Here is a 114,945-nt window from a genome sequence, read left to right on the forward strand (position 1 = left end):
GGACAGCACCGCGAGCCACCACACGTTGCCCGAACGATCACGTGATCGGAACGGCCGCTTGCCCACCGCGTGGCAGATCGAGTTGATCGACCACGTCACGTGGTGCAGCAGCGCCACCCGCACCAGCGAGCCCCAGAAGAACGCGGTGAACGCACCCCACCACTCCATCGTCACCAGCCCGCCGACCAGGGCCGGGAAGAACAGCGAGAGCGCGGTGTAGAAGACGAAGTGGCGCGAGATCCGCCGCACGTCCGGGTCCTTCACCAGGTCCGGCGCGTACTTGTGCTGCGACGTCTGCTCCACGTTGAACATCCAGCCGATGTGCGCCCACCACAGGCCCTTGAGCAGTGCGGGCACGGTCTCCCCGTACCGCCACGGCGAGTGCGGGTCGCCCTCCGCGTCCGAGAACTTGTGGTGCTTGCGGTGGTCGGCCACCCAGCGCACCACCGGGCCCTCGACGGCGAGGGAGCCGGCGATCGCCAGGGCGATCCGCAGCGGGCGCTTGGCCTTGAAGGAGCCGTGGGTGAAGTAGCGGTGGAAGCCGACCGTGATGCCGTGGCAGCCGATGAAGTACATCGCCACCAGCAGCCCGAGGTCCAGCCAGCTCACCCCCCAGCCCCAGGCCAGCGGCACCGCGGCGACCAGGGCGAGGAAGGGAACCGTGATGAAGAGCAGCAGGGTGATCTGCTCGATCGACCGCTTGTCGTCCCCGCCGAGGGTGGCGGAGCCGACGGCCCCGGCTCCCGCGGCGTCGGCAGCCGTCGCTCTCCCCTCGGCGCTCCCTACCGCGGTCCCGTCCGCTGTTGCGTCCGGGACGTCGTCGAGGAGGTCGGGGCTTGTCGTCATGGAAGGTCCCCTGGGGGGTGTGAGATGGGGTGGAAGATCCACATACCTGCCGTGCTACGGATGCGTAACCTACGGCAACGTAAGTATGGCAGCGCGCAGCGGCGCGGCAAGAGCCCCTCCAGACGGCGCCAGCCGGCGGACACCTATCCTGGAACGTGCCGGACAGCGCGGTCCGCCGACTCCAGTACCCCTCCAGACGTGCTCAAACACCGCAAGGAGCAGCACCTGTGAGCAGTGCCGACCAGACATCCACGGCCAGCGCCGAACTCCGGGCCGACATCCGCCGACTGGGCGACCTCCTGGGCGAGACCATCGTCCGTCAGGAGGGCCGAGAACTGCTGGACCTCGTCGAGCGCGTCCGCGCCCTGACCCGCAGCGACGGGGAGGCGGCGGCGCAGTTGTTGGGCGACACCGACCTGGAGACCGCGGCCAAGCTGGTACGCGCGTTCTCCACCTACTTCCACCTCGCCAACGTCACCGAACAGGTGCACCGCGGCAAGGAGATGCGCGAGCGGCGGGCCGCCGAGGGCGGGCTGCTGGCCCGCACCGCGGACCTCCTCAAGGACGCCGACCCCGAGCACCTGCGCCAGACCGTCGGCAACCTGAACGTGCGACCCGTCTTCACCGCCCACCCCACCGAGGCCGCCCGGCGCTCCGTCCTCAACAAGTTGCGTCGGATCGCCGCACTGCTGGACCAGGACGCGGCCGGCGGCGCCGGCAGCGCCGACCGGCGCCGCTGCGACCTGCGGCTCGCGGAGAACATCGACCTGATCTGGCAGACCGACGAGCTGCGGGTGGTCCGCCCCGAGCCCGCCGACGAGGCCCGCAACGCGATCTACTACCTCGACGAACTGCACGCCGGCGCCGTCGGGGACGTCCTGGAGGACCTCGCGGCCGAGCTGGAGCGGGTCGGCGTCCCGCTGCCCGCCGGCACCCGCCCGCTGACCTTCGGCACCTGGATCGGCGGCGACCGCGACGGCAACCCGAACGTCACCCCGGACGTCACCTGGGAGGTGCTGATCCTCCAGCACGAGCACGGCATCACCGACGCGCTCGAACTCGTCGACTCGCTGCGCGGACTGCTGTCGAACTCGATCCGCTACACCGGCGCCACCGACGAGCTGCTGGCCTCCCTGGAGGACGACCTCGCGGCGCTGCCCGAGATCAGCCCCCGCTACAAGCGCCTCAACGCGGAGGAGCCGTACCGCCTGAAGGCCACCTGCGTCCAGCAGAAGCTGCACAACACCCGGACCCGGCTGGCGAAGGGCACCAAGCACGAGCCCGGCCGCGACTACCTCGGCACCACCCAACTGCTGGCCGACCTCACCCTGATCCAGTCGTCGCTGCGCGCGCACCGCGGCGGGCTCTTCGCCGACGGCCGGCTGGAGCGCACCATCCGCACGCTCTCCGCGTTCGGCCTCCAACTCGCCACGATGGACGTGCGCGAGCACGCGGACGCGCACCACCACGCGCTCGGCCAGCTCTTCGACCGGCTCGGCGAAGAGTCCTGGCGGTACGCGGACATGCCGCGCGAGTACCGGCAGAAGCTGCTGGCCAAGGAGCTGCGCTCGCGCCGGCCGCTGGCGCCCACGCCCGCGCCGCTGGACGCGGCCGGACAGAAGACCCTCGGCGTCTTCCACACCGTGCAGCAGGCGTTCGAGCGCTTCGGGCCCGAGGTCATCGAGTCGTACATCATCTCCATGTGCCAGGGCGCGGACGACGTCTTCGCCGCGGCCGTCCTCGCCCGCGAGGCCGGCCTGCTCGACCTGCACGGCGGCTGGGCGAAGATCGGGATCGTGCCGCTGCTGGAGACCACGGACGAGCTGCGCGCGGCCGACGTCATCCTCGACGACATGCTCTCCGACCCGTCCTACCGGCGGCTGGTCTCCCTGCGGGGCGACGTGCAGGAGGTCATGCTCGGCTACTCGGACTCGTCCAAGTTCGGCGGCATCACCACCTCCCAGTGGGAGATCCACCGGGCGCAGCGCCGACTGCGCGACGTGGCGCACCGGCACGGCGTGCGGCTGCGGCTCTTCCACGGCCGCGGCGGCACCGTCGGCCGCGGTGGCGGCCCCACCGCGGACGCGATCCTGGCGCAGCCCTGGGGCACGCTGGAGGGCGAGATCAAGGTGACCGAGCAGGGCGAGGTCATCTCCGACAAGTACCTGATCCCCTCGCTGGCCCGGGAGAACCTGGAGCTGACGGTGGCGGCCACGCTCCAGGCGTCGGCGCTGCACACCGCGCCCCGCCAGTCGGTGGAGGCGCTGGCCCGCTGGGACGCGGCGATGGACACGGTCTCGGACGCGGCGCACGCGGCGTACCGACGGCTGGTGGAGGACCCGGACCTGCCGGCGTACTTCTTCGCCTCCACCCCGGTGGACCAGCTCGCCGAGCTGCACCTGGGCTCCCGGCCGTCCCGCCGCCCGGACTCGGGCGCGGGCCTCGACGGGCTGCGGGCCATCCCGTGGGTCTTCGGCTGGACCCAGTCGCGGCAGATCGTGCCCGGCTGGTTCGGCGTGGGCTCGGGCCTCAAGGCGCTGCGGGAAGCCGGTCTGGACACCGTGCTCGACGAGATGCACGAGCACTGGCACTTCTTCCGCAACTTCCTGGCGAACGTGGAGATGACGCTCGCCAAGACGGACCTGCGGATCGCCCGGCACTACGTGGACACGCTGGTGCCGCAGGAGTTGAAGCACGTGTTCGCGACGATCGAGGCGGAGCACGAGCTGACGGTCAGCGAGGTCCTGAAGATCACCGGCGGTCAGCGCCTGCTCGACCCGCACCCGGTGCTCCAGCAGACCTTCGCGATCCGGGACGCGTACCTGGACCCGATCTCCTACCTCCAGGTCTCCCTGCTGGCCCGCCAGCGCGAGGCGGCGGGCCGCGGCGAGGAGCCGGACCCGCTGCTCTCCCGCGCCCTGCTGCTCACGGTCAACGGCGTGGCGGCGGGCCTGCGCAACACCGGCTGACGCCGAAGCCGACGCCTGCCGGACGTCAACGGCTTCCGCCCCCGTCACCTGATGCGGTGATGGGGGCGGAAGCGTGCCGATACCGTGGAAGGGGTAGGCCAAGATCCCGTCCATGGGAGGAACGATGACCGCTGAGCCGATCCCCGAGACGACCGTGCCGACGGAGTTGACGGGGGCGACCGGGTCGGGCGTCCGTTGGCCAATGCCGCCTTTGGACGGCTACACCGTGGATGATCTGTTCACGTTGCCCGACCTCCCGCCGCATACGCAGTTGATGGACGGGAGCTTGGTGTTCGTGAGTCCGCAGCGTGACTTTCACGGTGTCGTGATCGACCTGCTCGTCGCGGGTCTGCGCGCGAGTGCACCGAGTCAACTCAAGGTGCGCCGCGAGATGACCGTCGTCCTCGACAAGCGCAACGGCCCCGAGCCTGATGTCTGCGTGGTCCGCGCCGGTGCCACAGGCCCCGACGTGACCCATTTCGAAGCGGAGGAGGTACTGCTCGCCGTCGAGGTGGTCTCTCCGGAGTCCAAGGCGCGCGACACGGACACCAAGCCGCACAAATACGCCGCCGCGGGCATCCCGCACTTCTGGCTGGTGGACCGCTCGGGCACCGGCATGCGCCCGGTCGTGCGGGTCTACGAACTCGACCCGCTGGCCAAGACGTACGTCCTGCGGGGCATCCACCACGACGAGCTGAAGGTGGACGGTCCCTTCGGCGCGGTCATCGACCTGACGGCGGTCGACGACCTGTAGGGGCCGTGGTCAGGAGTTGTACGCGCTCTGGGCGCGTTCCAGGCCCTCCGAGACCAGGCTCTCCACCGCGTCCGCCGCGCGGTCCACGAAGTAGGAGAGCTCCTTGCGTTCGGTGGACGAGAAGTCCTTCAGGACGAAGTCGGCGACCTGCATCCGACCTGGCGGGCGGCCGATGCCGAAGCGCACCCGGTGGTAGTCGCTGCCCAGCGACTTGGTGATGGACTTCAGGCCGTTGTGGCCGTTGTCGCCGCCGCCCAGCTTGAGGCGGAGGGTGCCGTAGTCGATGTCGAGTTCGTCGTGGACGGCGACCACGTGCGCGGTGGGGACCTTGTAGAAGTCCCGCAGCGCGGTCACCGGGCCGCCGGAGAGGTTCATGTACGACGTCGGCTTCACCAGCACCACGCGCCGGCTCGACGGGCCGGGCGGGCCGATGCGCGCCTCCAGGACCTGCGCCTGGGCCTTCTGGGCGCGCTTGAACGTACCGCCGACGCGCTCTGCGAGCAGGTCGGCGACCATGAAGCCCACGTTGTGGCGGTTCGCCGCGTAGCCGGGCCCGGGGTTGCCGAGGCCCACGACCAGCCAGGGCGCACCGGGGTCGGGGGGCGTCGTCATCTGCGGATCGTCTCCATCTGGAAAGGGGAGCCTGGAAAGGGGAGCCTGGAAAGGGGAGCGCCGCCCGCACCCCGGGCGGGGCACGAGCGGCGACCTGTCACGAGCGACGGGGCGTGATCACGCCTCGGCGGTCTCGCCCTCGCCCTCGGTCTCGGCGGCGGGCTCCTCGGCCTGCGCGGCCAGGACCTGGAGGACGACCGCGTCCTCGTCGACGGCCAGGGTCACGCCGGACGGCAGCGTGATGTCCTTGGCCAGGATGGAGGCACCGGCCTCCAGGCCCGCGACGGAGACGGTGACGGCCTCGGGGATGTGGGTGGCCTCGGCCTCGACCGGCAGCGCGTTCAGGACGTGCTCCAGCAGGTAGTTACCGGGGGCCAGGTCGCCCTCGGCGTTGACCGGGACCTCGACGTTGACCTTCTCGCCGCGCTTGACCAGGAGCAGGTCGACGTGCTCCAGGAAGCCCTTCAGCGGGTCGCGCTGGACGGCCTTCGGGATGGCCAGCTCGCTCTTGCCGTCGATGTCCAGGGAGAGCAGGACGTTCGGCGTGCGCAGCGCGAGCAGCAGCTCGTGGCCGGGCAGGGTCAGGTGGACCGGGTCGGTGCCGTGGCCGTAGAGAACGCCGGGGACCTTGTTCTCGCGGCGGACGCGGCGGGCGGCGCCCTTGCCGAACTCGGTGCGGACGCTCGTGGCGAGCTTCACCTCGGACATGTGCACTCCTCATGCAACAGACGGATACCTGGGTCACCCGGCCGTGACCGGCCTGCTACGCCTGATGCGAAGAGCGCGTCGATAACGGACCGCCGCACACGCGGTGCGGCCTCCCTCGCCGAGCAACCCCAGCAGTCTACGCGAAAGGGCCGTGACCGCCGAAAACGACAGGTCACGGCCCTTTCACAGGCGGGGTGCGGGCTACGCCTGCTCCTCGAAGAGGCTGGTCACCGAGCCGTCCTCGAAGACCTCGCGCACCGCGCGGGCGATCGTCGGCGCCATGGACAGCACCGTGATCTTGTCGAGCTCCAGCTCGCCGGGGGTCGGCAGGGTGTTGGTGAGGACGAACTCGCTCACCTTCGAGTTCTTCAGGCGGTCCGCGGCCGGGCCGGAGAGCACGCCGTGCGTGGCGGTGACGATGACGTCCTCCGCGCCGTTGGCGAACAGCGCGTCCGCAGCGGCGCAGATGGTGCCACCGGTGTCGATCATGTCGTCGACCAGGACGCAGACCCGGCCCTCGACGTTGCCGACGACCTCGTGCACGGTCACCTGGTTGGCGACGTCCTTGTCACGGCGCTTGTGGACGATCGCCAGCGGCGCGCCCAGCCGGTCGCACCAGCGGTCGGCGACCCGGACGCGACCGGCGTCGGGGGAGACCACCGTCAGCTTGGCCGGGTCCACCTTCGCGGCCACGTAGTCCGCGAGGACCGGCAGCGCGAAGAGGTGGTCCACCGGGCCGTCGAAGAAGCCCTGGATCTGGTCGGTGTGCAGGTCCACCGTGAGGATCCGGTCCGCGCCCGCCGTCTTCATCAGATCGGCGATCATCCGGGCGGAGATCGGCTCGCGGCCGCGGTGCTTCTTGTCCTGGCGGGCGTAGCCGTAGAACGGCACGATCACGGTGATGCTGCGCGCGGAGGCCCGCTTCAGCGCATCGATCATGATCAGCTGTTCCATGATCCACTTGTTGATGGGGGCCGTGTGGCTCTGCATCAGGAAGCAGTCCGCACCTCGTGCGGACTCCTGGAAGCGGACGTAGATCTCGCCGTTGGCGAAGTCGAATGCCTTGGTCGGCACCAGGCCGACACCCAGTTGATGCGCGACTTCCTCGGCCAGCTCGGGGTGGGCGCGGCCGGAGAAGAGCATGAGCTTCTTCTCGCCGGTCGTCTTGATCCCGGTCACAGCACTGTCTCCTCAGAGGGTGTTCTCTGGCCGCGGACAGGGTGATCGCGGGCCAGCCGAATGTGTGCACGTATCACGGTACGCCCAGTTCGGCGCACCTGTTTCCGGTCAGTTCTCGTCAGAGGTTCTTCAGAGGTCTCCGGAGGGCTTCTCGACAGCGGCCGCCGCGGCCTGGGCCGCGGCGCTGCCGGGGCGCTTGCGGGCCACCCAGCCCTCGATATTCCTTTGCTGGCCGCGGGCGACGGCCAGCGAGCCGGCGGGGACGTCCTTGGTGATCACGGACCCCGCCGCGGTGTAGGCGCCGTCCCCGACCGTGACGGGAGCCACAAACATGTTGTCCGACCCCGTCTTGCAGTGGGAGCCGATCGTGGTGTGGTGCTTGGCCTCGCCGTCGTAGTTCACGAAGACGCTGGCCGCACCGATGTTGGTGTAGTCGCCGATGGTGGCGTCGCCCACGTACGACAGGTGGGGCACCTTGGTGCCCTCGCCGATCGTCGCGTTCTTCATCTCCACGTATGTCCCGGCCTTGGACTTCGTGCCGAGCCGGGTGCCGGGACGCAGATACGCGAACGGGCCGACCGACGCCTCGGGGCCGATCTCCGCGCGGTCCGCGACCGTGTTGTCCACCCGGGCGCCGGCGCCCACGGAGGTGTCCCTCAGGCGGGTGTTGGGACCCACTTCCGAACCCTCCCCGAGATGGGTGACGCCCAGCAGCTGGGTGCCGGGGTGGACCACTGCGTCTGGCTCGAAACTTACGGTGACGTCGACGAGTACGGACGACGGGTCCACCACGGTGACGCCGGCCAACATCGCCTGCTCCAGCAGGCGCTGGTTCAGCAGCCGGCGGGCCTCGGCGAGCTGGACCCGGTTGTTGATGCCGAGGATCTCGCGGTGGTCGTCCGCCACCGAGGCGCCCACGCGGTGCCCCGCCTCGCGCAGGATGCCCAGGACGTCGGTGAGGTATTCCTCGCCCTGGCTGTTGTCCGTGCGCACCTTGCCCAGCGCGTCCGCGAGGAGCTGCCCGTCGAAGGCGAACACCCCGGAGTTGATCTCCCGGACCGCCCGCTGCTCCGCCGTCGCGTCCTTGTGCTCCACGATCGCGGTCACCGCGCCCGTGGCCGCGTCGCGCACGATCCGCCCGTAGCCGGTGGCGTCCGGGACCTCGGCCGTCAGCACCGTCACCGCGTTGCCGTCGGCGGCGTGGGTCGCCGCGAGGGCGGTCAGCGTGGCGCCGGACAGCAGAGGGGTGTCGCCGCAGACCACGACGACCGTGCCCGACACGCTCTGCCCCAGCTCCTCCAGCGCGATGCGCACCGCGTGCCCGGTGCCGTTCTGCTCGGCCTGGAAGGCGGTGCGGGTGCCGGCGTATCGATCCGTCAGGTGCGCCCCGACCTGGTCGGCGGCGTGGCCCACGACCACGACCAGGTGCTCCGGGTCCAGCTCGCGCGCCGCGCTGACGACGTGTCCGACGAGGGATCGCCCGCAGACTTCATGCAGGACCTTGGGGGTCTTCGACTTCATGCGGGTGCCCTCACCCGCTGCGAGGACGACGACGGCTGCCGGGCGGTTGGCGCTCACGGGAATGCCCTTCGGCTTCGAGTGGTGGACATCCGAAGGATACCCAGGGCACCTACCGACGAAATGAGGGCGGGTCCGGACCGTTGCTGGTCAGGACCCGCCCTCGCGGTGCTCCCAGGGAAGGAATCGAACCCTCATTCAATGGACCAAAACCATTTGTCCTGCCATTAGACGACCTGGGAAGGCCACTCGTGGTGACACGGATCTCACGACCGCGAATCACCGGAGCAGCCCCTACTATGCCGTACCGCCCGCCCCCGCCGCGACGGTGTTGTCCCCGGAGCCCGTACAGAGGCGCGAATCACCGACGAAACTGCTGGGAATTTCGGTACGGGCCGCCCGTAGGCTGGAGGACATGACCACAACGGGGGCACACCAGGACGCCACGGGCGACACCACCCGTACCTGGCTGTGGTGGGGACGGCGGCGGAGCATCGCGCTGGACGTGGGGATCGGCATCGCCTCCGCCGTCGAGTGCGCCGTCGAAGGGGCGTACTTCGCGGAGCGCAGCGGCACCCCGACCGCCCTCGCGGTGGTCTTCGGACTCCTCGTCGGCTCCGTGCTGACCGTGCGGCGCCGCTGGCCGATCGCGGTCGTCCTGGTCGCCGTGGCGGTCACGCCCGCGCAGATGGGGTACCTGCTGACCGTCGTCGGCCTCTACACGCTCGCCGCGTCCGACGTGCCGAGGCGGATCATCGGCACCCTCAGCGGCATGTCTCTGGTGGCCACGCTCGTCGTGGTCTACGTGGAGATGGAGAACGACATACGGGACGTGCCCCGGGAGGAGTACGTCGACCCCGGCGCCTGGTTCATCCCCACGATGTCGGTCTTCGTCGCGATCGCGATGACGCTGCCGCCGATCCTCTTCGGCCTCTACATCGGCGCGCGGCGCCGCCTCATGGAGAGCCTGCGGGAGCGCGCCGACAGCCTGGAGCAGGAGTTGTCCCTCCTCGCGGACCGGGCGGAGGAGCGGGCCGAGTGGGCGCGCACCGAGGAGCGCACCCGGATCGCCCGCGAGATGCACGACGTGGTGGCGCACCGCGTCAGCTTGATGGTGGTGCACGCGGCGGCCCTCCAGGCGGTCGCGCTCAAGGACCCCCAGAAGGCCGTGAAGAACGCGGCGCTCGTCGGCGACATGGGCCGCCAGGCGCTCACCGAACTGCGCGAGATGCTCGGCGTGCTGCGCGCGGGCGCGGAGGAGGAGCGCAAGCCGGCGGTGCCGCTGGCCGCGGTGGGCGCGGCGGCAGCGGCCGCCGCCGCCGCGGCGGCCGGGGCCGGGGACGGTGTGGGGAGCGCGAGCATCGCCGACGTGGAGGTGCTCGTCGGACAGTCCCGGCAGGCGGGGATGGTCGTCGAGTTCGCCGTCCAGGGCGAGGTGCGGGCGTATCCGGCGGAGGTCGAGCAGACCGCGTTCCGCGTCGTCCAGGAGGCGCTGACGAACGTGCACAAGCACGCGGCGGGGGCGAAGGTCAGGGTGCGGCTGGCGCACCGCGACGAGGAGGTCGCGATGCAGGTCGAGAACGGCGCCCCGGACGCGGCGGACGGCGGCGCACCCGGCCCGGACCTGCCGAGCGGCGGCAACGGCCTGGTGGGCATGCGGGAACGGGTGCTGGCGCTGGGCGGCGTGTTCGTGTCGGGCCCGACGGACGCGGGCGGCTTCCGCGTCTCGGCGGTCCTCCCCACGAAGTAGCCCCCCGGCGGGAAGCCCCGCCGACTGCGGCCAGCTCGCGAGGTGGCGGGTGCCCTGCCCCGTGCGGCCTTGCCCTCGCCGACCTGGTGCCCCGTCGGCACACCTTGGCAACCTCGCCGTTGCTCCGCGAGTGCGTTGGCCTCTGCGGCCCGGTGGCGGGTTGCTCGCGCAGTTGCTCCCGCCGTGCCCTGCGGGCACGGGGGCAAGGGGGCACGCGGGCACCCCCACCTATGCCCTCCGGGCGCGCTCGCCGTTGCTCCGCAGGTTTGGACGGCCTCTACAGACCGTCTGCGGCTTGTCGCGCAGTTCCCCGCGCCCCTAAAACCCTGTTCTCCGGCCAGTAGGTGAATGTGAGGGGGCGGCGAAACAGGGGCGCTGGAGGTGTCCCCCCACGCCCTCTGGGCGTAGGGGGGCGGAACTGCGCGAGAACCACGCACGGTCCGCGGTGACTGATCTTTCGTGCAGGGTTACGGCGGAGGTGTCTGGGGGCGCGGGGAACTGCGCGAGAACCACGCACGGTCCGCAGAGGCCGATCAACCTTCGGAGTTACGGCGAGCTTGCCCAGGGGCGCTGAGGTCCCCCACGCCCTCGGGGCGTAGGGGGGCGGAACTGCACGAGCAACCCGCCACCGGGGCACGGAGGCCAACGCACTCGCGGAGCAACGGCGAGCATGCCCGAGGGCGTGGGCAGCTCGGCGCAAGGGGCGCAGAGGCGGGTGCTAGCTCGGTAGCGCGAGGCGCTGGGGCTGGTGGCCCAGCAGGAGCAGCGCAAGCGCGGCGTCGACGTCCGCGCCCAGGTACCAGTCGCCCGTGTGGTCCACGCTGTACACCCGCCCCGCCGCGTCGATCGCCAGCACCGCCCGGTCCTCCCCCTCCACCCCCAGCGGCGCGATCTCCGTGTCCAGCGCACGGCCCAGGTCCGACAGGGTGCGGGCGAGGTGCAGCCCGTACAGCGGGTCCACGCGTATCTCCGGCGGCGGCGCCGTCTGCCGGCCCGGGCCGAGCGCCGCGATCCGCAGGCCGCCGAACTCCGCCCACGCCTCCACCGCCGCCGGGAAGACGACGTGCCGGTGACCGGCCGGGGAGGCGTACGCGCGCAGGGCGTCCGCCCAGTGCTCGGCGAGCTTGATGTCCCAGCGCCCGGGCTGCCAGCCCGCCTCCCGCAGCGCCGCGTCGACGCCGACCGGGAAGCGGGTGGTGCTGTGGTTCGCGTGGTGGTGGTTGCGGTCGTCGGACATGGTGGGCGGGTCAGCCGTTCTCGGGTGCGGTGGGGTCCACGGCTCTCACGCCGAAGTGGTCGAGCATCGCCGTGCAGGAGCGGCACGGCGGCGCGTAGGTGCCGTGCAGCGGGTCGCCGTCCTCCCGGATCCGGCGCGCCGTCACCTTCGCCTGCTTGAGCGCGCGTTTGGCCTCGCTGTACGTCAGCGGCTTGCGCTGCGCCCGCTTGGAGCGCTTGCCGTCTGCCGCCGACAGTTGCCGCGACAGCAGGATCGCCTCCGGGCAGCGCCCGGTGAACCGTTCGCGCTGCGCGCTGGTGAGGGTGTCCAGGAAGTCCTGGACGAGCGGGTGGAGCACGGGCGCCCGGTCGCCCTTCGCCGCCGTCGACGTCAGCGTCTGCCCGCGCACGGAGAGCGCCGCGGCGACCGTCGGCAGGATGCCGTCGCGGCGGTGGAGCAGGGCGGGCGCACGCGTCCCCTCGTCGCTGCTCCAGCTGAGACGAGGATCACCCGTGTCGCTCTTGGTATTCGGTTGCGCTGTGTGCATGGCGCGGTGGCCCCTCCCGTCCGCTCCCCCCGAGCAACGAACAGCCTGCCAAACGCCGTGCGCCAGGGGGAAGCTGGGGCGATGAAACGTGTTCTCCGATGCCTGTTCGGTCACCCGGATGTGACGCGCGGTGACGGTCAACGGCGGCCCCCGGCGCACGCGCGACGCCCGTGCGCCCACCCGCATAGGCTGTCCCGAACATTCGGAAGCCAGCAGGGGGCATAACCCATGACGACAGGTCGGCCAGGACCGGGAGCCGAGCCTCCCGGCCCCGGGGCCCAGGAACCCGCCGCGGTGCCCGAAGCGCCGCCGAACGCGGCGTACGCCGGTCAGGTCGTGAACTTCCCGGACCCGGTACGGGCCGCCCGCCACCCCCGCGGGGTGCGCGTGGACGCCGACGGTTACCCGGACTTCTCGCCGTACGCCCGTGCCGCCGCGGAGATCGCCGACCCGCCCGAGGGCTTCGGCATCGACGAACTGCGCCTCACCGACTACGTGTCCGCGAACGCCGCGCTGCACGCCGACGGCCACGAGCTGTGGGACACCCTCCCCGCCGTCGCCACCCCGCACGGCTGGACCTGGCACCACGTCCCCGGGACCCGCCGCCTCGAACTCGTCCCCGCCGAGGTCAAGGCGCTGCTGCGGCACCACGGCGGACTCGCCACCGCCGCCGTCGACCAGGGCAAGCGCGGCACCCGCCCCCTCCAGGAGACCCGGCCCGCGCACTTCGGCCTGCCGCGCCGCGGCGTCGCCGTCAGCGAGCAGCAACTGCTGGGCGTGGAAGAGGACCTGGGCTACCGCCTGCCCGGCGCGTACCGCACCTTCCTCAAGGCCGCCGGCGGCTGCGCCCCGGTCGGCGCGGCGCTCGACCCGGCGCTCGGCCTCCTCGTCGACCAGCCGTTCTTCACGGTCCGCGACGAGGCCGCGGTCAACGACCTGGTGTACGCCAACAAGTGCCTGCGCGACCACCTCACCAAGGACTACCTCGGCGTCGCCTTCCTCCAGGGCGGCCTGCTCGCCGTCAAGGTCAGGGGCGAGGCCGTCGGCTCCGTCTGGTTCTGCCCGTACGACGACGTGCGCGACCGGGACGGCTGGCACGTCCAGGAGCGGGCGGAGCGGCTGTTGCTGCCCTGCGGCGACGACTTCGACGCGTTCCTCAAGCGGCTGGCGGGCAGCCCGCCCGAGTTGGAGACGGTGGCCGGGCTCATGGTGGACGGCGGTTTCGCGCGGGCCGTGCCCGTGGCCGGCGCGGCGGGTGCGTACGACGGACCGGATGGGGAGTGACGTTCCGATGGTGACCTTCGCGCAGGCGCAGGAGCGCGCGGAAGAGTGGGTCAACGGCGACGTGCCGGCGTACCAGCACCGCGAGGTGCGGGTGCGCGAGTTCGACCTCGGCTTCGTCGTCTGGGCGGAGGACCGCGAGGGCGGCGTCCGCTCCGACGACGGCGGGCAGCGGCTCGTCATCGCCCGCGACAGCGGGGAGGCCACGCTGTGGCCGGCGCTGCCGGTGGGCGAGGTGATCAGGCGGTACGAGGAGGAGTACGGGACGGCCGCGGACGCACCGGCGCCCGCTGCGCCCGAACGGCCCCAGCGCATCGACCTGAACCAGACGTCCTTCCTGATCACGCCACCGGAGTGGCTCCAGGAGGCGGCGGACCGCATGGGCGTGCCGGAGCGCCGCGACGACGCGACGTCCGGCTCGGGTGCCGGTGCCGGTGCCGGGTCCGCCGGCTCCGGCACCGGCGGTACGTCGGGCGGCCGCGACCCGTTCGCCCCGCCGTCAGCTTCGTCGTCTGCGGCGTCGCCCTCTTCTTCGTCGTCTCCTTCGTCCGGGGCGTCTCGGCCTTCCGGCGGGAGCGAGCGGGACGACCCCTTCGCGCCGGTCGGCACGTCGGGCGGCGGCACGTCGGGCGGCGCGTCCCAGGGCGGCTCCTGGCCCACGCCGAGCCACGGCGCCCCCGCCGCGGGCGCGGACGACGGGTCCGTACCGCTGCCGGCGACCGTGTTCGAGCAGCCGCTGCCCGGAGCGAACGCCGACGAGACGGGCGCGGACCTGCCCACCGCGTACATGTCGGGCGGCAGCCAACTGCCGCCGACGGCGGTCGAGCGCCCGTTGCAGCCGGGGCAGGACGTGTCCTCCGGTACGTCGGGTGGCGCCGGTACGTCGGTTGGCGCCGGTGCGCCGGTGGGGGCCACTCCGCCGCCCGCCGCGCCCACGCCGCCGCCGTCCGTGCCGACGCCCCCGCCGCCCGTCGGTGCCACCCCGCCGCCGCCTCCCGCGGTGCCCGCTGCGACGGGGCCGGGGGCGCCCGGCGCGCCCGCGGCCGGCTACCTGCCGACCCAACTGGTCTCCCAGATCGGCCCGGACACCCCGCCGCCCGCACCGCCCGGCCCCGCTGGGCCGCCCGGTGCGCCCACGCCGCCGCCGTCCCACCCGTCGGCCGGCGGGGGAGTGCACCACGCGGCGACGATGCTCGCCGGCCCCAACCCGTTGGGCCCCGGCGCGCCGCCGCCGCCCGGCCCGCCCGGCCCGCCCGGACGTCCCGGGCCGGTGGGCCCTCCGGGGCCGCCCCCCGCGCCCGGTGCCACCCCGCCGCCCGGCCCGCCGCCCGGCCCGCCCCCGGCCGTACCCGGGCCGCCCGGCGCTCCTGGTGCTCCTGGTGCTCCCGGTGCTCCCGGTGCGTACGGCTATCCGCAGCAGCCGACCCGGCCCACGGTCGGCCCCGGCTACCAGGCCGTGCTGCGCTACCGCGCGCCCGACGGCTCGGAGGCCCAGCTCATCCGGCGCAGCGCGCCCGGCACCCCGCACCCCGAGTGGCAGATCCTGCACGAGCTGCGGGCGCTGAACGTGCCCCCGTCGCAGGTGCTGGAGCTGCACACGGAGCTGGAGTCCTGCGAGCTGCCCGGCGGTTACTGCGCCCGGATGATCCGCGAGACCTGGCCGCAGGCGCGGATCACCAACATCGCCCCGTACGGCACGGACCACGCCGGTCGGCAGCAGGGCATGCAGCAGCTCATCACCCACCAGGGCGAGCTGCACCAGGTCGCGGACGGGCCGGCGCGCCCGGCGCCGGTGCGCGCACCGCTGCCGCAGGTGCAGCCGGCGCCCCCGGTGCCGCCGCAGGGGCTCGCACAGGAGTTGGCGAACGCCTTCGGTCCGACCGGCGTCAGCCGGTTCGACCAGCGGGCGGTCTCCCGCCAGGGCGTGCCGGAGGTGGTGGCCACCACCCTCGTGTACGCGGGCGTGCCGATCGACTTCAACCCGTTCTTCTGGGCGCAGCCGGCCCAGCCGGTCATCCCGACGCTGGCCGAACTGGCGCTCCAGCGGCAGGTGCAGCCGGCCGCGGACGCCTCCTCGTACCTGGTCGTCGGCAACGACTTCGGCCGGGCGATCTGCGTCCAGTACGGCACGGCGAACATCGTGGCCGTGCCGGTGGAGGCGCCGGCGGACGGCCGGCCCGTGACGCCGCAGTTCGTGAATTCGGGGCTGCCCGAGTTCGTGCGCTGCATGGCGCTGCTGGGGCACATGTGGCGCCTGCGGTACGGGCTCAACCCGGAGCAGGCGGGCCGGTGGACGGTCGACTTCCAGGCGTACCTGGCCGCGCTCGACCCGGCGGCGCTCGCGTCCCCGGAGAGCTGGTGGTCGGTGCTGCTGGAGCAGATGTGGGACGGATTGCTGTAGCGCGCGGGTAGCGTCCGCGCACGAGATGCCCAAAGGGGCGTTCGGTCACCGCACTAGGGCGTGTTTCGAAAGTCCCGCCTGGCCGACGACGCCTGGCACCGCACTCCCCCGCGGCTACGCGCGGGAGGGACCCCCACCCCGCGTTGTCGGAGTCGGCCAAGTACGTCCAGTACGAGGACGATCCTCCGCCTTGCGATGCACGGCACCAGACGCCGTCGGCCCCGCCCTTCGGGCAGACGGCGCTACTTTCGAAACACGCCCTAGACCTCGGTCTGGTGACCGGGCGCCCCTCCTCCGTTTGCCTTCGTCACCGAACCCCTTCGTACTCTTTCGGGTTCTCCTGCCGAGTGTCGTTTTGTGACCACTTCGTTTGGATCCTGGATGATATGCGCACTATCGCGTCATGTGTTATCGGGAGCCGAAGGGGTTCGCAGGATGAGTACCGTCTCCGCACCGTCGTCGCCCCACGGCCGCGCCGGCCGCAGCGGCCTTGATGGGTTCGACGTCGCACGCCGTGGATACCGCCCGGAGGAGGCCGACGCGTACGTCGCGGCGCTCTCGGACGACCGGGACGCCGCCTGGGAGCGCGCCGCGCGCCTCACCGTCCTCGCGCGGCAGATGGAGGCGGAGGCGGCCCGGCTGCGCGAGGTCGTCGCCGGGCTCGGCCCCCAGACGTTCGAGACGCTGGGCGGACGGGCCCGCGAACTGCTGGCGCTCTCCTGGGAGGAGGCCGACCACGTGCGCACGGCCGCCCGCGAGGACGCGCAGGCGCAGGCCGACGCGGCCGACGCGGACGGGCAGCGCCTGCGCGACGCCGCCCGCGAGCAGGCCGAAGCGGACCGGGCGGCCGCCGACGCGTACGCCCAGCGGCTGCTGACCGACGCACGGGAACGCGGCGGCGCGGCCCTGATGGAGGCGCGCCGCGAGGCCAGCGACCGGCGCGCCGAAGCGCTCGCCGCATGGCAGGAGACCCGCCACCGCGCCGAGGACATGCTCGCCGGCCTTGAGGCCGAGCAGTCCGACCGCTGGCAGTCCGCCGAACTCGCCGCCGCGGAGCGGCTGGCGGCCCTGGACGCCCGGAGCGCGGACGCCGCCGCGCGCGCGGAAGCCCTGCTCTCCGACGCCGAACGCGAGTCGGCGGACGCGGAGAAGTACGCCCGCCACCTCCAGGACGACGCCGAGACCCGGGCGGCCGAGGCGCTCTCGGCGGCGCGGGCGGAGGAGGAGCGCACGGAGCGCGAGACGGAGCGGGTGGTGCGCGAGCACGAGGCGGCGCGGGAGGAGGTGCGGGACCACATGGCCCACGTACGGAACAGCCTGGTGGCGCTGACGGCGGGCCGCATCCCGGCCGACCCGGCGCCGCCGGTGCCGGCTGGGGCTTCGCCTGCCGCTGTTGCGCCTGCCGAGCCGGTGGCCGCGACCGTCCAGGCCGCCCCCACGGAATCCGCCGCGCCCGCCGCGCCCGAGGCCCAGACCCCCGAGCCCGTCGAGCACGATGCGCACACGCCGTAGCGCGCGTCCCTGAGCCCCGCAGGCCCTTCCCGCCTGCCTGCGCAGTGGCGCCGTAGTACACGCACGGTGCTGGCGCCTGCGGCCCGGTGGTGGGCTGCTCGCGCAGTTCTGCCCCCTGTGCCCTGCGGGCACGGGGGCACCCCCACCTACGCCCAGAGGGCGTGGGGGGACCCTCAGCGCCCCTGATGTGCTCCCTCCCCGTCATTTGTCTGCGGGCTGGGGCGGAGGTTTTTAGGGGCGCGGGGAACAGCCCACCCCGGGCCGCGGAGACCAACGATCCCGCGGGGAAACGGCGGCTACGTCTAGAGGCGCTGCTCCTCATGCGTCGCGGTCGGGGCCCTCCCCTTAGGTGGTGGGTCGCGGGGGTCGCGGCCCGCCGACGGGGCGAGGTGCGGCCCGAACCCACCTCTCGGGCCGAGGGTGGACGCGCGAACCCCGAGACGGGTCTCCACCCGGGGGTGGAGTCCCCTAGGGGCATCTCCCTAGAACTGCCCGGGAGACGTTCGTCCCGAGGGACGACGAGCCGGCGGGGGCCGATTCCCTACGGTGTTTCTCGCGGGGGCGGCCCGCAGGAGTTCGCAGGAGTCCGCAGCTCAGGAGCGCGCAGTTACGGGGCGGTTGTGCCCGTACGCGTACGTCCGGCGGGCGTGCTCCCCGACTCCGGAACGGGGGACCGGAGTCGGGGAGCACGGGGGCGGGCCCCACCGGGGGGTGGGGTAAACCCCCGCCTCAAGACGGTGACCCGCACCAGCGCGCCGACCGGGGTCCCGCAGACAGACTTTTCACGGATGCGTGAGCGGCCCCGCCCCGCCCCGCCTTCGAGCGCGACAGACGAGATCGACTGAGGAGACCCACCGTGACAACGGCTACGACCATTCCGCCCCACGGGGCCACCGGAGGGCACACGGCCGTCGCCGCGCGCGGTCGGCAGATCGTCAAGGCGTACGGCTCGGGGGAGACGCGCGTCGTCGCCCTCGACCACGTCGACGTGGACATCGCCCGCGGGCAGTTCACCGCCATCATGGGCCCCTCCGGCTCCGGCAAGTCCACCTTGATGCACTGCCTCGCCGGGCTCGACACGGTGACCTCCGGTCAGATCTACCTCGACGACACCGAGATAACCGGACTCAAGGACAAGAAGCTCACTCAACTCCGCCGGGACCGCATCGGTTTCATCTTCCAGGCGTTCAACCTGCTCCCCACGCTCAACGCCCTGGAGAACATCACGCTGCCGATGGACATCGCGGGCCGCAAGCCCGACGGCGCCTGGCTGAACCGGGTGGTGGAGACCGTCGGTCTCGCCGGCCGGCTCAAGCACCGCCCCACCCAGCTCTCCGGCGGCCAGCAGCAGCGCGTCGCCGTGGCCCGCGCGCTGGCCGCGCAGCCCGCGATCATCTTCGGCGACGAGCCCACCGGAAACCTGGACTCCAGAGCCGGCGCCGAAGTCCTCGGCTTCCTGCGGCGCTCCGTGGACGAGTTGGGGCAGACGATCGTCATCGTCACCCACGACCCGGTCGCCGCCGGGTACTCGGACCGGGTCCTGTACCTCGCGGACGGCCGCATCGTCGACGAGATGTACCGGCCGACCGCCGAGGCCGTGCTCGACCGCATGAAGGACTTCGACGCCCGGGGGCGTACGTCGTGACCGTCTTCCGCACCTCCCTGCGCAACTTCCTCGCCCACAAGGGGCGCATGGCGCTCTCCGCGATCGCGGTCCTGCTCTCGGTCGCCTTCGTCTGCGGCACCCTGGTGTTCACCGACACCATGAACACCACCTTCACCAAGCTCTTCGCCTCCACCACCCCCGACGTCACCGTGCAGCCCAAGGACTCGGCGGACGACGTGGAGGACGACGGGGCCACCGGCCGGCCCCCGACCATGCCGGCGTCGACGGTCGAGCAGATCCGCTCGGCGGACGGCGTCGCCTCCGTCGCCGGCGGGGTGACCAGCACCAGCGTCACCGTCGTCAACGCCGACAACGACAACGTCGGCGCCACCTCCGGCGCACCCACCATCGCGAGCAACTGGTCCGAGAGCGACCTCAAGATGTTCAAGGTGACCTCCGGCAACACGCCGCGCGGTCCCACGGACGTGATGGTCGACAAGGACACCGCCGACAAGCACGACCTCAAGCTCGGCGACGAACTGCGCACCATCACCGTCGGCGGCGACTTCACCGCCAAGATCAGCGGCTTCGCCTCCTTCAAGGTCACCAACCCCGGTGCGGCGGTCGTCTTCTTCGACACCGCCACCGCGCAGCGCCAACTGCTCGGCGAGGAGGGCCTGTTCACCTCGATCGCGGTGACCGGTGCCGAAGGCGTCGCGGACCGGCAGCTCAAGGAGAACGTCGCCAGCGCACTCGGCGCCCCGTACAAGCTGGAGACCGCCAAGGAGGCCGCCGACGCCGACCGCGAAGAGCTGGGCTCCTTCCTGAACGTGATGAAGTACGCGATGCTCGGCTTCGCCGGGATCGCCCTCCTCGTCGGCATCTTCCTGATCGTCAACACCTTCTCGATGCTGGTCGCCCAGCGCACCCGGGAGATCGGGCTGATGCGGGCCATCGGCTCCAGCCGCCGCCAGGTCAACCGCTCCGTGCTGGTGGAGGCGCTGCTCCTCGGCGTCGTCGGCTCCCTCGCGGGCGTCGCCGCCGGCGTCGGCCTCGCGGTCGGCCTGATGGAGCTGATGGGCTCCATGGGGATGAACCTCTCCACCGACGACCTCACGGTGAAGTGGACCACCCCGACCGTCGGACTGGTCCTCGGCGTGATCGTCACCGTCGTCGCCGCGTACGTGCCGGCCCGCCGCGCCTCGAAGATCTCGCCGATGGCGGCGCTGCGCGAGAGCGGCATGCCCGCGGACGGCAGGTCCGGCCGGGTCCGGGCCGCGGTCGGCCTGCTGCTCACCGCGGCCGGCGCGGGCGCCCTGGTCGTCGCCGGCCAGGCCGACAAGGCCAGTGAGGGCTCCATGTTCCTCGGCCTCGGAGTCCTGCTCTCCCTGCTCGGCTTCATCGTCGTCGGACCGCTGCTGGCGTCCGTGGTCGTCCGCGTCCTGAGCACCCTGGTGCTGCGGGCCTTCGGCCCCGTCGGGCGGATGGCCGAGCGCAACGCCCTGCGCAATCCGCGCCGCACCGGCGCCACCGGCGCCGCCCTGATGATCGGGCTCGCCCTGGTGGCCTGCCTCTCCGTCGTCGGCTCCTCCATGGTCGCCTCCGCGACCGAAGAGGTCGACAAGTCCGTCGGCGCCGACTTCATCGTCCAGTCCTCCGGGCAGCCCATCGTGCCCCAGGTGGCGCAGGCCATGCGCAAGACGGACGGCGTCGAGCACGTCACGGAGTACCGGACGGTCTCCGCGAAGGTCACCGCCCCCGACGGCAGCTCCAGCCGCAAGATGCTCACCGCCGCCGACCCCACGTACGCGAAGGACCTGCGGATCAACACCACGGCCGGCGAGCTGTCCGACGCCTACGCCGCGGGCGCGATGTCCGTCGGGAAGGCGTACGCGCAGAAGCACGGCGTCAAGCTGGGCGACCGGCTCACGGTCGCCTTCGGCGGCGGCGCCACCACGGAGCTCACCGTCCGCGCCGTCACCGCCGACGAGTCGACGCTGGAACAGGACTCGATGTTCGTCGGCACGGCCACCGCGCGGGCCCACCTGCCCGCCGACAAGCTGCCGCAGGTCGGCATGCTCTTCGCCTCGGCGCAGGAGGGCCAGGTGGAGCAGGTGTACGCGGCCCTGAAGAAGGTCCTGGACGCCTATCCGCAGTACCAGGTCATGAACCAGGCCGACTTCAAGGACGACCTGCGCGACCAGATCGGCCAACTGCTGAACATCGTCTACGGCCTGCTCGCCCTCGCGATCATCGTCGCGATCCTCGGCGTGGTGAACACCCTCGCCCTCTCCGTGGTCGAGCGGACCCGCGAGATCGGGCTGATGCGCGCCATCGGCCTCTCCCGCCGCCAACTGCGCCGGATGATCCGACTGGAATCCGTCGTCATAGCCCTCTTCGGCGCCCTCCTCGGCCTCGGGCTGGGCCTGGGCTGGGGCACCACGGCGCACCGGCTGCTGGCCCTGGAGGGCATGGGCGTCCTGGACGTCCCCTGGCCCACCATCGCCACGGTCTTCGTCGGCTCGGCCTTCGTGGGGCTCTTCGCGGCGCTGGTCCCCGCGTTCCGCGCGGGGAGGATGAACGTCCTGAACGCCATCGCGACCGACTGACGGACCCGCGGGGGAGGGACCGGAGGACCAACGGGGGAATCGGGGGGCGGGCCCGGTCCCGGAAGCGACGAGCTTCCGGGAACGGGCCCGCGACCGTTCCCGCCTTCGCGCGTTCCCGCCTTCCCGCGTTCCGTGAGGACGCCTGCACGGACCGTGGCCGATCCCCGTCGTCGGGCGCGCGGGGTCCAGGGGCGCGGGCGTACGCTGGGGGGATCCCCGGCCCGCACGACGTGCCGGGCCGTTCGTGTTGCCCGCACCCGCTTCGCTTCACCGGGATGGAACGCCTCTCATGAGTCTGCACGGTCTGCTGGACGCCGTCGTACGTGACCCCGCGCTCACCGAGGCCGTGCAGGCCGCCCGGGGTGCGGCACGCCGCCACGTCGACCTGGTCGGGCCGGCCGCCGCGCGGCCGTTCGTCGTGGCCGGGCTCGCCCGGGACAGCGGGCGCACCGTGCTCGCGGTCACCGCCACCGGGCGGGAGGCCGAGGACCTGGCCGCCGCCCTCAGGTCGCTGCTGCCCGAGGACTCCGTCGCCGAGTACCCGGCCTGGGAGACCCTGCCGCACGAGCGGCTCTCGCCCCGCTCCGACACCGTCGGACGACGCCTCGCGGTGCTGCGCCGCCTCGCGCACCCGTCCACCGACGACCCGGCGGCCGGGCCCGTGTCCGTCGTCGTCGCGCCGATCAGGTCCGTGCTCCAGCCGCAGGTCAAGGGGCTCGGCGAGCTGGTGCCGGTGGCCGTGCGCACCGGTGAGCAGGCCGATCTGAACGAGATCGTCGACGCGCTCGCGGCCGCCGCGTACTCCCGGGTCGAGCTGGTGGAGAAGCGCGGCGAGTTCGCGGTGCGCGGCGGCATCCTCGACGTCTTCCCGCCCACCGAGGAACACCCGCTGCGGGTGGAGTTCTGGGGCGACGACGTCGAGGAGATCCGCTACTTCAAGGTCGCCGACCAGCGCTCGCTGGAGGTCGCCGAGCACGGGCTGTGGGCGCCGCCCTGCCGGGAGCTGCTGCTCACGCCCGAGGTGCGGGAGCGGGCCGCGGCGCTCGCCGAGGCCCACCCCGAGCTGGGCGAAATGCTCGACAAGATCGCCGAGGGCATCGCCGTCGAGGGCATGGAGTCCCTCGCGCCCGCCCTCGTCGACGACATGGAACTCCTCCTCGACGTGCTCCCCGAAGGCGCCATGGCGCTGGTGTGCGACCCCGAGCGGGTGCGGACCCGCGCCGCGGACCTCGTCGCCACCTCGCAGGAGTTCCTCCAGGCGTCGTGGGCGGCGACCGCGGGCGGGGGCAAGGCCCCCATCGACCTCGACGCCGCATCGCTGTGGGGCATCGCCGACGTCCGCGACCGGGCCCGCGAGCTGGACGTGATGTGGTGGTCGGTGGCCCCCTTCGCCGCCGACGAAGAGCTCTCCGACGACACCCTCAAACTCGGCATGCACGCCCCCGAGGCGTACCGCGGCGACACCGCCCGCGCCCTCGCCGACACCAAGGGCTGGCTCGCCGACGGCTGGCGCACCGTCTTCGTCACCGAGGCCCACGGACCGGCCGCCCGCACCGTCGAGGTGCTCGGCGGCGAGGGCGTCCCCGCCCGCCTCGACGCCGACCTCGCCGAGATCTCCCCGGCCGTCGTCCACGTCGCCTGCGGCTCCATCGACTACGGCTTCGTCGACCCCGGCCTCAAGCTCGCCGTCCTCACCGAGACCGACCTCTCCGGTCAGAAGGCCGCCGGCAAGGACGGCCGGCGGATGCCCACCCGCCGCCGCAAGACGATCGACCCGCTGACCCTGGAGACCGGCGACTACATCGTCCACGAACAGCACGGCGTCGGCCGCTACATCGAGATGGTGCAGCGCACCGTGCAGGGCGCCACCCGCGAGTACCTGGTCGTCGAGTACGCGCCCGCCAAGCGCGGCCAGCCCGGGGACCGGCTGTACATCCCCACCGACCAGTTGGAGCAGATCACCAAGTACGTCGGCGGCGAGGCCCCGACCCTGCACCGGCTCGGCGGCGCGGACTGGACGAAGACCAAGGCGCGGGCGAAGAAGGCCGTCAAGGAGATCGCCGCCGACCTGATCAAGCTGTACTCGGCCCGGATGGCCGCCCCCGGCCACGCCTTCGGCGCCGACACGCCCTGGCAGCGCGAGCTGGAGGACGCCTTCCCGTACGCCGAGACCCCCGACCAGCTCTCCACGATCGCCGAGGTCAAGGAGGACATGGAGAAGGCGATCCCGATGGACCGGCTGGTCTGCGGCGACGTCGGCTACGGCAAGACGGAGATCGCGGTGCGGGCCGCCTTCAAGGCCGTCCAGGACGGCAAGCAGGTCGCCGTCCTCGTCCCCACCACCCTCCTCGTGCAACAGCACTTCGGCACCTTCTCCGAGCGCTACTCGCAGTTCCCGGTGAACGTCCGCGCGCTCTCCCGCTTCCAGTCCGACACCGAGTCGAAGGCGACCCTGGAGGGGCTGAAGGAGGGCTCGGTCGACATCGTCATCGGCACCCACCGGCTGTTCGCGTCCGAGACCAAGTTCAAGGACCTGGGCCTGGTGATCGTCGACGAGGAACAGCGCTTCGGCGTCGAGCACAAGGAGCAGCTGAAGAAGCTGCGGGCCAACGTGGACGTGCTCACCATGTCCGCGACCCCCATCCCGCGCACCCTGGAGATGGCGGTCACCGGCATCCGCGAGATGTCCACCATCACCACCCCGCCCGAGGAGCGGCACCCCGTCCTGACCTTCGTCGGCCCGTACGAGGAGAAGCAGATCGGCGCCGCGATCCGCCGCGAACTGCTCCGCGAGGGCCAGGTCTTCTACATCCACAACCGGGTGGAGTCCATCGACCGGGCGGCGGCCCGGCTGCGCGACATCGTGCCCGAGGCGCGGATCGCCACCGCCCACGGCCAGATGTCGGAGAGCGCCCTGGAGCAGGTCGTCGTCGACTTCTGGGAGAAGAAGTTCGACGTGCTGGTCTCCACCACGATCGTGGAGTCCGGCATCGACATCTCCAACGCGAACACGCTGATCGTGGAGCGCGGCGACAACTTCGGCCTGTCGCAGCTGCACCAGCTCCGCGGCCGGGTCGGCCGCGGCCGGGAGCGGGGGTACGCGTACTTCCTCTACCCGCCGGAGAAGCCGCTCACCGAGACCGCGCACGAGCGGCTGGCCACCATCGCCCAGCACACCGAGATGGGCGCGGGCATGTACGTCGCCATGAAGGACCTGGAGATCCGCGGCGCGGGCAACCTCCTCGGCGGCGAGCAGTCCGGCCACATCGCGGGCGTCGGCTTCGACCTGTACGTCCGGATGGTCGGCGAGGCGGTCGCGGACTACCGGGCCTCGCTGGAGGGCGGCGTGGAGGAGGAGCCGCCGCTGGAGGTCAAGATCGAGCTGCCGGTCGACGCGCACGTGCCGCACGACTACGCGCCCGGCGAGCGGCTGCGGCTCCAGGCGTACCGCGCCATCGCCTCCGTCAACACGGAGGACGACATCAAGGCGGTGCGCGAGGAGCTGACCGACCGCTACGGCAAGCTGCCGGAGCCGGTGGAGAACCTGCTCCTGGTGGCCGGTCTGCGGATGCTGGCGCGCGCCTGCGGGGTCTCCGAGATCGTCCTACAGGGCAACAACATCCGGTTCGCGCCGGTGGAGTTGCGGGAGTCCCAGGAGCTGCGGCTGAAGCGGCTGTATCCGCGGACGGTCATCAAGCCCGCGGTCAACCAGGTGCTGGTGCCCCGCCCGACCAGCGGCCAGATCGGCGGCAAGCCGGTCGTGGGCCGCGAGTTGCTCTCCTGGACGGGCGAGTTCCTCACCACGATCCTGTCCGACTGAGGCCCGCGCGTCCCCGGCCCGCGGTTTCGCCGTGCGGCGAGCTGTGTTGTCGCGTCTGCGGCCCGTCTGCGGCTTGCCGCTTCCGCCCCTGGGGACCCCCAGCGCCCTCAAGACCTCGCCGTTGCTCTGCGGGCTCGGTTGGTTTCCACCGGGCCTCGGAGACTGAGCCGCGTGTAGGCGTTACGGCGGGCAGGTCTGGGGCGCTGGGGTCCCCCCCCCGTGCCCGCAGGGCACAGGGGGAGGAACTGCGCGACCAGCACACCACCGGGTCGCAGGCGCGATACCGCGGCTCGCCGCATGGCGAAGCCGCGTCTGCTCGGGCCTGGGACAACAGGGCACACGCTCAGCGGCCGGAGGCTACGCGCCCCGCGGCACCTCCTCGTACGCCCCGGGCCGCGCGGTGAGCACGCAGCGCAGCCGGTGGACGCCCTTGCGCCACTCCACCGCGTCCTCGCCCTCCCACAACTCCACCAGTTCCGAGCCCTCCTCGACGACCCGGTCCAGGGCGCGGACGGCGAGCGGTCGCAGGCCGGGGCCGAAGACCGGCAGGGGCTGCTTGGGGCCGTAGTTCGGATTGACGGTCTCGCCGTCGGGGCACTGTGCTGCGACGAGCGCGGCGGCGGCCACGGCCTGGTCCCCCTCGTGGCTGTCGAGGAAGTCGGGGGCGGCGACCTCCAACGCGCGTATCAAGGTGGACCGCACGATCGCCTCCCGCTCGCCGGGCGCGGCGTCGTCCAACCGCCCGGCGAAGTCCGCGGCGGAGTCGTTGTCGAACGGTCCGGTGTCCCAGGTCCCCATTGCTGTCCCTCCCGAGGTGTCTCCCACCCCGATGGTGGCACGCCCCGCTGACACCCCGAACACGTAGGGACCGACCGTTTCACAAGGTGGAACGCGCCCCTGCGGACCGTCGCCTGCGCGCCCCCGCCAACCCGGCCGCCCCCAGCACCGCGACCAAGGCGCACACCGCGCGCCAGCCGCCCGCGCCGTACGCCCGTACTCCCAGCCAGGAGCCCGCTGCGCCGCCGAGGTAAGCGAGGGTCATGTACGCGGTGTTCAGCCGGGCGCGCGCGTCGGGGCGCAGGGCGTAGACCCGGGCCTGGTTGGCGATCGTGCCCGCCTGGAGCGCCAGGTCCAGCAGGAGCGTGCCGGCGACGAGCGCGGCCAGGCCCGTCGTGCCGCCCGCGCCGCCGGGGACGAGCAGGGCGGCGGAGGCGGTGGTGGCGAGCAGGGCGCCGCGGGTCACCGCGTCCGGGCCGTGCCGGTCCACCAGCCGGCCCGCGAGCGGCGCGACGCACATCGTCACGGCGCCGACCAGCGCCAACACCCCGACGGCCGGGGCCCCCAGACCGTACGCCGGCCCGGTCAGCAACAGCGCCGCACACGTCCACACCGCCGAGAACGCGCCGAAGACGGCCGCTTGGTAGCCGCAGGAGCGACGGAGGTCGCGCTCGGTGCGCAGCAGCCGCAGCGCCTCCGCCACCAGCGCCGGGTAGGCCCGCCGCGTCGCCGCCGCGGTCGCCGGGGCCGTACGGAAGAGGACCGCGGCGAGCAGCGCCACCAGCCCCGCCGCGACGAGGTACGGCGCCCGCCACCCCGCCGCCTCGCCGAGCGCACCCCCGAAGGCGCGCGCCAGCAGCATCCCGCCGATCGACCCGCTGAGCAGGGTGCCCATCACCGCGCCGACCCGGTTCGCGGGCACGAGCCCGGCCGCCATCGGCCCGATGACCTGCGCGGCCACGGTGGTCAGGCCCACCAGCGCACACGCGGCGACGAGGACGGGCAGGGCGGGGGCGCTGCCGGCGGCGAGCAGTCCGACGGCGGTGGTCGCGAGCAGGGCGACGAGCAGCGGGCGGTGGGCGAACCGGTCGCCGAGCGGCACCACCAGCAGGATTCCTGCTGCGTAGCCGAGTTGGGTGGCGGTCACCACCATGGACGCCGCGTCCGCCGACGTGGCCAGGTCCGCCGCGACCAGCGGCACGAGCGCCTGCGGGAAGTACACGTTCCCGACGGCCACGGCGCAGGTCAGCGCCAGCAGGAGGAGGGTGCGGCGACTGAGTCCGGCGGGCGCGCCCGACCGGTCCGGAGCAGGAGTCATGGACAGCAGTGGACGCCAGCGGGAGCGGTCGGCCAATCGATGTAGCGTATTGCTTAATGATCAGCTTTGAGCTCGGCGTCGACGACCTCGCGGACACCCGGTTCGCGCTCTCGCCGCTCAGCGAGGCGATGCTGAGCCTGCGGGTGCTCCAGGACCCGGGCCTGACGGCGCTGCACCTGCCGTGGCGGCGGGAGGTGCTGGCGCAGCTGCGGGTACGGGAGCGGTCGCGGGCATTGGACGTCGACTTGTTGATGTCGCTGGTCGCGCAGCGCCGCACGCTGCCGGACTTCCTCACCCAGCGGCCGGAGAGCTTCGCCCCGGCCTTCGACGACGAGCTGGCCCGGGTGCGGGCGACCCCGCCCGACGTCGTGTTGCGCGACCTGGTGGCGGCGCACGCCCCGGACCCGCTGCCCGAGCCGCTGCGGGTCATCGCCGCGGGCGAAGGCGAGCGCGGCCCGGCAGTTGCCCGGCTCCGGGACGCCGTCTGCGACCTGCTGCGGCAGTACTGGGACGTGGCCCTCGCGCCGCACTGGCCGCGGATGCGGCTGCTGCTGGAGGCCGACATGACGTACCGGGCCCGGCAGTTGGCCAAGGGCGGCGCGCGGCTCCTCTTCGCCGACGTGCATCCGAACCTGCGCTGGCACGACGGGGTGCTGTACGTCAGCCGGGTGCTGGGCGAGTACCACGCTGCGGCGGCGGGCCGCGGGCTGCTGCTGGTGCCCTCGGTCTTCGCGCACAAGCCGGCGCCCCCGGTGGGGTCCGACGAGCCGCCGCTGCTCTTCTACCCGAGCCGTGGGGCGGGGACGTTGTGGACCGCGGCGGACGGCGGGCCGCCCGGCGCCGCGCCGTCCGATGCGCTGGTGGCGCTGATCGGCCCGCCCCGGGCGCGGCTGCTGGCGCTGCTGGAGGAGCCGTTGCCGACGGCGGAACTCGCCCGCCGACTGCGGGTGACCCCGAGCGCGGTCTCCCAACACCTGCGGGTGCTGCACGGCTCGGGGCTGTTGAACCGGGCGCGCGACGGGCGGTCGGTGCTGTACCGGCGCAGCGCCCTCGGCGACCGGCTGCTGGCCAGCCCCGAGCGCTGACGCGGTCACAGCACTGGGAACACAGCAGCGCAGGAAGACGCAGAAGTGTAGAACGCGCGACGGCGCGGGGCGCGACCGCTCCCCTGTGGCGGTCCCACCCCGCGCCGTCGCGGGTTCCTTCGGCGGGCCTCAAGTGCCCGTACGCCTCAGACGCTCTTGCGGGCGCCCTCCTCCAGCTTCTCCAGGTCCAGCACCTTGTCCGGCGAGGGCACCGTGGGCAGCGGCGCGGAGCCGAAGTTGGACAGGGTGACCGTCTCCATCTCGGCGTCCTCGCTGGGGTCCGTCATCTTGAGGATGTACGGCTTGCCCTCGCTCGCGATGTAGCCGGTGTCCCCGCTGGAGTCCACGAACGGGACGGCCTTCTGCCCGTTGACCACGGTCTCCTCGCCCCGGCGCATCGAGCCGCCGGAGCCGGAGCCCGTGTCCGAGCTGTCCTCGCGCAACTCCTTGAACATCTTGTCCAGGTCGCAGAACTCGGCCATGTCCTTCATGTCCGGGTCGGTGGACGAGCCCTTCATCCACTTGCCGCGGAAGAGCTTGAGGACGGGGTCCGCCTCGGCCTTCGGGGTGCCGGGCGGCACCATCTGGGTGCGGAGCATCTTGTCGTCGGGCCGGAGGTAGACGTCCTTGCCTATGACGGCGAGGTCCATCTTCCCCTTGTCCTCGAAGGTGAACACCCCCACGCACTGGCCCGTGTCGTGGATCGACATCTCACCCGTCATGCGCCCCTTGAGGTCGGGGTCGTCCATCATGCCGTCGAACCCGATGGTCACGGACGAGACGTCGGTGGTGACCTGTAGCGCCTCCGCCACGACCTCGTCGTCGGACTTGCCGCCGAAGGGGTCGTCGGCCCCGCCCGACGACTTCTCCGCGGGGGCCGTCGAACCGCCCTGGTCGCCGGCGTCCTTCGCCCCCTTGGCGCCCTTGCCGGCGCCGTCGGCCTGTGCGGCTTCGGCTGCTGCCTTCGCGCCGCCGGCCTTGTCCTCGCTACAGGCCGTCGCGGTCAGCGCGAGCGCGGAGAGCAGGGCCACGGCCGCGGCCTGGCGGCGGCGCGGGCGGAGACGGGTGATCACTGACATGCGTTACTCCGGGTGTGCTGCTGATGAGGTGACGGGAGCGTCAGACGGGCAGCTCCCACTGCACCGGGCCGTAGTCGAATCCGGGCGTGACCTCGACGGTGAGGTTCTTGGCCTCGGCGGGCGAGGAGAAGCCGAAGGTGACGGTGGCCTTCTTGCCGGGGGCGACGTTGCCGTCGAATCCCATGCCGACCGCGTCGTCGTAGATCTTCTCCGCGGTGACGCCGTCGGCTCCCGCGCGGGCGTCCACGATCGTCAGGACGGTGTCGAAGTTCTTGGTCCCGGTGTTCTCCAGGGAGACGGTGACCTTGTACGCCTTGTTGCCCGAGGCGTGGCCGGCCGCGTACTCGCCGGGGGTGAACTTCTTCGCCGCCGTCACGGTGACCTTGAGGCCGTCGTCGTAGGAGGCGGTGTCGCCGGGCGCGTACGCCCCGCCCGCGCCGGATCCGTCACCGTCGCCGCCCCCCTTCCCCTTCTTCCCCTTGCCCTTCTTGCCCTTGTCCTTTCCGCCCTTGCCGTCCTTGTCGTCGAGTCCGGGCTCCTGCACGGCGGTGGCCTCGTCGAGCGACTTGTCGAGTTCGTCCACGGCGTCGTTGGTGATCTGGACCGTGAGGATGGCGCCGACGACACCGAGGGCCATGGCCACGCCGCCGATGATCGAACCGGCAGTGGCGGAACGGCGGTTGGACGCCTCGCCGCGCTTGGCGCGACCGCGTCCGACCAGGCCGAGGATGAGGGCGAGAAGCCCGAGAGTACCCCCAAGCCAGAAGACGAAGGGTATTGGGCCGGTGATAAGGCCGATGATCCCGAGGATCAGGGCCGCGGTGCCGAGGCCGTTGCGCAGCGGTACCCGGTGACCGCCGCCGGGGCCGGCCGGACCTGCGGGTCCGCCGTGGCCCCCGTGGCCGCCGGCTCCGGGGGGAGTGCCGCCCGCGCCCGGCTCCCAGTGCGGCTGGCTGGTGACGGCTGCGGCCTGCTGGTCGCCGTAGGGCGCGGCGCCGTGCTGCGCGTCACCGCCGGTCCCGTACTGCTGGGGCGGGTTGCCGTCGCCGTACTGGGGCGAGTTGCCGTACGGGGGCTGCGATGAGTGGGACATGGAGCTGTCCTCCCGGACATGAGGGTCATGCGACGCCTGGTCGAGGCGGCTCTTCCGATGTGACGTCGCGTTCTCTGCAAACGTGTTGTGGTCGGTGCGGGACACCCGCTCCGTGAAGAGCCTCGACAATAAGAACAGAGGCTGTGAACCGAGTCAACATCAATCACGCCGTGAACGGTTACGTGCACTGTGAATGGGTCTCTTCGGTGTCGGCCGGTATCATCGGTGACACAGGCGACCGGCTGCGGAACGGGACGTGCGGGGCATCGGCGGCGCCCGGGAGCAGCGGTTCACACACCAGGAGGCGGTCAGTGCCAGAGAGCGCTAGCGAGGTCACCGCGGCAGGGATCGCCCGGCTCGCGGGAGTGGGGCGAGCCGCGGTCAGCAACTGGCGCCGCCGCCACGCCGACTTCCCCAAACCCGTCGGCGGCACCGAGACCAGCCCCGCCTTCGCCCTCAGCGACGTCGAGCGCTGGCTGCGCGAACAGGGCAAGCTCGCCGAAGTCCCGCTGCGCGAACGGGTCTGGCAGCAACTCGCCGACAGCCCCGCCACCGCGGCCGCCACCCTCACCCGCGCCGGCTTCGCCCTCCTGCTGCTGCGCGAGCGGCCCAGCACCTGGCAGGAGCTGACGGCCCGCCCCGACGAACGCATGGCCGAACTGCTGCCGACCGCCGTGGAACAGGTCGCCAGCGTCCGCTTCGGCGACGACCGGCACGCCCTGCTCGCCAGGGCCTGTCTGGAGTTCCCCCGCCAGGCGATCCCCTTCCTGCGCTCGGTCGGGGAACTCGCCGACGAACTCGGCCCCCGCCAGACGTACGAGTTCCTGCTCGGCCGCTTCCTCGACGCCAACATCCGCCAGTACACGCCCACCCCGCCCGGGCCCGCCGCCCTGATGGCCGCGCTCGCCGCGCCCCCGCAGGCATCCGCCGCCACCGTGCTCGACCCGGCCGCCGGCGCCGGCACCCTGCTGCGCGCCGTGGAGCGCCCCGCCGCCCTCTACGCGCAGGAGGCCGACCCCGACCTCACCGCGCTCACCGCGCTCCGCCTCGCCCTGCACGCCGACGCCGTCAGCGCCGCCGGCGCCGTCTGCGTACGCGCCCGCTCCGGCGACACCCTGCGCGCCGACGCCTTCCCCGACGTCACCGTCGACGCCGTGCTCTGCCACCCCCCGTTCAACGAACGCAACTGGGGCCACGACGAGCTGAGCTACGACCCGCGCTGGGAGTACGGCCTGCCGGCCCGCACCGAGTCCGAACTGGCCTGGGTGCAGCACGCGCTCGCCCGGCTGCGCCCCGGCGGCACCGCCGTCCTGCTGATGCCGCCCGCCGCCGCGTCCCGCCGCTCCGGCCGCCGCATCCGCGCCGGCCTGCTGCGCCGCGGCGCGCTGCGGGCCGTCGTCTCCCTGCCGGCCGGCGCCGCCCCGCCGTACGGCATCCCGCTGCACCTGTGGGTGCTGCGCAAGCCGGCGGCCGGTCAACTGCCCCCGCCCGAGGTGCTCTTCGTCGACACCGCGGACCTCAGCGGCGCCGGCGGCGGACGCGACCGGCTCGACTGGCAGACGGTGCAGAACGCGGTCCTCGACGCCTGGCTCGCCTTCAGCGGCACCGACGACCCCGGCGCCACGGCCCCCGCCAAGCCCCCCGCCACGCCCCCCGCCGCCCCGGCCGCCGGCGCCCCGCAGCCCGGGCGCACCGGCGTCAGCCGCGCCGTCCCCGTCATCGAACTCCTCGACGACGACGTGGACCTCGCCCCCGCCCGCCACGTCCCGCCCGCCGCGGCCGGCGGCGACGTGGCCGAGTTGGAACGCGCACGGGCCAAGCTCACCGAAACCCTGCGGCTCACCGGCGAACTCGCCCCCGCACCCACCGCCGGCACCGCCGAACGCGCCGTGTGGCCCACCACCACCGTCGGCGAACTCGCCCGCGCCCACGCCCTGTCGCTGCGCGCCGGCACCACCGCCGCCGTGCCGGCCCCCGCGGCTCCCGCGCCCGCCCGGCCCTCGCCCCGGGACGCCGTCCTCACCGAGCAGGACGTCCTGGCCGGCGCCCCGCCGACCGGCGCCCTGCCCGACGCACCGGACGACGAGTCCGTACGCCTCGAAGCCGGCGACGTCGTCGTGCCCGTGCTCGGCGGCGGCTCCGTGGTCCGGGTCGTCGACGAGCGCGACGCCGGCGCGGCCCTCGGCCGCAACCTCCAACTGCTGCGCCCCGATCCGCAGGCGCTCGACCCCTGGTTCCTCGCCGGCTTCCTGCGCGGCACCGCCAACACCCGCCAGGCCAGCAGCTACGCGTCCACCGCAACCCGACTCGACGTCCGCCGCCTCCAACTGCCCCGACTGCCCCTCGCCGACCAGCGCCGCTACGGCGCCCGGTTCCACGCGCTGGCCGCCTTCGAGGAAGCGCTGCGGCTGGCCGGCCGGTTGGGCGAGCAGTTGGTGCAGGGGCTGTACGACGGCCTCACGGAGGGGACCGTCAGACCGGACTGATCGTGGACAGGCGCTCCCCGGGGCGCGGGCCCGGTGATCCGTGCCCCGCACGGAATCGGTGACGTACCGTACGGCGGGTCCGGCCAACCCCTGAGCTGGACCGCTTGTCGGTGTATACGCTCATCCGTACTCTGCAGGCCCCAGGTTCACCAGGAGCAGGAATGCACGGCCCCGGCTACGCCCCACCGCGCCATGGTCCGCCACCGGCCGCTGTGATCGTGCTCGTGCGCGTGCTGTTCCTGGCCGTGTCCGTGCTGTCCTGCGGCCTCGGGGCCTGGGCCGCCATGCTGCGGGTCGCGCAACTGCGCCGCCGACCGGTCGACTGGATCCTCTTCGTCGCCAGCATCGCCCTCGCCGTCTTCCTGGTGGTGGCGATCGGGGCCTGGGGCTCGGACACGGAGCCGGACGCCAACGGCGAGACGGAGCCGTCGAACGCCGTCGACCTCGTGACGGTCGCCGCGCTGCTCTGCCTGGGCGTCGGCGCCGCCGTCCACTACCTGATCGTCGACATCCGGCACTACGACCAGCGGCGGGGAACGGGGTACGCGCCGGGGTCGGGGTCGGGGCCGGCGGTGAGCGGGCCCGGCGGCTACGGCCCGCCGCCCGCCACACCGTCCGTCACGCCGGGATACGGCTACCCACCTGTGCATTCGGCACCGGGCGCCGGTCCGTCCCCGGCCCCCGGGTACGGCTATCCGCCCGTACACACCCCGCCGCCCGCGTACCCGCAGCCGCCGCACGTTCCGCACCCGGCCCCGCACGTGGCCCACCACCTCCAGGCCACCCAGACGCACCTGCCGACCCAGCTCTCCCAGCCGCAGCAACCACCGCAACCGCCTTCGCAGCAACCGCCTTCGCAACAGCAGTCGTTGCAGCAGCAGCCGGGGGCGCCGGACAAGCCCCGCATCGACCAGGTCCGCGCCGAACTCGACGAGCTCAGTGACTACCTCCGCAAGGAGCAGGGTCGGTGAACGGACGCGTCATCGCGGACCGCTACGAGCTCTCCTCCGTCATCGGCCAGGGCGGCATGGGCCAGGTCTGGACCGCCTACGACCGACGGCTCGACCGCCGCGTCGCCGTCAAACTGCTGCGCCCCGACCACATGGCCCACGGCACCGCCGCCGCCGAAATGCGCCGCCGCTTCGTGCGGGAGTGCCGCGTCACCGCCCAGGTCACCCACCCCGGCCTGGTCACCGTCCACGACGCCGGCAGCGACGGCGACGAGCTCTACCTCGTCATGCAGTTCGTCGAAGGCGCCGACCTCGCCGACCACTTCGCCGAGCACGAGCCCTACCCCTGGCAGTGGACCGTCGCCGTCGCCGCCCAACTCTGCGCCGTGCTCGCCGCCGTGCACGCCGTGCCGATCGTGCACCGCGACCTCAAGCCGCGGAACGTGGTCGTCAAACCGGACGGCGCCGTCACCGTCCTCGACCTCGGCGTCGCCTCCGTCATCGACACCGACACCACCCGCCTCACCCACACCGGCTCGCCCATCGGCAGCCCCGCCTACATGGCGCCCGAACAGGCCATGGGCGGCGCCATCGGCCCGTACACCGACCTGTACGCGCTCGGGGTGCTGATGCACGAACTCCTCAGCGGCAACGTGCCCTTCGCCGGCTCCACCGCGCTCGGCGTCCTCCACCGCCATCTGTACGAGTCGCCGCTGCCGGTGCGCCGCATCCGCCCGGAGGTCCCCGAGCCGCTGGAGGCCCTGGTGCTGCGGCTGCTCGCCAAGGACCCGCAGCACCGGCCGTCCGGAGCGCAGGAGGTGTACGAGGCGCTGGCCCCGCTGCTGCCCCAGCGCGGCGCACCCAGCGGCCCCCTCGACCCCACCCGCCCCTTCCTGCGACCGCACGCCCCCTGGCCCGACCGCCCCGAGGCGGCCGTCACCCCGCCGCCGGTGGTGCCCGCCCCGTCCAAGCCCGACGTGGCCGCCGCCGTCGACGAGGTCAAGCGTCTGCTCGGCGAGGGCAGCATCACCCGGGCCGTCGACGTCCTCGGCAACATCCTCCCGGCCGCCGCGGCCGAGCACGGCGAACGCTCCCCGGTCGTCCGCATCCTGCGCAAGCAGTACGCGACGACGCTGATGGACGACGGTCAGTACCGGCGGGCCCTGCCCGAGCTGCGCAAGCTCGCCGACGACCGCGCCGCCGAAGCGGGCCCGGCCGACCCGCAGACGCTCCAGTTCCGCTACGACGCGGCCCAGTGCCTGGAGCAACTCGGCGAAGCCGCGGCGGCCACCGCCGAGTACCGCGCCCTGCTGCCGTACTACGAGAACGCCGGCGACAGCGCCCGCGCCTTCGACCTCCGCCAGCGCATCGGGAACCTGCTGCTCGCGGTCGGCGACCACACCGGGGCGCACCACCACCTCCAGGCGCTGCTGTACGACGCGGAGCGCACCTTCGGCCCCTACCACCAACTCCCGGCGGAACTCCGCCGAGCCCTGGACCGCCAACGCCAGTTCCGCCCCTAGCTTCTGGACCCGGCTCCCTGCGGCCGGCCGGCTCCCCGCGCCCCGGTGGCGGGTTCTCGCGCAGTTCCGCCCCTTCGGCCCCAGAGGGCCTGGGGGGACCCCAGCGCCCCTAAAACCATCCGTCCCGCAGGTAAGCGACGAGGGGAGCAAAACAGGGGCGCGGGGAACTGCGCGACCAACTCACCACCGGGCCGCAGAGACCGACGCACTCGAGGGTCCACGGCGGGTGCGTCAGGGGGCGCGAGGGCCCGCACTCGCAGGGGCGCGGGGGCGCGGGGCCCGAGCCCGCAGGCACCGGGGGGCGGAACTGCGGGGCAGCCCACCGCCGGGCGCGGGACCCGCCCACTCCCCGCCCCCGCCATGGCGTACGCTGCCCTGGCCACAGGCGCACGTACGGCACATCCGCGGGGAGCTGGCGAGAAGATGACGGTCCGGGGCCAGCTCTTGCGATTCGCCCTGGTGGGCGCGGTCAACACCGGTACTTACTACGGGCTGTACCTGATCCTGCTGACCCGGCTGCCGTACGTCGCCTCGCACGTCATCGCCTTCGTGCTCAGCATGATCGGCTCCTTCTTCCTCACCTCGTACTTCACCTACCGCACCCGTCCCACCTGGCGGAAGTTCCTCCTCTTCCCCCTGACGAACGCGGCGAACTTCGTCGTCACCACCACCGGCGTCTACCTGCTGGTGGACGTCTTCGACCTGGGCAGCCGGTACGCACCGCTGATCGCGGCGGCCGCGGCGATCCCGATCACCTTCGTCGTCTCCCGGACGATCATGCTCAGGCCGGAGCCGGGCGACGCGGGCGGCGAGCGCCAGCCGGTGGGGTCGGCCGACCGCCGCTGAGCCGCGGCGCGGGGCGCATCCTCGGCGGCGCCGGGGTCGTTGGTTCGAAACAGTGGCGGCGAAGTGGTGGCCCGGGCACCGCTGACTGCCTACCATCGATCACCGCAGGACTTTGTGACTCGTCGCACAAACCTCGTCAGGAGGCTCCCTTGCCCCGCCGTCGTCGTCGCACCGCGATCATCGTCTCCGCCGCGCTCCTGTCCGCCGCACCCCTCCTCACCGCCTGCGGCAATGACGCGCACCCGGGCGCCGCCGCCATCGTCGGCGGCGAGCGGATCGAGGTGTCCACGGTCCAGGCCGCGGTCAAGGACGTGCGCACCGCCCAGGAGAAGACCCCCCAGGGCGAACAGCTCGTCCGGGAGACCGGCCAGCTCAGCCGGGCCAAGCTCTACGACTTCATCGTCAACGAGGTGGTGCACAAGGCCGCCGACGACGCGGGCGTCACCGTCACCCGCAAGGAGCTCCAGCAGGGCCGGGAGGCGCTCGCCCAGCGCTTCGGCGGCGAGGAGGGCCTCGCCACGGCGTACCTCCAGGAGCGGGGGGTCGCCCCCGACCAGCTCGACGCCGTCGTGGAACGCGACATCCTGATCAACAAGCTCGCCCGCTCCATGGGCACCAACGACCCCGCAGTGGGCCAGCAGAAGCTGAACGCGGCCTTCACCGCCGCGGCGAAGTCCCTCGACATCGACGTGAACCCGCGTTTCGGCACCTGGGACGACCAGAAGCTGGAGCTGGGCGACTACAAGGCGGCGTGGATCTCCCAGGTCAGCGAGCAGCCGCAGCCGGCGGTGCCGGCGACGGCGTAAAAGGCGCTCCGGGGCGCCGGGCCGGCGGAGGTAGGTTCGTGGGGTGACCACGAACACCTCCGCCGCGTCCACCGGGACCGGGCCGACCGGCCGCATCGTCCTGCTCACCACGAGCCACCGGGTGGCACCCGGGCTGCTGTCCTGGCCCGCGTGGCAGACCCTGCGCACCGCGGACCTGGTGCTCTGCGCCGACCCCGCCCACCCCCAGCTCCCGCACCTGCGGGAGGCCGGGGTCGAGGCGACCGCGCCGGTGCCGGACGCCCAGGGCCTGGTGGACGCCTGCGCCGGGGGCGCGACCGTGGTCGTCCTGGTGACCGGCGAGGGCGACCGCGCCCTGACCGACGGCCTCGCCCGCCTCGCCGGCTCCGGCCGGGTCGCGATGCCCGCACTGGAACTCCTGCCCGGCTCGTACGACCTCCCCGGCGCCCGGCTCCTCGACCTCGTCCAGGTCATGGACCGCATCCGGGTCGAGTGCCCGTGGTCGTCGGTCCCCACGCACAAGGACCTCGCGAAGTACGCGATCGAGGAGGCGTACGAACTCGTCGAGGCGATCGAGCTGGGCGACCGCGACGAGTTGCGGGAGGAACTGGGCGACGTCCTCCTCCAGGTCGTCTTCCACGCGCGCATCGCGCAGGAAGACCCCGAGGAGCCGTTCTCGGTCGACGACGTCGCCGGGACGATCGTGGACAAGCTGATCAACCGCCATCCGCACGTCTTCGGCGACGAGACGGCGCGGACGCCGCAGGACGTGCGGGACATCTGGCTGCGCACGAAGGCGACGGAGAAGCAGCGCGACTCGGTGACGGACGGCGTCCCCCTCGGTCAGCCGGCGCTCGCCCTCGCGGCGAAGTTGGCGTCCCGCGTCCGTACTGCGGGGCTCGACGTGCCGCTCCCCGCGGGGGAGGGCGTGGGTTACGAACTGCTCGCGCTCGCCGCGGCGGCGGACGCGTCCGGCGTGGACCCCGAATCCGCCCTCCGCGCGGCGACCCGCGCGTACCACGCGTCCATCCGCGCAACGGAATCCTCCCGCTAGCCCCGCGCCGCCCCGTCGTCCCTGCGGGCTGCCCGGCCCCCGCGCCCCGTTGGTGGGCTTGTCGCGCAGTTCCGCCCCCTACACCCAGAGGCTGGGGGGACCCCCAGCGCCCCTGGACAACATCGCCGTGGCTGGCAAAGGTGCGTTCGTCTCTGCGGCCGAGTGGTGGGCTGGTCGCGCAGTTCCCCGCGCCCCTGTCTTGCTTCCCCTGTCGCCTGCCTGCGGGACGAGGGTTTTTAGGGGCGCGGGGAACTGCGCGACCAGCCCACCACCAGCCCGCGGAGACCAACGCATCCGCAAGGGAAACGGCGGGTTCGTCTGGTCGGCCCCGGGGGCCAACGCACCCGCAGGGGACAGCGCGTCAGGGCGCCCCGCCAGCGCAAGCGCACGTACGGGATAGCGTCGGCGTATGCACGCGACTCCCGGCCAGCCCACACCACCACTCTTCACCTGGGAGTTCGCCACCGACCCCTACCCCACCTACGCCTGGCTCCGCACCCACTCGCCCGTGCATCGCACCACCCTCCCCAGCGGGGTCGAGGCGTGGCTCGTCACCCGGTACGTCGACGCCCGGCAGGCCCTCGCCGACCCGCGGCTGTCGAAGAACCCGGCGCACCACGACGAGCCCGCCCACGCCAAGGGCAAGACCGGGATCCCGGGGGAGCGCAAGGCGGAGTTGATGACGCACCTGCTGAACATCGACCCGCCGGACCACACCCGGCTGCGCCGGCTCGTCTCCAAGGCGTTCACGCCCCGCCGCGTCGCCGCCTTCGCGCCGCGCGTGCAGGAGCTGACGGACCGGCTGATCGACGGCTTCGCGGACCGCGGCAGCGCGGACCTGATCCACGAGTTCGCGTTCCCGCTCCCCATCTACGCGATCTGCGACCTGCTGGGCGTGCCCGCCGAGGACCAGGACGACTTCCGGGACTGGGCGGGGATGATGATCCGCCACGGCGGCGGCCCCCGCGGCGGCGTGGCCCGCTCCGTGAAGAAGATGCGCGGCTACCTCGCCGAGTTGATCCACCGCAAGCGGGAGACCCTCGGTGCCGAGAGCGCCGACGACGACCTGATCTCCGGGCTGATCCGGGCCAGCGACCACGGCGAGCACCTCACCGAGAACGAGGCCGCCGCGATGGCCTTCATCCTGCTGTTTGCCGGATTTGAGACCACCGTTAATTTGATTGGTAATGGCACCTATTCCCTGCTGCGCAACCCCGAGCAGCGCACCCTGCTCCAGGAGTCCCTGGCGGCAGGGCGGACGGACCTGTTGGAGACGGGGGTGGAGGAACTGCTGCGCTACGACGGACCGGTGGAGCTCGCGACCTGGCGGTTCGCCACCGAGTCGCTGACGATCGGCGGGCAGCAAGTCGGCGAGGGCGACCCCGTCCTCGTGGTGCTCGCCGCCGCCGACCGCGACCCCGAGCGCTTCGACGGGCCCGACGTCCTCGATCTGTCCCGACGTGACAATCAGCACCTCGGGTACGGGCACGGCATCCACTACTGCCTCGGCGCGCCCCTCGCCCGCATCGAAGCCCAGACGGCGCTCGCGACCCTGCTACGGCGCCTCCCTGACCTGCAACTGGCCGTGGATCCGACCGATTTGCGGTGGCGCGGCGGTCTGATCATGCGTGGACTGCGCACGCTTCCGGTGGAGTTCGGGACCCCAACTTACTGACGGAGCATCAACTCTGTGATGTTCGTGTGATCCGGGCTGCATTGACTTGTGACTGACGTTGGAGTCCGGCTACGTTCACCCCCGTCTCAGCCGTCAGCGAAAGGCAACCGCATGCTCTCCGGGAATGGTCGACATCGCCGTCCTCGCCAGGCCCCGGCCCTCGTCGTCGCCGCGGGGGTGACGGGGTCCGCGATCGCGATCCCGCTCCTGGGCGCGGGGTCGGCGTCCGCCGCGGACACCGCCGTCTGGGACCGGGTGGCGGAGTGCGAGAGCGCCGGGCAGTGGAGCGCCAACACCGGCAACGGCTACTTCGGCGGGCTCCAGTTCTCGCAGGAGACCTGGGAAGCCTTCGGCGGTGCGCAGTACGCGGAGCGCGCCGACCTCGCCAGCCGCTCGCAGCAGATCGCGGTGGCGGAGAAGGTGCTCGCCGCCCAGGGGCCGCTGGCGTGGTCGTCCTGCGGGGCGAACGCGGGGCTGTCGGGCGTCGAGGCGCCGAAGGTCGACCCGGGCGCGCTGCCGACGCCCACCGCGCCGGCCGTGCCGTCCCCCGCGTCGACCCAGGGCGTCGGCAACGGCGACGCCGCGCGGGCGGGTGCGGACGAGGGCAAGAAGGCCGGCGGCAAGCACCGCGGCCCGGCCGCCACCGAGACCCCGGCGACCCCGGCGACCCCGGACCCCTCGGGTACGAGCGCGAGCACGGGTGCGGGCAAGGACACGGGCGAGCAGCGCACGGCCGACGACACCCGGGCCTCGCGCAGCGACACCCCCGGCCGCGGCGACTCCGTCCAGCCCGGCGACCCGGGCAAGGCGGCCGGCGCACCGGCGAAGGGACAGCGGGGCGACGGGTCCACCGGCGCCGGCACCTCCAACGGCAAGGGCAGCGCCGGCACGGGCAACTCGGGCGCCCCCGCTGGCGTCCAGAAGGACAAGGGCGAGGCCGCCGAGAACACCGACGGCGCGACCGCGTCGCCCGGCACGTACACCGTCCGCCCCGGTGACAACCTCTGGGCCATCGCGGACGCGCAGGACCTCCCCGGGGGCTGGCCGGCGCTCTACGAGGCGAACCGCGACGCCGTCGGAGCCGACCCCGACTTGATCCTGCCTGGTCAGAACCTTGACCTCAGGGTGAAGTAGCCGCACTCCGGGGCGCGTTGAGGCAGGGTTTTGCTGGCTTTTGTCCGTTTCCGCGTAAGTGAGACATGTGTCTCTCTGCTCGAACGGGCTTCCGGCATCGAGCGGAACGGCGCATTCCGTGCCCCACCTGCGGAAACGGGGGTTTCCGGAAGGCCGTGATGGGCGTTTTCTCCCCGATGTTCCTTCTTTGAACATCGGGGAGGGCTGTGTTTACGGTCTGACCGCTCGCCAAAGCGGGCACCACTGACCGTCACGCCGAATCCTGCCGTCGGTCGGGGGGAACAGTCGTCGCGAGAGCGCCGAAGGCAGGAGCGGGGGACCCACGTACGTGCCGGTCCCGTCCACCCCGGGGAGACCCGGGGCACGGACACCGGCTAGGGGTGAAGCCGCGCCGAGCGCGGCCGGGCAACTCACTTGGCCCGAACCCGACAGCTCACCTCGTAGGCGTCGGTGAGGAGATCCACCATGCTGTTTTCCAGCAAGGGCAAGCACCGTCGCCCCTCCAAGGCCGCCAAGTTCGCCGCCTTCGCCGGCATCACCACCGCCGCGATCGCCGCCCCGCTGGTGGGCGCCACCTCCGCCTCCGCCGCCACCGCCGCCGAGTGGGACAAGGTCGCCCAGTGCGAGTCCGGCGGCAACTGGTCCATCAACACCGGCAACGGCTACTACGGCGGCCTGCAGTTCTCCCCGTCCACCTGGGCGGCCTTCGGCGGCACCAAGTACGCGTCCAACGCGCACCTCGCCTCCAAGTCGCAGCAGATAGAGATCGCCGAGAAGGTCCTCGCGGGCCAGGGCAAGGGCGCCTGGCCGAGCTGCGGCGTCGGCCTCTCCAAGGCCGCGTACAACGGCGGCGGCGCCGAGCAGGCCCCCGCCCCGAAGCAGGAGCAGCCGAAGCCGCAGCCCAAGCCCAAGCAGGAGCAGCCGAAGCAGCAGGCGCAGCCCTCGCAGGAGCGCGCCGAGGCCCCGACCACCCGCTCCGAGCGCCCGTCCGCCCCGGCCAAGTCCGCGCCGAAGGCCGGCGGCTTCGAGAAGGGCGACGGCGAGTACGAGGTCCAGTCCGGCGACACCCTGAGCAAGATCGCCGAGACCGAGCAGGTCGAGGGCGGCTGGCAGAAGCTGTTCGAGCTGAACAAGGACGTCGTCGACGACGCCGACGTCATCTACCCGGGTCAGCAGCTCCACCTGAGCTGACCCGCCGCGAACCCACGGGCCGTCACCCCGACCCGACCCCCCACGGGTTCGCCACCCACGACCCCGGGCCGACGCGCTTCCCCCGTACGCGCCGGCCCGGGGCTCTGTGTGTCACGGGTGCGCGGGCAGCCCGCACCGTCCGCAGGGAGCCCGCGCCGTCCGCCGCCGGCCCGCGTCTGAGCAGGCATCCGCGCAGTTGAGAGGCGTTACCCGGCGGTAGTTGCGCGCCTTTTGGCCGGGGTGAAGTTCTTCGCACTCTTTTTCGTCCCAGGGGGCGGGCAGCGGCCGGTCGGCGCCCCCCGGCCGGTTAGGCTCTTGCCGTCGGGCCGCTGAGCCCGCACCCACGCGTCACATCCCAGAAGGAGATGCTCGTGCCGTCCATCGACGTCGTCGTAGCCCGGGAAATCCTGGACTCCCGAGGCAACCCCACGGTCGAGGTCGAGGTCGGCCTCGACGACGGGAGCACCGGCCGCGCCGCGGTGCCCTCCGGCGCCTCCACCGGTGCCTTCGAGGCACTGGAGCTCCGCGACGGGGACCCCAACCGCTACCAGGGCAAGGGCGTCGAGAAGGCCGTCCTCGCCGTCATCGAGCAGATCGGCCCGGAGCTCGTCGGCTACGACGCCACCGAGCAGCGCCTGATCGACCAGGCGATGTTCGACCTGGACGCCACCCCGGACAAGTCGTCGCTGGGCGCCAACGCCATCCTCGGCGTCTCCCTCGCCGTGGCGCACGCCGCCTCCGAGGCGTCCGACCTGCCGCTCTTCCGCTACCTCGGCGGCCCGAACGCGCACCTGCTGCCCGTTCCGATGATGAACATCCTGAACGGCGGCTCGCACGCCGACTCCAACGTGGACATCCAGGAGTTCATGATCGCCCCGATCGGCGCGGAGTCCTTCTCCGAGGCCCTGCGCTGGGGCACCGAGGTGTACCACACCCTCAAGAAGGTGCTGAAGCAGAAGGGCCTGTCCACCGGCCTCGGCGACGAGGGCGGCTTCGCGCCGAACCTCGACTCCAACCGCGCCGCGCTGGACCTGATCATCGAGGCGATCAAGGAAGCCGGCTACGCCCCCGGCAAGGACATCGCGCTCGCGCTCGACGTCGCCGCCTCCGAGTTCTACAAGGACGGCTCGTACGAGTTCGAGGGCAAGTCCCTCTCCGCCGCCGAGCTGACCGAGTACTACGAGGAGCTGGTCGCGGCCTACCCGCTGGTCTCCATCGAGGACCCGCTCTTCGAGGACGACTGGGCCGGCTGGAAGGTGCTCACCGACAAGCTGGGCACCAAGGTCCAGATCGTCGGCGACGACCTCTTCGTCACCAACCCGGAGCGACTGGCCCGCGGCATCGAGGAGGGCTCCGCGAACGCCCTGCTCGTCAAGGTCAACCAGATCGGTTCGCTGACCGAGACCCTGGACGCCGTCGAGCTGGCCCAGCGCAACGGCTTCAAGTGCATGATGTCCCACCGCTCCGGCGAGACCGAGGACGTCACCATCGCGGACCTGGCCGTCGCCACCAACTGCGGCCAGATCAAGACCGGCGCCCCGGCCCGCTCCGAGCGCGTCGCCAAGTACAACCAGCTCCTGCGCATCGAGGAGATCCTGGACGACGCGGCCGTGTACGCGGGCCGCAGCGCGTTCCCCCGCTTCAAGGGCTGATCCGCCCCGGCAGCCAGTCGTGCGGTACGTCCCCGGCCGCGGTCCCGTACCGTGTCCGGGGACGTACGCACGTACGCGCCCCGATGGCACCGACCAGACGGCACCGACGGAGCAGCCGGCGCAGGGGAGGCGGCAGAGATGGCCCGAAGGAACTCCGGGACCGGCGACGGGCGGTTCTCCACCGCGACCAGGCTGCGGCTGCTCGGCGAGCAGACCGCCGCGCGCGTCTACCGCTCCCAGACCAAGCGCCAGGCGCGCCGCTCCCGGCTGACGGGCCGGGCGGCCTTCCTCGCGCTCGTCGTCTGCTCCCTCGTCGTGGCGCTGGCGTATCCGATGCGGCAGTACGTCTCGCAGCGCGGCGACATCGCCGAACAGCGCGAGCGGATGGCCGACGCGGAGCAGCAGGTGGAGCGGTTGCGGGACGAGAAGGCGCGGCTCCAGGACGACATGTACGTCCGTCGCCTCGCCCGTGAGCACCTGCATTACGTACTGCCGGGGGAGACCGGCTACATCATGATCGACCCGGAGGCGGCCGAGCAGCGCCGCAACGACGAGGGCTCGGCCGACCGGCCCTGGTTCTCGAACGTCTGGGAAGGCGTCGACGACGCGGACCGCGACTGACCGCGCCCCGAACGACGCAGCTCGCAGCAGGCAGTACTTCAGTACGCACGACGACGCAGCAACAGCGCAGTACGACGCACGACGACGCAGCAACGTAGAACGACGGATCCAAGGCAGGCATGGAAACCCCTCCACCCACCACCGAGCACACCGCCCCCACGGACGACGACATCGCGGCCTTCCAACTCCAGCTCGGGCGTCCGCCGCGCGGTCTGCGCGCCATCGCCCACCGCTGCCCCTGCGGACTGCCGGACGTCGTCGAGACCGCGCCCCGGCTGCCCGACGGCACTCCCTTCCCCACGCTCTACTACCTGACCTGCCCGCGCGCCGCCTCCGCGATCGGCACGCTGGAGGCCAACGGCGTGATGAAGGAGATGTCGGAGCGGCTGGCGACGGACCCCGAACTGGCCGCCGCCTACCGGGCCGCGCACGAGGACTACATCGCGCGCCGCGACGAGATCGAGGAGCTCACGGGCTTCCCCAGCGCCGGCGGCATGCCGGACCGGGTGAAGTGCCTGCACGTCCTGGTCGGGCACTCGCTGGCCGCTGGCCCCGGCGTCAACCCGCTGGGCGACGAGGCCATCGCGATGCTGCCCGAGTGGTGGCGCAAGGGCCCCTGCGTCACCCCGTGCACCCCCGGAGCGCCCGCGTCCGAGGCCGCCGAGTGACCCGCGTCGCCGCCGTCGACTGCGGCACCAACTCCATCCGGCTGCTCGTCGCCGAGGCCGATCCGACCAGCGGCGAACTGGTCGAGCTGGACCGGCGGATGATCATCGTGCGGCTGGGGCAGGGCGTCGACCGCACCGGCCGGCTCGCCCCCGAGGCGTTGGAGCGGACCTTCGCGGCCTGCCGCGAGTACGCCGCGGTCATCGCGGAGCACGGCGTCGAACGCGTCCGCTTCGTCGCCACCTCCGCCACCCGCGACGCCGAGAACCGCGCCGACTTCGTCCGCGGCGTCGTCGACATCCTGGGCGTCGAGCCCGAGGTGATCACCGGGGACCAGGAGGCCGAGCTCTCCTTCACCGGCGCCACCGGGCAGCTCCCCGGCCACGAGGAGCGGTTGGTCGTCGACATCGGCGGCGGCTCCACCGAGTTCGTCATCGGGCGCGACCGGGTGGAGGCCGCGCGCTCCGTCGACATCGGCTGCGTCCGGCTCACCGAGCGCCACGTGCGCAGCGACCCGCCGTCGGCCGCCGAGCTGGCCGCGGTCCGCGCGGACGTCGAAGCCGCGCTGGACCTCGCCGAGGAGACCGTGCCGCTGCGCGGCGCCCGCACGCTGGTGGGGCTCGCCGGCTCCGTCGCCACGGTCGCCGGCATCGCGCTGGGCCTGGACGCGTACGACTCCAAGGCGATCCACCACTCCCGGATCTCCCGCGCCACGGTCGCCGGGATCGTGCGCGAGCTGGCCGCCGCGACGCACGACGAGCGGGCCGCGATCCCGGTGATGCACCCGGGACGGGTGGACGTGATCGTGCCCGGCGCGCTCGTCCTGCTCGCGATCATGGAGCGGATCGGGGCGGACGAGGTGGTCGTCAGCGAGCACGACATCCTCGACGGGATCGCGGCGTCCATCGCCTGACCCGCCCCGGCGCGGAGCTCCGCGCCGGGGTCGTCCGGGCGCATAAAAGCCGCATAAAAGTCGCCGCCGCGCGGCCCGGATGAGAAGTCGATGAGCAACTTCGTGAAGTTCTTCACAAGGAAAAGGGGCCTGATGGGGGCCGTGCGGGGCCGAAAGGCTCGTACCGCAGGGCCATTGGGCCCGACGGAGTGCGGGCGAAAGGGACTTCGGGGCGATTCGGGAAGGTGAACCACCGGGCCGGCGAACCCCCGGAGCGCCCTCAAGGGGCCAGCTCACGGCGGGTGCCCAACGACTGGACCACCCGTCGGGTTCCCCATCTGGACCATGACCTCGGTCACGCGGGCCGCGCAGTGTAGCAGAGCCTTGTCGGGACCTTGTGAAGGGGCTCACGAGCACCCCCCACCAGGGGGGTGGATACTCGATGGCATGAGCACCACGGAGCGTCCCAGGATCCTCGTAGTAGGCGGTGGGTACGTTGGCTTGTACGCGGCACGGCGCATTCTGAAGAAGATGCGCTACGGCGAGGCGACCGTCACGGTCGTCGACCCGCGGTCGTACATGACGTACCAGCCCTTCCTCCCCGAAGCCGCCGCCGGCAGCATCTCGCCCCGGCACGTCGTCGTCCCGCTGCGACGCGTGCTGCCGAAGGCCGAGGTGCTCACCGGCCGGGTCACCACGATCGACCAGGACCGCAAGGTCGCCACCGTCGCCCCGCTCGTCGGCGAGGCGTACGAGTTGCCCTTCGACTACCTGGTCGTCGCCCTGGGCGCGGTCTCCCGCACCTTCCCGATCCCCGGACTCGCCGAGCAGGGCATCGGCATGAAGGGCATCGAAGAGGCCATCGGCCTGCGCAACCACGTCCTGGAGCAGCTCGACAAGGCCGACTCCACCACCGACGAGGAGGTCCGCCGCCGGGCGCTGACCTTCGTGTTCGTCGGCGGCGGCTTCGCCGGAGCCGAGACCATCGGCGAGGTCGAGGACATGGCGCGCGACGCCGCCAAGTACTACACCAACGTCAAGCGCGAGGACATGCGGTTCATCCTCGTCGACGCGGCCGACAAGATCCTGCCGGAGGTCGGGCCCAAGCTCGGCGCCTACGGCAAGGAGCACCTGGAGTCCCGCGGCGTCGAGATCTACCTCCAGACGTCGATGGACTCCTGCGTCGACGGCCACGTGGTGCTGAAGAACGGCCTTGAGGTCGACTCCGACACCATCGTGTGGACCGCCGGCGTCAAGCCGAACCCGGCGCTCGCCCGCTACGGCCTCCCGCTCGGCCCCCGCGGCCACGTGGACACCGCCACCACCCTCCAGGTCCAGGGCACGGACTACATCTGGGCCGCCGGCGACAACGCCCAGGTCCCGGACGCCGCCGCCCGCAAGGCCGGCGTGGAGAACGCCTGGTGCCCGCCGAACGCGCAGCACGCCCTGCGCCAGGCCAAGGTCCTCGGCGACAACGTGATCTCCGGCATGCGGGGCTTCCCGCAGAAGGAGTACAGCCACGCCAACAAGGGCGCCGTGGCCGGCCTCGGCCTCCACAAGGGCGTCGCCATGATCGTCATGGGCAAGATGAAGATCAAGCTCCGCGGTCGGCTGGCCTGGTACATGCACCGTGGCTACCACGGTCTCGCGATGCCGACGTGGAACCGCAAGATCCGCGTCTTCGCCGACTGGACGCTCGGCATGTTCCTCAAGCGCGAGGTCGTCTCGCTCGGGGCGATCCAGTCGCCGCGCGAGGAGTTCTACGAGGCGGCCAAGCCGACGCCCGCGCCGGTCACCGCCACCCCCGAGAAGGCCAAGGCTTCCTGACTCCGGCCTTCCCGGTCCGCAGAGCCGTGTCTTGCGAAGACACGGCCTAGGCACCCGAACGAGGGGCCGTCCGCCATCCGTGGTGCGGGCGGCCCCTTTGCCGTGCCCGCGGCACGACCATGTGAGCGGTTCGGGGCGTGATACGGGCGTTTCACGGTCAGTGCGGGCGCCGGGCGGGAAGCACCCTCAGGGGTCGGGTTGTTGTCGTGACGGCAACCCGCAATCCGCAGCAGGATCGCCGGAACCTCACGGAGGTGTGCGCCATGGCCGAAGCCGCAGTGCGGCTGACCGCCCTCGCCGAAGACTTGTTGGGCAAGCCCTTCCCGGTCCGCCTGCGGGCCTGGGACGGATCGGAGGCGGGGCCGCCCGACGGGCCCGTGCTGGTGGTGCGGCACCGCCGCGCCCTGCGGCGGCTGTTGTGGCGCCCCGGTGAGCTGGGCCTCGCCCGCGCCTGGGTCGCCGGGGACATCGACGTCGACGGCGACCTCTACACCGTCCTGGACCGCCTCACCGGCGTCGTCTGGGAGCGCGCCGACGCCCATCGCGACCCCGACAGCCGGCTGCGGCGACTGCGCGACCCGCGGCTGCGCACCGCCGCCCGCGGCCTGTTGGCGCTCGGCGGCGTCCTGCCGCCCCCGCCGCCGCCCCCCGAGGAGGTCGGCCACCGCGCCGGCTCCTCGCACACCAAGCGCCGCGACCGCCAGGCCATCAGCCACCACTACGACGTCGGCAACGACTTCTACGAACTCGTCCTCGGCCCCTCCATGGTGTACTCCTGCGCCTACTGGGGCGACGGCGCGCTGACCCTGGAGGACGCCCAGCGCGCCAAGCTCGACCTCGTCGCCCGCAAGCTCGCCCTCAAGGAGGGCGACCGGCTGCTGGACGTCGGCTCCGGCTGGGGCTCGATGGCCATCCACGCCGCCCGCGAGTACGGGGCCCGGGTCACCGGCGTCACGCTCTCCCGCGAGCAGGCCGCGTACGCCCGCAAACGGGTCGCCGAGGCCGGGCTGACCGACCGGGTCGAGATCCGCGTCCAGGACTACCGGGACGTCACGGACGGCCCGTACGACGCGATTTCCTCCATCGGCATGGCCGAACACGTCGGCTCGGGCCGCTACCAGGAGTACGCGGCCCAGCTCCACGCCCTCCTCAGGACCGGCGGCCGGCTGCTGAACCACCAGATCGCCCGCCGCCCGCAGACCGACGAGGCGACGTACGAGGTCGACGAGTTCATCGACCGCTACGTCTTCCCCGACGGGGAGCTCTCCCCGCTCGGCGCCACCGTCGCGGGCCTGGAGAACGCCGGCTTCGAGGTGCGGGACGTGGAGTCCATCCGCGAGCACTACGCCCTGACCCTGCGCCGCTGGGTGGCCAACCTGGAGGACGGCTGGGAGCAGGGCGTCGCGCTCACCTCGCCCGGCCGGGCCCGGGTGTGGCGGCTCTACATGGCCGCGTCCGCGCTCTCCTTCGAGCGCAACCGGATCGGGGTGAACCAGGTCCTCGCCGTGAACACCGGCGCGGACGGCGCGTCCGGCCTGCCGCTGCGCACCCGCACCTGGACCTGACGCCCGTCCGTCCGCACGTACGACGGAGGGCCCCGGGAACTCCCGGGGCCCTCCGCGTGCGTGCCGCTCCCGCCGCGGCTACTCCGTCTTGATGGCGGTCAGCATGTTCAGCCGCGCGGCGCTGCGGGCGGGCCACATCGCGGCCAGCACGCCGACCACGCCGGCCAGCAGCAGGAAGATCCCGATCCGCGCCCACGGGAGGACCAGCTCGTACCCCGGGATGGACTCCCGGAACGTCTCGCCGATCGCCCAGCCGAGGAAGGCGCCGAGGGCGATGCCGATCACCGCGCCGAAGAGCGAGATCACCACGGCCTCCAGGCGGATCATCCGCTTGACCCGGCGACGGTCCAGACCGATCGCCCGCAGCATGCCGATCTCCTGCTGACGCTCGAAGACGGACATCGCGAGGGTGTTGACGACCCCGAGGACCGCGATGATCAGGGCCATCGCCAGCAGGCCGTACATGATGTTCAGCATCGTGTTGATCATGCCGCCGAACAGGTTGCGGATGTCCTGCTTGTCCATGACGGACATCGCCGGGTTGTCACCGAGGGCGTCCACCAACGCCTGCTCGTTGGCCTTCGTCTCCCCGCCGGCCATCTTCACCCACACCTCGGGGATGGTGGGCTTCTCCTCGAAGGGGGCGATGACCTTGGCGTCCAGGAGGTAGGACGCCACCATCTCGTTCTCCGCGAACACCGCACCGACCGTGAGGGTCTGCTCGGTCTTCTTCCCGTCGTGCTCGAAGGTGACGGGAATCCGGTCGCCGGCCTTGAGGTCCTTCTTCTCCGCCACCTTGTCGGTGATCGCGAGCTGGCCGTCGGCGAGGGTGTTCAGCGAACCGGAGACGGTCTTGAGCTTGAAGACCTCCTGGACGCCCTTCGGGTCGATCCCGGAGACCGACGTGTGCGAGCCCTTGAGTTCGAAGGACGCGTTCTGCCTGGGCGAGATGGCCTCCAGGCCCTTCGCCTTGCGCAGGGCGGTGACCGCGGAGGCGTCCAGGGGCTCGCCGTTGGCCATGGTGACGAGGTAGTCGGCGCGGATGTTGTCCGTGGTCGACTTGTCGATGGCCTGGCCGACGGTCACGCCGATCACGGTCAGTCCGGTGACCAGGGTCAGCCCGATGGCCAGCGCGGACGCGGTGGCGCCGGTGCGGCGCGGGTTGCGGACCGCGTTCTGGCCGGCGAGCTTGCCGGCGACGCCGAAGACTCCGTGCAGCAGCGGGCGCACCAGGGCGATCAGCGGCCGGGAGAGCTGCGGGATCAGCACGATCACGCCGATGAGGGCCAGGAAGGCGCCGCTGGCGATCATGTAGCGACCGGTGGTGCCGTCGCTGGTGCCGGCACCAGCGGCGATCAGCCCGGCGCCGCCGGCGGTCAGCAGGGCGCCGATGACGTTCCGCACCAGCAGGGACTTGGCGGACGCGACCGCGTGCACGCTGCTCATCGCGGCGACCGGCGGGATCTTCGCGGCGCGCCGGGCGGGCAGCCAGGCGGCGAGCACGGTGACGACGACGCCGACGGCGAGGGCGGCCAGGATCGCGGCCGGCGAGATCACCAGCGGACCGTTGGGGATCTTGGCGCCGAAGGAGCCGACCAGCGAGCGCAGCCCGACCGCGAGCCCGAGGCCGAGGACGAAGCCGACGGCCGAGGCGATCACGCCGACGAGCAGCGCCTCAAGGATCACCGAGCGCTTGACCTGCCGGCGCGAGGCGCCGACGGCGCGCATCAGGGCCAGCTCGCGGGTGCGCTGGGCGACCAGCATGGTGAAGGTGTTGGCGATCAGGAAGATGCCCACGAAGAGCGCGATGCCGGCGAAGCTGAGCAGCATCATGCTCATGCCGTTCATCTCGCGCTTGATCATGTCGGCTTCCTCGTCGGCCAGCTGCGTGCCGGTCTCGGCGATCGAGTCCTTGGGCAGCAGCGGCTGCACGGCCGACAGGACGGCGGAGTCGGAGGCCCCGTCCTTGGCGGTCACCTTGATCGTCTCGAACTGGCCGGGCTTGAGGTACAGCTGCTGCGCGACGGCGGTGTCGAAGAGGACCAAGCTGCCGCCGGCGTTCACCGCGCCGTCCTCGGTGGTGAAGACGCCGGTGAGGGTGTACTCCTTCACCGGGCCGTTGGTGGCGACCCGGACGGTGTCGCCGACCTGGTACTCGCCCTTCTTGGCGGTCTCCTTGTCGAGCGCTATCTCGTCGGCCTTCGCCGGGCCGTTGCCCTGGGTGAAGTCGTAGTCGGCGTCCTTGCCGTCCTTGCCGGGGGCGAAGTTGCCGCCGGCGTTGGCCCAGCCGTTGCCGATCAGCTTGCCGTCCTGGTCGGCGACGCCGGCGAAGCCCTCGACCCGACCAGTGGCCCGGTCGACCTGGGGGGCGCCTTGGATCTTCTTCAGCGTCTCGTCGGACAGGTTGTCCTCGGGCGGGCTCTCGACGACCACGGCGATCTTGTCGTAGCCCTTGGCCGACTGGTTCTTGAAGGCGTTGCCGAGGGTGTCGGTGAAGACGAGGGTGCCGGCGACGAACGCCACGCCGAGCATCACGGCGAGCACGGTCATCATCAGCCGGGCCTTGTGCGCGAGCACGTTGCGCAGAGCGGTACGGAGCATGTCAGTCAATCCTGTGGTGGGAGCCGGGGCAGCGGTGCTGGCGGGCGGGTCAGCTGGTCCGGCCCTTGGCGTCGAACGCCTTCATCCGGTCGAGGACGCCGTCGGCGCTGGGGTTGTGCATCTCGTCGACGATCCGGCCGTCGGCGAGGAAGATCACCCGGTCCGCGTAGGAGGCGGCCACCGGGTCGTGGGTGACCATGACGACGGTCTGGCCGAGCTCGCGCACCGAGTTGCGCAGGAAGCCGAGGACCTCGGCGCCGGAGCGCGAGTCGAGGTTTCCGGTCGGCTCGTCACCGAAGATGATCTCCGGCTGGGAGGCGAGGGCGCGGGCCACGGCGACGCGCTGCTGCTGGCCGCCGGAGAGCTGGGTCGGGCGGTGGCTGAGCCGGCCGGAGAGCCCGACCATGTCGATCACGTTGTCCAGCCACTGCTTGTCGGGCTTGCGGCCGGCGATGTCCATCGGCAGCGTGATGTTCTCCAGCGCGGTGAGCGTCGGCAGCAGGTTGAACGCCTGGAAGATGAAGCCGATCTTGTCCCGCCGCAACTGGGTGAGCTGCTTGTCCTTGAGGGAGCCCAGCTCGGTCTCCCCGATCCGCACGGAGCCGGAGCTGAAGGTGTCCAGGCCGGCCACGCAGTGCATCAGCGTGGACTTGCCGGAGCCGGAGGGGCCCATGATCGCGGTGAACTCGGCCTGGTTGAAGTCGACGGTGACCCGGTCGAGGGCGACCACCTGGGTCTCGCCCTGTCCGTACACCTTGGACAGGTCCGTGGCGCGGGCGGCCACGGCGGTGGGCCGGTGGGTGAGGGACATGGTGGTCACGAGTGGGCGCTCCTGTCGGCGTGACGATCGGGGACGACTCCATCGTGGCCGCCGCCGTACGGCCGAACGTCAGCCCTCGTGCCCGTTCCGATGGCCCTCTTTGGTCGCACCGGCTCCTCGGTTCCTCCTCCTTTGGTATGACGGCGACCCCGAGACCGGAAGGTCGGATCAGTGACGGTCGGCAGGCGTGCGCGGCATGTGTACGAGGCAAGTACCGTGGGTCCGCGACGGGCCGGGCCGGGGGCCCGCGCCCGGCCCGGGCCGAGGCGACGAGTTTCCGTCAATCGCGTGAAGTCGCGAGAGTGACCACGTGTCGGGACATATGTGCCCACGCGCCGTTCACCAGCACTGATGCCCAATCAGGCGGCAATAAAATAAGACAACATCGGGCCATCGGCCGCCATTGAGAAGGATCAGCCCGGATAGGCTCGTTCCTCGTTGCGAGCGGTGGATCAGGCCCGGATGGTGGAACGTAGACACGGCGAGCTTAAACCTCGCTGCCCTTCGCGGGCGTGCCGGTTCGAGTCCGGCTCCGGGCACCGCAGGGGGCCCGGGGGAACGGTCAAAAGTCGTTGAAGGTAGAAACATCGGATGGGTGAGTCCACCATCCACTTCCGCCCCCTCCCGCCGGCCGCCGCGAGCCGCCCGAAGAACCCCGCCGGCGGCGTGAGAGCCCGGTCACGATCCGGAAAGATCCTCCGTTGGCACTAGGGCAGAGGCTTTGCGCTCCCATTACTCTTGTCGCAAGGCCGCGCCCGGCGGCCATGGAGGAGTGAGATGAGGAGCAGTAACCCGGTCTTCTCGCGACGGGGGTTCAGCCGCGACAACGGCATGGCGGGCTTCAACGCGCAGCCGCAGGCCGGGGGCGCCGCCGTAGCCACCAACCCTTACGCCCAGGGCACGGGCAACCCGTACGCGACCAACCCGTACGCCCCGACCGACCCGCAGGTCGCCGGTGGCGGTCCGCAGGCGCCCGCCGGCGCCGGCGTGATGACCATCGACGACGTCGTCTCGCGCACCGCGATGACGCTCGGCACCGTCGTGCTCACCGCAGTCCTCGCCTGGGTCACGCTGCCCGTCGACGAGAGCGCGCTGGGCAAGTCCTACGGCATCGCGATCGGCGCGGCCCTCGTGGCCTTCGTCCTCGCGATGGTGCAGTCCTTCAAGGCCAAGCCGGTTCCCGCGCTGATCCTGGCGTACGCGGCCTTCGAAGGCGTCTTCCTCGGCGTGATCTCCAGCGCCGTCAGCACCTACATCAGCCCCGGGGTGGTCGCACAGGCCGTCCTCGGCACGATGGCGGTCTTCGCCGGTGTCCTGATCGCGTACAAGATGCGCTGGATCCGGGTCACGCGCCGCTTCTACGGCTTCGTGATGGCCGCCGCGATCGGCTTCATGCTGCTGATGGCGGTGAACCTCCTCTTCGCCGTCTTCGGCGGCGGTGACGGCCTGGGCTTCCGCAGCGGCGGCCTCGGCATCCTCTTCGGCGTCCTCGGCATCGTGCTCGGCGCGTGCTTCCTCGCCCTGGACTTCAAGCAGGTCGAGGACGGCATCACCTACGGTGCGCCGCAGCGAGAGGCGTGGTTCGCGGCCTTCGGCCTCACCATGACCCTGGTGTGGATCTACCTGGAGATGCTGCGGGTGCTGTCGATCATCCAGGGCAACGACTGACCCCGACGCCCGGCGCGCGAGCGCCCGGCGTACAGGAGGGCCCGCAGGCATCCCGCCTGCGGGCCCTCCGCCGTCTTCCGGTCCGCCCTTCAGAGCAGCCGCCGCGCGGCCCGCCGCAGGTCGTACTCGTGGATGATCGCCTTGGCGTGGCCGTACGAGAGGTCGTGCTCACTCCGGAGCCAGCTCACCTTCTCCTCGAAACGGAAGAGAGAGGGGCCTTCCTCGACGGTGTGCAACCAGTCGGAGATCTCACGACCGGTGCATTGGGGGATGCGGGAGAGGAGATTGCGGTGGGTCTCTTCGGAGAAGACATGGGACATCGGCGCCTCCGGACGCTCAGGGCCTGTCTTATGAATCTTGCTGGGCTCGCGTGCCCTGGCACGCACGCTCGCCGCGTTGTCGTCGGTCGCCGACGCGCCGCGTCGACTCCCTCCTCCGCCTTGCGATCCCACGCGCCAGACCCCGCTCGCTGATCCAGCCTGATTCACAAGACAGGCCCCAGCGCGTGTGCTCCTTGTCGCCACCGTGCCTGAGGCGCCGGCCGTTGGCAACACTCCGTGGGGTGTGCATAGGGTGCGGTGTGCTTGATACGACCCCCCTGCTCGACGCCGCCGACCACTTCGCCGCCGCCCTGCGCGCGGCACCGCAGAGCCGACTCCAGCGGGGCGCGGCGGCCGAGGGGCTGGCCCTGGCCAGGGAGTTGGCGCGGCGCGCCCAGCACGTCGAGACCCCGGGGCGCGAGCCGCGGACGATGCCCGACGCGGGCGTCTTCGTCGTCGCCGACCAGGTCCAGGTCGCGGGCCGCGACCTGGCCGAGGCGCTGCGGACGCGCCCCGACGCGGAGGGGGAGGCCGTGACGGAGGCGGTCTCCTTGATCAAGGCGGCCCACCGAAGGGCGTTTCCCTAGCGGGGGGCGGGGCGGGGTGAACGCGCGCGCCGTTGTGCTGCGGGAGCGTTGGTCCCTGCGGCCTGGTGGTGGGCTTGTCGCGCAGTTCCGCCCCCCGTGCCCGCAGGGCACGGGGGGCGGAACTGCGCGATCAGCCACCCACCGGGCCGCAGATGGCGACGCGCCCGCAGGGGTACGGCGGATGCGTCCAGAGGGGGCGCGCCGGGGCGGGCAAGTTCCTGCGGGCGCGTTAGTCGACCGCGTCCCAGAGCGTGGAGAGCGCGGTGATGCGGGTGCCGTACTCCAGCGCGGCCCGCCACTCCGGGGGCCAGGACGTGTAGCCGCGGTGGGCGCCGGCGAAGGCGCCGGCGAGGGCGGCGACGGAGTCGGAGTCGCCGGAGGAGTGGGAGGCGCGCTGGACGACGGAGCGCGGGTAGCCGTCGTGCTTGACGACCAGGAGGCAGTACACCGCCGTGGCCAGCGCCTCCTCGGCCACCCAACTCGCCCCGACCGCCTCACAGGGGTCCCGCTCCAGGTCCTTGACCCGCAGCGCCTCGGCCGCGGTGTCCAGGGCGCGCAGGCACTCGTCCCAGCCGAAGGCGATGAACGACGCCGGGTCCGGTGCGCCCGCCTTCGCGGCCAGGTCGCCGAGCCAGTCCCCGTGGTAGGTGTTGCGGGACTTCCGGGCGTACGCGCGCAGTTCGGGGAGGAGCTCGTCGAGCGGGCAGCGGTGCGCGAGGAGCCAGGTGGCGTGGCACGTCAGGTCGCTGGCCGCGAGCGCGGTGGGGTGGCCGTGGGTGAGCGCGGCCTGTAGCTGGGCGATGCCCGCGCGCTGGTCGGCGCTCAGGGCCGGGACCAGTGCCACGGGCGTGACGCGCATGTTGGCGCCGCAGCCCTTGGAGTTGATGACGGTGGCGTCCTGCCAGCGCATGCCGCGTTCGAGGTTGGCGCAGGCCCGCAGACAGGTCTGACCGGGGGCGCGGTTGTTGTCGGGGTCGTGCAGCCAGCCGACGAAGTGCTTGCGCAGGGCTGCTTCCACGCCGTACGGAGTGAGGGCGGCGGCGGCTTCGCGCGGCCCGGTGGCGCCCGCGCCGAGCTCCGCGAGCGCCTCGCCGACCGACAGCGCCATCTGCGTGTCGTCGGTCACCCGGACGACGTCGCCGGCGGACAGCGGGAGCCCCATCTCCTCCCAGGGGCCGAACTCCGCCGCGATCTGCCGCATGTCGAGGAACTCGGTCGGATAGCCCATGGCGTCGCCGATGGCGAGGCCGAAGAGGGAGCCGTCGGCCGCCCTCCGGACGCGGTCCGTGTTGAAGTAGCCGGCGGACTCCCGCAGCGCCCGCTGGGTCCGGGCCTCGGCGAGGGAGCCCTGGACGATGTGGGTGTACGTCGACGAGGGCCAGAGCTGGATCAGCTCGGTCACCGTCTGGGAGGGGGCGTAGCCGCGGGCCTTGCCCGCGTGGAGCCTTTCCCGCCACTCGCCGCCGAGCGTCCCCGTGGACCTGAGGGGGAGCCAACCGGCGGCGTCGTCCTCGTCGTTGAACCACAGGTAGCCGACGAGGGCGTTCTCCGTGTTCGCCACCGCCACGTACCGCACCGGGCGGTCCGTCCGGTACTGGTAGCGCGGTGGTCCGCCGACGATCCGCTGACCGGCTCCGTCGTCCTCGAAGAGGCGGAGGTTGGTCGTTATCTCGACGAATCGGGGGCGTCCGGCGTCGCTGCGGTCGGAGTTCACTGCCTCTTCCTCGGGCGTCTGGGGCCTGTTCGACGGTCCACGTCCTGATGCAAAGCATCATACTTTCGGGTAACGGGGCGCCTTCTCCTCGCGGTCCAGTGCGTCCGTGACCGTGCGGCAGTCCTCCGCGAAGCGTTCGAGGCGCTCCGGGCCGAGGACGTCCACGAAGAGTGCGCGGACGTCCGCGGCGTGTTCGGGGGCGGCGCGGCGGATCGCGGCGCGGCCCGCTTCGGTGAGTTGGACGTCGGGGTAGCGGCCGGTGCGGGAGGGCTCGCGGGAGACCATGCCGCGGCGCTCCATCCGGGTGATGTGGTGGGACAGCCGGCTCTTCTCCCACTGGGTCGCCGCGGCCAGGTCGCTCGGGCACATGCGCCCGTCGGCGGACTCCGAGAGGTTCACCAGGATCTCGTAGTCGGCCGCCGATAGGTCGAAGTCGTGTTGCAGGCGGGAGGCGAGGTGGGCGGTCAGCATGCGCTGCATGTGGAGGTAGGACCGCCACGCGCGCTGCTCGGCCTCGGTCAGCCAGGGCTCGTCGGACATGGCCACGATCCTAACCTCCCGTTGACGTGTCAACCTAGCGGTCGTAGTGTTGCGGTCGCGGGAGTTGATACATCAACCTAGGGGCAGGGGAGAACGATGTCCGCAGCGAAGAAGACCATTGCCGTGGTGGGGGCGACCGGTTCGCAGGGCGGCGGGCTCGCCAGGGCGATCCTGGCCGACCCCGACGGGCCGTTCGCCCTGCGCGCCCTGACCCGCGACGCCGGCTCGCCCGCCGCCCGCCGCCTCGCCGAGGGCGGCGCCGACGTGGTGGCCGCCGACCTCGACGACGAGGCGTCGGTGCGCGCCGCCTTCGACGGTGCGTACGGCGCGTTCGTCGTCACGAACTTCTGGGCCCCGCGCCCCGAGGAGGACGTGCGCCGCCGCACGGCGGCGCAGATGGAACTGGAGCAGGCGGGGAACGCGGCCCGCGCCGCGCGGGCCGCCGGGCTCCGGCACGTGATCTGGTCCACCCTGGAGGACACCCGCCCGGTGCTGGGCAGCGGCGCCGACCGGATGCCGCTGCTCGAAGGCGACTACACGGTGCCCCACTTCGACGCCAAGGCCGAGGCGGACGGGCTGTTCACCGCGGCGGGCGTCCCCACCACCTTCCTGCGCACCGCCTTCTTCTACGAGGCGTTCCTACGGGGCAACGGACCGGTGCGGGGCGAGGACGGCACGCTCGCGATCACCCTGCCCCTGGGCGGCGCGCCCCTCGCCGCGATCGCCTCCGACGACATCGGCCGGACCGCGCTCGGCGTCTTCCGCCGCCCGGAGTTGGCCGGCGGGACGGTGAGCATCGCCGGCGCGCACCACACGGGGACGGAGCTCGCCGAACTGTTCACGACGGCGCTGGGCGAGGAGGTCGCCTACCGGCCGATGAGCCTCGACGGGTACCGGGCGGCCGCGCCCTTCGCTGCGGACGAGGTGGCGAACATGTTCGCGTACTACGTGCGGGCCGCCGACGCCTTCACCGGCGACCGCGACCTGGCCGCCGTCCGGGCGCTCAACCCAGCGCTCCAGTCGCTCCCCGAGTGGCTGGCGCAGCACGCCGCGGAGTTCGCCCGCTGAGCACCGTCAAGGCGTCGGTGTCGCGCGGGACTCCACGATGGAGAGGACCGTGGGGGTCGGGTGGACCCGGTGGAGGTGGAGGCCCGCGCGGGCGAGGAGCGCTGCGAAGTCCGCTTCCGTGCGCTCGCGGCCGGTCAGCGACGCCATCATCATCAGGTCCAGGTCCTTGCCCTGGTGGGGCTCGTTGCCCGGCGGGATCACGGCGTCGATCACCAGCACCCGGCCGCCCGGGGACAGCGCGGCCCGACAGTGCCGCAGGACCGTCACGCACTGCTCGTCGTCCCAGTCGTGCAGGATCCGCTTGAGCATCAGCACGTCACCGGTCGGCACGGCCGCGAAGAAGTCGCCCTCGACCGTCTCCCACCGGCCCTGGGGGTCCGCGCCGTGCGGCGGGGGAGCGGCCAGGCGGTGGCCGGCGAGCACGTGGGCGCGGTCGTACAGCACGCCGTGCAGCGTGGGACCGGCCGCCAACACCTCGCCGAGCAGCCCGCCGTAACCGCCGCCGACGTCGACGACCCGCGCGCCGTCGGGGAAGTCGTAGGCCGCGGCGATCGGCGCGTTCTCGGCGTCCGACATGGAGGCCATGCCTGCGTGGAAGACGGCCGCCGTCGCCCCGTCCCGGGCGAAGTGGTCGAAGAACGGCATGCCGAAGATCGCGTCGAAGGCCGAACCGCCGTCCGCCAGGCAGCGGCTCATCTCCCCGGCCGGCCGCCACATCGTGGGGTCCGTCAGCATCAGCACCGCGGAACGCGCCGAAACCGGGGCGTCGCTGCGCAACGCGTCCCCGGCCGGCGTCAGTCGGAACCGCCCGCGGTCGTCCTCCGCGAACAGCCCCCGCGTCGAGAGCAGCCGCAGCACCCGGTGCAGCGCCCCGGCGTCCTTCCCGGTCGCCGCCGCCAACTCCGCGGGCGTCCGCGGGCCGTCGGCCAGGTGGTCCGCCACCCCGGCGTCCGCCGCCGCACGCAGCGCCGCCGGGTACAGGAACCCCACCGCCTGCGCCACGACCAGCGCCGCGCTGCGCCGCCCGGCCGCCAACTCGTCAGCCGTCTTCGCGCCAGCCGTCTTCTCGTCTGCCATGGACACGCCTCCTTGAGGGCCGGTTGGCACCGGCTCGACCGGGGGGACAGCATGCCAGCGGGCGGGAACCGACCGTTCGGTTCCCGCCAGAAGTTCGACCGGGGTCCAGCAGGGGGCGGCGGGGGGCGGCGGGGGTCAGAGGGAGGCGATCACGCGGTCCGCGAGTATGTAGACCGTCTCCCCGCCGCAGACGAACGTCAGGGCGTACGCGCCGGAGACGCCGGAACCGCCCAGCAGCACCGGGGTGTCGCCGTCGCGCAGCGCCTGCGCCAGGCGTTCGGCGGTCTCGCGGTGGCCGGGGGTCAGGCACAGCGTCGTCCCGTCCACGAAGACGTACACGTCGAGCGTGCCGAGGGGGCCGGGCCGTACGTCGGCGAGTTCGGTGCGGGCCTGCGCCAGTTCCTCCAGCCGCGCCACCGTGCGCTCCTGGTCGGTGACCACGGGCGTCTGCACGGGCACGAAGTCCGGGTGCGAGGGGTGCCGGCGGCGGGCGGCGGCCAGTTCGGGGGAGTCCTCGGCGAACTCCGGCGCCTCCGGGAGGTCGGCCATGTCCTCCAGCGCCTCCGTCATGTCGTAGTCGACGGCCTCAAGACCGACGAAGTCGGCCTGGCGCGGCACGTAGAAGGGCAGCTCATCGCCGGGGGCGCCGGTGGAGCCGGGCGCGGACGCCCCGCCGACCAGCGGCGCGGGCGCATCGGCGGCGTCCCGGGCCTCCTGCGCGGCCCAGAAGGCGCGCGCCTCGGCGAGCTCCCGCTCGCGCTCCTCGGCGAGGGCTTCGGCGACGGCCGCGCGTATCTCGGCGGCGGGCGTGGGTCGCGCCTGCGGCACGGAGGCGGCGGCCGGCTGCACGGCGGCGTGGGCGGCGTGTTCGGCGAGCTCCGCCCGGAGGGCGGTGACCTGCCGGCGGAGCCCGTGGGCGGCGTGCAGGGCGGCGGCGCCCACGACCGTGGCTGCGCCGCAGGTCAGCAGCAGGGCAAGAGACATGGCGCTCACTGACGTACTCCCTGTTTCATCGACACCCCGAATTCCTACCTCAGCTTGCGATGAGGCTGCCCCTGCTGTCAGTGCATTACGTCACGAAGTGGACAGGACTTTTGGCCTAGGGCTGACCCGGGTGGGCCGCTGACCTGCGGAAACGATTCTTCGAATCCGGGCCCCCTTTTTCTCCGGGGACCCGGACCGCACCTTCCGGAGGCTAACTGAGCCGCTCGATCACCATCGCCATGCCCTGGCCGCCGCCCACGCACATCGTCTCCAGGCCGAACTGCTTGTCGTGGAACTGGAGGCCGTTGATCAGCGTGCCCGTGATCCGGGCGCCGGTCATGCCGTACGGGTGGCCCACCGCGATCGCCCCGCCGTTCACGTTCAGCTTGTCGAGGTCGATGCCGAGGTCCCGGTAGGAGGGGATGACCTGCGCGGCGAACGCCTCGTTGATCTCCACCAGGTCGATGTCGTCGATCGTCAGCCCCGCGCGGGACAGCGCCTGCCGCGACGCCTCCACCGGGCCGTACCCCATGATCTCGGGGGAGAGCGCCGAGACGCCGGTGGACACGATCCGGGCCAGCGGGGTCAGGCCCAGCTCCCGCGCCTTGGTGTCGCTCATGATCACCAGCGCGGCGGCGCCGTCGTTCAGCGGGCAGCAGTTGCCCGCGGTGACCAGGCCGTCCGGGCGGAACACCGGCTTCAGCCCCTCGACGCCCTCCAGCGTCACGCCCGCGCGCGGGCCGTCGTCCTTGCTGACGACGGTGCCGTCCGGGGTGGTCACCGGGGTGATCTCGCGCTCCCAGAAGCCGTTGGCGATGGCCGCCTCGGCGAGGTTCTGGGACCGTACGCCGAACTCGTCCATGTCCCGGCGCGTGACGCCCTTGAGCCGGGCCAGGTTCTCCGCGGTCTGGCCCATCGCGATGTACGCGTCGGGCACCCGGCCGTCCTCGCGCGGGTCGTGCCAGTCGTCGACACCGCCCTCCGCGGTCTTCGCCGTGCGCGCCTGCGCCTCGTCGAAGAGCGGGTTCTTGGTGTCGGGCAACCCGTCGGAGGAGCCCTTCTCGAAGCGGGAGACCATCTCGACGCCGGCCGAGACGAAGACGTCGCCCTCACCGGCCTTGATCGCGTGCAGCGCCATCCGGGAGGTCTGGAGCGACGATGAGCAGTAGCGCGTGATGGTGCAGCCGGGGAGGTGGTCCATCCCCATCTGGACCGCGACGATCCGCCCCAGGTTGTGCCCCTGCTCGCCGCCGGGCAGTCCGCATCCCAGCATCAGGTCGTCGATGCCGCGCGGGTCCAGCTCCGGCACCTTCGCCAGCGCGGCCCCGACGATCGTCGCGGTGAGGTCGTCGGCGCGCAGGCCCTTCAGGGAGCCCTTGAAGGCCCGGCCGATGGGGCTGCGGGCGGTGGAAACGATGACGGCTTCGGGCATCACGGCTCCAGGGGAGAGGGGGAGGACTGGATGGAAGCTACCGCCAGGTAGGTGCGGGGTCACGGGCGAGGGGGTGTGATGGTCACCTCAATTCTAAGCGCGCGCTCAGCTTTGCGCAGGAGGGCGGTGGTCGCCGCGGCGGGAGTGGTGGCGCCCCGGGGTGCGGCGGTGCTGGTGTCTGCGGCCCGGTGGCGGGCTCGTCACGCCCCCGGGGCGGGCAGGTCAGGGGAGTTCGGGAACGGCCGGTTCCGTGCCCTGGGGCGGGTGTTCTCCCAGGTGCTCGGGGCGGATGCGGCGCCGGCGCCGGTGCTTGAGCAGGGCCCACGGGGCGCGCGCCGCCGTGACCTCGGTGCCCGCTTCCCGTACCGCCGTGGCCGCCGCCTGGGCCACCGGGAGCACGTCCTCGTCCCGCGCGGCCTCCAGCCGGTCCGCCTCCGGCCACAGGCCGAGCGCCGCGCACAGCGTGGGCAAGAGCGCCATGGACGCGGTCGCGTACCCCTCCGCCGAGGGGTGGTAGTTGTCCACCGAGAACATCTCGCGCGGGTTCGCCGCGAACTCGGGGCCCAGCAGGTCGCCCAGCGAGACCGTGCGCCCGCCCTGCTCCACGGTGACGATCGTCTGGGCCGCGGCGAGCTGTCGGGACACCCGTCGGGCCAGCCACCGCAGCGGCTGGTACACCGGCTCGATCGTGCCCAGGTCGGGGCAGGTGCCGACGACGACCTCCGCCCCGGCCGTACGCAGCCGGCGCACCGCCGACGACAGGTGCCGCACCGACTCCGTCGGCGGCATCCGGTGCGTCACGTCGTTCGCACCGATCATGACCACGCACACGTCCGGCAGCCGGGACGTGTCCGACAGCAGCAGCGTCACCTGCCGCTCCAGGTCGTCCGAGCGGGCGCCCGGCAGCGCCACGTTCACCACGTCGACCGGGCGCTCGGCCACCGCGGCCAGGCCGGACGCCAGCAGCGCCGCCGGCGTCTGGCCCGCGCGCCGCACCCCTTGGCCGGCGGCCGTCGAATCGCCGAGCACCCCGAGGAACAGCGGCTGGGCGCGGCCGAACGCCAGCCCGTACAGCCCGTCGCCCCGCGGGGGCAACGGCGCGAGGCCGCCGCCCACCGATCTCTTCGCGAGCTGGACCTCGGCGAGCAGCAGCCCCACGGCAGCCACTCCGACCAGGCCGATGCCGCCGCCTCCGTAGGCCGCGCCCGCAGCGATGCGTCGCGCCACTCTCGCTCCCGACACCCGCCACCTCCTGTCGTCAAGAGCTAACTGCCCGGTAACCGCCGTCGCCCAATCACGGTCACCTCCGCATACGCTGGAGCGCACCCTCAATCGGTTCAACGCAATCGGTCCAACGCCAGATCCCGGAGAACAATTGTGCGCTTCCACAACTCGATGATCAGTCTTGTCGGCAACACGCCGCTGGTGAAGCTGAACAGCGTGACGGCGGGCATCCAGGCGACCGTCCTGGCCAAGGTGGAGTACTTCAACCCGGGCGGCTCGGTCAAGGACCGCATCGCCCTGCGCATGATCGAGGCGGCGGAGGAGAGCGGCGCCCTCCAGCCCGGCGGCACCATCGTCGAGCCGACCAGCGGAAACACCGGCGTCGGGCTGGCGATCGTGGCCCAGCAAAAGGGCTACAAGTGCATCTTCGTCTGCCCGGACAAGGTGTCCACGGACAAGATCAACGTGCTGCGGGCGTACGGCGCCGAGGTCGTCGTCTGCCCCACCGCCGTCGACCCCGAGCACCCGGACTCCTACTACAACGTCTCCGACCGGCTGGTGCGGGAGACGCCGGGCGCTTGGAAGCCGGACCAGTACTCGAACCCGAACAACCCCCGTTCGCACTACGAGACCACCGGTCCCGAGCTGTGGGAGCAGACGGCGGGGAAGATCACCCACTTCGTCGCCGGCGTGGGCACCGGCGGCACCATCTCCGGCACCGGGCGCTACCTCAAGGAGGTCAGCGACGGCCGGGTCGAGATCGTCGGTGCGGACCCCGAGGGCTCGGTCTACAGCGGCGGCTCCGGCCGCCCGTACCTGGTCGAGGGCGTCGGCGAGGACTTCTGGCCCACCGCGTACGACCGGACGGTGACGGACGAGATCGTCGCCGTCTCCGACAAGGACTCCTTCCAGATGACCCGGCGCCTCGCGAAGGAGGAGGGGCTGCTCGTCGGCGGCTCCTGCGGCATGGCGGTCGTCGCCGCGCTGCGCGTCGCGGAGCGGCTCGGACCGGAGGACGTGGTCGTCGTGCTGCTGCCGGACAGCGGACGCGGCTACCTTTCGAAGATCTTCAACGACGAGTGGATGGCGGACTACGGCTTCCTGGAGGAGGCCGGCCCGTCGGCTTCCGTCGGTGACGTGCTGCGCCACAAGGAGGGCGGCGCGCTCCCCAGCCTGGTGCACATGCACCCGGAGGAGACCGTCGGCGAGGCGATCGACGTACTGCGGGAGTACGGGGTGTCGCAGATGCCGATCGTCAAGCCGGGCGCCGGGCACCCGGACGTGATGGCCGCGGAGGTCATCGGCTCGGTGGTGGAGAAGGAGTTGCTGGGTGCCCTCTACGCCGGGGCCGCGGTGCTCGCCGACCCGCTGGAGAAGCACATGAGCCCGCCGCTGCCGCAGGTCGGCTCGGGGGAGCCGGTGTCCGAGCTGATGGCGGTGCTCGGTGCGGCGCAGAGCGCTGCGGACGCGGCGATCGTGCTGGTGGAGGGGAAGCCGACGGGGGTCGTCAGCCGGCAGGACCTGCTGTCGTTCCTCGCGGGCAACGCGAAGTAGCGCGACGGGTTGCCGGGCCGCCGGGCTGCCCGGTCGGCGGCTGGCGGCTGGCGGGTCGGCGGTCTGTCGGGCCGTCGTGGTGGTCCGGCCGACCGGCAGTTTTCACACGGCCGCAGCACGGGCTTAACACGGAGCGGGAACAGTGGTGGATGTCGGCGGGGCGCCTCGCGTAGCGGGCGCCTCGACCGGCACCACACCGGCGTCACGGGCTTCGGAGCGGCTCCCGGTCCCGACGGCGCCTGGACGCGGCGGTGCCCGGCCCTCACCGGGCCGCGGCCGCGTCCCACGCGGGGACCGTCGTCGTCCCGACCTCCGGCCGGCGGCCGAAGGTGTGCGGCGGCCCCCGCGTCATCTCCCCGAGTGATCGTCCCGTGGCGCGGGCCTGACTGCCCCTCGGCCCTCCCGGTCAGTCCGTCCAGTCGGACTTCTCTTCGCGATTGCGCTCCCGGCCCAGCCACGGCCAGCCGCGGGCGGCGTGCACCGCGTTGACGCCGACGATGCCCAGCCAGGTCACGATCAGGCCCTTGAGCCCGGCATTGACCACGCCTATCGCGGTCAGGGGCACGGCGAGGATGATCGATATGATCCCGAAGCCGAACCGCTCGCCGAAGCTCGCGTCCACCGGCAACTGCGGCGCCTTCGCGCCCCGGGCCACCACCATCTGCTGCTCGGCCATCTGCCGGCGCACCCGGCGGTCCACCGCGCCGTCCACGCGCTGCTCGACCTTCTCCAGGAACGAGTCGACCAGCGCCGACTCGTACTCCTCGCCGAGGTCGCGACGGGCGTTGAGCGTGGCGTTGAGTTCTTTCCTGAGCTCAGGATCGCGGGCTTCCATAGTCCTCAACGCTACGGCCCCCGTCTCCGCCCGTCAGTGGGGCTACCCCCCGTCTTTCCCCTACGGGACACGGGACACGGGCGGCGCGCGCCATCGAGACCCACCGCCCCGACTCCCTGGCCCGGGACGTCTACGCGGAGCACTTCGTGCGCGCCGCCCCCGCGTCCGCCCACTGGCCGGTCCGCCCCCGGCACGTCCCGCGCGGCGCGACCGACCGCTCTGGGGCCGGTTCGCCCGCTACTTCGGCCTGCGGACCCGGGTCCTCGACGACTTCCTGCTCCGCGCCGCGCACGCGGCTGACGTACGACAGGCGGTGCTGCTCGGAGCGGGCCTGGACACCCGGGCGTTCCGGCTCGACCGGCCCGGGGACCGGGTGGTCTTCGAAGTCGACCGGCCGGGCGTGCTGGCGTTCAAGCACGGGGTGCTCGACGGGTTGGGCGCCGCTCCCCGGGCGACGCGGGTCCCCGTGCCGACCGACCTCCGCGCCGACTGGACCCGGGCCCTGGCCGACGCGGGCTCCGACCCCGCCGCGCCCAGCGTCTGGCTCGCCGAAGGGCTGCTCTTCCACCTGTCCGCCGCCGCCGAGACCCGGCTCCTCGACGCCGTGCACGGGCTGACCGCGCCGGGCAGCGCGCTGGCGTACGAGGTCAAGCTCGACGAGGACCTGTGGAAGCACCGCGACAGCCCGCTCTACACCGAGACGGCCCGGCAGATCGGCATCGACCTGCTCTCCCTCTTCGTCCGTGAGCCGCGGCCCGACTCCGCCGGGGACCTGGCGGACAAGGGCTGGTCCACGTCCGTGCGCACCCCGTTCGAATTCACTCTGCGCCACGGCCGCGGTCCGCTGCCGGAGCCGAACGACGCGCTGGCGGGCAACCGGTGGGTGTTCGCGGACAAGCGCCGCCCGTAGCCCGTAGCCCGTAGCCCGTAGCCCGATGCCCGATGCCCGATGCCCGATGCCGTACGCCGTACCCACGCGCCCGCCACGTGAGTACGGCGTACGGCGTCGTACGGGCCGTGGCCGGGGCTACTTGGCGAGGCCCGCCTTCCGCGCCCAGTCGGCCGCTGCGTCCTCCGCGTCCTTCTTGTCCTTGTCGACCTGGCGGTTCAGCTCCGTCAGAGCGTCCGTCGTCAGGGCCGCGCCCAGCCCGGCCAGTGCCTTGCGCACTCGTGAGTCCGCCTTGCGGTCGGCGATCAGCGGGACGACGCGCTGGCCCGGGACGAGGCCCTTCGGGTCGCTGAGCACCACCCACCCCTCCGCCTTGATGTCGACGTCCGTGGTGAAGAGGTTCGCCACGTCCACGTCGCCCTTCTTCAGCGCGCTCTTCACCAGCGGGCCGGAGGAGTCCAGCGACTTGAACTCCTTGAATTCCACCCCGTACACCTCTTTCAGCCCGACCACCCCGACGACCCGGGTCTTGACCTCGGGCAGCGCCCCGATCGTCAGCTCGCCGTTGTGCTTCGCGAGGTCGGCGAGGGAGGAGAGGCCGTACTCCCGTGCCGTCTCGCGGGTGACGGCGAAGGCGTCCGAGTTCTCCGCGAGGCCGTACGGCAGCACTTGGAGCCCGGCCGGCAGCGCCATGGCGATCCGGTTCTGCATCTCGCCCTCCTCCGTCGCCCGGGACTTCTTGTCCAGGTGGTGCAGCAGGGCGCCCTGGTACTCGGGCAGCAGGTCGATGTCGCCGCCGCGCAACGCGGGGAAGAGGATCTCGCGGCTGCCGATGTTCGGACGGACCCGCACCTTCACCCCCGCCTCCTTCAGCACGGCGGCGTACAGATGGCCCAGGATCTGGTTCTCGGTGAAGTTGGCGGTGCCGATGGTGATCCCGTCCTTGCTGGACCCGCCGCCGGAGACGTCGCCGCCCTCGCCTTCGAGGGAGGTGATGCCGCCGCCGCACGCGGCGAGCGCGGGCACGGAAGCGACGGCGAGCAGCCCGCCCAGCAGGGCGCGCCGACGGACGTCGGGGTACGGGGGCTGATGCACGGTCATGGTGATGTGGTCCGTCCTTGATGGCTACGGTTGCCGAAGAGGGCGCGTTGGACGCCGGCGAGGGCGAGGTCGAGGACCAGGGCGACGGCCGCGACGAGCACCGCGCCGCCGAGCACCTGCACCAGGTCGCGCTGGGCGAGCCCGTCGAAGACGTACCGGCCGAGCCCGCCGAAGCTGACGTAAGCGGCGATGGTGGCGGTCGCCACCACCTGGATGAGCGCCAGCCGCAGCCCGGTCATGATCAGCGGCGCCGCGAGCGGGACCTCCACCCGCAGCAGCACCTGGTGGGCGCGCATGCCCTGGCCACGGGCGGCGTCGCGGACCTCCGGGTCGACCGCGCGCATCCCGGCGTAGGTGTTGGTGACGATAGACGGGACGGCGAGCGCGACCAGCGAGACGTACACCGGGGTCATGGACAGCCCGCTGGCGAGGAACACCAGCACGATCAGCCCGACGGTCGGCAGCGCCCGGCCGAAGGAGGAGAGGTTGATCGCGAGGAACGCGCCGCGGCCGGTGTGGCCGATCAGCAGCCCGATCGGCAGCCCGATCACCGCCGCGACGACGGTGGCGATCAGCGAGTACTCCAGGTGCTCGGCCAGCCGGTTCGCGATGCCGTCGACGCCGGACCACTGGTCGCCGCTGGTCAGCCAGGAGCCCAGGTCCTTGAGGAGTTCACCCATCTCAGGCCCTCCCGCCCTTCCGGTTCCAGGGGGTGAGCACGTACTGCACGGCCACCAACAGCGCGTCCGCGACCAGTGCGAGCAGCAGGGTCAGGGCGACCCCGGCGACCACGGGCGTCGGGAAGTCGCGTTGGAAGCCGTCGGTGAAGAGCTGTCCGAGGCCGCCGTCGCCGATGTACGTGGCGACGCTGACCAGTGAGATCGACATGACGGTGGCGATCCGCACCCCGGCCGTGATCACCGTTAGGGCGAGCGGCAGTTCGACGGTGAGCAGGGTCCGCAGCGGTCCGGTGCCCATGGCGCGCGCCGCCTCCTTCACCTTCGGGGGCACGGCGTCCAGGCCCTCGACCGTGTTCCGCAACAGGACGACCAGCGTGTAGACGGTCAGGCCGATGACGGTGGTGGTGCGGGTCAGCCCCGACACCGGCAGCAGCAGTACGAAGATCGCGATCGAGGGGATCGTGAAGAGGACGTTCGCGAGGCCCAGCAGGACGCCGCGCAGCAGTCGTACGCGGTGGGCGAGGACGGCGAGCGGCAGGGAGATCAGCAGGCCCAGGGCGACGGCGGTCAGCGCCGTTCGGAGGTGGTCCACGCTCAGTTCGGTCAGCTCGGCGGCGTGGTCGCCGATCCAGCCCCAGTCGATGGTCACGGGGTGCCGCCCCGGGGGGCCGCGGGCTCGCCGGCCGCCGTCCCGCCGTCGCTGCTGTCGTACGGGTCAGTCCGTGCGTCCGCTATGGCGGTGGGGGCTGCCGGGTCCGGGGCGCGCGCCGCGGTGGTGTGCGCCGCTGTGGTGTGGGCCGCGCCCGCCCGTTCGTGGATCTCCTCGCGCGAGGTGACCCCGGTCAGCGCACCGGCCGCGTCCACCCGGGCGACCAGCCCGCACGGCGACGAGACGGACTCGTTCAGCGCGGACAGCAGCGAGTCGGCGTCCCGCAGCGGCCGTACGGGACGCAGCGCGGTGCCGTCGGGCGCGTCCCGGTCCCGCCAGCCCACCGGCGTGCGCCCGGGGCCGAGCACCAACTCCCAGCGCCCGCCCTCGGGCACCGGCCCGCTCGCCACGTCCGCCAGCGCGATCAGCGACAGCAGCTTGAGGCCGCGCTCCGCGCCGAGGAAGTCGGCGACGAACGGGTCCGCAGGGCGGGCCAGGAGCTGCGCCGGGGACGCGTACTGCACCAGCTCGCCCCCGGTGCGGAAGACGGCGATCCGGTCGCCCAGCCGTACGGCCTCGTCGATGTCGTGGGTGACGAAGACGATCGTCTTGGCCAACTCCTTCTGAAGCCTCAGCAGCTCGTCCTGGAGTTGGGTGCGCACCACGGGGTCGACCGCGCCGAACGGCTCGTCCATCAGGAGCACGGGCGGGTCCGCGGCCAGCGCCCGGGCGACGCCGACGCGCTGTTGCTGACCGCCGGAGAGCTGGTGCGGATAGCGCTTGGCCGCCTCCGGCGCCAGGCCCACGATCTGAAGGAGTTCGGCGGCGCGCGCCCGCGCCTTGCGCCGGCCCCAGCCGAGCAGCAGCGGCACGGTCGCGACGTTGTCGAGGACGGTGCGGTGGGGGAAGAGGCCGGACTGTTGGATGACGTAGCCGATGGAGCGCCGCAGCAGGGCCGCGTCCTGGGCGAGGACATCCTTGCCGGCGACGCGGATCGTGCCGGAGGTGGGCTCGACCATCCGGTTGACCATGCGCAGCGTGGTGGTCTTGCCGCATCCGGAGGTGCCGACCAGGACCGTGATGGCGCCGTCCGGCACGTCCATCGTGAGGTCGTGAACCGCCGTGGTGCCGTTGGGGAAGCGTTTGTGCACTGCTCGGAATTCGATCATCAGTCGTCCCTTGCCCGGCTGCATATGGTCATGCAGAGTTCTGAGTGGCTGAATAACTTGTCAATGTCCCGGTGTCGATCGCCTCGCGATGGATGCCCGAACGGCGGGATCTGCTGTCTGGACGGGGAGGATTTCGCAGTGATGTCGTCTCGAATGACGGACAGCTCGCGTCGTGCAGACGGCACGACGGAGCCCGCGACTCCCGCACCCCAAGCACCCGACCCGGCAGCTCCCGTACCCAATCCCGCGCCGTCCGCACCCACTCCGGCGCACCCTTCCGCCGCCTGCGGCACATCCGACGTCGTCGGCTGCGAGCCGGTCCCCGCGGTCCGGGCGCTGCGCCCGCGCGACCTGCGTCCCGACCCCGGGCTGCCGGCCGGACGGGCCTTCACGCCGGCGGTCGGCGCGAAGGCGGAGGACCCGGCGGACCGCCCGCTGACCGATGATGTGGCAGCGGCGGCCACGCTGCTCGACGACCTCGCGGGGTTCGTCGGACCCGTGGCGCAGCCGCCCACCGGCCCCGAGGCCGAACCCGACCGGAACGACGAGAACAGGTGACCTACGGCATGACAGACAGCCCCGCCGCGCGGCTGCAACAGCTCTTCGAGGGGCACCGGCTCACCCCCACCCAGCGGCGCATCGCCCACAGCATGGTGCGCCGCGCCGCCGACGTGCCGTTCCTGTCCAGCGTCGAGCTGGCCGAGGTCGCCGGCGTCAGCCAGCCCTCCGTCACCCGCTTCGCCGTCGCCCTCGGCTTCGACGGCTACCCCGCGCTCCGCAAGCACCTGCGGGAGGTCGTGCCCCCCGGCTCGGTGCCCGTCGAGGACGCCCTCAACGAGTACCAGCAGGCCGTCCGGGCCGAGATCGACAACCTGCGCCACCTCTCCGACCTGCTCGCCGACCCGGCGTCGGTGCTCCGCGCCGGCGCCCTGCTCGCCGCCTCCCGCCCGCTGCCCGTCCTCGGGCTGCGCGCCGCCGCCGCACAGGCCCGCGGCTTCGCGTACTTCGCAGGCAAGGTCCACCCCGACGTCCGGCTGCTGGACGAGGGCGGCACCCTGCTCGCCGACCGCATCGACGACGCCCGGCGCGCCGGCGCCACCGCCCTGCTCTGCTTCGCGCTGCCGCGCCACCCCCGCGAGGTGGTGGCCGCCCTCGCGTACGCGCAGGACGCCGGGCTGACCGTCGTCACCGTCGCGGACTCCGCGTTCGCCCCCGTCGCCGGCCACAGCGACCTGCTGCTCCCGGCCGCCGTGGGCACCGGGCTCTCCTTCGACACGGCCTGCGCGCCGATGCTGCTGGGGCGGGTGCTGCTGGAGGCCATGTGCGACGACATCCCGGAAGCACAGGCGCGCCTGGAGGAGTTCGACGCCAAGGCGGCGGCGCGCGGCCTCTTCGTCGAGTGATCCGGCGATGCCCGTCGGCCGAGTGACGTCGGTCGGCCGATTTCTCAGGCGGCCCTCAGAAAACGTCGCTAACCTCCGCCGGACGGACATCTCTGCGAGGAAGGGGTACGGACGTGGGGCGCGGGGCGCAGTCGTTGGCGAGGGTGGCGGTGGTCGTACGGGCGGGGGCCGCGCCCCTGTGGTGGCTCGGGCTCTTCGGCGCCGCGATCGGCGCGCTGGTGCCGGGGCTCACGGGCCGTCGGATCGGGCTGCTCGCCGGCGCCGCGGCGTTCATCGTCGCGCTGGCCGTGACCGCCGTCGCCCGCCGACGGCGCTACGCCCACTTCGCGCAGGCGGCGACCCGGGCCGGCCGCTCCGACATCCTCCAGGACCGCCGGGTCACCCTGCGGATCCGGCGGCGCGCGCTGCGCTGGTGGTTCGCGGCCGTCTTCGTCGTCGCCGTCGGCAGCTCCTTCGCCCTGCCCGGCACGGTCGGCCTGCTCTTCGCCGGCGTCGGCGCCGGCCTGTGGCTGAAGGCGCTCTGGCTCGGACGGCTGGAGCGGGACGGCGAGCACCTGCTGTGGCTGCGGACCGACTGGCTGTCCGGCGGCGCGGTCGGCAAGGCGGTCAAGGGGTTCAGGACCACGGGTGTCGCGGCCGGGGACGCCGCGCCCGGCGGAGCCCGCCGCCGCTGACCGGGTCGGGCCGCGGACCGGCGCCGTCGACCAGCTTCGCCAGCCGGACACAGGAGGCGCGGGCCTCCCGGTGCAGCCGGTCGACGTCCACGCGCGGGCCCGCCGTCAGAGCGAGCGCGGCCGAAGGACCCACCGCGTACGTGGCGACGTAACCCCGCTCGCCGCGCACCAGCACGTCCTGGAACCGGCCGAGCCCGGTGGCCTCGCTCAGCCGTGCGCAGACGCCGAGCGCGACGACCGCCAGCGCGGCGGCGCACTCCGGGTCCCCGACGTCCGAGCCGAGCACCAGCCCGTCCGTGCTCGCCGCGAGCGCACCGGTGAGCTGCGGCAGGCGCAGCCTCAGCCCCTGCAGTTCGGTGAGCACGTCCTCCTCGGTCGGCATCGACCCTCTCCTCCGTGGGGGTGTCCAGGAGGTTACGCAACGTCGCTGCCCTGGCCGAGAGTTGTGGCATTTTCCATCGGAACATGCCCCGGGCCCGGTACAGTTCGCGCCTGCGCGGTGCCGCCCGCACCAGGCTCCCGGGCCCGCGACCCGGCTACAACAGCGCGTCCACCTGCGCACCGCCCGACTCCGCCACGATTTCCGCGGTGCTCTGCGCCGCCCGTACGAGCGCGAACGAGCCGCCCCCGTAGCCGTACACCGCCGGACGCGGCAGGCTGTTGTAGCCGTAGTGGTTCGAGAAGTAGTACGCGCCGGTGTCCAGCGCCGCGACCACGTCCCCCTGCTCCAGCGGCGGCAGCGCCCGCGACTCGGCCAGCAGGTCGCCCGCGAAGCAGGCGGGCCCGGCGACGTCCTGCACCACGGGCGCGCCCGTCTTCGGCCGCCCCCCGCCGTCGTACGCCGCGATCCGCAGCGGCCAGGACGCGGGCGCGTAGACCGTACGGGTCGCCACCTGGACGCCCGCGTGGGTGACCGCGATGGGGCGCCCGCCGGACGCCTTCGCGTACTCGACCCGGGCCAGCAGCGTGCCGTGCTTGGCGATGAGGGACCGGCCGAACTCGGTGACCAGGCCGTACCGTCCGTCCAACAGTCCAGGCACCGCGTCCTTCAGCAGCCGGGCGTACTCGGCGTACGTCGGCACCTCCTCGTCGGAGGCGAAGTTCACCGGCAGCCCGCCGCCGATGTCGACGGTGTCCACCTGCTGGCGGCCGGCCGCCGCGTTGATCTCCTCGGCCAGCGCGTACGCCTCCCGCACGCCCTCCACCATGCGGGCCAGCGGGACGCCCTGCGAGCCGGAGTGGGTGTGCAGCCGGGTCAGCCACGGCCGGTCCAGATACATCCGTACGACCGCCTCCCGCGCGCCCGCGTCGCGCAGCGCCACCCCGAACTTGGAGGTCGCGGTCGCGGTGGACAGCGCGCCGATCGAACCCGCGCCGATCTGCGGGTTCACCCGCACCCCCAGCGGCGGCAGCGCGTCGCGCCCGGCGACCAGTTCGTCCAGCCGCGCCACTTCCTGCGGGTTGTCGGCGTTCAGCGCGATCCCCGCGTCCAGGGCCTCGCGCAGTTCGCCGGCGGTCTTCGCGGGGGAGTCGAGCACGGTCCGCCCGGCCGGCACGCCGGCGGCGCGGGCGAGCGCCAACTCGCCGGGGCTCGCCACCTCGGCGCCGATGCCTGCGGAGTTCAGCAGCGCCAGTACGGGCACCAGGGGCGCCGCCTTCACGGCGAAGGCGTGCAGCACGGGGGCGTCGGTGACGGCGGCGAACGCGTCGTGCAGCCGGGCCGCGGAGGCGCGGATCCCGGCGGTGTCCAGCAGCGCGACGACCGGGTGCGCCTCGCTGAGCAGCCCCTGCTCGACCGCGGCGCGCACGGCCGCGTCACGACGGCGTACGACGGCTTCTTCAATGTGTCCAGCGTGTTCGACGTGTTCGAAGGCCATGTGTGCCAGCCAACCACCCGGCCCTGCTCCGGCGCGACCTGTTGACTAGACCTATTCATAGGATCAGGATGTGAATAAGTCGAGTCGCGAGGAGGCGCCGCCATGTCAGGACCCCGCCCCGTACGGGCACCGCGCGGTACGGAACTGAGCGCCCTGGGATGGCAGCAGGAAGCAGCCCTGCGCATGCTCCAGAACAACCTGGACCCCGAAGTCGCCGAACACCCCGACCGTCTCGTCGTCTACGGCGGCACCGGAAAGGCCGCCCGCGACTGGCGCTCCTTCGACGCGATGGTGCGCACCCTGAAGACCCTGAAGGCCGACGAGACCATGCTCGTCCAGTCCGGCCGGCCCGTCGGCGTCATGCAGACCCACGAGTGGGCCCCGCGCGTCCTGATCGCCAACTCCAACCTGGTCGGTGACTGGGCCAACTGGGAGGAGTTCCGCCGCCTGGAGGCCCTCGGGCTCACCATGTACGGCCAGATGACGGCCGGTTCCTGGATCTACATCGGCACCCAGGGCATCCTCCAGGGCACGTACGAGACGTTCGCCGCGGTCGCCGCGAAGAAGTTCGGCGGCACCCTCGCCGGCACGATCACCCTCACCGCCGGACTCGGCGGCATGGGCGGCGCCCAGCCGCTGGCCGTCACCATGAACGACGGCGTCGCGATCTGCATCGACTGCGACCCGCGCGCCATCGAACGCCGCATCGAGCACCGCTACCTGGACGTGCGCGCCGAATCCGTCGAAGAGGCGCTGCGACTGGCGACCGAGGCGCGCGACGCCCGCCGCCCGCTCTCCGTCGGCCTGCTGGGCAACGCGGCCGAGCTGCTGCCGCGGCTGCTCGCCGAGGGCGCACCGATCGACGTCGTCACCGACCAGACCTCCGCGCACGACCCGCTCGCGTACCTCCCGGTCGGCGTCGACTTCGCCGACATGGCGACGTACGCGGCGAAGGACCCCGCCGGCTTCACCACCCGCGCCCGCGAGTCGATGGCCCGCCACGTCGAGGCGATGGTCGGCTTCCAGGACGCCGGCGCCGAGGTCTTCGACTACGGCAACTCCATCCGCGGCGAGGCGAAGCTCGCCGGCTACGACCGTGCCTTCGACTTCCCCGGTTTCGTCCCCGCGTACATCCGCCCCCTCTTCTGCGAGGGCAAGGGTCCCTTCCGCTGGGCCGCGCTCTCCGGCGACCCCGCGGACATCGCCAAGACGGACCGGGCGATCCTCGACCTCTTCCCCGAGAACGAGTCCCTGGCCCGCTGGATCCGCCTCGCCGGCGAACGCGTCCACTTCCAGGGCCTGCCGGCCCGCATCTGCTGGCTCGGCTACGGCGAGCGCGACCGCGCCGGCGAACGCTTCAACGACATGGTCGCCAGCGGAGAGTTGGCCGCGCCGCTGGCGATCGGCCGCGACCACCTGGACTGCGGCTCGGTCGCCTCCCCGTACCGCGAGACCGAGGCGATGCTCGACGGCTCCGACGCGATCGCCGACTGGCCGCTGCTGAACGCGATGGTGAACGTCGCCTCCGGCGCGTCCTGGGTCTCCATCCACCACGGCGGCGGCGTCGGCATGGGCCGCTCGATCCACGCCGGCCAGGTCACCGTCGCCGACGGCACCCCCCTCGCGGCGGAGAAGGTCCGCCGGGTCCTCACCAACGACCCGGGCATGGGCGTGATCCGCCACGTGGACGCCGGCTACGACGCGGCGGAGTCGGTCGCCGCGGAGCAGGGCGTCCGCGTCCCGATGCGGGAGGAAGCGTGAGCACCCACCGCGACGCCCGTCCGCAGGGCCCTTCGCCGCTCCCGCCGGCGACGGCCGGCGGCGGGGACGCGCCCGTGGCGCCGGCGGCAGGGGACGCCCGGGGATCCGGTGGGGCGGGCGACGGCCCTGGCCGTACGGACGGCGGCGGGCTCGCCGCCGACGGCCGGCCGGTGGGGGGCGCAGCACGCGGCGGCTCGTCCTTCCACGAGATGTGGCGCGAACTCGCCCCCGTCGGGCGCGACCCCGGCAGCCGTGGGTACCGCCGGTACGCCTGGACCGGGGCCGACGCCGACTGCCGGGCGTGGTTCCGGGCGCAGGCCGTCGGGCGCGGTCTGCGCTACGAGGTCGACCGCAACGGGAACCAGTGGGCCTGGCTCGGTGACCCCGACGCCGGGGACGCCGTCGTCACCGGGTCGCACCTGGACTCCGTGCCCGACGGCGGCGCGTTCGACGGGCCCCTGGGCGTCGTGTCCTCCTTCGCCGCGCTCGACGAACTCCGCAGCAGGGGAGCGGAGTTCGCCCGGCCGCTGGCCATCGCCAACTTCGGCGATGAGGAGGGCGCCCGCTTCGGGCTCGCCTGCGTCGGTTCCCGCCTCGCCGCGGGCCAGCTCACCAAGGTCCAGGCGCACGCGCTCGTCGACGCCGACGGGGTGACCCTTCCCCAGGCCATGGAGCGCGCCGGGTTCGACCCCGACGCCATCGGGCCGGACCCCGAACGCCTCGCCCGCGTCGGCGCGTTCGTCGAACTCCACATCGAGCAGGGCCGCGCCCTCGACCTCACCGAACACCCCGTCGGCATCGCCTCCGCGATCTGGCCGCACGGCCGCTGGCGGTTCGACTTCGCCGGCGAGGCCAACCACGCCGGCACCACCCGCCTCGTCGACCGCCGCGACCCGATGCTGACGTACGCCGAGACCGTGCTCGCCGCCCGCCGCGCCGCCGAGGACGCGGGCGCCGTCGCCACCTTCGGCAAGGTCGCCGTCGAACCCAACGGCGTGAACGCGATCCCGTCCCTCGTCCGCGGCTGGCTGGACTCCCGCGCCGTCGACCAGGACACCCTCGACGCCGTCGTCACCGCGGTGGAGGCCGCGGCCCGCGAGCGGGCCCGCCGCGACCGCGTCGAACTCACCGTCGTCCGCGAGTCGTTCACCCCCGTCGTCGACTTCCCGCACGCCCTGCGCGACGAACTCGCCCGCATCCTCGGCGGCTCCGGCTCCGGCTCCGGCTCCGGCTCCGGCTCTGGTTCCGGTTCCGTGCCCGTCCTCGGCACCGGCGCCGGCCACGACGCCGGCATCCTCTCCGCCGCCGTCCCCACCGCGATGCTCTTCGTCCGCAACCCCACCGGCGTCTCGCACTCCCCGGCCGAGCACGCCGCCGAGGACGACTGCGTCGCCGGGGTCCACGCACTCGCCGACGTCCTGGAGGGCCTGGCATGCCGGAGCCGCTGAAGCCCACCACGTACTGGGCCGAACACGCCTGGCTCGACCCGCACGTCGCCCCCGGCGTCGCGCTCGACGTCGGAGCCGACGGCCGGATCTCCGCCGTGCGCACCGACCTCGACGCCCCGCCGCCCGGCGCCGTACGGCTGCCCGGCCTGACGGTCCCCGGCCTCGCGAACGCCCACTCGCACGCCTTCCACCGGGCCCTGCGCGGCACCGTCCAAGTCGGCTCCGGCACCTTCTGGACCTGGCGCGAAGTGATGTACGGCGTCGCGTCCCGGCTCACCCCCGACACGTACCACGCCCTCGCCCGCGCCGCGTACGCCGAGATGGCGCTCGCCGGCATCACCGCCGTCGGGGAGTTCCACTACCTCCACCACGGCCCCGGCGGCACCCCCTACGCCGACCCCAACGCCATGGGCGAAGCCCTGATCGCCGCCGCCGACGACGCCGGCGTCCGCATCGCCCTCCTCGACACCGCCTATCTGCACGGCGGCCTCACCGCAGCCGGCCACCACCCCCTCGAAGGCCCCCAACTCCGCTTCGGCGACGGCTCGGCGGACGCCTGGTACGAGCGCTGGACCCGGCTGCGGGCGCGCGAGCGCGACGACCGGGTACGGATCGGCGCCGCGCTGCACTCCGTACGCGCCTTCGCCGAGGACGACGGCTACGCCGAATTCGCCGCCCGCACCGACGGCGCCCCCGTCCACGTCCACCTCTCCGAACAGCCCGCCGAGAACGAGGCGTGCCTCGCCGTCCACGGCACCACCCCCACCGGCCTCCTCGCCCGGCACGGCTTCTGGAAGCCCACCACCACCGCCGTGCACGCCACCCACCTCACCGACGACGACGTCCGCACCCTGGGCGCGGCCGGCGCCGGCGTGTGCATGTGCCCCACCACCGAACGCGACCTCGCCGACGGCATCGGCCGCGCCGCCGACCTCCAGCGCGCCGGCACCCCGCTGAGCCTGGGCAGCGACAGCCACGCCGTGATCGACCTGCTCGAAGAGGCCCGGGCCGTGGAGTTGGACGAGCGGCTGCGCACCCGTACCCGCGGCCACTTCACCGCCGCTTCGCTGCTGCGCGCCGCGACCGCCGACGGACACGCGGCGCTCGGCTGGTCGGACGCGGGCCGCCTTGCGCCCGGCGCCCCCGCCGACTTCGCCACTGTCGCCCTGGACACCGTGCGCACCGCGGGCCCCGTGCCGCGGCTGGCGGCGGAGGCGGTGGTGTTCGCCGGGACGGCGGCGGACGTACGGGACGTCGTCGTGGCGGGTCGGCCCGTCGTCCGCGACGGCACGCACCTACGGTTGCCGGACGTGGCGGCCGAGTTGGCGGCGGCGATCGCCGCGGTGCGGCCGTGACGCACCGGAGCCCCCACGCCGTAGCAGCAGGTCCGGCCGGACCGGGAACGCAAGGAGCAGCAGCACGGTGACCACCACCACCCTCATCACCAACATCGGCACCCTGGTCACCAACGTCCCGGGCCTCGGGGACGACTCCCCGCTCGGCCTGCTGACCGAAGCCGCCGTCGTCATCGCCGGCGGCAAGGTCGCCTGGGTCGGCCCCGCGGCCGAAGCCCCCGCCGCCGACGAGCGCCACGACGCCGAAGGCCGTGCCGTGCTGCCCGGCTTCGTCGACTCCCACTCCCACCTCGTCTTCGCCGGCGACCGCACCCAGGAGTTCAACGCCCGGATGTCCGGCCGCCCCTACCGCGCCGGCGGCATCCGCACCACCGTCGCCGCGACCCGGGCCGCCAGCGACGAGGCCCTGGAGGCGAACCTCACCCGCTACCTCGCCGAGGCCCTGCGCCAGGGCACCACGACCTTCGAAACCAAGTCCGGCTACGGCCTGACCACCGGGGACGAAGCCCGCGCCCTGCGCATCGCGGCGCGCCACACCGACGAGGTGACCTACCTCGGCGCCCACATCGTCGCCCCCGAGTACGCGGACGACCCCGCCGGCTACGTCGCCCTCGTCACCGGCGAGATGCTCGACGCCTGCGCCCCGCACGCCCGCTGGGTCGACGTCTTCTGCGAGAAGGGCGCCTTCGACGGCGACCAGGCGCGCGCGGTCCTCGCCGCGGGCATCGCGAAGGGCCTGGTGCCGCGCGTCCACGCCAACCAACTGGGCCACGGCCCCGGCGTGCAGATCGCGGTCGAACTGGGCGCCGCGAGCGCCGACCACTGCACCCACCTCACGGACGGCGACGTGGCCGCGCTGGCGGACGCGGCGGGCACCACGGTCGCCACCCTGCTGCCGGGTGCGGAGTTCTCCACCCGCGCGACCTGGCCGAACGCCCGTCGGCTGCTGGACGCGGGGGCGACGGTCGCACTGTCGACGGACTGCAACCCGGGGTCGTCGTTCACCTCCTCCATGCCGTTCTGCATCGCGCTCGCGGTCCGCGACATGGGCATGACGCCGGACGAGGCGGTGTGGTCCGCGACGGCGGGCGGGGCGGCGGCGCTGCGCCGCAGCGACGTGGGCCGCGTGGCCCCCGGCGCCCGCGCGGACCTCGCCCTCCTGGACGCCCCCAGCCACGTCCACCTGGCCTACCGCCCCGGGGTCCCCCTGGTGCGGGAGGTCTGGCGCCACGGGGTGCGGCTGCCCGTCTAGGCCGTGTCGGGAGGCCCAGTGCGTGTCCGTGCACCTCTGGGCGTACCCGCGGCATCTCTGCGGGAGCGTTGGTCTCCACGGGCCCGGTGGCGGGCTTGCCGCGCACTCCCCGCGCCCCTCATTGCCCACGCCCGGCGGGCGTAGGGGCATACCAAGTGCCCGGCCCGCAGGCGGCCGATGGGGGAAGCACATCAGGGGCGCTGGGGGTCCCTCCATGCCCTCTGGGCATAGGGGGCGGAACTGCGCGACAAACCAACCACCGGGCCGCGGAGGCCAACGCTCCCGCAGGGAAACGGCGGCTTTGTCCAACGGCACAGAGAACCCGCACGCGCCGTCCGCGCCCCCTCGCAGAGCGGGCCCGTAGGGTCGAGCCATGACCCCGCTCCCAGCCCACACCGCCTTCGAAGCCCTCCGCGCCGACGCCGTGCCCGACCAGGACGCGCTGCGTCAGGTCTACGAGCTCCCCGGCGTGGCGGCCGTGCGCAAGCAGATGACCGAACTCACCGAGCAGACCCGGCGGCTGATCGCCTGTTCGTCGCTGGTCCTGGTCGCCAGCGCGGACGCCGAAGGCAACTGCGACGTCTCCCCGCGCGGCGGCCCCGCCGGCTTCGTCGCCGTCCTGGACGCACGGACGGTGGCGATACCGGACGCGACCGGCAACAAGCGCCTGGACACCCTGGAGAACGTCGTCGCCACCGGCCGGGCCGGTCTGCTGTTCGTCGTCCCCGGCCGCACCACCACGCTCAGGGTGAACGGCCGGGCCCTCGTCTCCACCCGCCCCGATCTGCTGTCGCAGCTCACCCCCGTGGGCAAGCCGCCGGCCAGCGCGCTGGTGGTGGAGATCGAGGAGGTCTACCCGCACTGCCCCAAGTCGCTGCTGCGCAGCGGGGCCTGGAAGCCGGAGCAGTGGTTGCCGGCGGACGCCCAGCCGACCTCTGCCGAGGTGACGCTGGCCCAGCTACGGATGCCGGAGCTGACGATCGCCGAGGTCGAGCAGCGGGAGGCGGACTCGTTGAAGTACCGGTACGAGTGAGGCCGGGCGCGCTGTGCCGGCAGCGGACCCGGCGGGCTCAGCGGACCGAGCGGACCCGGCGGGCCCAGCGGACCCGGCGGGCCCAGCGGACCGAGCGGACCCGGCGGGCTCAGCGGGCCAGGTGGGCGTACGCCTCGGGATGCTCCCGCAAGTACTCGGCGAAGCTCTGCGCCGGCCGGCCGGCGAGGCGCGCCACCGCGTCCGAGACGGTGGCCAGCTCGCCCGCCGCGATCGCCCGGTACGAGGTGACCCACCCCGCCACCTCCCACTCGGGCGCCCCGAGGGAGGCGCGGGACTCGTACGCCTCCGCCTCGCTCTCCGCCACGTAGGTGACGGCCCGCCCGGCGAACCGCGACAGCTCCTCCGCGGCCTCGGTGAGCGTGATCGCCGCGGGCCCGGTGACGTCGTACGTCGCGCTGTCGTGCCCCTCGCCCAGCAGCACCCCCACGGCCGCGTCGGCGACGTCGTCGTGCGCCACCGCGGAGACCCGCCCCTGCCCGGCCGGCCCGCGGAGCACCCCGTCGTCCCCGGCCATCGCGGCGAGCGCGCCGAGGTAGAAGCTGTCGCGCAGGAAGGTGTAGCGCAGCGAGGAGGCGCGGATGTACTCCTCCGTGTGCCAGTGGTCCCGGGCGAAGGTGAACGTCGCGTCGGGCGAGGCGCCGAGGAACGACACGTACACCACCCGCTCGACGCCGGCGGCGACCGCGGAGTCGACGGCGATCTGGTGCTCCCGCACCCGCCCCGGGTCCTCGTGCCCGGACACCAGGAACAGCGTCCCGACCCCGGTGCAGGCCCGCCGCATCGCGTCGTCGTCCCCGTACGCCGCGACCTGCGCGGGCTCCCCGCCGTCGAGCTGCGGCAGCCGGCCCGGGTCCCGCCCCACCAGCCGGGTCCTCACCCCGCGTGCGGCGAGCCGCCGCGCGACGCGCCCACCGAGCCGGCCGGTGGCGCCGGTGACGGCGATGACGGATTCCATGCGCTGACTCTCCTCTTGGCGGTCTGAGCCTTCAGGGGTCTGACGACTCGTACGACGACGGGCACGGACACGGCCCAGTGTCGACCACGGCGGCGGTCACCGCTCCTTGGGGAGCTGCTGGGTGGCGCAGTGGACGCCGCCGCCGCCCTCGCCGAGGGTGTCGACCGACACCTGCACGACCTGCCGCCCCGGGTACAGGTCGCGCACGACGGCGACGGCGTCCCGGTCGGCCCGTGCGTCGCCGAAGCGCGGCAGGACGACTCCGCCGTTCACCACGTAGTAGTTCACGTAACTGGCGAGGAAGTCCGCGCCGCGCCGGCCGACGTCGACGGGCTCGGGCAGCTCCACGATCTCCAGCCGCTCGCCCCGCGCGTCGACGGCCCGGTCCAGGACCCCGCGGGCCTGGTCGTACGCGGCCGTCCAGACGTCCCGGGGCGCTTCGGGGTCCGGGGTGCTCATGACCACGACCCCGGGTTCGGAGAACCGCGCGAGGGCGTCGATGTGGTAGTCCGTGATGTCCTGGCCCTTGACGCCCTTGACCCAGATCACGGCGGTGGCGCCGAAGAGGTCCTTCAGCGCCCGCTCGATGTCGTTCCGGGACTTGCCGGGGTTGCGGTTGTCGTTGACCCACGAGCTCTCGGTCGCCATGAGCGTGCCCTGCCCGTCGACCTCGATCGACCCGCCCTCGCCGACGATCGGCGCCTTGATCCGGCGGATGTCCTCGTCGGCGAGGACCTCCCGGGCGACCCGTGCGTCGTGCGCGTGGGCCTGCTTGTCGCCCCACCCGTTGAAGTTGAGGTCGACGCCCGCGATCCCGTCCGGCCCGAGGACGAAGCTCGGCCCGGTGTCCCGCATCCACAGGTCGTCCACAGGGATCGGCAGCACCTCCACCCCGGAGCCGCACGCCTTCGCGGCGGCCTTGACGTCCCGCTCGTCGGCGAGCAGCACCACCGGTTCGAAGCGGGCGACGGCGCGGGCGATGCCGGCGATGTCGTCGCGCACGCCGGAGGCGTCGGCGCCCCAGATGCGCCGGGTCGGCCAGGCCATGTAGGTCAGCTCGTGGGGATGGGTCTCGTCGGGCATGCGCCAGCGGCCGGCCGGCGGCGAGGTGGACGCCGTGGCCGGTGTCGGCGGTCGACTGCACGCCGTGAGGGCCGCCCCGACCGCGGTGACCAGCGCTGTCTTCAGTGTCTGACGCCTGGACATCGGCATCCCATTCCTCCTGACTGAAAATTTAGTCAGTCCAAGGTTAAGGCATCATCGTGAACCGAACGCTTCTCTGCTGCCAGTCGAACCAGGAGTTGCCGATGCCGGACAGGGGCACCCAGATCCTGCGAGCCGCCGCCCGGCTGATCGCCCGCAGCGGGGTGCGCGGGCTGCGCGTCGAGGAGGTCGCCGCGGAGGCGGGGGTCTCGACCGCGCTCATCTACTACCACTTCAAGAACCGGTCGGGGCTGCTCCGCCACACCCTGGAGTTCATCAACAAGCGCGCCGTCCGCTACACCGACGCCGCCCTCGACACCACGACGGACCCGCGCACCCGGCTCACCGAGATGCTGCTGCTGGAGTTCCAGGACACCCCCGAGGTGCGGGAGAACAGCGCGGCCTGGGGCGAACTCCGGGCCAGCGCGGTCTTCGCCCCTGACCTCGGCGAACAGCTCGCCGCGGCCACCCGGGACTGGTCGGACGACGTGGCCCACCTGATCCGCCGCGCCAAGGAGTCCGGCCTCGCGGCCCCCGACGTCGAGCCGGAGCCCGCCGCGGAACGCCTGACGGCCCTCACGGAGGCCCTGAGCGAACGCTGGCTGACCGGCATCGCACCCCTGGAGCGCGTCCGGGAACTGCTGCGCGGCGCGATCGACCGCGAGCTGGGAAACTGCACTTAAACGTCCCGTTTAAAATTTTCCGTTGACATCAATGCGTGTGCGGCGTCATCCTCGTTGCATGTCCGACGACCCCTTCACCCCGCCCCACCCCGACGAGGCCCGCGCCCACCGCGTCTACGCCTCCCTCTTCCGCATCGCCGAACGCCACGCCACCACCCCGGACCAACGCCACCGCCAAACCAACCCCATGCTGCTCGCCCCGCACGAGGCGGTCCGCCTCGTGGCCTTCCTCCTCAGCGGCGCGGCCCAACTCGACGAGAACGAACCGGAAGTCGACCAGGCCGACATCACCGCGGCCCTCAGCCTCCTCCCCCTGGTCCGAGGCGAACTGGACGAGTTGGAAACGGGCTTGTTGCAGATGGCCCGCGGCCGCGGCATGACCTGGCAGGACATCGCCTTCGGCCTCGGCCTGGGCACCCCCCAGGCCGCCCGCCAACGCTACGAACGCCTCTCGGCCCGTGCGACGCCGACGGACGAGGAGCCGTCCACTACGTAGCGGCGTCCACGTTCCACTCCGCGGGCAGATCGCCGTCGCAGAAGACGCAGACGAAGTGTTCCTCGCGCACGACGTTGTGCTCCCCGCAGCCAGGACAGCGCCGGAACACCACCTCATGGCTGAATCCGACAGGCCGCCCGAGCCCCGCACGATCCAACGCACGGGCGACCGCGGACCAGGAGCTGACGTCGGGGCAGTACCCGGTCGACTGGTTACTGACGAACCCCACGACCCATCTCCCCGCCTCACGGACGAACCCGATCTCACCCGCGCCCAGGACCGGTTCCCCACCGGCACAGGCCACGTGCTCGCTCCGCCGCGGCGCCAGCCGGAGCACGCAGTCCGTCCCGACCACGAAGGTGAACGGCTCCACGAGTTCCGCAGCCGACTGCTCGGCGACCCAGCCTGCGAAGTCGACGGCCGACCCGATCCGGCGCCCGCCACCGCCGGGCCGGACCCCGACCTTGAGGCCGATCGGCCCCACGTACCGATAGCTCCGCGCCGAAGGGGGACGTCGCTCGCTCACGGCAACAGAGCCGCCAGTGCGTGCGCCCACGAACACGGTTCGCTCCTTTGGGTTTTGGACTTGGGCGCCAGGTCTCCCGGGTCCTGTCAAGGCCCGTATTCCTCGATCAGGCGGCTGACGACCTCATGGAGCACGCGGGCGCGTTGCACGTCCTCGTGTTGTTCCCGCAGGGCCCGTTCCGTCTTCTTCAGGCTCCGCCAAGCGTGGGGCTCTCGGTCCATCACGTCCTCAATGAGAGGTTCGGAGATCAACGCGAGGCATTCCGCGAGCCGGTGCCTCGTGTCGGGGGACGGCGGGGCCGGGTCGGGGTCGGCGAAGCCGTCCGTGACGTATCGAGGCGATCGCGGAAGTGGGCTCCTTGACGTGTAGGCATCGACGGCATTCCACTTCTTAAGGCTCCATGGCGAACGCAATCCTGCCTGATAGGATATCTGGTGAATTCCCTAAAGTTTCGCCGCCGTCCGAACGGCCTCGCAGAACGCCTTTGGGGGGAGATAGAAATGCGCTTCCACATAATGGACGATCATGACTGGTGAGGCGTAAGTAACTCCGGGGCCAGTAACTCGAATCTCTCCACTCCCCAGGAAAACATCATTGTGTGAAGTGTTCTCTCGGGCGGTATTGAAATCGGGGCAGAGGCGGCAGAAGTGCATCCCTCGGTGTACATTGACAGAGTTCTTCGCCAATTCCGCCAAATTGTTTACCAGGTCTTCTGGGGTAGGGCCTGTCGGATAGTCATGCTCTCGTTCAAGCCAGCCGACGTTGAGTATGGAGCTCTGGCTCTCCGAGTACTCATAGGGGCTGAGATCTGCAAAGTAGGTCACGTTCGCCACTGCCTTACGTGTTCACGGCAGATGAGCACATGAACGGCGCCCATTCCAGGGGCGACGTTTTTGGTCCATGCGTCGCCTTTTCTTCTTTTGGTTTATGAGGCTCGGGCCCCGAAACATCGATTGGAGGTCGCGTAATGAGCCCGATCTCATTTCCGGGCAGGATTACTCCAGCCACCCTGTGGCCCGCTGCATGAGGCGGCGCACCTCTCGTTTGAGTTCATCGTCCGAGAGGTCGCCGGGTTCCTTGAGGCTGGGGTCGATCGCATAGTTCTCCAGTAGGGCGAAGACTTCGTCGAGGACCAGACTGAGAGACCGTTGAAGCCGCTCACCGTTGCTGAGTGAAACACGGCGGGCGTCCAACCAGCCACGCGCGAAGTCCGCTGCCGAGCACTCACCGCCCACGAGTCCACGCATCAATTCCACCTGGCGCGCGGTGCCCGTGCCGGGAGGGATGTCCTGGACGTGCGACCAGGCAGTGTGCCGAGGCGGCAGGGCTTGCGTCACTGCCGACAATTCGGGCCACCGCTCCTTTACTCGATGTGCATAGCGAGCGAAGCGTGCCCGCCCGCCGTCCACACCTTCCGGCACCGCACTGCGCAGGAAGAGTGGTGTGCCGGCCACCAGTGCGTACCCCTGGCTGAGGAAGAGGACGGCACCATTGAGATCTGAGGTAGCGAGCAGGCCGGGAGGCGCGAAGTCGGCCAGTTGGGCCATGACCTCGTCCACGGGGACTGTGGAGCGGACCCGGTCGGATGACTCGGCAGAGGTGGGAAGAAGCAGTACCGAACGCGAGCCGACGGCTCGACACCCTGCGGCCAAGCGCTGTAGGAGCGCCCGATCCGCAACGGTGCCGGTGGGTACCGGGACGACGGACTTGGGGCCGTCAGACAGCCATCGGTCGCTGAATCCCCCGTTGTGGGACAGGATGCTGCTCTCCGCCGGAACGTCCTCGGGTTCCGAAGATCCTTCGTACCTCACCTCAAGTGTCCCCTGTCGACGATGCCGCTGAACTGTTGGTCCCCCAGTCTCCAGGCGGACCAGAACTTGCCGTCCGCGTGGAGCATCACCATCTTCTGCGTGTTGGGGTCGATGAACCCAATCGCCGGCCCTTGGCCTCGGTAGTCGAACCTGTAGATCTTTGTGTCCTCGGCCAACATGTGGGCTCGCATGCTGTCCTCGAACCTCTGCATGTTCGCTTTGTTTCGATTGCCGGGCTGATCCAGGAAGTCTTCCGCATGGGCGTCGAACTTCTTGCTCATGACTTTCTGGCTGGAGAAATCGGCCTTCTCTTCCCAGCCGCGCTTTGGACAAGGAGCCAGGCCCAGCGGATCGGACCACGTATGCGGATTGTGCACATACGTCGCCGGATTCGGCGCCGGCGCCAACCCCAACGGATCCGGCGTCAAGTACCGCGCCGTCTCCGGGTCGTAGTGCCGGAAGTAGTTGTAGTGCAGACCCGTCTCCGGGTCGAAGTACTGCCCGGGAAACCGCAACGGGGTGTAGCCCGTGCTCGTGCGGGCCCAGGTCGTCGTGCCCCAGAGGGTGGTGCGGGTGCGCCAGGCGACGGAGCCGGATTCGTCGACCAACTCCGTCGGGGTGCCGACGAGGTCGGTGGCGATGGCGAAGAAGCGTTCGTCGATGTCCTGTTGGGAGGCGGTCGAGGCGTCGAGGATGCGTTCGGACTGGGACAGCGGGCGCAGGCCCTGGTGGTCCCAGGTCAGGGCGACCGGGTGGGGGAGGTCGGGGGAGTGGGTGACCTGTTCGCAGAGGGTGGAGGCGTCCCAGGTGAAGCGGGTTTCTTCCAGGACCGTGGCGCCGTCCGGCGAGAGGCGCTGTTTGGCGATGCGGCGGCCCAGCGGGTCGTAGCGGTAGCGCCAGTGGGCGCCGTCCGGGGTGACCACGCCCACCAGGCGGTCTTCCGCGTCCCACGCGTAGCGCCAGGTGTCCGGCTTGCGGGAGAGGCGGGGCTTTTGGCGCAGCGTGATCCGGCCGAGGGCGTCGTGTTCGTAGCGGACCGCGCCCGCGCGGGTGATCGTGGTGCCCGAGTAGGCGCGGGGGCCGGTCGCCTCGTGGCCCGCGTGGCGGTCGGGCCAGGACGCGTCGGTCTGGTTGCCGGTGGAGTCGTAGGCGTACGACTCCGTCCAGTTCCGCGCGGTGACGGAGGTGACCCGGCCCGCGCCGTCCAGGCCGAAGCGCATCGGGCCGCGCAGCCCGTCGTCCAGGGCGGTCAGGTGGCCGTCCGCGCGGTAGGTGTAGGCGCGGTGGTTGATGGCGCCGGCGCGGCCGGTCAGGTGCTGCGTCGACAGGCGGCCCGCCGCGTCCCACGTGGACGTGATCCGCAGGGCGTCGCCGACGGAGCGCTCGACCTCGCGGCCCAACTCGTCGTGGGCGAAGTCGATCCGGTGGCCGCCGCTGGTCAGCCCGGTGCGGCGGCCGGCCGCGTCGTAGTCGTACGTCGTGCGGCGGCCGGTGGGCGTCACCCGGCGCGTACGGCGGCCGAGCGAGTCATACGCGTACGTCGTGACCCGGCCGTCCACCAGCTCCGTCTTCAGCAGCCCGCGCCGGTCGTACTGGTGCACCAGCTCCGCGTCCGGGCCCGCGGCCTGCGCGAGGCGGCCCGCGCGGTCGTACGCGTACGTCGTCACCGCGCCCGCCGCGTCCTTGCGGACCACCCGGCCCAGCCGGTCGTGCTCGTACGCCACCGTCTGGTCCAGCGCGTTCGTCCGCGAAACCACCTGGCCCGCCGCGTCCCGCGCGTACGTGAGGGTGCGGCCGTCGAAGTCCGTCTCGGACGCCAGGCGGCCCGCCCCGTCGTAGGTGTAAGTCCACGTCAGCCCGGCCGGGTTGGTCACCCGGGTCAGCCGCAGCGAGGCGTCGTGCTCGAAGGCGTACCGCGTGCCGTCCGGGTCGGTGCGTGCCGCGAGCAGGTCGAAGTGGGTGTACTCGAAACGGGACACCGCGCCCAGCGCGTCCGTGTGGGAGGTGCAGTTGCCCTCGCCGTCGTACGTCCACGACTCGCTCGCACCGTCCGGCGCCGTGCGCCGCGCCAGGAGCCCGTCGACCGTCCACGCGAAGGACTCGACCCCGCCGAGCGGGTCCACGACGCGCACCGGGCGGCCGAAGGCGTCCCGCTCGTAACGGGTCGTGCCGCCGAGGGGGTCGCGCACCTCCACCGGCAGGCCCGCCGCATCGCACCGCACCGCCGTCACCGCACCCGCCGGGTCCGTGACGGACGTCAGCCGGCCCCGGTCGTCGTAGCCGTACCGCGTGGTGTGGCCGGCGCCGTCCGTCACGGCGGTCCGGTTGCCCCGCTCGTCGTACTCCCCGCGCAGCCGCGTCCCGTCCGGGCGGACGACCTCCACCGGCAGCCCGGCGTCGTCCCGGACGAACCGCACCTCGGTGCCGTCGGGCCGGATGCCGACCTCCAGCCGGCCCTGCCCGTCGTAGATGTACGCCGTCGTCCGACCCAGCGGGTCCGTCGTCGTCAGCCGGTTGCCGCGCACGTCGTACGTGTGGCGGGTGGTGTTCCCCAACGGGTCCGTGGTCGCCAGGATCTTGTTGCCGCGGCCGATGAGATGGCGGGTCACCGCCCCGTCCGCGGTCGTCAGCGTCGTCGTGCGGTGCCCGGTCCGCGGGTCCCGCTCGCCGTACGCCAGGGCCAGCGCGACGTGGCCCGCCTCGCCGCCCTCGGCGACGCAGCGGTCCCGGTCGTCGTACGCGTAGTCGTAGCGGCGGCCGTTGGAGTCGGTCCAGGACGTCACCCGGCGCCGCTCGTCGTAGCCGAAGGCCAGCACTGCGCCCGACGGCTTGGTGACGGCGGTCAGATTGCCGTCCTCGTAGCCGTACGTGCGTATTCGCTGCGACGAGCCCGAAGCGTCCGTCAGGTCCAGCGCGGTGACCCGCCCGTCGGCCGCGGTCAGCGCCAGCCGGTAGCCCCCGGAGTGCGCCAGGCCCAGCGGGGTGCCGTCGTCGGCCCGGTCCACCAGCACCGCGTTGCCGTTGCGGTCGGACACCTGGACCAGCCAGGCGTCGCCGTCCGCGCCGGGCTCCACCGCCTCCGCGGGCGCCGCGAAGTGGCGCACCAGACCGCTGACGGGGTCGGTCAGCACGTAGTCGCCGGACCCGGTGCGCGCCAACTCCGTCAGCTCCGTGCCGACCGTCGGCAGCGTCGGCACCCCGGGCACCGGGTGCGGGTACGTCCGCAGCCGGCCGTCCGCCAGCACGTGGACGACGCCCTCCGCGTCGACCTCCAACCGCTCGTCGACCGTGGACGACCACGACGGACCGAAGAACCGCCCGTAGCGGTAGCCGGACTCCACGCGCCGGGTGAACTCCAACGGCAGCTCGCCCGGCAGCACCACGTCCGTCTGCGGCAGGTACATCCGGCCCGTCGCGAGGTCGATCGGGTCGGTCTCGTCGTCCGTCTTGTCCTCGTCCTTGTCCTGGTTGGGACCGTCGGGGTCCTTCTCCGGGCCGCCCTTCCCGTCCGGGCCGTCCTCGTCGTCGAAGGCGCGGCGCGCGCGGTTCGCGTCCAGCGCCGCGTCCGCGCCCTCCTTCGCGACCCGGACGCCCTTCACGGCCGCGCCGCCGCCTCCGGTCGCCACCGTCAGCAGGACGTCCGGCGCCAGCCGACCGAAGCCCTCCGCCGGGTCCTTCATGAAGTTCGTGACGATCTGCTTGCCGGTGCCGATCGGGTCGTTCGCCGCCAGCACCAGGCCCGCGCCCAGGTTGTTCATCTGGAGCAGGTAGTCCGCGGGGTGCGTCAGGTTGTACGAGTCGAGCGGGTTCACGCTGCGGACGAAGCTGACGATGCCCGCCGTCCCCTTGACGACGCCGCCCAGCACCCGCATCTGGATCTGCGGCAGCTCCTCCAGGCCGTCCTTGAACTGCTCCCCGTACGACGGCTTCGGCGGAGCCGCGTCCCGCGCCGCCCGCACCGCCGAACGCGCGGTCTCCGCCGCCGTGTTCCGCTGCTTGCGGGCCTCGACGAGGATCGACTGCGCCTCCTCCATCTTCGCCTTGCCCGGGTCGGAGAACGCGCCCGGCTTCGGCGGCAGCGAGGAGGGGTCGCGCCGGTCCGCCGGCTTCGCGTTGTACTCGTCGGCGGCTTCGTTGTACGCGTCGACCTTCGCCTTGTGCGCGTCCGCGGCGTCCTGCGACGCCTTCACGCCCTCCTTCCACTTCTCGATCGCCGACTGCGCCCGGCCCTGCGCCCACTCCACCGTCCCGGCGAAGGCGTCCAGCGCGCCCGCCGCCTTCTCGAAGGCGTCCGCGGCCTTGTACCAGCGCGGCGGCTCCTGCTTCACCTTCGCCCGGAAGGCGTCCGCCGCCTCGCCCTTGAGCGCCGAGGAGTCCAGCCCGGCGATGCCGCGCCCGACCCCGTCGAACGCCTCCTGGAAGTCCTTCAGGTTCTTCGCCGTGCTGCGGATCTTCGACGGGGAGCCGTACACCAGCTTCGTCTTGTCCTCGGTCTGCCCGAGGTCCAACTCGTCGACCTCGGCGCCCATGCGGTTCGCCATCGAACGGGACTTGTCCCGCACCCAGTCCGCGCCGGACTCCCAGCCGACGTCGTCCAGGCGGTCGGCCGTCCAGTCGCCGACCTCCTCGACGGCGTTGCCGACGGCCTCCACGCCGTCCTCGACCTTGTCCTCGATGACGTCCGGAACGAAGTCCCCGATGTTCACGGCGCGTCAGCTCCCCCTCGTGCGTCCAGTGGTTCAGTCCCCCGGGGCGTGCCGATGGTCCGCGGCACGTGTCGACCCCGCCTGGAATACACGTACGAGTACGCCGCATGGTTCCCCTGGCGCCCCCCACCTGCGGAGCCGCGCAGACAGCCCCTGAGGCCCGGCGTTACGCCGTGCGGTCGAGCGCGGCCAGCAACTCGCGTTCGCGGTCCGCACCCAGCCCCGCCCGGCGCTCCCGGTCCAACCCCTCCTGCCGCTCCCACCGCAGCAGGTCCGTCAGCAACTCCTCGCGCGAACGGTGCCGCAGGCCGGCCGCCGACGCCGCCGCGCCCGTACGGGCCGAGAAGCCCTCCCAGCCCGGCTCGACCAGCCACATCGGCAACGAGTCGGCGCCCATGAACTCGGCCACGCCCCGCTCCAGCAGCCACGCCGATTCGGCGGACACCACCTCGCCCGTGTGGCCGCCGACGGCGCGGGACAGCGCGACCCACTCGGCGAACGGCACCACCGGGCCGACCGCGTCGTACGTGCCGGTGCGCCCGGCCTCGGCGCAGTCCAGCATCCAGGCGGCCAGGTCCCTCGCGTCGACCGTCTGCGTCGGGAGGCCGGGAGCGTCGGGCACCAGCAGCGGCCCGCGGGGGTCGCGCGCGGCGCGGGCCACCCAGTAGCCGGACCGCCCGCTGCCGTCGCCGGGGCCGCCGATGAGCCCGGCGCGCGCGATCAGCAGCCGGTCGCCCACGGCGTCGCTCGACGCCTGCTCGCACGTGACCTTCGCCCGGCCGTACGCGTCGCCCCGCTCGGCCTCGTCCTCGTCGGCGGGGAGCGGCGGCAGCAGCGGTGTGGACTCGTCGGCGCCGACGACGCCGTGGGAGGCGTACGCGCTGACGCTGGAGACGTACGTCCAGTGCCCGGCCCGGTCGTGCAGCGCGGCGAGCGCCCCGCGCACGAAGCCCGGTTGCCACGACACCTCCACGACGGCGTCCCAGTCGCGGTCCCGCACCTGTTCGTACGCGTCGGCCCCGCGCCGGTCGGCGGCGACCAGCCGGGCGCCGTCGGCGACGGCCCCGCTCGACCCGCGGGCCAGACACGTGACCTCGTGGCCCCGCTCGACCGCCTGCCGCGACGTCTCGCGGCCCAACCATGCCGTTCCACCCAGTACGAGGATCTCCATCCCGTCATGCAACCAGCGGGGTTCGAAGAGATCCAGGGCCGTTCGCCGACAGCTCAGCCGACCGCTCAGCGCACCGCTCCGCCAACTCGGCGGACAGGCCCGTCAGCTCGGCGGACGCTCAGTCGACGGGCTCGGCGCACATCGTCCAGGAGCCCTCCGCCACCAGCTTCAGCAGCAGCGGCCCCGCGGGCAGCGGCGTGCTCATCCTGACGTTGCCACTGTCGTTGACCAGGAGGAGGCTGTCGTCCTCGGGCACTTCGGTGCGGCCGTCGACCTCATAGCCATACATGTAGACCCGGCCATCGCCCCGCGACGTGAAGCGGAGGTCGGCGATGGGGCCGGTGTAGAGCACGACCTCGTCGCCGCGGCCCTCCAACGTCCCCTGGAGCCGGCGGGCGGCGACCAACGGGAGCACGCGCAGGGTCCAGGCACCGCGGGCGTGCACGTTCACCCGCAGTCGGCGGACCTTCGGCACCTGCGCGAGGGCCCGGTGGCAGCTGCCGTCCAGGTCGGTGTTCAGCAGCAGGTCGTCGTCCTTGTTCCACTTGTCGAGGGAGTAGGCGTACGCGGACCCGTCCCGGCAGCGGGAGAGGTCGAACTCAACGACGACCGGTCCCGTCGGGATGGTGCGGGGCGCCGAGACGACCTGGTCGCCGCGGCCTTCGTGGACGAACGGCTCGAAGACGGGGCCGAAGGTCCAGTCCGGCGCGGCGGGCCCGGGCGCCGGCGCGGGCGCCTGCGTCGGTGCCGGTGCCGGAACCGCCAGCGGCACCGGCTGCACGGGGAACGCGGGTGGCGGCGGAGGCGGCATCGGTCGGTAGGGCTGAGGCCGGGCCGACAACGGCGCCGGCGGAGGCGCCGGGACCCGGAACTCCGGTGGCGTCTCGGGCCGCGCCGGCTGCTCCGGCACCTTGAAGGGCGGCGGCGGAGCCTTCGTCGCCGCGGACGTCCCGTCGTCCGCCACGTCGATGCCGAAGTCCGTCGCGAGCCCGGCGAGCCCGTCGGCGTACCCCTGCCCCACTGCACGGAACTTCCAGCCGCCCGAACGTCGGTAGAACTCCCCGAAGACGAAAGCGGTCTCGGTGCTGGCGTCCGTGACGACGTACCGCACCACGACCGTGCCGTCCGACGCGTACGCCTCCACGGCCGGCTCCGGCACGTCCCCGATCGTGCCCCCGTCGGCGGACGCGACGATGACGACCCGCTCGACGGCCTCCTCGACCTGCGGCAAGTCGACGTGGAGCCAGTCGGTGCCGGTGTGCGGACCGAGGTGGTGCACGGCGCCCGACGGATGCACCTGCTGCCCGTGGAAGACCATGTCCGCGTCGCCCCGCACGCGCCCGCCCGCGGCCAGCAGCAGTGCCGTGGCGTCCAGCCCCCGCTGCACCCCGACCCGCAGTGCCACGGTCGGCACGAAGGAATTGGCCCCCTTGATCAAATCCGCCACTGGTCGCCCCCCGACCTCGGATGAACACCTCGGATGAACCGTGGACGGATCCTAACTCCCGCCCGCCGCCCACCCGGGCGGGTGTTCGACCCATCGGTTCGTGGGCGACGCGGCGGCCGAGGGCCGTCCCGTCAGCCGGTGCTCCAGCGGCGGACCGAGTCCCCTTCCGCGGTGAGCCAGGTGCCGTCCCCGAGGGGGAGCGGCGCAGGGTCGCCAGCTCCCGCGTAGTCGAGTTCGGCGATCGGCTCCAAGGAAGCGGCGTCCAGGACGAAGTGCCGGGCCTCTTCGGCCCAGAGGTCCTCGCCGGCCGCCGCGAGGATCCGCGTGCCGTCCAGGAACCCGGGCCGGCCGACGAAGACGAGGTCGTCCGGCAGCACTCGGGCGGCGGTGGCCTCGACGGGTCGGGCGCCGGCGGAGTGGCGGGTCAGGGACTCCCCGTCGACTTCCATGGTGAGGAAGTCCCCCGGGCCGGTGCTGCTGCCGGTGAAGGGGTCGTCCGTGCCGACGGTGATCAGCTCCCACGCGTCGCCCTTGGGGACGGCGACCAGGGAGTACGCCTCGTCCTGCCCCTGGGCCGCGTTGAGGAGCACGGCGTCGGCGCCGGGGAGGACGTGTTGGAACGCGTACGAACCGCACCAGGACGGCAGCGCGGTCCGGGAGAGCACCGCTCCGGTCGCCAGGTCCAGGGAGACCAGCTCCTCCTTCCGCTCCTGGCCGGTGGCGCCGCCGTGGGTGACCGCGAGCAGCCGTCCGCCCCGCGGATCGACGGCGCAGGCGCCGCCGGTGGCCTCGTCGGGCCAGGGCTCGTGGGACACCGTCCACACCGGGGCGCCGTCGGCGGCGTGGAGCGCGACGCCGTCGCCGCTGCTGACGGCGATCCGGTCGCCGGCGAGCGGGGTGACGTACACCCGTCCCTGATAGGGGAGTTGCCATTGGTGCCGGTGCGTGAAGACCGCACCGGGGTCCGGGCTGATCCTCGCCGCGTGGACGTCGTGGCCGTCGACGGCCACCAGCCAGTGGCCGCCGTCGCGCACCTGGAAGAGGTCGAGGTTCCCGGACGCGGCCGTCAGCCCCGCCAGGTCGGCCCGGGAGCGGAGCGCCGCTCCGGTCGTCGCGTGCGTCATGCTTCCTTACTTCTTCTTGAGGTAGTTGTCCGGCCAGGAGAATTGCCTGACGTCCCCCTTGGGGTCGAGGAACGTGAACAGTCTGCCGTCCCCCGCCGTCGCCCTCAGCACCGGCAGACAGATGTCCGGGCAGACGGGGCGGGACGCGGCGCCGTGCGTCGGCAGCCAGCTCTCGTTGCCGTTCGCCTGGTTCCTGCGGTTGAGGAAGTGCAGGATGTTCTGTTCCGCGTGGCCGCCGCGCTCGCCCTTCGGAGGCTTCGGCAGGTACTCCGACGACGGGATCGGGATCAGGTTCAGTTGCTTCGCCAGGGCGAGTTGCTTGGCGTTGAGCGGAACCCTGCTCGTGCCCGCCACGAAGAGGCGCGGACCCTGGGGCGTGATCGCCTGGATGACGGAGACGGTCTGGTACTGGCGCCGGTCCACCGGCAGCACGTTGTGGACCTGCTGCGCCAGGTTCTCCAGGGTCTGGAGGCACGGGGTCAGCCCCAGGGGGTCCGCCTCCGTCAACGGGTCGTTGACGTAGCCCGCGGGGTTGGGCGCGGGGTCGAGGCCCAGGGGGTCCTGGCTGACGTAGCGCGCGGTCTCCGGGTCGTAGTGCCGGTGGACGTTGTAGTGGAGACCGGTCTCCGGGTCGGCGTACTGGCCGGGGAAGCGGATCGGGGTGTACGCGGTGGCGTCCCGGTTCCACGCGGTGGCGCCCCACTGGAGGGCGCGGCCCTGCCAGGCGACGGCGCCGGTTTCGTCGACCAGCTCCGTGGGGGTGCCGATCAGGTCGGTGACCATCGCGAAGAACCGCGAGTCCACGTCCGTCTGCGGGTCGACGCCCGTCTGCGGGTCGACGCCCGCGGCCGGAGTCCGAGGACGGGGATGGGGATCGGGATCGGGGTGCGGACGGGGACGGGGACGGTGCTCTGCCTGGGCGATCGGGTGGTGGCCCTCGTACTCCCAGGTGATGCAGGTGCCGGTGGCGGAGTCGACCTCCTCGATCAGCCGACCGTCGTCCCAGGCGAAGAGGGTTTCCGCCACGACGGAACCGTCCGGCGCATGGCGGCGCTTGGCCGTTCTGCGGCCGAAGACGTCGTACGCGTACGACCAGGTGACCCCGTCCGGCGTCACGCACGCCGTGAGCCGGTCCTCCGCGTCCCAGGTGTAGCGCCAGACGTCCGGCTTGCGCGAGAGCCGCGTGCGGCGCCGCTCGACGACCCGGCCCGCCGCGTCGAAGGTGTACGACAGCGCTCCCGCGCTGCGGAGGTTCCCGCCGTCGTGGACCCGGGCGCCCCGCGACGTCGGGTGGGGCGCGTCGTCCGGCCACCGGGCCTGCGTCAGGTTGCCGACGGGGTCGTAGGAGTACGTCTCCCGTCGCCCCGGCGCGCGGGAGCCGAGCGGGCGGCCCACGGGGTCGAGTTCGAAGGTGCGGGTCCGCTGCTCCAGCAGATCGGTGACGGCGGTCAGCCGGTCGTCACCGCGGTAGGAGTAACCACGGGCGCGCAGCGGGCGGCCCCCCGCGGTGAGGTCGCGCCGCGTCACCCGGCCTTCGCCGTCCCACTCGGTGTCCAGCACGATGCCGGCGGCGGAGTCGAGCGACCGGCTCGTCTCGCGGCCGAGCGCGTCGTGGGCGAAGGTCATGCGCCGGCCCGCCAAGGTCAGCTCCGAGCGGTTCCCGGCCCGGTCGTGGGCGAGCGCGGTCGGCACCCCGCTCGGTGTGGTCCGTCCGACGCGGCGCCCCCACCGGTCGAAGTCGTACCGCGTGGTGCGCCCGTCGACCGTCTCGGCGGTGACCCGCCCCCGGGCGTCGCGCTGGAGCGTGAGCGCGGACCGGTCGGACACGGCTTCCAGGAGCCGGCCGATTCGGTCGTAGGCGAGGCGGGTGACGTGACCGTCGGAGTCCCGGGAGACGAGTCGGCCGTCGTCGTCGAAGACGTCGGTCACCGTCTGGCCCAGCGGGTTGGTGCGCCAGCGGGCGCGCGCGGCCCAGTCGTAGCCGTACCGGGTGGTGCGCCCGTCGAAGTCGGTCTGGGAGGCGAGCTGTCCGGCGGCGTCGTAGTCGAAGCGCCAGACCTGACCGAGCGGGTTGTGCACTTCGACGAGTCTGAGTTCGGTGTCGTAGCGGAACTCGTGGCGGGCCCCGTCCGGGGTCACGCGGGCCGACGGACGGTCGAAGTGGGTGTACTCGTGCCGGGTGGTGCCCCCTACGTGGTCCGTCTCCGCGGTGCAGTTGCCCTCCGCGTCGTACTGCCACGTGTGAGTGTTCCCGTCCGGTGCGACCCTCCGCAGCGGCCGGCCCTCGACCGTCCAGTCCATGGTGGTCACCGCGCCGGCCGCGTCGACGGACACGGGTCGGCCGAAGGCGTCGCGGGAGATCGTGAGGGTGTTGCCCGCGGAGTCGGTCTGCGACGTCGCGAGCCCGGCGGCGTCGACGGTGTACGACTCCGCGTCTCCGTCGGGCCCGGTGACGGAGAGCAGCGCGCCGCGGCCGTCGTAGCTGAAGGCGGTGACGGCGCCTTCGGGATCCGTGAGGGCGAGTTGGTTGCCGCGGTCGTCGTACGTGCGGGACCAGCGGGCCCCGTTGGACGCGGTCATGGTCTCGGGCAGCGCGAGGTCGTTGTAGGTGGCCGTGGTGACGGCACCGCTCGGCTGTCGGACGGCGAGGAGGTTCCCGAGGTCGTCCCAGGTCCATTCCACGGTCCGGCCGTGCACGTCCGTACGGCTCACCAGCCGGTCGTGCCGGTCCCAGCCCTGGTGGGTGGTGCCGCCCAACGGGTTGGTGACGGCGGTGACCTGGAGGAGGGCGTTCAATCGGTAGAGGGTCCGGGCCCCCAGCGAGTCGGTGTAGCGGGTGATGCGGTCACCGGTGTCGGGGTCGGTCTCGTACGCGAAGGTGGAGGAGAGGAACCCGTCGGGTCCGATCGTGCGCACCACCCGACCCTGGTCGTCGTATCCGTACTGGAACGTGGAGTCGTTTCGGTCGGTCCAGGACGTGATGCGGGCGTCGGCGTCGTAGCCGAACCTGAGCGGCAGGCCGGAGGAGTTGGTGACGGCGTCGAGGTTGCCGTCGTGGTCGTAGCCGTAGGTGAGGACGGTGACGGGGCCGTCGGGGGTGCGTAGGGAGAGTTCGGTGATGCGGCCGTCGTGCACGGTGGTGGCGACGTGGTAGCCGCCGTCGTGGACGATCCCGGTGGGGGCGCCGTCGGGGCGGCGCTGGAAGGTGACCCCGTTGCCGTTGCGGTCCTCGATCCCGGTGAGCCAGTACGCCGGCGAGGTGCGGTACGGGCCGCCGGTGAAGACCCGGGTGGTGCCCGAGGACGCGTCCCGTACGAGATAGCTGACCACGGCGTTGGTCTCGCCGTCGTGGACCAGCGGCAGCCGCGGGCCGTCCAGGGGCAGTACGCCGTCGGGGTCACCGGGGGCCGGTAGCCGCGGGTAGACGAGTACGGTGCCGTCCTCGCGCGCCCACAGGGCGCCTTGGCCGCGGGGGTCGAGTTCGATGCGCTCGTCCAGGGTGGAGGCCCAACTGCGGCCGAACCAGTGCCCGTAGCGGTACGCGGACAGGTGTGTACGGGTGAGTTCCAGGGGGAGGACGCCCGGGAGTTCCAGGTCGGTCTGCGGCATCAGCAGTTGTCCGGTCGCGACGTCGACCGGGTCGTTGGCGCAGGTGCGCTTCTCCATCGCGATGACGTTCGACCGGGGGTTCTTCTTGACCCCGTCGAGGGAGTTGGGTTTGGTGCGGGTGTCGTCGGGGTGTTTGCGGGCGGGGTCGCTGGGGTTGGTGCGTTTGCGGGTGAGGTCGTCGTCGTCGCGTTTGCCGCTGCCGGTGATCTTCTTGAGGCGGTCGTCGATGTCTTTGTCGGTGTTGCGGTGGGTCTTGGAGCTTTGGCCGAGGGCGTCGGGGAGTTTCTTGCCGACGTGGTTGCCGAGGTGGTTGTGGCCCTTGATCAGTTTCTCGACGACGCCTTCGATGGTGCCGTCGAGGACGGCGGTGAGGGAGTCCTTGCCCTTGGCGCGGCCGTGGTGTCCCTTGGCCTTGTCGATCTTGCCTTTGGCGCGGCCGTTCATCGAGATCTGGACGTTCGCGAGCTTTCCGCCGGTGTTGCCGTGGGCGTCGTGGTCGATGCCCAGGGTGCCGCCCGCGCCCCCGCTACCGCCGCTGCCGGCGGAGTTGAGTTGGGTGCTGTCGTCGGCGCCGGTGACGTCCATCGCGGTCTGGATCGCCAGATCCGTGACGATGCTCTCCAACGCGGCGACGGCGGGCTGGGTCAGCGTGGCGGTGATCTCGGCGACCGCGGCCTCCGCCATCTCCTTCAGGATCTTCTTGAACGCGATCCGCGTCGCGACGATCTTCCCGCCGGCGAGAAGCGTGGTGAGCCCCATGGTGAAGGGGGCCGCCGCCAGGGCGATGCCGACGGTGGCACACAGGTCCGCCAACTCCCCGACGGCCGCGATCTTCCGCGCCACGATGATGTCGGCGACGCGGTCGAGTGCGCCGGCGATGATGCGGGCCGCGCCGGCGAGGTCCTTGTTCTTGCCCTGGACTTTCTTCCAGTGTTTGTCGAGGGCGGTCAGGGACTCGCTCTGCCCGGTCGACAGCAGTCGTTGGATGTGGCCGTGTGCGGTGCCGGCGTCGTCGTCCGCGTCGTCCGCGAACTCCCGCAACGCGTCCGCCATGTCGCGGTACGCGTCCTCGTCGACGTTCGGCCAGCCCACGCCCACGACGTCCAACATCGTGTCGACGCCCTCAGGAATCGTGTAACCCACGATCCGCCACCCCCGTTGCGGTCGGTCGTCCCATGGTTGAACTGACCTTCACCATCGCATGGTTGCCGATGAATGGCCCGTCTTCTTTCCCAGTCAAAAAGGCACCAGGGCGCCCGTCGGACGTTGAGCCGATCCGGACCGGCATCTCGTCAGGAACTCCTTCAGCGCTTCGTGGCGGAGCACCGTTCCCCGGGCACGTCATCCGGGCGGGCCGGAGGCGCGCGGCGCCGGGTGTCACCGCCCCCGTGCGGTGACACCCGGCCGTTGGGGGAGGGGTCAGTACTCCAGGTAGCCGCCCCACGTGTCGAGCGTGTTGTTCCCCCTGCCCATCACCGAGAGGCAGAACTGCCCTTGGAAGTTGCCGAGGTTGTACCAGCCGGTCGGGTCTTCATTGCGGAGGTTGGCTATGACCCCGATCTGCCCGCCGCTGTTGCAATAGACCATGCGGGCGGACATCGCGGGCCCGTCGTCCTTACGGATCCTCACCTGCCCGTTGGCGTAGTGCTGCCACGAGTAGGTGGTCCACCGGTTCTTGGTCAGGTCGCCCCAGGCCGGGACGATGGCCGCCGATGCGGGCGTGGTGCTCATCACCATCGAGGCGACGGCGAGGGCCGCCGTCATGAGCGATGCCTTCACGAATGCCTTCACGTGTTCCCCTCCCATGAAGAGATGCGCCGTGGTGCGGCGCGGGGCACGCCTTGAGCGCTGCGTGCCCGACCAGGATGGGGCGGGCCGCGGGCCGCCGTCCTTAGCGTTCGGCGCGCATTCGCTTGGCATCCAGCGCAACGCCGACCGTGCCCCGTGCTTCGGTGGGCGTCGTCCCGTACGCGGCCCGGAAGGCCCGGCTGAAGTCGGCGGCGCTGCGGTAGCCCCACCGGGCCGCGACGTCCGCGATCGTGCGGTGCCGGGCGCGCGGGTCTTCGAGTTCGGCCCGCGCGCGCTCCAGCCGCCGCCGGCGGACCGTGGCCGCGACGGTCTCCGGCTGGTCCCGGAAGAGCAGGTGGAGGGTGCGTACGGAGATGTGGTGCGCGGCCGCGATGACGGGCGGCGTCAACGCGGCCTCGTGCAGGTGCCGTTCGATGAACGCGTCCACTCGCACGCGCAGGACGTGCTGCCGGGACTCGACGGGCAGCGCGTGCCGCGCGTCGAGCTGCTCGGCGAGGAAGGCGTGGGCGAGGTCGGTACCGATCCGCCCGAGCCTCCGCAGTTCTCCGGGCCCGGAGCGGGTGCCGGGCCCGGAGGGCTGCTGCCGCAGCGCCGCCATGAAGTGCGCGAGCAGCGCACCGGTGCCGATTCCGGCTCCGGGCGTGAGGCGTCGGGCGAGGAGGCCGTCCACGTCGTCCTGGGAGAACGGGAGCGAGGCGCGCGGCAGCCGCAACAGGGTGAGGCGGGAGAGCCGGCCGTCGTCGACGAACTCGCTCTCCAGCGGGTGCGAGGTGTCGAAGAGCGAGAAGTCCCCGGTGCCGATCAGGGCGTTGGACCGCCCCTGGGCCAGCCCGATCGGCGACCCGTGGACCATCATGAGGTAGTGGTGTTCCGGGTCGGAGCGCCGGATGTGCCGGCGCTGCCGGGTGGCGACCATGGGCGAGAACGCGAACCCGGCGAGTTGGACCCCGTCCTCGAAGTCGATGCCCACGGCGGACCCGCGGAACGTGAGTGCGTGCGGGCTGTCGATGGCGACGGGCATCACCTCGTGCCCGACCATCTCGGCCCACCAGGCGAACCGCTCTTCCGGGGGGACCCCGTCCGTCGAGACGGCGACGAAAGGTGACGTTCCCCGTTCCGTCCCGGGCGTGCCGTCCTCCGCCGCCACGACGGCAGGTCAGACGACGGAGTTCTTGGCGTAGGAGACGAGCCCGCCGAAGGCGTTCGGGGTGAGGTGGAGGACGGGCCCGGTGGGGTTCTTGCTATCGCGCACGCCGATAGTGGTGCCGCATGTAGATGCGAGGGCGACTTCGAGGCAGTCGCCGCCGTTGGCTCCGCTGTGGCTGCTCTTGGCCCAGTCCGTCGTCAGGCACGCGACTTCGAGGCAGTCGCCGCCGTTGGGGCCGCTGTGGCTGCTCTTGACCCAGACCGTCGATACGGCGCTGTGTTCCATCCCCTGAGTACCCTTCCATGAAGTCGCTGATCAGAGAGGCAGACTCGGACACGGACAGGGCATCGGCCCTGAGCACATCATAGGTTCGTGCATGGCGAGCGTAGACGATCGGATCGTCGCAGAAGTGCCCCCGGTCGAGAGACTCCGAGTAGACCCATTGGTGCCCGTCGGGCAGCGTGATCAGAGACACCGACGTTGCCGGGAGGTCGAGGGCGAGACGTGCCGGAGCGACTTGGATCCGGATGTTCGGATACTGGGCCGTCGCGAGCAAGTGTGCGCACTGATTCCGCATGATCGATGGACCACCGACCACGTTCCGCAAGGCGCTCTCGTCCAGCACCACCATGAGCAGCGGACCATCCGCATCTAGGAAGCGCTGTTGCCGGCTGAGTCGCGCCGCTGCCCAGCCTTGACCGAGATCCCCGCCCAGATTCGGAGTGAGCAGGGCGTGGGCGTACTCGTCGGATTGGAGCAGGCCCGGCATGAACTGGCTCTGGTAAATGCGCAGAGCGGTCGCCTCCGCATCCATGTCCGCCCTCCGTTGGAACCAGTCCGGATGGTCGACCCGCTGGTACCAGTTCACCTTGGGCCACAGGCGCGTCATCAGCCCGCCCGTTCCCAGTACCTCGTCACACCGCATGACGAACGGCAGTTGGGGAACCCTTACCCCTGCCTCCACCTTCGCGACCAGCGACCGATCGCAGGGGATCTTGCCGGCGAGCTCCTCCTGTGACAGGCCCGCCTTGGTGCGGTGATCCCGTAGCAGCATGCCGAAGAGCGTCGCCGAAGTCGCCGCGCTGGCTTGCTCGTCGTCGTGGTTGTGGTCGATGTCGTTGCGTCGCCCCATGGCCGTCTCCTTGTGACAGTCCCTCGCTGACACGCTTTTGACCTGTCGAAGCTAACTCCGAGCCGGCATCCTTGAATCACCAGGCCCATCGCTTTTCACCTGATCTGATTAAGGATCAGATGATTCCGGTTATTAAAAGCTGTTTTATTTGCATCCGGAGCGGGCCATTCGAGGAGTTCTGAGGAAGTGAGGCAAGCCATGAACGGGCCCTGTCACGGGGGAACTTGGGTGTCGCGGTGGAGTCGCCACCCCCGGTCCGTCGGCAGGGCGCGGGCGGAGTTCCGCAAAGAGCTCGCGGGTTGGGGATTAGCGGCGATCGAGGCGGCCGCGTTGATCGTGCTCTCGGAGCTGCTGACGAACGCCGTACGGCACGCGTCCACCTCCCCGGGCCGTCAGATCGAGACGCGCTGCTCGGTCGCCCTCGGCAGTGGAACGCTCCGGATCGAGGTCCACGACGCGGGCGACGGCCGGCCGCACCTGGACAAGCCGGGCCCTGACGCCGTCGGCGGGCGCGGGCTGTGGCTGGTGGAGGCGCTCGCGGACGAGTGGGGCGTGGCCAACCGGCTGGGCCCGGGCAAATACGTGTGGGCGGAGCTGTCCGTACCGGACCGGCCACCGGCCCCCGAGCCCTTCGCCCCCGGACCGTGACCGTGGACGGGCTGACGGGACCGCTGCCGGAACTGCTCACCGCGGCCTGCGCGTTGTGCTGCCGGCTGACGTACGCGCCGGTCCCGTACGGCTGCGTGGACGGCACGATCCACTACGCGTGCCCGGAGTGCGTCCCCCTGCTCACCCCGGGCCCGACCCCCGAGGAACACCCCTCCGTCACCTACCAACCGGCCCTCTTCTGAGACCCACGCCCCATCCCCCCTGAACCGGCCGCCCCCGCGCCCACGCCCTCCCGCGAATCCCTGTCCGCGGGCGGGCGCGGGGGCGGCCTCCGTACTGCCGGTTCGAGCAGCGACAACGTCCCCTTCTCCGCATCGAGGGCGGCACGGACGCCGACCGGCATCGGCAGATTCGGGCCGGCGTGCCCGACCTCGACGTTGCCGAGGACCGGGATGTCGCGGTCACCGAGGACGTCGAGGACGATGTCGGCCAGGGTCGGAGTGCCGTCGGGCGAGTCGAGTCCTCGATCGCCTCCGGAACGCCCACGACCATGCCGGAGATCCGATCGAGAATGCCGCTGTGCCGCAGTGAGATGTCGCGGTAGCCGAGGATCGGCTTGGGGTCAGCCGTGATCGCGTCGAAGTCGATCAGGTCGAGGTAGCCGAAGACCGTATGGCCACCGTCGTGCGCGACGATCGCGCGCACCTCGGGATCGCGCAGCAGTCCGTTGAACTCCTCGGCTATCTCGGCTGGCCGCGCCGCGCTCCACCAGCGGTGCCGCCCGGCTTCGAGGAGCGGCGCGAGGCGCACCCGGAATCCCATGTTTTCGAGCTCGGCCACGGCCCGTTGGAGGTCGGGGGCGTATCGCGCGTGGAGCGGCCCGGACAGCGCCGCAACGACGACGAGGTCTCCGGGCTCCAGGGCGCGAGGGCGCAGCAGTTGAGACGGTGCGGTACGGGTCACCAAGGCAGTGTTCCGAGACCCGTTACGACGCGCTACTCATTTGCCGATCGGGCGCCGGATGGCCCCTGGCGCCGGTGATGGTGAGGCGGTCGACCATGACCGTTCCCTTCAATCCGCGGCAGCCTCGCCCGTACCGTCAACCCCCCGTCGGGGTTCGCGCGGGCCGTTGCCGTGCCGTGGTGGGCGCGGGCGATCGAGCGGACGAGGGCGAGGCCCAGGCCGTGGCCGGAGCGGTCGCTGGTGACGCGGGACTGCTCGCGGTAGAAGGGCTCGAAGAGGCGGCCGGCCACGACGTCGTCGACGAGGGGGCCGGTGTTCTCCACGTCGATGACGACGGCTTCGTCGTCGCGCAGCACCGCGAGGTGCACCGAGCCGCCGGGCTCGTTGTACGTCAGGGCGTTGTCGACGAGGTTCAGCAGGAGTTGGCGGAGCAGCGTCGCGTTGCCGGGGACGGTGCAGCCGGGCTCGACGTCGGCGGTCAAGCGCAGGTCAGCCGTGGTGGCCTGCGCGGCGCGTTCGGCGGTCGCGTCCGCGGCGAGGGCCGTGAGGTCGACGGGCTCGGGGTCGAAGGGGGCGTGGTCGGCCGACGCGAGGGCGAGGAGCGCTTGGACGACGGTGATGTTGCGTTCGTTCGTCTCGACGAGCATCGGGGCGAGCTCGGCGAACTCCTCGCCGCTGGGGTCGGCGGCGGCGATCTGGAGGACGGCGCGGGTGGTGGCCAGCGGGGTGAGCAGTTCGTGCGAGGCGTTGGCCGCGAAGCGCTGATGCGCGGCGAAGGACTCCTCCAGGCGGGCGAGCATCGTGTCGAAGGTGTCGGCGAGCTGCTTGAGTTCGTCGGCGGGGCCGTCCGCGGCGATGCGGTACTGCAACTGGCCGTCGGCGGCCTGCGCGGCGGCCCGGCTGATGTCCCCGAGGGGCGCGAGCAGCCGCTTCGACAGCCGCCAGCCCACGGCCAGGCCGATCGCCGTCACCAGCAGCAGGCCGCAGACGGACAGCCACAGCACCGCGTTCCACACGTCCTCCTTGCTGCTGATCGACCCGTCCACCCTGGGGCCGGGCAGGAGCCCCGGCGGAACGCTCGTCTCGGGGAACGGCTCCCCGACGTAGGGCACCGGGCGCCGCACGTCGGCGTCCGAGACGACGACGGTGTCCCGGAAGTCGTACGTCGGGACGAACCGCATGCCGGTGTAGATCACGGCGACCATCAGCACGGCGCAGGCGACGAGCGCGCCCGCGAAGCCGAGGAAGAGCCGGGCGTGGATGCTGCGGGTCCGCCCGGGCCGCCTCGGGCCCGGCCGCCAGGGCGGGCGCTTCACTTCACGCCCAGGTAGTAGCCCGCGCTGATCGCCGTGTGCACCAACCGGGGCTCACCGAGCTTGCGCCGCAACGTGTGCACGACCAGGCGCACCGCATTGGTCAGCGGATCCGCGTGCGCGTCCCACGCCTTGTCCAACAGGTACTCGGCGCTCAGTACGCCGCCTTCGGCGCGCATCAGCAACTCCAACACCGCCAGCTCCTTCGGCGTCAGCCGCACCTCGCGCCCCGCGCGCAGCACGCGGCGGCGATGGGTGTCGAAGGCCAGGTCGGCGAAGGTGAGGACGGGGGAGTGGACCATGGGGCTGCGCCGGTACAACGCCCGCAGGCGGGCCACGAGTTCCGGGAAGTCGAACGGCTTCGCCAGATAGTCGTCCGCACCGAGGCCGAGCCCCTCGACCTTGTCGCCCAGCCGCCCCGCGGCCGTGAGCATCAGCACGCGGCACTCCAGACGCATCGCGACGACGCGCCGGCAGACCTCGTCGCCGTGGACGCCGGGCAGGTCGCGATCGAGGACCACGGCGTCGTAGTCGTACACCGCCAGCTTCTCCAAGGCGGCCTCCCCGTCGTGCACGATGTCCACGGCGATGGCCTCGCGGCGCAGCCCGATCTCCAGGACCCGCGCCATGTACAGCTCGTCCTCCACCACCAGCACGCGCACGACCCGCCCCCTCTTTTCCCGCAACCGTTTCCTGTGAATTCACCGGCGCATTCGACACCCCGGTCACCAGCCCTCCCCACACCTATCAGACGCGGTATGTGAACTGTGTATGAGCGCCCGGCCGGACCGCCCGCTCGACAAATGCCGCACACATCACGCCCTGACTACGTTGACTTGCGATTTCACCGAATTCGCCGGGCAAGGAGTCTTCGTACGCAATGAACCTCTTCAAACGGGCGTGGTGGCGGCTGACCAGCCACCTAGGAAAGACCCTGATGCTGGTCGGTCTCTTCTTCGTCATCTGCACCCTGGTGCTCTCCGGATTCCTCATCCAGTCCGCGGCGGCGCGGGCGGCCGACGACGCGAAGGGGCGCGTCGGCGCCGTCGCCACCATGCAGTTGGACGTGAACGCCCTGATCGAATCGGGAGGGGGCGCCGAGAACAACGGCACCATGCCCGGCGTGATAGGCCCGGAGGGTGACCTGCCGCGCGGCGTGGTCGACAAGATCTGCGAGTCGTCCGTGGTCAAGCGGTGCAATTACGCGACGGAATCCATGGCCGCGCCCACCGCAGGATCGAAGCTGTACCGGGCGGTGCCGCGACCGGCCGGCACCCAACCGGACGGCCTCGACATCTTCCGGGCCGACGGGATACGCGACCAGCAGTCGGTGGCCTCGTTCCGCAACGGCGAGGCGGAGATCGTCGCCGGGCGGGGAATCAACTCGAAGAGCACCATCGAGGAGGTCGTGGTCGAGCAGCGCCTGGCCAAGCACAACGGCTGGAAGGTCGGCGACAAAATCAAGCTGAAGTTCGGCGAACTGCCGGACATCAGCAAGAAGAGGAACGAGACCGAGTTCACGTTCACGGTCGTCGGCATCTACTCCAGCGGCACCCCGGAATCCCGCCAGTACGTGCCCGCCATGATGGAACCGGCGAACCAGCTCTACGTCACCCCGGACGGTGCCAGCCGGCTCCTCGGCAAGAAGACGGGCCCCGACGGGGGAGCGCTCAGGCAGGCCACCTTCACCCTCGCCGACCCCGCGGACGTCGCCCGGCTGAAGGAGGACGCGAAGGCCGCCGGCGCCGACCTGAAGGTCTTCCCGATGACCGTCAACGACAAGCAGTACAAGCAACTCGTCGGCCCCATCAACAAGACCGCGGACTTCGCGACCGTCACGGTCTGGCTCGTCGCCCTCGCCGGCACCGTCATCCTCGCCCTGATCGTCGCCTCCTCGCTGCGCGAACGCCGCATGGAGCTGGGCGTCCTGCTCTCCCTCGGCGAGAAGAAGCCCAAGCTGCTCGGCCAGCACCTGGTGGAGGTCGTCGCCTGCGCGCTGATCGCGGTGGGCCTCGCCGCGGCGGGCAGCCAGTTCCTGTCCCAGGCCGTCGGCGACCGGCTGCTGTCCAGCGAGGTGTCATCCGCCAAGGAGTCCGCCGCGAACGAGGACGACGCCGCCGGCAACAACAGCAGCACCACCATCGGCGCCGGAGGCCCAGTCCCCGTCCCCGCCGAGAACGACCCGGAGGCCGAGCCCATCGACTCGCTCGACGTACGACTCGGCGCCGCCGACATCGCCAAGGTCGGCGCCACCGGCCTCGGCATCGCCGCCCTCGCCACGCTCGTCCCCGGTGCGCGCGTGCTGCGCCTCCACCCGCGCGACATCCTCACGAAGGGCTCCTGATGATGACCTCCCCCACGCAGGCACCCGTGCTCGAACTCGTCGACGTCACCCGCTCCTACCAGAGCGGCAACCGCAAGCGCACCGTGCTCAAAGGCGTCAGCTACGCCTTCGAACCGGGCCGCATGTACGCCGTGATCGGCCCGTCCGGCAGCGGCAAGACGACCCTGCTCTCGCTCGCCAGCGGCCTGGACTCACCCAGCTCCGGCAGCGTCCGCTTCCGCGGCCGGGACGTCGCGGAACTGGGCCTCGGCCGCTACCGCAACCGCCACGTCGCCACCGTCTTCCAGTCGCTGAACCTGCTCACGTACATGACGGCGGTCCAGAACATCACCTCTGCCATGGAGATCACCGGGGTGCGGGGCGGCAAGAAGGCGCAGCGCGCCGCCGAACTCCTGGACCTCCTCGGGGTCGAGGCCGTCGACCACCGCCGCCGCACCCTGCAACTCTCCGGCGGCCAGCAGCAACGCGTCGCCATCGCCCGCGCGCTGGCCTGCGAGGTCGACGTCCTCTTCGCCGACGAACCCACCGGCAGCCTCGACCACGAAACGGCGGCCGGCATCGTCGCCGTCTTCCAGAAGCTCGCCCACGACGAGGGCAAGTGCGTGGTGGTGGTGACGCACTCGCGCGAGGTGGCGGACGCGTCGGACGAGGTGCTGCAACTGAAGCGGGGCAAGCTCGGCGCCGCCCGGTAGACACCTCGTCAGCCATGTCCTGAGCGCTACGTCATGCGCCTTCGGCCCGGTACCGCAGTACGCGACCGAGCGCCGCCCGGCCCGCGGGCCCCCACGCCGGCTTGCCGCCGGGCAGGCCCCGGTCCCCGTTCTGCCCCATCAACATCAGGAACAGGCACTTCAGCGCGGCCAGCCCGCGGGCGCGGCGGACCGTAGCCCCGTCCGCACCCGTGCCCGAGCCCGTACCCGTACCCCCGTACGCCTCGAAGAAGCGCGCGGCGGCGCCCTCCGGGAGGAGCACCCACGCGGCGGCGAGGTCCCACGCCGGGTCCCCGGCGAGCAGGTCGCCGAAGTCGACGACACCGGCGAGCGTCCCGTCCGCGACGACGACGTTCGCCGGGTGGAGGTCGCCGTGCACCCACACCGGCGGGCCCGCCCACCCGGGCGCCGCGACGGCGTCGTCCCAGACGGCCCGGACGTCCTTCTCGACGTCGCCGAGGTCGTCCACGGCCCGGAGGAACTGGTCGAAGCCGTCCGCGTACTTCGCGGGGTGGTCCCCGCGGTCCGCACCGACCGGCGCGTCCTCGGGCGCCGCCACGTGGAGCGCCGTGAGGAAGCCGGCCAGCACGTCGGCCGCGTGGTCACCGCGGCTGATGGCGCTGCGGTCCAGCGGCTCGCCCGGGACCCACGTCATGACCGTCCACGGCTTCGGGAAGCGCGCGGACGGCTCGCCGATCCGCACGGGCTCGGGGACGGGCAGCGGCAGCCGCGCTGCCAGCTCGGGCAGCCACCGGCGCTCCTTGAGCAGGAGCTCCGGGGCGCCTTCCGCACGCGGAACGCGCACGGCCAGGTCGTCCCCGAGGCGCCACATCTGGTTGCCCCACCCGCCCACCACTTCGCGCACGGCGAGTCCTGCGAGGTCCGGGTGCTGTTCCTTGAGCAGGTCGCGGATCAGGTCTTCGGTGATCTCGATCTCGGATTCGGTCATGCGAACCCACTTTACGGGCGGCCGGACGAACCGCGATCGTCCGGCCGTTCGAGCACGAAGAACAGGAAGTTGGGCCGCGTCGAAAGCTCCCGGAACCCCTCCGGGAACAGCTCCCGGGCCGCCGGATCGGGCAGCGGCTCGCTGATGCCGGCGATCCTGAACCCGGCCGCTGCGAAGGCGTCCGTCATCGCGTGCAACGGCCGGCGCCAGAGCCGCATCGGCACGGACCGCCCGTTCAGCGACCAGTCGAAGGTGTAACTGGTCGTCGCGTGGTAGTCGGGCCGCGGGTCCCGGTGCGCGTACGCCGTGAACGGATGGCCCACCGACGCGATCAGTCGCCCACCGGGCCGGATCACCCGTCCCAACTCGCCCAGCGTCGGCCCCCAGTCCTCCAAGTAGTGCAGTACGAGCGACGCCACCACGTCGTCGAACGCGTCGTCGCCGAACGGCAGCGGATCGCCCAGATCGCCCACGTGCAGCCGGGCGCCGTCCCCCAGCCGCCTCCTGGCCAGCGCCACCATCCCGGCACTGGCGTCGATCCCGGTGACGACCGCCCCCCGCTCCCGCAACGCCGCGGTCAGCGGCCCCGCCCCACAACCGGCGTCCAGCACCCGCCGCCCGGCCACGTCCCCGACGAGCCCGAGCATCGCGGGCCGCTCGTAGTACGCGTTGACGAGGCCGTTCTCGTTCTCCGCGGAATATGCGGCCGCGAAGCCGTCGTAGTCGTTCGTCTCCTCTGCGGGCTGCATCGTCGCAGCCTAGGGCCAGGCGCCGGGGCCGCACTGTCAGTGCCGTCTGCGACGGTGGCCCCATGACAGCCCGTCCACACAGCGCCATTGCCCGTGCCCTGCACGCCAGTTGGGCCGCCGACATCTGCTCACCCGACGACATCGCGCGGGCCCCGTGGACCCCCGACAACCCGGCGCGCGGCCAATGCGACATCACCGCCCTCGTCGTCCACGACCTCCTCGGCGGACACCTCCTCCTCGGCGAAGTCACCCTCGACGGCGCGGACCACGGCTACCACTGGTGGAACCGACTCCCCGACGGCACCGAGATCGACCTGACCCGAGAACAGTTCCGCCAGGGCCAAATAATCACCCCCGGCCGCGCGGTCCAACGCCCGCCGGGCCGCTTGCCGCGCCGGCACGAGGAGTACGAGGTCCTGAAGGGGAGGGTGTTGGCGGCGCTGGGGGCCGTCTCGTCGGGGGACTGATCAGCGCAGGTACGTCTGCTGCCAGTCGATCGAGGTCATGGTGAGCGCCGCATCGGCGAGGGACTGGGCGGAGGACGTCTTGAGCTTCGCGACGCTGCTGTCGATCCACGGCTGCACGTTCGAACAGCCCTGCTCGCGGTACTCGATGGCCTGGAGCAGGCATTCGAGCTTGTCCGCGTCGTGCGCGCAGATCACTTCGAGGGACCGCGCGGGCGGCGGTGGAGCGACCGGTCAATCGATACGCGGCCCGCTCACCGGTAGCGGATGACCCGGACCCCGCACTCCCGCAGCCCGTCGACCCCGGTGAACTCCCGCGCCGAGCCGTCGACGAGACCCACGACGCCCTGCGGCGAGTGGAATCCGGTGAGCAGGAGTCCGGTCGCCGAACGACCCTGACCGTCCGCGCGAAGCACCCACACCAACGCCCGCGCACCGGGCGGAAGCGCATGCAGCGCGCCCACCGCCTGGCTGAGCGTCGTGTGGGCGGTGACGGACAGCACCTGGCCGAGCTGCTGCATCGTGGGGGCGAACCAGGCCGCCGGACCCGGCGCGGGCGTGGGGCCGACGGGCTCGCCGCGGTCCCACGCGGCGAAGCGGGCCCATGGATCCGAGTTAGGGAGGAGGAAAGGCGGCTCGGCGTCCTTCGGGACGACGAGGGACGCGTCGACCATCGCGTCCTGCCAGTCGCCCCCGTGTCGATGCGCGACCGTCTGGATGGCGAACAACCAGCCGCGGGCGGTCTCGTCACCCGGGTTCGGCGCGACCAGCTCCACGGGCTCCTGATACGCCCCGCGGAGCCATGCCTCCGCCTTGTGGCGCGCCGCGTCGAGGTCCTCGGCAGTCGCCGGCGCGGAGCCGCTGACCCGGGCGAGGACGAGTTCGACCACGCCGGTCGTGTCCAGACGGCCGAGGCCGCCCTTCATGCCGTCCAGGAACACCGCGTCACCGCCGTCGTTGAGGACGTTCATCAGGTGTCCGCTGGCTTCCGCACCGCCGACGGCACGGCGCACCCACACCACGCCGTGCGTACCGGGGCCGGTCTCCTTGACGTGTCTGATGACCTCGTCCCAGGTGCTGCAGTGCAGTTGCTCCGCGGTCGGGAAGTAGCGGCGGAGCAGCAGCTCCCACCACCCGGGCGCCTCATGCGCCGGCTGCCACGGCAGCGGAGAGGACGCCGCCCCGCCGGCGATCTGCGCGGCCGACGTGACGACGCACCCACGGGCGTTCAGCCGCCGCGCACGGGCCTGCGGAGTGCGTTGCTCCAGGGGCGTACGGGGGTACGCGGAGGCGTCGCCGAACGGGTCGTCCGCGGCGGGGTGGAAGGGCGGACTCCCGTCCTTGGGCACGACCACGGACGCGGCCAGCATCGGCGTCTGCGGATACCCGGGCGCGGCGACGGCCCGGCAGGAGAAGAGCCAGGTGTGCGCGTCCTGCGCCACGGGCTGGGGGACGGCGAGCTCGACGAGCCCGTGGTAGGTGTGCTGGAGCCAGTGGCGAACGACGTCCACGGGGGTGGCGTTCACTGCGACATCCTGACGCGGGGCGGCCAGACGCCCGTGTCGCGGAACTGCTTGAACTCGTCCGCCGTGGCGTGCGTCGGCGGGAAGTACGGGAGGGAGCCGTCGCCGGGTACGACGAGGACCTTGCTGATCGGGCCGGCCCAGGGGTTTCCGCTGTCGATGGCCTCCTGAGTGTCGAAGAAGACGATCCAACCAGCGCAGTACGGGTATGACTTCTCCGCGACGACGACCATGACCCAGCCATCCTGGTTGTGGGCGTACGCCTCGTCGAGGAAGCGCTTAGCCGCCTCCAGGGCCTCGTCCTTGCTCAGCATGGCTCGGAGCCCTCCGCCCGTCTCGTGCTCACAGACCTGAACATATCCGCTGGGCCGTCTGCACCGCGCGCCACCCGGAGGGAGCCCGGGGGGCTTGCGCAGAGAGGTCCTGGAAGTGGCAGGTTTATCCCTGACGGTGCGCCAGTGACTGCCTTAGCATGACTCTTCGATCGAATGGCTGCGGGGGAACAGCGATGAGGGGCAACGACGGCACGGAACAGCACGGGACCTCGGTGAACGGCACTGATCTCGTGGTTCACCAGGACGACCTCGGCGCGGTGGGCCACGAAGCCTTCCGCATACACGGCGAGTTGCGAAGGCACTCCGATCTCGCGGGTGCTGGAGCAGACAAGAGCGGTGCGGGAACGACGGCCCGCGCTGCTAGGGAACTACAGGGGCACAACCTCGCCTCTGGTGGAGAGTTGCACACCACGCTTGAAGTCTGGACGTCGCAGGTCAAGACGGTCCTGCAGATGTGTGCCCACATCTCCAACCATCTCGACTTCTCCAAGAAGTCGCACGCTGACGACGACGCGCACGTCGCTGCCTCGCTGCGGCGCAGGGACGGGTCCGCGGTGCCGGTGTCGGAGATCTCGAAGTACGTGACGTAGCGAGTTCTTGGGGGAGCAATGGGGGTCTTCAGTTACACGAACCTCATGGAAGTGGACCTGGGCAAGGTCAGTCAGGCCGCTGCCGATTGGAAGAGGGCTGCTGCGGAACTGGAAGAGCTGAGGGGCGACGTCTACGGCAGCCTTCTGCAAAAGTCCGACGGAGCTCGATGGACCGGTGTCAACTCTTCCGTGACCAAGGACTTCGTCCGCAAGACCGCCAAGGAAGTCTCTGATCTGTGCGAGGAAGCGACGAGCGTCGCTGCTGTCCTGGATGACGCCGCCCGCGAACTCACGGCGATCCAAAAGAGGCTCCGAGATCTCACGGCAGAGGCTCGGCAGGGGGATCCGACTAGGGCGGCAGGGCCAGATCCCGGGCTCGTCGTCGCGGACGGCCCCAATGGGACGGTGCGAGTGACGGAAGCCTACTGCGACGTGAATGGCACCTCACAGCGGACGAAGGACCGGTTGAAGTGGTACGCCGACACCCTCAGCAATCTGGTGGCCCACGCGGCGGAGATCGATGCAGCCCTGGAACGAGCCTTGAGGCGGGCGCACGGAGGCGATCCGCACAATGCCGGTCACGCCGTATTCACCTCCCTCGACGAGGACCAGCTGCCGCGGGCCATGAAGCTGGCTTCGTTGGGGGACGAGGCGAACGCCGGGCAGCGTGCCGAACTGCGGCGCCTGTGGTCGTCACTGAGCCCCCGAGCCCGTGCGGAGCTATGGGCCGAGCATCGAAGTGAACTGCTCGCTGCGGGCCTGCTTGCCCCTACTGTCAAACGGATCGCCCCCGATGGTGGCTCCGGCCCGTACGGTGTCGAAGAGCCCGGCGCGGCCGAACGCCGTACCAGGGAAAAGATGAACCTGATCGCCGAGGCCGCCGACTGGAAGGGCGACAACGACGCGTCCAGGCACATGGCGCACTACCTGGGGAACAGCGGCAGCGACATGGAGCTCCCTGTGGACAAGATGATGAGCGACGTCCCCGACTTCCGCACCCACATAGAGGCGTCCATCCGCGAGGAGCAGGACCAGTGGCGCAGGACGGCGCTCGCGGAGTTCGAGAGGAATGGTGGACAACCCGTCGCCATTCCCGTGGAAACGAAGAACCGAGACTTCTCCTTCACACAGGACGCCAACGAGAACTGGTTCTTCGCCGTTGGATCAACCAGATCCAACGTGACCGGAGTGGTCACCGTCGTACCCGACCAAAGCGGCAAGCCCGAGGTGGCTCTCGACTACCAGGTCAACGCTTGGGACCGCTACAACTGGGACAAGGACAAGGGAGTGACCA

91 protein-coding genes, 2 tRNA genes, 5 pseudogenes and 1 riboswitch (2 of these 99 only partly in view) are annotated in these 114,945 nt (G+C 72.1%); of the genes and pseudogenes, 48 read left to right on the forward strand and 50 right to left on the reverse strand.

Annotated elements, in window-relative coordinates; genetic code table 11:
- On the reverse strand, window positions 1-846 hold the 5' portion of the coding sequence (locus tag ACH4E8_RS08955) for an acyl-CoA desaturase (RefSeq protein ID WP_398445795.1). 210 nt of this gene lie to the left of the window's left edge; 846 of the gene's 1,056 nt are visible here — the first part of the coding sequence; it begins with the start codon at window positions 844-846; its stop codon lies off the left edge, out of view.
- Between the two features lie 227 nt (window positions 847-1,073).
- Between ACH4E8_RS08955 and ppc the strand changes: the two genes are divergently transcribed.
- A complete protein-coding gene (ppc, locus tag ACH4E8_RS08960; protein WP_398445796.1) occupies window positions 1,074-3,815 on the forward strand; it encodes a phosphoenolpyruvate carboxylase in 2,742 nt (913 codons plus the stop codon).
- Between the two features lie 124 nt (window positions 3,816-3,939).
- Window positions 3,940-4,569, forward strand: a complete 630-nt coding sequence (locus ACH4E8_RS08965) for a Uma2 family endonuclease (RefSeq protein ID WP_398445798.1) — start codon at window positions 3,940-3,942, stop codon at window positions 4,567-4,569.
- A gap of 9 nt (window positions 4,570-4,578) precedes the next feature.
- On the opposite strand, the gene pth is transcribed toward ACH4E8_RS08965, so the two are convergent.
- The 5 genes from pth to ACH4E8_RS08990 form a co-directional block, all read right to left on the reverse strand.
- Window positions 4,579-5,181 (reverse strand): aminoacyl-tRNA hydrolase, encoded by a 603-nt coding sequence (gene pth / locus ACH4E8_RS08970; RefSeq protein WP_398445800.1) that lies wholly within the window; start codon window positions 5,179-5,181, stop codon window positions 4,579-4,581.
- Window positions 5,182-5,298: 117 nt separating this feature from the next.
- On the reverse strand, window positions 5,299-5,889 hold the full coding sequence (locus ACH4E8_RS08975; protein ID WP_398445802.1) for a 50S ribosomal protein L25/general stress protein Ctc: 591 nt from the start codon (window positions 5,887-5,889) through the stop codon (window positions 5,299-5,301).
- Between the two features lie 201 nt (window positions 5,890-6,090).
- Window positions 6,091-7,068, reverse strand: coding sequence for a ribose-phosphate diphosphokinase (locus ACH4E8_RS08980; RefSeq protein ID WP_398445803.1), 978 nt, complete (start codon window positions 7,066-7,068; stop codon window positions 6,091-6,093).
- Window positions 7,069-7,197: 129 nt separating this feature from the next.
- Window positions 7,198-8,646: a bifunctional UDP-N-acetylglucosamine diphosphorylase/glucosamine-1-phosphate N-acetyltransferase GlmU gene (gene glmU, locus ACH4E8_RS08985; RefSeq protein ID WP_398445805.1), complete on the reverse strand. Its 1,449-nt coding sequence runs from the start codon at window positions 8,644-8,646 to the stop codon at window positions 7,198-7,200.
- Window positions 8,647-8,757: 111 nt separating this feature from the next.
- Window positions 8,758-8,828 (reverse strand) — tRNA-Gln (locus ACH4E8_RS08990).
- 173 nt (window positions 8,829-9,001) lie between these two features.
- Between ACH4E8_RS08990 and ACH4E8_RS08995 the strand changes: the two genes are divergently transcribed.
- Window positions 9,002-10,336: a sensor histidine kinase gene (locus ACH4E8_RS08995; protein WP_398445807.1), complete on the forward strand. Its 1,335-nt coding sequence runs from the start codon at window positions 9,002-9,004 to the stop codon at window positions 10,334-10,336.
- Between the two features lie 718 nt (window positions 10,337-11,054).
- Here ACH4E8_RS08995 and ACH4E8_RS09000 read toward each other — a convergent pair.
- Complete coding sequence (locus ACH4E8_RS09000; RefSeq protein WP_398445809.1) at window positions 11,055-11,573, reverse strand: SUKH-3 domain-containing protein; 519 nt, start codon at window positions 11,571-11,573, stop codon at window positions 11,055-11,057.
- Between the two features lie 10 nt (window positions 11,574-11,583).
- On the reverse strand, window positions 11,584-12,099 hold the full coding sequence (locus tag ACH4E8_RS09005) for a YwqJ-related putative deaminase (RefSeq protein ID WP_398445811.1): 516 nt from the start codon (window positions 12,097-12,099) through the stop codon (window positions 11,584-11,586).
- Between the two features lie 228 nt (window positions 12,100-12,327).
- Between ACH4E8_RS09005 and ACH4E8_RS09010 the strand changes: the two genes are divergently transcribed.
- The 6 genes from ACH4E8_RS09010 (at window position 12,328) to mfd (ending at window position 25,328) form a co-directional block, all read left to right on the forward strand.
- Window positions 12,328-13,383, forward strand: coding sequence for an SMI1/KNR4 family protein (locus tag ACH4E8_RS09010; RefSeq protein WP_398445813.1), 1,056 nt, complete (start codon window positions 12,328-12,330; stop codon window positions 13,381-13,383).
- 7 nt (window positions 13,384-13,390) lie between these two features.
- Window positions 13,391-15,781, forward strand: coding sequence for an SUKH-4 family immunity protein (locus ACH4E8_RS09015; RefSeq protein WP_398446113.1), 2,391 nt, complete (start codon window positions 13,391-13,393; stop codon window positions 15,779-15,781).
- Between the two features lie 435 nt (window positions 15,782-16,216).
- Entirely contained in the window at window positions 16,217-17,293 is a 1,077-nt protein-coding gene (locus tag ACH4E8_RS09020; RefSeq protein WP_398445815.1) for a cellulose-binding protein, read from the forward strand.
- 856 nt (window positions 17,294-18,149) lie between these two features.
- Entirely contained in the window at window positions 18,150-18,938 is a 789-nt protein-coding gene (locus ACH4E8_RS09025) for an ABC transporter ATP-binding protein (protein WP_398445817.1), read from the forward strand.
- Window positions 18,935-21,508 (forward strand): ABC transporter permease, encoded by a 2,574-nt coding sequence (locus tag ACH4E8_RS09030; protein ID WP_398445819.1) that lies wholly within the window; start codon window positions 18,935-18,937, stop codon window positions 21,506-21,508. Before ACH4E8_RS09025 ends, ACH4E8_RS09030 begins: the two co-directional genes overlap by 4 nt.
- Before the next feature lie 289 nt (window positions 21,509-21,797).
- Window positions 21,798-25,328, forward strand: coding sequence for a transcription-repair coupling factor (gene mfd, locus ACH4E8_RS09035; protein ID WP_398445821.1), 3,531 nt, complete (start codon window positions 21,798-21,800; stop codon window positions 25,326-25,328).
- 357 nt (window positions 25,329-25,685) lie between these two features.
- Here the strand turns inward: mfd and ACH4E8_RS09040 are convergent, their stop codons facing one another.
- Both ACH4E8_RS09040 and ACH4E8_RS09045 read right to left on the reverse strand, forming a co-directional pair.
- Window positions 25,686-26,126, reverse strand: coding sequence for a DUF4259 domain-containing protein (locus ACH4E8_RS09040; protein WP_361969084.1), 441 nt, complete (start codon window positions 26,124-26,126; stop codon window positions 25,686-25,688).
- Between the two features lie 79 nt (window positions 26,127-26,205).
- Window positions 26,206-27,423: an MFS transporter gene (locus tag ACH4E8_RS09045; RefSeq protein WP_398445823.1), complete on the reverse strand. Its 1,218-nt coding sequence runs from the start codon at window positions 27,421-27,423 to the stop codon at window positions 26,206-26,208.
- Window positions 27,424-27,479: 56 nt separating this feature from the next.
- On the opposite strand from ACH4E8_RS09045, the gene ACH4E8_RS09050 reads away from it, so the two are divergent.
- The gene (locus tag ACH4E8_RS09050; RefSeq protein WP_398445825.1) at window positions 27,480-28,508 is read left to right on the forward strand and encodes an ArsR family transcriptional regulator; all 1,029 of its coding nucleotides are present in this window, start codon (window positions 27,480-27,482) and stop codon (window positions 28,506-28,508) included.
- Window positions 28,509-28,654: 146 nt separating this feature from the next.
- Here the strand turns inward: ACH4E8_RS09050 and ACH4E8_RS09055 are convergent, their stop codons facing one another.
- Both ACH4E8_RS09055 and ACH4E8_RS09060 read right to left on the reverse strand, forming a co-directional pair.
- A complete protein-coding gene (locus tag ACH4E8_RS09055) occupies window positions 28,655-29,587 on the reverse strand; it encodes a hypothetical protein (RefSeq protein WP_398445827.1) in 933 nt (310 codons plus the stop codon).
- A gap of 40 nt (window positions 29,588-29,627) precedes the next feature.
- Window positions 29,628-30,680 carry a DUF4352 domain-containing protein gene (locus ACH4E8_RS09060; protein WP_398445829.1) on the reverse strand — a complete coding sequence of 351 codons (1,053 nt, stop codon included), beginning with the start codon at window positions 30,678-30,680 and terminating at the stop codon, window positions 29,628-29,630.
- A 311-nt stretch (window positions 30,681-30,991) separates the two neighbouring features.
- Here ACH4E8_RS09060 and ACH4E8_RS09065 point away from each other — a divergent pair, with 311 nt between their 5' ends.
- From ACH4E8_RS09065 to ACH4E8_RS09135, 15 genes are all read left to right on the forward strand, one after another.
- The gene (locus ACH4E8_RS09065) at window positions 30,992-33,166 is read left to right on the forward strand and encodes an N-6 DNA methylase (protein WP_398445831.1); all 2,175 of its coding nucleotides are present in this window, start codon (window positions 30,992-30,994) and stop codon (window positions 33,164-33,166) included.
- Window positions 33,167-33,390: 224 nt separating this feature from the next.
- Window positions 33,391-34,137 carry a hypothetical protein gene (locus tag ACH4E8_RS09070; protein ID WP_398445833.1) on the forward strand — a complete coding sequence of 249 codons (747 nt, stop codon included), beginning with the start codon at window positions 33,391-33,393 and terminating at the stop codon, window positions 34,135-34,137.
- Window positions 34,134-35,639 (forward strand): protein kinase, encoded by a 1,506-nt coding sequence (locus ACH4E8_RS09075; protein ID WP_398445835.1) that lies wholly within the window; start codon window positions 34,134-34,136, stop codon window positions 35,637-35,639. The genes ACH4E8_RS09070 and ACH4E8_RS09075 overlap by 4 nt, the downstream gene beginning before the upstream one ends.
- 423 nt (window positions 35,640-36,062) lie before the next feature.
- Complete coding sequence (locus ACH4E8_RS09080; RefSeq protein ID WP_398445837.1) at window positions 36,063-36,485, forward strand: GtrA family protein; 423 nt, start codon at window positions 36,063-36,065, stop codon at window positions 36,483-36,485.
- Between the two features lie 149 nt (window positions 36,486-36,634).
- Window positions 36,635-37,291, forward strand: coding sequence for a SurA N-terminal domain-containing protein (locus ACH4E8_RS09085; protein WP_398445839.1), 657 nt, complete (start codon window positions 36,635-36,637; stop codon window positions 37,289-37,291).
- A 43-nt stretch (window positions 37,292-37,334) separates the two neighbouring features.
- The gene (locus ACH4E8_RS09090; RefSeq protein WP_398445841.1) at window positions 37,335-38,324 is read left to right on the forward strand and encodes a nucleoside triphosphate pyrophosphohydrolase; all 990 of its coding nucleotides are present in this window, start codon (window positions 37,335-37,337) and stop codon (window positions 38,322-38,324) included.
- Window positions 38,325-38,733: 409 nt separating this feature from the next.
- Window positions 38,734-39,999: a cytochrome P450 gene (locus ACH4E8_RS09095; protein WP_398445843.1), complete on the forward strand. Its 1,266-nt coding sequence runs from the start codon at window positions 38,734-38,736 to the stop codon at window positions 39,997-39,999.
- A gap of 111 nt (window positions 40,000-40,110) precedes the next feature.
- On the forward strand, window positions 40,111-41,133 hold the full coding sequence (locus tag ACH4E8_RS09100) for a transglycosylase family protein (RefSeq protein ID WP_398445845.1): 1,023 nt from the start codon (window positions 40,111-40,113) through the stop codon (window positions 41,131-41,133).
- Between the two features lie 287 nt (window positions 41,134-41,420).
- Window positions 41,421-41,595, forward strand: a riboswitch (cyclic di-AMP (ydaO/yuaA leader).
- Between the two features lie 3 nt (window positions 41,596-41,598).
- Complete coding sequence (locus tag ACH4E8_RS09105; RefSeq protein WP_398445847.1) at window positions 41,599-42,324, forward strand: transglycosylase family protein; 726 nt, start codon at window positions 41,599-41,601, stop codon at window positions 42,322-42,324.
- Window positions 42,325-42,689: 365 nt separating this feature from the next.
- Window positions 42,690-43,976, forward strand: coding sequence for a phosphopyruvate hydratase (eno, locus tag ACH4E8_RS09110; protein WP_398445849.1), 1,287 nt, complete (start codon window positions 42,690-42,692; stop codon window positions 43,974-43,976).
- Between the two features lie 138 nt (window positions 43,977-44,114).
- Complete coding sequence (locus ACH4E8_RS09115; RefSeq protein ID WP_398445851.1) at window positions 44,115-44,597, forward strand: septum formation initiator family protein; 483 nt, start codon at window positions 44,115-44,117, stop codon at window positions 44,595-44,597.
- A gap of 119 nt (window positions 44,598-44,716) precedes the next feature.
- On the forward strand, window positions 44,717-45,265 hold the full coding sequence (locus ACH4E8_RS09120; protein ID WP_398445853.1) for a DUF501 domain-containing protein: 549 nt from the start codon (window positions 44,717-44,719) through the stop codon (window positions 45,263-45,265).
- Entirely contained in the window at window positions 45,262-46,176 is a 915-nt protein-coding gene (locus ACH4E8_RS09125) for an exopolyphosphatase (protein ID WP_398445855.1), read from the forward strand. Before ACH4E8_RS09120 ends, ACH4E8_RS09125 begins: the two co-directional genes overlap by 4 nt.
- Window positions 46,177-46,602: 426 nt before the next feature.
- Complete coding sequence (locus tag ACH4E8_RS09130; protein ID WP_398445856.1) at window positions 46,603-47,982, forward strand: NAD(P)/FAD-dependent oxidoreductase; 1,380 nt, start codon at window positions 46,603-46,605, stop codon at window positions 47,980-47,982.
- Between the two features lie 263 nt (window positions 47,983-48,245).
- Entirely contained in the window at window positions 48,246-49,547 is a 1,302-nt protein-coding gene (locus ACH4E8_RS09135; protein ID WP_398445858.1) for a class I SAM-dependent methyltransferase, read from the forward strand.
- A 78-nt stretch (window positions 49,548-49,625) separates the two neighbouring features.
- Here the strand turns inward: ACH4E8_RS09135 and ACH4E8_RS09140 are convergent, their stop codons facing one another.
- The gene (locus ACH4E8_RS09140) at window positions 49,626-52,148 is read right to left on the reverse strand and encodes an ABC transporter permease (RefSeq protein WP_398445860.1); all 2,523 of its coding nucleotides are present in this window, start codon (window positions 52,146-52,148) and stop codon (window positions 49,626-49,628) included.
- 49 nt (window positions 52,149-52,197) lie between these two features.
- Complete coding sequence (locus ACH4E8_RS09145; protein ID WP_398446115.1) at window positions 52,198-52,959, reverse strand: ABC transporter ATP-binding protein; 762 nt, start codon at window positions 52,957-52,959, stop codon at window positions 52,198-52,200.
- Between the two features lie 465 nt (window positions 52,960-53,424).
- On the opposite strand from ACH4E8_RS09145, the gene ACH4E8_RS09150 reads away from it, so the two are divergent.
- Window positions 53,425-53,507 (forward strand) — tRNA-Leu (locus ACH4E8_RS09150).
- Between the two features lie 238 nt (window positions 53,508-53,745).
- On the forward strand, window positions 53,746-54,636 hold the full coding sequence (locus ACH4E8_RS09155) for a Bax inhibitor-1/YccA family protein (RefSeq protein WP_398445862.1): 891 nt from the start codon (window positions 53,746-53,748) through the stop codon (window positions 54,634-54,636).
- Between the two features lie 89 nt (window positions 54,637-54,725).
- Here the strand turns inward: ACH4E8_RS09155 and ACH4E8_RS09160 are convergent, their stop codons facing one another.
- Window positions 54,726-54,956: a DUF4287 domain-containing protein gene (locus ACH4E8_RS09160; RefSeq protein WP_398445864.1), complete on the reverse strand. Its 231-nt coding sequence runs from the start codon at window positions 54,954-54,956 to the stop codon at window positions 54,726-54,728.
- Between the two features lie 260 nt (window positions 54,957-55,216).
- Between ACH4E8_RS09160 and ACH4E8_RS09165 the strand changes: the two genes are divergently transcribed.
- Window positions 55,217-55,543, forward strand: coding sequence for a hypothetical protein (locus ACH4E8_RS09165; protein ID WP_398445866.1), 327 nt, complete (start codon window positions 55,217-55,219; stop codon window positions 55,541-55,543).
- Window positions 55,544-55,772: 229 nt separating this feature from the next.
- Here the strand turns inward: ACH4E8_RS09165 and ACH4E8_RS09170 are convergent, their stop codons facing one another.
- Both ACH4E8_RS09170 and ACH4E8_RS09175 read right to left on the reverse strand, forming a co-directional pair.
- Window positions 55,773-56,858 (reverse strand): ADP-ribosylglycohydrolase family protein, encoded by a 1,086-nt coding sequence (locus ACH4E8_RS09170; protein WP_398446117.1) that lies wholly within the window; start codon window positions 56,856-56,858, stop codon window positions 55,773-55,775.
- A 456-nt stretch (window positions 56,859-57,314) separates the two neighbouring features.
- Window positions 57,315-57,797: a MarR family winged helix-turn-helix transcriptional regulator gene (locus tag ACH4E8_RS09175; protein WP_398445868.1), complete on the reverse strand. Its 483-nt coding sequence runs from the start codon at window positions 57,795-57,797 to the stop codon at window positions 57,315-57,317.
- Window positions 57,798-57,893: 96 nt separating this feature from the next.
- Between ACH4E8_RS09175 and ACH4E8_RS09180 the strand changes: the two genes are divergently transcribed.
- Window positions 57,894-58,865, forward strand: coding sequence for an NmrA/HSCARG family protein (locus tag ACH4E8_RS09180; protein ID WP_398445870.1), 972 nt, complete (start codon window positions 57,894-57,896; stop codon window positions 58,863-58,865).
- A 6-nt stretch (window positions 58,866-58,871) separates the two neighbouring features.
- Here ACH4E8_RS09180 and ACH4E8_RS09185 read toward each other — a convergent pair whose 3' ends face one another.
- The 4 genes from ACH4E8_RS09185 to ACH4E8_RS09200 all read right to left on the reverse strand — a co-directional run bounded on the left by ACH4E8_RS09185 (window position 58,872) and on the right by ACH4E8_RS09200 (window position 63,600).
- A complete protein-coding gene (locus tag ACH4E8_RS09185; protein ID WP_398445871.1) occupies window positions 58,872-59,942 on the reverse strand; it encodes a methyltransferase in 1,071 nt (356 codons plus the stop codon).
- A gap of 135 nt (window positions 59,943-60,077) precedes the next feature.
- Complete coding sequence (locus ACH4E8_RS09190) at window positions 60,078-60,926, reverse strand: hypothetical protein (RefSeq protein ID WP_398446119.1); 849 nt, start codon at window positions 60,924-60,926, stop codon at window positions 60,078-60,080.
- A 211-nt stretch (window positions 60,927-61,137) separates the two neighbouring features.
- Window positions 61,138-62,358: an acetyl-CoA C-acetyltransferase gene (locus tag ACH4E8_RS09195; protein WP_398445873.1), complete on the reverse strand. Its 1,221-nt coding sequence runs from the start codon at window positions 62,356-62,358 to the stop codon at window positions 61,138-61,140.
- Between the two features lie 222 nt (window positions 62,359-62,580).
- Window positions 62,581-63,600: an SGNH/GDSL hydrolase family protein gene (locus ACH4E8_RS09200; protein WP_398445875.1), complete on the reverse strand. Its 1,020-nt coding sequence runs from the start codon at window positions 63,598-63,600 to the stop codon at window positions 62,581-62,583.
- 135 nt (window positions 63,601-63,735) lie between these two features.
- On the opposite strand from ACH4E8_RS09200, the gene ACH4E8_RS09205 reads away from it, so the two are divergent.
- The gene (locus ACH4E8_RS09205) at window positions 63,736-65,136 is read left to right on the forward strand and encodes a cystathionine beta-synthase (protein WP_398445877.1); all 1,401 of its coding nucleotides are present in this window, start codon (window positions 63,736-63,738) and stop codon (window positions 65,134-65,136) included.
- Between the two features lie 406 nt (window positions 65,137-65,542).
- On the opposite strand, the gene ACH4E8_RS09210 is transcribed toward ACH4E8_RS09205, so the two are convergent.
- Window positions 65,543-65,971: a hypothetical protein gene (locus ACH4E8_RS09210; RefSeq protein WP_398445878.1), complete on the reverse strand. Its 429-nt coding sequence runs from the start codon at window positions 65,969-65,971 to the stop codon at window positions 65,543-65,545.
- 92 nt (window positions 65,972-66,063) lie between these two features.
- Here ACH4E8_RS09210 and ACH4E8_RS09215 point away from each other — a divergent pair.
- A pseudogene (locus ACH4E8_RS09215) lies at window positions 66,064-66,881 on the forward strand (SAM-dependent methyltransferase).
- A gap of 117 nt (window positions 66,882-66,998) precedes the next feature.
- Here ACH4E8_RS09215 and ACH4E8_RS09220 read toward each other — a convergent pair.
- Genes ACH4E8_RS09220 through ACH4E8_RS09235 form a run of 4 tightly spaced genes read right to left on the reverse strand, consistent with a single transcriptional unit; the run spans window position 66,999 to window position 70,459 of the window.
- Window positions 66,999-67,961 carry an ABC transporter substrate-binding protein gene (locus ACH4E8_RS09220; protein ID WP_398445880.1) on the reverse strand — a complete coding sequence of 321 codons (963 nt, stop codon included), beginning with the start codon at window positions 67,959-67,961 and terminating at the stop codon, window positions 66,999-67,001.
- Complete coding sequence (locus tag ACH4E8_RS09225; RefSeq protein WP_398445882.1) at window positions 67,958-68,641, reverse strand: ABC transporter permease; 684 nt, start codon at window positions 68,639-68,641, stop codon at window positions 67,958-67,960. The genes ACH4E8_RS09220 and ACH4E8_RS09225 overlap by 4 nt, the downstream gene beginning before the upstream one ends.
- 1 nt (window position 68,642) lies before the next feature.
- On the reverse strand, window positions 68,643-69,290 hold the full coding sequence (locus ACH4E8_RS09230) for an ABC transporter permease (protein ID WP_398445884.1): 648 nt from the start codon (window positions 69,288-69,290) through the stop codon (window positions 68,643-68,645).
- Window positions 69,287-70,459: an ABC transporter ATP-binding protein gene (locus ACH4E8_RS09235; RefSeq protein WP_398445886.1), complete on the reverse strand. Its 1,173-nt coding sequence runs from the start codon at window positions 70,457-70,459 to the stop codon at window positions 69,287-69,289. Before ACH4E8_RS09235 ends, ACH4E8_RS09230 begins: the two co-directional genes overlap by 4 nt.
- A gap of 282 nt (window positions 70,460-70,741) precedes the next feature.
- On the opposite strand from ACH4E8_RS09235, the pseudogene ACH4E8_RS09240 reads away from it, so the two are divergent.
- The 3 genes and pseudogenes from ACH4E8_RS09240 to ACH4E8_RS09250 form a co-directional block, all read left to right on the forward strand.
- A pseudogene (locus ACH4E8_RS09240) lies at window positions 70,742-71,017 on the forward strand (hypothetical protein); the annotation flags it as partial.
- An 8-nt stretch (window positions 71,018-71,025) separates the two neighbouring features.
- Window positions 71,026-71,862, forward strand: a complete 837-nt coding sequence (locus tag ACH4E8_RS09245) for a MurR/RpiR family transcriptional regulator (RefSeq protein WP_398445887.1) — start codon at window positions 71,026-71,028, stop codon at window positions 71,860-71,862.
- 113 nt (window positions 71,863-71,975) lie between these two features.
- On the forward strand, window positions 71,976-72,536 hold the full coding sequence (locus tag ACH4E8_RS09250) for a hypothetical protein (RefSeq protein WP_398445889.1): 561 nt from the start codon (window positions 71,976-71,978) through the stop codon (window positions 72,534-72,536).
- Here ACH4E8_RS09250 and ACH4E8_RS09255 read toward each other — a convergent pair.
- Entirely contained in the window at window positions 72,478-72,918 is a 441-nt protein-coding gene (locus tag ACH4E8_RS09255; RefSeq protein WP_398445891.1) for a roadblock/LC7 domain-containing protein, read from the reverse strand. The two genes, ACH4E8_RS09250 and ACH4E8_RS09255, sit on opposite strands and share 59 nt — an antisense overlap.
- Window positions 72,919-73,072: 154 nt before the next feature.
- On the reverse strand, window positions 73,073-74,413 hold the full coding sequence (locus ACH4E8_RS09260) for a diaminopimelate decarboxylase (protein WP_398445893.1): 1,341 nt from the start codon (window positions 74,411-74,413) through the stop codon (window positions 73,073-73,075).
- A 102-nt stretch (window positions 74,414-74,515) separates the two neighbouring features.
- Here ACH4E8_RS09260 and hutU point away from each other — a divergent pair, with 102 nt between their 5' ends.
- The 5 genes from hutU to ACH4E8_RS09285 all read left to right on the forward strand — a co-directional run bounded on the left by hutU (window position 74,516) and on the right by ACH4E8_RS09285 (window position 81,262).
- Complete coding sequence (gene hutU, locus ACH4E8_RS09265) at window positions 74,516-76,174, forward strand: urocanate hydratase (protein WP_398445895.1); 1,659 nt, start codon at window positions 74,516-74,518, stop codon at window positions 76,172-76,174.
- A 209-nt stretch (window positions 76,175-76,383) separates the two neighbouring features.
- Window positions 76,384-77,622 (forward strand): allantoate amidohydrolase, encoded by a 1,239-nt coding sequence (locus ACH4E8_RS09270; RefSeq protein WP_398446121.1) that lies wholly within the window; start codon window positions 76,384-76,386, stop codon window positions 77,620-77,622.
- Window positions 77,607-78,977 (forward strand): formimidoylglutamate deiminase, encoded by a 1,371-nt coding sequence (locus ACH4E8_RS09275; protein WP_398445897.1) that lies wholly within the window; start codon window positions 77,607-77,609, stop codon window positions 78,975-78,977. The genes ACH4E8_RS09270 and ACH4E8_RS09275 overlap by 16 nt, the downstream gene beginning before the upstream one ends.
- Window positions 78,978-79,044: 67 nt before the next feature.
- Window positions 79,045-80,229, forward strand: coding sequence for an imidazolonepropionase (hutI, locus tag ACH4E8_RS09280; protein ID WP_398445898.1), 1,185 nt, complete (start codon window positions 79,045-79,047; stop codon window positions 80,227-80,229).
- A 373-nt stretch (window positions 80,230-80,602) separates the two neighbouring features.
- Window positions 80,603-81,262: an MSMEG_1061 family FMN-dependent PPOX-type flavoprotein gene (locus ACH4E8_RS09285; RefSeq protein ID WP_398445900.1), complete on the forward strand. Its 660-nt coding sequence runs from the start codon at window positions 80,603-80,605 to the stop codon at window positions 81,260-81,262.
- A 109-nt stretch (window positions 81,263-81,371) separates the two neighbouring features.
- On the opposite strand, the gene ACH4E8_RS09290 is transcribed toward ACH4E8_RS09285, so the two are convergent.
- Window positions 81,372-82,238 (reverse strand): SDR family oxidoreductase, encoded by an 867-nt coding sequence (locus ACH4E8_RS09290; protein WP_398445901.1) that lies wholly within the window; start codon window positions 82,236-82,238, stop codon window positions 81,372-81,374.
- A 96-nt stretch (window positions 82,239-82,334) separates the two neighbouring features.
- Window positions 82,335-83,444, reverse strand: coding sequence for an agmatine deiminase family protein (locus ACH4E8_RS09295; RefSeq protein WP_398445903.1), 1,110 nt, complete (start codon window positions 83,442-83,444; stop codon window positions 82,335-82,337).
- A 101-nt stretch (window positions 83,445-83,545) separates the two neighbouring features.
- Between ACH4E8_RS09295 and ACH4E8_RS09300 the strand changes: the two genes are divergently transcribed.
- Window positions 83,546-84,124, forward strand: coding sequence for a TetR/AcrR family transcriptional regulator (locus ACH4E8_RS09300; RefSeq protein ID WP_398446123.1), 579 nt, complete (start codon window positions 83,546-83,548; stop codon window positions 84,122-84,124).
- A gap of 58 nt (window positions 84,125-84,182) precedes the next feature.
- Complete coding sequence (locus ACH4E8_RS09305) at window positions 84,183-84,620, forward strand: DNA-binding protein (RefSeq protein ID WP_398445905.1); 438 nt, start codon at window positions 84,183-84,185, stop codon at window positions 84,618-84,620.
- Here the strand turns inward: ACH4E8_RS09305 and ACH4E8_RS09310 are convergent.
- The 11 genes and pseudogenes from ACH4E8_RS09310 to ACH4E8_RS09360 all read right to left on the reverse strand — a co-directional run bounded on the left by ACH4E8_RS09310 (window position 84,613) and on the right by ACH4E8_RS09360 (window position 103,102).
- Window positions 84,613-85,104 (reverse strand): hypothetical protein, encoded by a 492-nt coding sequence (locus tag ACH4E8_RS09310; RefSeq protein WP_398446124.1) that lies wholly within the window; start codon window positions 85,102-85,104, stop codon window positions 84,613-84,615. The two genes, ACH4E8_RS09305 and ACH4E8_RS09310, sit on opposite strands and share 8 nt — an antisense overlap.
- Before the next feature lie 1,037 nt (window positions 85,105-86,141).
- Window positions 86,142-86,705, reverse strand: a complete 564-nt coding sequence (locus ACH4E8_RS09315; protein WP_398445907.1) for a colicin immunity domain-containing protein — start codon at window positions 86,703-86,705, stop codon at window positions 86,142-86,144.
- A 248-nt stretch (window positions 86,706-86,953) separates the two neighbouring features.
- Window positions 86,954-91,663 (reverse strand): putative T7SS-secreted protein, encoded by a 4,710-nt coding sequence (locus tag ACH4E8_RS09320; protein ID WP_398445909.1) that lies wholly within the window; start codon window positions 91,661-91,663, stop codon window positions 86,954-86,956.
- 166 nt (window positions 91,664-91,829) lie between these two features.
- On the reverse strand, window positions 91,830-92,834 hold the full coding sequence (locus ACH4E8_RS09325) for an NAD-dependent epimerase/dehydratase family protein (protein ID WP_398445910.1): 1,005 nt from the start codon (window positions 92,832-92,834) through the stop codon (window positions 91,830-91,832).
- A 118-nt stretch (window positions 92,835-92,952) separates the two neighbouring features.
- Window positions 92,953-94,248, reverse strand: coding sequence for a TerD family protein (locus tag ACH4E8_RS09330; protein ID WP_398445912.1), 1,296 nt, complete (start codon window positions 94,246-94,248; stop codon window positions 92,953-92,955).
- A gap of 164 nt (window positions 94,249-94,412) precedes the next feature.
- Complete coding sequence (locus ACH4E8_RS09335; protein ID WP_398445914.1) at window positions 94,413-95,405, reverse strand: hypothetical protein; 993 nt, start codon at window positions 95,403-95,405, stop codon at window positions 94,413-94,415.
- Between the two features lie 6 nt (window positions 95,406-95,411).
- Window positions 95,412-100,157, reverse strand: coding sequence for a DUF6531 domain-containing protein (locus ACH4E8_RS09340; RefSeq protein ID WP_398445916.1), 4,746 nt, complete (start codon window positions 100,155-100,157; stop codon window positions 95,412-95,414).
- A gap of 276 nt (window positions 100,158-100,433) precedes the next feature.
- On the reverse strand, window positions 100,434-100,805 hold the full coding sequence (locus ACH4E8_RS09345) for a hypothetical protein (protein WP_398445918.1): 372 nt from the start codon (window positions 100,803-100,805) through the stop codon (window positions 100,434-100,436).
- Window positions 100,806-100,905: 100 nt separating this feature from the next.
- On the reverse strand, window positions 100,906-101,970 hold the full coding sequence (locus ACH4E8_RS09350; protein WP_398445920.1) for a helix-turn-helix domain-containing protein: 1,065 nt from the start codon (window positions 101,968-101,970) through the stop codon (window positions 100,906-100,908).
- A 9-nt stretch (window positions 101,971-101,979) separates the two neighbouring features.
- Window positions 101,980-102,099 (reverse strand): annotated as a pseudogene (locus ACH4E8_RS09355) (DUF397 domain-containing protein); the annotation flags it as partial.
- Window positions 102,065-103,102 (reverse strand): Scr1 family TA system antitoxin-like transcriptional regulator, encoded by a 1,038-nt coding sequence (locus ACH4E8_RS09360; protein ID WP_398445922.1) that lies wholly within the window; start codon window positions 103,100-103,102, stop codon window positions 102,065-102,067. The gene ACH4E8_RS09360 and the pseudogene ACH4E8_RS09355, both read right to left, overlap by 35 nt.
- A 228-nt stretch (window positions 103,103-103,330) precedes the next feature.
- Between ACH4E8_RS09360 and ACH4E8_RS09365 the strand changes: the two genes are divergently transcribed.
- Together ACH4E8_RS09365 and ACH4E8_RS09370 are read left to right on the forward strand one after the other, a co-directional pair.
- Window positions 103,331-103,750 (forward strand): ATP-binding protein, encoded by a 420-nt coding sequence (locus tag ACH4E8_RS09365; protein WP_398445924.1) that lies wholly within the window; start codon window positions 103,331-103,333, stop codon window positions 103,748-103,750.
- Window positions 103,747-103,953 (forward strand): hypothetical protein, encoded by a 207-nt coding sequence (locus ACH4E8_RS09370; protein WP_398445926.1) that lies wholly within the window; start codon window positions 103,747-103,749, stop codon window positions 103,951-103,953. Before ACH4E8_RS09365 ends, ACH4E8_RS09370 begins: the two co-directional genes overlap by 4 nt.
- Here ACH4E8_RS09370 and ACH4E8_RS09375 read toward each other — a convergent pair.
- The 4 genes and pseudogenes from ACH4E8_RS09375 to ACH4E8_RS09390 all read right to left on the reverse strand — a co-directional run bounded on the left by ACH4E8_RS09375 (window position 103,932) and on the right by ACH4E8_RS09390 (window position 106,649).
- Window positions 103,932-104,204, reverse strand: coding sequence for a hypothetical protein (locus ACH4E8_RS09375; protein ID WP_398446126.1), 273 nt, complete (start codon window positions 104,202-104,204; stop codon window positions 103,932-103,934). The two genes, ACH4E8_RS09370 and ACH4E8_RS09375, sit on opposite strands and share 22 nt — an antisense overlap.
- Window positions 104,205-104,332: 128 nt before the next feature.
- Window positions 104,333-104,674 (reverse strand): annotated as a pseudogene (locus tag ACH4E8_RS09380) (LD-carboxypeptidase); the annotation flags it as partial.
- A 32-nt stretch (window positions 104,675-104,706) separates the two neighbouring features.
- Window positions 104,707-105,990, reverse strand: a complete 1,284-nt coding sequence (locus tag ACH4E8_RS09385) for a sensor histidine kinase (protein WP_398445928.1) — start codon at window positions 105,988-105,990, stop codon at window positions 104,707-104,709.
- On the reverse strand, window positions 105,987-106,649 hold the full coding sequence (locus tag ACH4E8_RS09390) for a response regulator transcription factor (protein ID WP_398445929.1): 663 nt from the start codon (window positions 106,647-106,649) through the stop codon (window positions 105,987-105,989). The genes ACH4E8_RS09385 and ACH4E8_RS09390 overlap by 4 nt, the downstream gene beginning before the upstream one ends.
- A 218-nt stretch (window positions 106,650-106,867) precedes the next feature.
- Between ACH4E8_RS09390 and ACH4E8_RS09395 the strand changes: the two genes are divergently transcribed.
- Window positions 106,868-108,331: an ABC transporter permease gene (locus tag ACH4E8_RS09395; protein WP_398445931.1), complete on the forward strand. Its 1,464-nt coding sequence runs from the start codon at window positions 106,868-106,870 to the stop codon at window positions 108,329-108,331.
- Complete coding sequence (locus tag ACH4E8_RS09400; protein WP_398445933.1) at window positions 108,331-109,023, forward strand: ABC transporter ATP-binding protein; 693 nt, start codon at window positions 108,331-108,333, stop codon at window positions 109,021-109,023. The genes ACH4E8_RS09395 and ACH4E8_RS09400 overlap by 1 nt, the downstream gene beginning before the upstream one ends.
- A 31-nt stretch (window positions 109,024-109,054) precedes the next feature.
- Here the strand turns inward: ACH4E8_RS09400 and ACH4E8_RS09405 are convergent, their stop codons facing one another.
- Together ACH4E8_RS09405 and ACH4E8_RS09410 are read right to left on the reverse strand one after the other, a co-directional pair.
- Window positions 109,055-109,990, reverse strand: coding sequence for an aminoglycoside phosphotransferase family protein (locus ACH4E8_RS09405; RefSeq protein WP_398445935.1), 936 nt, complete (start codon window positions 109,988-109,990; stop codon window positions 109,055-109,057).
- 11 nt (window positions 109,991-110,001) lie between these two features.
- On the reverse strand, window positions 110,002-110,739 hold the full coding sequence (locus ACH4E8_RS09410; RefSeq protein WP_398445937.1) for a class I SAM-dependent methyltransferase: 738 nt from the start codon (window positions 110,737-110,739) through the stop codon (window positions 110,002-110,004).
- 62 nt (window positions 110,740-110,801) lie between these two features.
- Between ACH4E8_RS09410 and ACH4E8_RS09415 the strand changes: the two genes are divergently transcribed.
- Window positions 110,802-111,206, forward strand: a complete 405-nt coding sequence (locus ACH4E8_RS09415) for a hypothetical protein (protein WP_398445939.1) — start codon at window positions 110,802-110,804, stop codon at window positions 111,204-111,206.
- Here ACH4E8_RS09415 and ACH4E8_RS09420 read toward each other — a convergent pair.
- From ACH4E8_RS09420 to ACH4E8_RS09430, 3 genes and pseudogenes are all read right to left on the reverse strand, one after another.
- Window positions 111,207-111,410 (reverse strand): annotated as a pseudogene (locus ACH4E8_RS09420) (HAD family hydrolase); the annotation flags it as partial.
- A gap of 47 nt (window positions 111,411-111,457) precedes the next feature.
- Window positions 111,458-112,729: a YrhB domain-containing protein gene (locus tag ACH4E8_RS09425; RefSeq protein ID WP_398445941.1), complete on the reverse strand. Its 1,272-nt coding sequence runs from the start codon at window positions 112,727-112,729 to the stop codon at window positions 111,458-111,460.
- Window positions 112,726-113,040, reverse strand: a complete 315-nt coding sequence (locus tag ACH4E8_RS09430) for a YrhB domain-containing protein (protein ID WP_398445943.1) — start codon at window positions 113,038-113,040, stop codon at window positions 112,726-112,728. The genes ACH4E8_RS09425 and ACH4E8_RS09430 overlap by 4 nt, the downstream gene beginning before the upstream one ends.
- Before the next feature lie 194 nt (window positions 113,041-113,234).
- On the opposite strand from ACH4E8_RS09430, the gene ACH4E8_RS09435 reads away from it, so the two are divergent.
- Both ACH4E8_RS09435 and ACH4E8_RS09440 read left to right on the forward strand, forming a co-directional pair.
- Window positions 113,235-113,651 carry a hypothetical protein gene (locus ACH4E8_RS09435; protein WP_398445945.1) on the forward strand — a complete coding sequence of 139 codons (417 nt, stop codon included), beginning with the start codon at window positions 113,235-113,237 and terminating at the stop codon, window positions 113,649-113,651.
- Window positions 113,652-113,696: 45 nt separating this feature from the next.
- Window positions 113,697-114,945: the 5' portion of a hypothetical protein gene (locus ACH4E8_RS09440; RefSeq protein WP_398445946.1), read on the forward strand. Its footprint extends 224 nt past the window's final position; the window shows 1,249 of its 1,473 coding nt (coding positions 1-1,249); its start codon is at window positions 113,697-113,699; its stop codon lies beyond the right edge, outside the window.

The sequence above is a fragment of the Streptomyces sp. NPDC017979 genome, from assembly GCF_044328175.1.
Taxonomy (GTDB): Bacteria; Actinomycetota; Actinomycetes; order Streptomycetales; family Streptomycetaceae; genus Streptomyces.

Coding starts and splice junctions, on each gene's coding strand:
- ACH4E8_RS09045 (WP_398445823.1), bottom strand. CDS start 27,423: ATGACTCCTGCTCCGGACCGGTCGGGCGCGCCCGCCGGACTCAGTCGC.
- mfd (WP_398445821.1), top strand. CDS start 21,798: ATGAGTCTGCACGGTCTGCTGGACGCCGTCGTACGTGACCCCGCGCTC.
- ACH4E8_RS09210 (WP_398445878.1), bottom strand. CDS start 65,971: ATGGAAGCCCGCGATCCTGAGCTCAGGAAAGAACTCAACGCCACGCTC.
- ACH4E8_RS08995 (WP_398445807.1), top strand. CDS start 9,002: ATGACCACAACGGGGGCACACCAGGACGCCACGGGCGACACCACCCGT.
- ACH4E8_RS09190 (WP_398446119.1), bottom strand. CDS start 60,926: ATGTCTCTTGCCCTGCTGCTGACCTGCGGCGCAGCCACGGTCGTGGGC.
- ACH4E8_RS09225 (WP_398445882.1), bottom strand. CDS start 68,641: ATGGGTGAACTCCTCAAGGACCTGGGCTCCTGGCTGACCAGCGGCGAC.
- ACH4E8_RS09435 (WP_398445945.1), top strand. CDS start 113,235: ATGAGGGGCAACGACGGCACGGAACAGCACGGGACCTCGGTGAACGGC.
- ACH4E8_RS09260 (WP_398445893.1), bottom strand. CDS start 74,413: ATGGCCTTCGAACACGTCGAACACGCTGGACACATTGAAGAAGCCGTC.
- ACH4E8_RS09140 (WP_398445860.1), bottom strand. CDS start 52,148: ATGCTCCGTACCGCTCTGCGCAACGTGCTCGCGCACAAGGCCCGGCTG.
- ACH4E8_RS09285 (WP_398445900.1), top strand. CDS start 80,603: ATGACCCCGCTCCCAGCCCACACCGCCTTCGAAGCCCTCCGCGCCGAC.
- ACH4E8_RS09095 (WP_398445843.1), top strand. CDS start 38,734: ATGCACGCGACTCCCGGCCAGCCCACACCACCACTCTTCACCTGGGAG.
- ACH4E8_RS09290 (WP_398445901.1), bottom strand. CDS start 82,238: ATGGAATCCGTCATCGCCGTCACCGGCGCCACCGGCCGGCTCGGTGGG.
- ACH4E8_RS09430 (WP_398445943.1), bottom strand. CDS start 113,040: ATGCTGAGCAAGGACGAGGCCCTGGAGGCGGCTAAGCGCTTCCTCGAC.
- ACH4E8_RS09080 (WP_398445837.1), top strand. CDS start 36,063: ATGACGGTCCGGGGCCAGCTCTTGCGATTCGCCCTGGTGGGCGCGGTC.
- ACH4E8_RS09220 (WP_398445880.1), bottom strand. CDS start 67,961: ATGACCGTGCATCAGCCCCCGTACCCCGACGTCCGTCGGCGCGCCCTG.
- ACH4E8_RS09195 (WP_398445873.1), bottom strand. CDS start 62,358: ATGCCCGAAGCCGTCATCGTTTCCACCGCCCGCAGCCCCATCGGCCGG.
- ACH4E8_RS09145 (WP_398446115.1), bottom strand. CDS start 52,959: ATGTCCCTCACCCACCGGCCCACCGCCGTGGCCGCCCGCGCCACGGAC.
- ACH4E8_RS09255 (WP_398445891.1), bottom strand. CDS start 72,918: ATGCCGACCGAGGAGGACGTGCTCACCGAACTGCAGGGGCTGAGGCTG.
- ACH4E8_RS09360 (WP_398445922.1), bottom strand. CDS start 103,102: ATGGGGCGACGCAACGACATCGACCACAACCACGACGACGAGCAAGCC.
- ACH4E8_RS08975 (WP_398445802.1), bottom strand. CDS start 5,889: ATGTCCGAGGTGAAGCTCGCCACGAGCGTCCGCACCGAGTTCGGCAAG.
- ACH4E8_RS09055 (WP_398445827.1), bottom strand. CDS start 29,587: ATGTCAGTGATCACCCGTCTCCGCCCGCGCCGCCGCCAGGCCGCGGCC.
- ACH4E8_RS09060 (WP_398445829.1), bottom strand. CDS start 30,680: ATGTCCCACTCATCGCAGCCCCCGTACGGCAACTCGCCCCAGTACGGC.
- ACH4E8_RS09040 (WP_361969084.1), bottom strand. CDS start 26,126: ATGGGGACCTGGGACACCGGACCGTTCGACAACGACTCCGCCGCGGAC.
- ACH4E8_RS09295 (WP_398445903.1), bottom strand. CDS start 83,444: ATGTCCAGGCGTCAGACACTGAAGACAGCGCTGGTCACCGCGGTCGGG.
- ACH4E8_RS09105 (WP_398445847.1), top strand. CDS start 41,599: ATGCTGTTTTCCAGCAAGGGCAAGCACCGTCGCCCCTCCAAGGCCGCC.
- ACH4E8_RS09245 (WP_398445887.1), top strand. CDS start 71,026: ATGACAGACAGCCCCGCCGCGCGGCTGCAACAGCTCTTCGAGGGGCAC.
- ACH4E8_RS09175 (WP_398445868.1), bottom strand. CDS start 57,797: ATGTCCGACGAGCCCTGGCTGACCGAGGCCGAGCAGCGCGCGTGGCGG.
- ACH4E8_RS09115 (WP_398445851.1), top strand. CDS start 44,115: ATGGCCCGAAGGAACTCCGGGACCGGCGACGGGCGGTTCTCCACCGCG.
- ACH4E8_RS09325 (WP_398445910.1), bottom strand. CDS start 92,834: ATGGAGATCCTCGTACTGGGTGGAACGGCATGGTTGGGCCGCGAGACG.
- ACH4E8_RS09135 (WP_398445858.1), top strand. CDS start 48,246: ATGGCCGAAGCCGCAGTGCGGCTGACCGCCCTCGCCGAAGACTTGTTG.
- pth (WP_398445800.1), bottom strand. CDS start 5,181: ATGACGACGCCCCCCGACCCCGGTGCGCCCTGGCTGGTCGTGGGCCTC.
- ACH4E8_RS09185 (WP_398445871.1), bottom strand. CDS start 59,942: ATGGCAGACGAGAAGACGGCTGGCGCGAAGACGGCTGACGAGTTGGCG.
- ACH4E8_RS09410 (WP_398445937.1), bottom strand. CDS start 110,739: ATGCAGCCCGCAGAGGAGACGAACGACTACGACGGCTTCGCGGCCGCA.
- ACH4E8_RS09275 (WP_398445897.1), top strand. CDS start 77,607: ATGCCGGAGCCGCTGAAGCCCACCACGTACTGGGCCGAACACGCCTGG.
- ACH4E8_RS09400 (WP_398445933.1), top strand. CDS start 108,331: ATGATGACCTCCCCCACGCAGGCACCCGTGCTCGAACTCGTCGACGTC.
- ACH4E8_RS09415 (WP_398445939.1), top strand. CDS start 110,802: ATGACAGCCCGTCCACACAGCGCCATTGCCCGTGCCCTGCACGCCAGT.
- ACH4E8_RS09005 (WP_398445811.1), bottom strand. CDS start 12,099: ATGCACACAGCGCAACCGAATACCAAGAGCGACACGGGTGATCCTCGT.
- ACH4E8_RS09305 (WP_398445905.1), top strand. CDS start 84,183: ATGTCCGACGACCCCTTCACCCCGCCCCACCCCGACGAGGCCCGCGCC.
- eno (WP_398445849.1), top strand. CDS start 42,690: ATGCTCGTGCCGTCCATCGACGTCGTCGTAGCCCGGGAAATCCTGGAC.
- ACH4E8_RS09010 (WP_398445813.1), top strand. CDS start 12,328: ATGACGACAGGTCGGCCAGGACCGGGAGCCGAGCCTCCCGGCCCCGGG.
- ACH4E8_RS09155 (WP_398445862.1), top strand. CDS start 53,746: ATGAGGAGCAGTAACCCGGTCTTCTCGCGACGGGGGTTCAGCCGCGAC.
- ACH4E8_RS09050 (WP_398445825.1), top strand. CDS start 27,480: ATGATCAGCTTTGAGCTCGGCGTCGACGACCTCGCGGACACCCGGTTC.
- ACH4E8_RS09270 (WP_398446121.1), top strand. CDS start 76,384: ATGTGGCGCGAACTCGCCCCCGTCGGGCGCGACCCCGGCAGCCGTGGG.
- ACH4E8_RS09020 (WP_398445815.1), top strand. CDS start 16,217: ATGAGTACCGTCTCCGCACCGTCGTCGCCCCACGGCCGCGCCGGCCGC.
- ACH4E8_RS09100 (WP_398445845.1), top strand. CDS start 40,111: ATGCTCTCCGGGAATGGTCGACATCGCCGTCCTCGCCAGGCCCCGGCC.
- ACH4E8_RS09335 (WP_398445914.1), bottom strand. CDS start 95,405: ATGACGCACGCGACGACCGGAGCGGCGCTCCGCTCCCGGGCCGACCTG.
- ACH4E8_RS09405 (WP_398445935.1), bottom strand. CDS start 109,990: ATGACCGAATCCGAGATCGAGATCACCGAAGACCTGATCCGCGACCTG.
- ACH4E8_RS09160 (WP_398445864.1), bottom strand. CDS start 54,956: ATGTCCCATGTCTTCTCCGAAGAGACCCACCGCAATCTCCTCTCCCGC.
- hutU (WP_398445895.1), top strand. CDS start 74,516: ATGTCAGGACCCCGCCCCGTACGGGCACCGCGCGGTACGGAACTGAGC.
- ACH4E8_RS09300 (WP_398446123.1), top strand. CDS start 83,546: ATGCCGGACAGGGGCACCCAGATCCTGCGAGCCGCCGCCCGGCTGATC.
- ACH4E8_RS09130 (WP_398445856.1), top strand. CDS start 46,603: ATGAGCACCACGGAGCGTCCCAGGATCCTCGTAGTAGGCGGTGGGTAC.
- ACH4E8_RS08965 (WP_398445798.1), top strand. CDS start 3,940: ATGACCGCTGAGCCGATCCCCGAGACGACCGTGCCGACGGAGTTGACG.
- ACH4E8_RS09015 (WP_398446113.1), top strand. CDS start 13,391: ATGGTGACCTTCGCGCAGGCGCAGGAGCGCGCGGAAGAGTGGGTCAAC.
- ACH4E8_RS09000 (WP_398445809.1), bottom strand. CDS start 11,573: ATGTCCGACGACCGCAACCACCACCACGCGAACCACAGCACCACCCGC.
- ACH4E8_RS09395 (WP_398445931.1), top strand. CDS start 106,868: ATGAACCTCTTCAAACGGGCGTGGTGGCGGCTGACCAGCCACCTAGGA.
- ACH4E8_RS09235 (WP_398445886.1), bottom strand. CDS start 70,459: ATGATCGAATTCCGAGCAGTGCACAAACGCTTCCCCAACGGCACCACG.
- ACH4E8_RS09180 (WP_398445870.1), top strand. CDS start 57,894: ATGTCCGCAGCGAAGAAGACCATTGCCGTGGTGGGGGCGACCGGTTCG.
- ACH4E8_RS09120 (WP_398445853.1), top strand. CDS start 44,717: ATGGAAACCCCTCCACCCACCACCGAGCACACCGCCCCCACGGACGAC.